General features: G+C 71.4%; 94 protein-coding genes. 55 read left to right on the forward strand and 39 right to left on the reverse strand.

Translation table 11 applies throughout. The annotated features are described in order from the left end of the window. Positions 1-71 precede the first annotated feature (71 nt). On the reverse strand, positions 72-3,305 hold the full coding sequence (locus tag AB0G28_RS28295; protein ID WP_361095339.1) for a S8 family serine peptidase: 3,234 nt from the start codon (positions 3,303-3,305) through the stop codon (positions 72-74). 208 nt (positions 3,306-3,513) lie between these two features. On the opposite strand from AB0G28_RS28295, the gene AB0G28_RS28300 reads away from it, so the two are divergent. The 6 genes from AB0G28_RS28300 to AB0G28_RS28325 all read left to right on the forward strand — a co-directional run bounded on the left by AB0G28_RS28300 (position 3,514) and on the right by AB0G28_RS28325 (position 11,178). Then, complete coding sequence (locus tag AB0G28_RS28300) at positions 3,514-4,134, forward strand: TetR family transcriptional regulator (protein ID WP_361095342.1); 621 nt, start codon at positions 3,514-3,516, stop codon at positions 4,132-4,134. Positions 4,135-4,136: 2 nt separating this feature from the next. Beyond that, positions 4,137-5,045: an ABC transporter ATP-binding protein gene (locus tag AB0G28_RS28305; protein WP_361095345.1), complete on the forward strand. Its 909-nt coding sequence runs from the start codon at positions 4,137-4,139 to the stop codon at positions 5,043-5,045. Beyond that, positions 5,042-6,598, forward strand: a complete 1,557-nt coding sequence (locus tag AB0G28_RS28310) for an ABC transporter permease (protein WP_361095348.1) — start codon at positions 5,042-5,044, stop codon at positions 6,596-6,598. Before AB0G28_RS28305 ends, AB0G28_RS28310 begins: the two co-directional genes overlap by 4 nt. Before the next feature lie 177 nt (positions 6,599-6,775). Continuing rightward, a complete protein-coding gene (locus AB0G28_RS28315; RefSeq protein ID WP_361095351.1) occupies positions 6,776-8,224 on the forward strand; it encodes an amidohydrolase family protein in 1,449 nt (482 codons plus the stop codon). A 45-nt stretch (positions 8,225-8,269) separates the two neighbouring features. Next, positions 8,270-10,618, forward strand: a complete 2,349-nt coding sequence (locus AB0G28_RS28320; RefSeq protein WP_361095354.1) for a GH92 family glycosyl hydrolase — start codon at positions 8,270-8,272, stop codon at positions 10,616-10,618. 80 nt (positions 10,619-10,698) lie between these two features. Beyond that, positions 10,699-11,178 carry a DUF2127 domain-containing protein gene (locus tag AB0G28_RS28325; protein ID WP_361095357.1) on the forward strand — a complete coding sequence of 160 codons (480 nt, stop codon included), beginning with the start codon at positions 10,699-10,701 and terminating at the stop codon, positions 11,176-11,178. Between the two features lie 2 nt (positions 11,179-11,180). Here AB0G28_RS28325 and AB0G28_RS28330 read toward each other — a convergent pair whose 3' ends face one another. After that, positions 11,181-11,894 carry a serine/threonine protein phosphatase gene (locus AB0G28_RS28330; RefSeq protein WP_361095360.1) on the reverse strand — a complete coding sequence of 238 codons (714 nt, stop codon included), beginning with the start codon at positions 11,892-11,894 and terminating at the stop codon, positions 11,181-11,183. A 92-nt stretch (positions 11,895-11,986) separates the two neighbouring features. Here AB0G28_RS28330 and AB0G28_RS28335 point away from each other — a divergent pair, with 92 nt between their 5' ends. Then, positions 11,987-12,721: an AfsR/SARP family transcriptional regulator gene (locus AB0G28_RS28335; protein WP_361095363.1), complete on the forward strand. Its 735-nt coding sequence runs from the start codon at positions 11,987-11,989 to the stop codon at positions 12,719-12,721. Here AB0G28_RS28335 and AB0G28_RS28340 read toward each other — a convergent pair. Then, the gene (locus AB0G28_RS28340; RefSeq protein ID WP_361095366.1) at positions 12,709-13,431 is read right to left on the reverse strand and encodes a hypothetical protein; all 723 of its coding nucleotides are present in this window, start codon (positions 13,429-13,431) and stop codon (positions 12,709-12,711) included. The two genes, AB0G28_RS28335 and AB0G28_RS28340, sit on opposite strands and share 13 nt — an antisense overlap. A 116-nt stretch (positions 13,432-13,547) precedes the next feature. On the opposite strand from AB0G28_RS28340, the gene AB0G28_RS28345 reads away from it, so the two are divergent. Continuing rightward, entirely contained in the window at positions 13,548-13,973 is a 426-nt protein-coding gene (locus tag AB0G28_RS28345; RefSeq protein ID WP_361095369.1) for a nuclear transport factor 2 family protein, read from the forward strand. A 109-nt stretch (positions 13,974-14,082) separates the two neighbouring features. Continuing rightward, the gene (locus AB0G28_RS28350) at positions 14,083-14,868 is read left to right on the forward strand and encodes a hypothetical protein (RefSeq protein ID WP_361095372.1); all 786 of its coding nucleotides are present in this window, start codon (positions 14,083-14,085) and stop codon (positions 14,866-14,868) included. A 33-nt stretch (positions 14,869-14,901) separates the two neighbouring features. Here AB0G28_RS28350 and AB0G28_RS28355 read toward each other — a convergent pair whose 3' ends face one another. The 4 genes from AB0G28_RS28355 to AB0G28_RS28370 all read right to left on the reverse strand — a co-directional run bounded on the left by AB0G28_RS28355 (position 14,902) and on the right by AB0G28_RS28370 (position 18,974). Next, positions 14,902-16,734, reverse strand: coding sequence for a glycosyltransferase family 39 protein (locus AB0G28_RS28355; RefSeq protein WP_361095375.1), 1,833 nt, complete (start codon positions 16,732-16,734; stop codon positions 14,902-14,904). Next, on the reverse strand, positions 16,734-17,990 hold the full coding sequence (locus AB0G28_RS28360; RefSeq protein ID WP_361095378.1) for a bifunctional glycosyltransferase family 2/GtrA family protein: 1,257 nt from the start codon (positions 17,988-17,990) through the stop codon (positions 16,734-16,736). The genes AB0G28_RS28355 and AB0G28_RS28360 overlap by 1 nt, the downstream gene beginning before the upstream one ends. A 91-nt stretch (positions 17,991-18,081) precedes the next feature. Then, a complete protein-coding gene (locus AB0G28_RS28365; RefSeq protein ID WP_361095381.1) occupies positions 18,082-18,654 on the reverse strand; it encodes a hypothetical protein in 573 nt (190 codons plus the stop codon). Then, positions 18,651-18,974 carry a hypothetical protein gene (locus tag AB0G28_RS28370; protein WP_361095384.1) on the reverse strand — a complete coding sequence of 108 codons (324 nt, stop codon included), beginning with the start codon at positions 18,972-18,974 and terminating at the stop codon, positions 18,651-18,653. Before AB0G28_RS28370 ends, AB0G28_RS28365 begins: the two co-directional genes overlap by 4 nt. 345 nt (positions 18,975-19,319) lie before the next feature. On the opposite strand from AB0G28_RS28370, the gene AB0G28_RS28375 reads away from it, so the two are divergent. Genes AB0G28_RS28375 through AB0G28_RS28390 form a run of 4 tightly spaced genes read left to right on the forward strand, consistent with a single transcriptional unit; the run spans position 19,320 to position 22,956 of the window. Continuing rightward, complete coding sequence (locus AB0G28_RS28375; RefSeq protein WP_361095387.1) at positions 19,320-20,537, forward strand: helix-turn-helix transcriptional regulator; 1,218 nt, start codon at positions 19,320-19,322, stop codon at positions 20,535-20,537. Positions 20,538-20,553: 16 nt separating this feature from the next. Beyond that, the gene (locus tag AB0G28_RS28380; protein WP_361095390.1) at positions 20,554-21,306 is read left to right on the forward strand and encodes a hypothetical protein; all 753 of its coding nucleotides are present in this window, start codon (positions 20,554-20,556) and stop codon (positions 21,304-21,306) included. After that, on the forward strand, positions 21,303-21,917 hold the full coding sequence (gene dcd / locus AB0G28_RS28385; protein WP_361095393.1) for a dCTP deaminase: 615 nt from the start codon (positions 21,303-21,305) through the stop codon (positions 21,915-21,917). The genes AB0G28_RS28380 and dcd overlap by 4 nt, the downstream gene beginning before the upstream one ends. Beyond that, a complete protein-coding gene (locus AB0G28_RS28390) occupies positions 21,901-22,956 on the forward strand; it encodes a thiamine-phosphate kinase (RefSeq protein ID WP_361095396.1) in 1,056 nt (351 codons plus the stop codon). The genes dcd and AB0G28_RS28390 overlap by 17 nt, the downstream gene beginning before the upstream one ends. Here the strand turns inward: AB0G28_RS28390 and AB0G28_RS28395 are convergent. From AB0G28_RS28395 to AB0G28_RS28410, 4 genes are all read right to left on the reverse strand, one after another. After that, positions 22,947-23,453 (reverse strand): hypothetical protein, encoded by a 507-nt coding sequence (locus AB0G28_RS28395; protein WP_361095399.1) that lies wholly within the window; start codon positions 23,451-23,453, stop codon positions 22,947-22,949. The two genes, AB0G28_RS28390 and AB0G28_RS28395, sit on opposite strands and share 10 nt — an antisense overlap. A gap of 110 nt (positions 23,454-23,563) precedes the next feature. Next, the gene (locus AB0G28_RS28400) at positions 23,564-23,830 is read right to left on the reverse strand and encodes a hypothetical protein (protein ID WP_361095401.1); all 267 of its coding nucleotides are present in this window, start codon (positions 23,828-23,830) and stop codon (positions 23,564-23,566) included. 80 nt (positions 23,831-23,910) lie between these two features. Continuing rightward, a complete protein-coding gene (locus AB0G28_RS28405; protein WP_361095404.1) occupies positions 23,911-24,573 on the reverse strand; it encodes a Crp/Fnr family transcriptional regulator in 663 nt (220 codons plus the stop codon). A 27-nt stretch (positions 24,574-24,600) separates the two neighbouring features. Continuing rightward, entirely contained in the window at positions 24,601-25,218 is a 618-nt protein-coding gene (locus AB0G28_RS28410) for a hypothetical protein (RefSeq protein ID WP_361095407.1), read from the reverse strand. Between the two features lie 249 nt (positions 25,219-25,467). Here AB0G28_RS28410 and AB0G28_RS28415 point away from each other — a divergent pair, with 249 nt between their 5' ends. Both AB0G28_RS28415 and AB0G28_RS28420 read left to right on the forward strand, forming a co-directional pair. Further along, positions 25,468-26,517 carry a helix-turn-helix transcriptional regulator gene (locus AB0G28_RS28415; protein ID WP_361095410.1) on the forward strand — a complete coding sequence of 350 codons (1,050 nt, stop codon included), beginning with the start codon at positions 25,468-25,470 and terminating at the stop codon, positions 26,515-26,517. Further along, positions 26,514-27,641: a hypothetical protein gene (locus AB0G28_RS28420; protein ID WP_361095413.1), complete on the forward strand. Its 1,128-nt coding sequence runs from the start codon at positions 26,514-26,516 to the stop codon at positions 27,639-27,641. The genes AB0G28_RS28415 and AB0G28_RS28420 overlap by 4 nt, the downstream gene beginning before the upstream one ends. On the opposite strand, the gene AB0G28_RS28425 is transcribed toward AB0G28_RS28420, so the two are convergent. The 3 genes from AB0G28_RS28425 to AB0G28_RS28435 form a co-directional block, all read right to left on the reverse strand. Then, entirely contained in the window at positions 27,628-28,176 is a 549-nt protein-coding gene (locus tag AB0G28_RS28425; protein WP_361095416.1) for a GNAT family N-acetyltransferase, read from the reverse strand. The genes AB0G28_RS28420 and AB0G28_RS28425 overlap by 14 nt on opposite strands. 76 nt (positions 28,177-28,252) lie before the next feature. Further along, a complete protein-coding gene (locus AB0G28_RS28430) occupies positions 28,253-30,121 on the reverse strand; it encodes a glycosyltransferase family 39 protein (RefSeq protein WP_361095419.1) in 1,869 nt (622 codons plus the stop codon). A 4-nt stretch (positions 30,122-30,125) separates the two neighbouring features. Next, entirely contained in the window at positions 30,126-31,661 is a 1,536-nt protein-coding gene (locus tag AB0G28_RS28435) for a HAMP domain-containing sensor histidine kinase (RefSeq protein WP_361095422.1), read from the reverse strand. A 179-nt stretch (positions 31,662-31,840) separates the two neighbouring features. Here AB0G28_RS28435 and AB0G28_RS28440 point away from each other — a divergent pair, with 179 nt between their 5' ends. Further along, positions 31,841-32,389 (forward strand): hypothetical protein, encoded by a 549-nt coding sequence (locus AB0G28_RS28440; protein WP_361095425.1) that lies wholly within the window; start codon positions 31,841-31,843, stop codon positions 32,387-32,389. Between the two features lie 107 nt (positions 32,390-32,496). On the opposite strand, the gene AB0G28_RS28445 is transcribed toward AB0G28_RS28440, so the two are convergent. Then, positions 32,497-34,596 carry a fatty acid desaturase gene (locus AB0G28_RS28445; protein ID WP_361095428.1) on the reverse strand — a complete coding sequence of 700 codons (2,100 nt, stop codon included), beginning with the start codon at positions 34,594-34,596 and terminating at the stop codon, positions 32,497-32,499. Positions 34,597-34,735: 139 nt separating this feature from the next. Here AB0G28_RS28445 and AB0G28_RS28450 point away from each other — a divergent pair, with 139 nt between their 5' ends. The 7 genes from AB0G28_RS28450 (at position 34,736) to AB0G28_RS28480 (ending at position 41,368) form a co-directional block, all read left to right on the forward strand. After that, positions 34,736-35,326, forward strand: a complete 591-nt coding sequence (locus AB0G28_RS28450) for a TetR family transcriptional regulator (protein WP_361095430.1) — start codon at positions 34,736-34,738, stop codon at positions 35,324-35,326. Between the two features lie 130 nt (positions 35,327-35,456). Then, positions 35,457-36,848, forward strand: a complete 1,392-nt coding sequence (tig, locus tag AB0G28_RS28455; protein ID WP_361095433.1) for a trigger factor — start codon at positions 35,457-35,459, stop codon at positions 36,846-36,848. 138 nt (positions 36,849-36,986) lie between these two features. Further along, positions 36,987-37,592, forward strand: a complete 606-nt coding sequence (locus AB0G28_RS28460) for an ATP-dependent Clp protease proteolytic subunit (RefSeq protein ID WP_361095436.1) — start codon at positions 36,987-36,989, stop codon at positions 37,590-37,592. A gap of 25 nt (positions 37,593-37,617) precedes the next feature. Further along, a complete protein-coding gene (locus AB0G28_RS28465; protein WP_361095439.1) occupies positions 37,618-38,271 on the forward strand; it encodes an ATP-dependent Clp protease proteolytic subunit in 654 nt (217 codons plus the stop codon). A gap of 232 nt (positions 38,272-38,503) precedes the next feature. Further along, positions 38,504-39,799, forward strand: coding sequence for an ATP-dependent Clp protease ATP-binding subunit ClpX (clpX, locus tag AB0G28_RS28470; RefSeq protein ID WP_285449452.1), 1,296 nt, complete (start codon positions 38,504-38,506; stop codon positions 39,797-39,799). A gap of 180 nt (positions 39,800-39,979) precedes the next feature. After that, the gene (locus AB0G28_RS28475) at positions 39,980-40,393 is read left to right on the forward strand and encodes a hypothetical protein (protein ID WP_361095442.1); all 414 of its coding nucleotides are present in this window, start codon (positions 39,980-39,982) and stop codon (positions 40,391-40,393) included. A gap of 54 nt (positions 40,394-40,447) precedes the next feature. Further along, the gene (locus tag AB0G28_RS28480; protein ID WP_361095445.1) at positions 40,448-41,368 is read left to right on the forward strand and encodes a sensor histidine kinase; all 921 of its coding nucleotides are present in this window, start codon (positions 40,448-40,450) and stop codon (positions 41,366-41,368) included. A 4-nt stretch (positions 41,369-41,372) separates the two neighbouring features. Here the strand turns inward: AB0G28_RS28480 and AB0G28_RS28485 are convergent, their stop codons facing one another. From AB0G28_RS28485 to AB0G28_RS28495, 3 genes are all read right to left on the reverse strand, one after another. Further along, the gene (locus AB0G28_RS28485) at positions 41,373-41,750 is read right to left on the reverse strand and encodes a MerR family transcriptional regulator (RefSeq protein WP_361095448.1); all 378 of its coding nucleotides are present in this window, start codon (positions 41,748-41,750) and stop codon (positions 41,373-41,375) included. A 9-nt stretch (positions 41,751-41,759) separates the two neighbouring features. After that, on the reverse strand, positions 41,760-42,713 hold the full coding sequence (locus AB0G28_RS28490; protein WP_361095451.1) for an alpha/beta hydrolase-fold protein: 954 nt from the start codon (positions 42,711-42,713) through the stop codon (positions 41,760-41,762). A gap of 77 nt (positions 42,714-42,790) precedes the next feature. Next, positions 42,791-43,498, reverse strand: a complete 708-nt coding sequence (locus AB0G28_RS28495; RefSeq protein WP_361095454.1) for a TetR/AcrR family transcriptional regulator — start codon at positions 43,496-43,498, stop codon at positions 42,791-42,793. A gap of 74 nt (positions 43,499-43,572) precedes the next feature. On the opposite strand from AB0G28_RS28495, the gene AB0G28_RS28500 reads away from it, so the two are divergent. Further along, positions 43,573-45,012, forward strand: coding sequence for a carotenoid oxygenase family protein (locus tag AB0G28_RS28500; RefSeq protein ID WP_361095457.1), 1,440 nt, complete (start codon positions 43,573-43,575; stop codon positions 45,010-45,012). On the opposite strand, the gene fdhD is transcribed toward AB0G28_RS28500, so the two are convergent. Beyond that, complete coding sequence (fdhD, locus tag AB0G28_RS28505) at positions 45,009-45,833, reverse strand: formate dehydrogenase accessory sulfurtransferase FdhD (protein ID WP_361095460.1); 825 nt, start codon at positions 45,831-45,833, stop codon at positions 45,009-45,011. The two genes, AB0G28_RS28500 and fdhD, sit on opposite strands and share 4 nt — an antisense overlap. A gap of 104 nt (positions 45,834-45,937) precedes the next feature. Between fdhD and AB0G28_RS28510 the strand changes: the two genes are divergently transcribed. Next, a complete protein-coding gene (locus tag AB0G28_RS28510; RefSeq protein WP_361095463.1) occupies positions 45,938-47,293 on the forward strand; it encodes an OFA family MFS transporter in 1,356 nt (451 codons plus the stop codon). Beyond that, positions 47,293-47,421, forward strand: coding sequence for a hypothetical protein (locus tag AB0G28_RS28515; protein WP_361095466.1), 129 nt, complete (start codon positions 47,293-47,295; stop codon positions 47,419-47,421). Before AB0G28_RS28510 ends, AB0G28_RS28515 begins: the two co-directional genes overlap by 1 nt. 43 nt (positions 47,422-47,464) lie before the next feature. On the opposite strand, the gene AB0G28_RS28520 is transcribed toward AB0G28_RS28515, so the two are convergent. Continuing rightward, the gene (locus AB0G28_RS28520; RefSeq protein WP_361095469.1) at positions 47,465-47,959 is read right to left on the reverse strand and encodes an RICIN domain-containing protein; all 495 of its coding nucleotides are present in this window, start codon (positions 47,957-47,959) and stop codon (positions 47,465-47,467) included. A gap of 208 nt (positions 47,960-48,167) precedes the next feature. Between AB0G28_RS28520 and AB0G28_RS28525 the strand changes: the two genes are divergently transcribed. After that, entirely contained in the window at positions 48,168-49,589 is a 1,422-nt protein-coding gene (locus tag AB0G28_RS28525) for an LCP family protein (RefSeq protein ID WP_361095600.1), read from the forward strand. Between the two features lie 328 nt (positions 49,590-49,917). Then, positions 49,918-50,442: a hypothetical protein gene (locus tag AB0G28_RS28530; protein WP_361095472.1), complete on the forward strand. Its 525-nt coding sequence runs from the start codon at positions 49,918-49,920 to the stop codon at positions 50,440-50,442. Positions 50,443-50,445: 3 nt separating this feature from the next. Here AB0G28_RS28530 and AB0G28_RS28535 read toward each other — a convergent pair whose 3' ends face one another. From AB0G28_RS28535 to AB0G28_RS28555, 5 genes are all read right to left on the reverse strand, one after another. Continuing rightward, a complete protein-coding gene (locus AB0G28_RS28535) occupies positions 50,446-52,752 on the reverse strand; it encodes an FdhF/YdeP family oxidoreductase (RefSeq protein ID WP_361095475.1) in 2,307 nt (768 codons plus the stop codon). 4 nt (positions 52,753-52,756) lie between these two features. Beyond that, positions 52,757-54,079 (reverse strand): MFS transporter, encoded by a 1,323-nt coding sequence (locus AB0G28_RS28540; RefSeq protein ID WP_361095478.1) that lies wholly within the window; start codon positions 54,077-54,079, stop codon positions 52,757-52,759. A 62-nt stretch (positions 54,080-54,141) separates the two neighbouring features. Further along, entirely contained in the window at positions 54,142-54,579 is a 438-nt protein-coding gene (locus tag AB0G28_RS28545) for a MarR family transcriptional regulator (RefSeq protein ID WP_361095480.1), read from the reverse strand. Between the two features lie 74 nt (positions 54,580-54,653). Then, the gene (locus tag AB0G28_RS28550) at positions 54,654-55,670 is read right to left on the reverse strand and encodes a hypothetical protein (RefSeq protein WP_361095483.1); all 1,017 of its coding nucleotides are present in this window, start codon (positions 55,668-55,670) and stop codon (positions 54,654-54,656) included. Positions 55,671-55,717: 47 nt separating this feature from the next. Continuing rightward, positions 55,718-56,011, reverse strand: coding sequence for a hypothetical protein (locus tag AB0G28_RS28555; RefSeq protein WP_361095485.1), 294 nt, complete (start codon positions 56,009-56,011; stop codon positions 55,718-55,720). Positions 56,012-56,068: 57 nt separating this feature from the next. Here AB0G28_RS28555 and AB0G28_RS28560 point away from each other — a divergent pair, with 57 nt between their 5' ends. Then, positions 56,069-58,690, forward strand: coding sequence for a valine--tRNA ligase (locus AB0G28_RS28560; protein ID WP_361095488.1), 2,622 nt, complete (start codon positions 56,069-56,071; stop codon positions 58,688-58,690). A 150-nt stretch (positions 58,691-58,840) separates the two neighbouring features. Then, a complete protein-coding gene (locus AB0G28_RS28565) occupies positions 58,841-58,996 on the forward strand; it encodes a hypothetical protein (RefSeq protein WP_361095491.1) in 156 nt (51 codons plus the stop codon). A 9-nt stretch (positions 58,997-59,005) separates the two neighbouring features. Here the strand turns inward: AB0G28_RS28565 and AB0G28_RS28570 are convergent, their stop codons facing one another. Together AB0G28_RS28570 and AB0G28_RS28575 are read right to left on the reverse strand one after the other, a co-directional pair. Further along, complete coding sequence (locus AB0G28_RS28570; RefSeq protein WP_361095494.1) at positions 59,006-59,998, reverse strand: hypothetical protein; 993 nt, start codon at positions 59,996-59,998, stop codon at positions 59,006-59,008. A gap of 57 nt (positions 59,999-60,055) precedes the next feature. After that, positions 60,056-60,943: a LysR family transcriptional regulator gene (locus tag AB0G28_RS28575; RefSeq protein ID WP_361095603.1), complete on the reverse strand. Its 888-nt coding sequence runs from the start codon at positions 60,941-60,943 to the stop codon at positions 60,056-60,058. Positions 60,944-61,029: 86 nt separating this feature from the next. On the opposite strand from AB0G28_RS28575, the gene AB0G28_RS28580 reads away from it, so the two are divergent. Both AB0G28_RS28580 and AB0G28_RS28585 read left to right on the forward strand, forming a co-directional pair. Continuing rightward, on the forward strand, positions 61,030-61,791 hold the full coding sequence (locus tag AB0G28_RS28580) for an alpha/beta hydrolase (protein WP_361095497.1): 762 nt from the start codon (positions 61,030-61,032) through the stop codon (positions 61,789-61,791). Between the two features lie 3 nt (positions 61,792-61,794). Continuing rightward, positions 61,795-62,571 (forward strand): alpha/beta hydrolase, encoded by a 777-nt coding sequence (locus AB0G28_RS28585; protein ID WP_361095500.1) that lies wholly within the window; start codon positions 61,795-61,797, stop codon positions 62,569-62,571. Here the strand turns inward: AB0G28_RS28585 and AB0G28_RS28590 are convergent. Together AB0G28_RS28590 and AB0G28_RS28595 are read right to left on the reverse strand one after the other, a co-directional pair. After that, positions 62,555-63,421, reverse strand: coding sequence for an SGNH/GDSL hydrolase family protein (locus AB0G28_RS28590; protein WP_361095503.1), 867 nt, complete (start codon positions 63,419-63,421; stop codon positions 62,555-62,557). The two genes, AB0G28_RS28585 and AB0G28_RS28590, sit on opposite strands and share 17 nt — an antisense overlap. Positions 63,422-63,491: 70 nt before the next feature. Next, complete coding sequence (locus AB0G28_RS28595) at positions 63,492-64,127, reverse strand: class I SAM-dependent methyltransferase (RefSeq protein ID WP_361095506.1); 636 nt, start codon at positions 64,125-64,127, stop codon at positions 63,492-63,494. 71 nt (positions 64,128-64,198) lie between these two features. Between AB0G28_RS28595 and AB0G28_RS28600 the strand changes: the two genes are divergently transcribed. Further along, complete coding sequence (locus tag AB0G28_RS28600) at positions 64,199-65,854, forward strand: folylpolyglutamate synthase/dihydrofolate synthase family protein (RefSeq protein WP_361095509.1); 1,656 nt, start codon at positions 64,199-64,201, stop codon at positions 65,852-65,854. Then, on the forward strand, positions 65,851-66,243 hold the full coding sequence (locus AB0G28_RS28605; protein ID WP_361095512.1) for a DUF4233 domain-containing protein: 393 nt from the start codon (positions 65,851-65,853) through the stop codon (positions 66,241-66,243). Before AB0G28_RS28600 ends, AB0G28_RS28605 begins: the two co-directional genes overlap by 4 nt. A gap of 1 nt (position 66,244) precedes the next feature. Here the strand turns inward: AB0G28_RS28605 and AB0G28_RS28610 are convergent, their stop codons facing one another. The 3 genes from AB0G28_RS28610 to AB0G28_RS28620 are packed head-to-tail and all read right to left on the reverse strand — an operon-like array spanning position 66,245 to position 68,341. Then, positions 66,245-66,556, reverse strand: coding sequence for a metalloregulator ArsR/SmtB family transcription factor (locus AB0G28_RS28610; RefSeq protein WP_361095515.1), 312 nt, complete (start codon positions 66,554-66,556; stop codon positions 66,245-66,247). Next, on the reverse strand, positions 66,553-67,413 hold the full coding sequence (locus tag AB0G28_RS28615) for a hypothetical protein (RefSeq protein WP_361095518.1): 861 nt from the start codon (positions 67,411-67,413) through the stop codon (positions 66,553-66,555). Before AB0G28_RS28615 ends, AB0G28_RS28610 begins: the two co-directional genes overlap by 4 nt. Positions 67,414-67,447: 34 nt before the next feature. Beyond that, positions 67,448-68,341, reverse strand: a complete 894-nt coding sequence (locus AB0G28_RS28620; RefSeq protein ID WP_361095521.1) for an SDR family oxidoreductase — start codon at positions 68,339-68,341, stop codon at positions 67,448-67,450. 87 nt (positions 68,342-68,428) lie between these two features. Here AB0G28_RS28620 and AB0G28_RS28625 point away from each other — a divergent pair, with 87 nt between their 5' ends. Further along, positions 68,429-68,998, forward strand: a complete 570-nt coding sequence (locus tag AB0G28_RS28625) for a TetR family transcriptional regulator (RefSeq protein ID WP_361095524.1) — start codon at positions 68,429-68,431, stop codon at positions 68,996-68,998. 21 nt (positions 68,999-69,019) lie between these two features. Here AB0G28_RS28625 and AB0G28_RS28630 read toward each other — a convergent pair whose 3' ends face one another. After that, a complete protein-coding gene (locus tag AB0G28_RS28630; protein ID WP_361095527.1) occupies positions 69,020-71,377 on the reverse strand; it encodes a penicillin acylase family protein in 2,358 nt (785 codons plus the stop codon). Between the two features lie 124 nt (positions 71,378-71,501). Here AB0G28_RS28630 and AB0G28_RS28635 point away from each other — a divergent pair, with 124 nt between their 5' ends. The 8 genes from AB0G28_RS28635 to AB0G28_RS28670 all read left to right on the forward strand — a co-directional run bounded on the left by AB0G28_RS28635 (position 71,502) and on the right by AB0G28_RS28670 (position 80,589). Then, positions 71,502-73,055, forward strand: coding sequence for an alkaline phosphatase D family protein (locus AB0G28_RS28635; protein WP_361095530.1), 1,554 nt, complete (start codon positions 71,502-71,504; stop codon positions 73,053-73,055). A gap of 150 nt (positions 73,056-73,205) precedes the next feature. After that, positions 73,206-73,616, forward strand: a complete 411-nt coding sequence (ndk, locus tag AB0G28_RS28640) for a nucleoside-diphosphate kinase (RefSeq protein ID WP_361095533.1) — start codon at positions 73,206-73,208, stop codon at positions 73,614-73,616. Positions 73,617-73,670: 54 nt separating this feature from the next. Then, positions 73,671-74,375 (forward strand): maleylpyruvate isomerase family mycothiol-dependent enzyme, encoded by a 705-nt coding sequence (locus tag AB0G28_RS28645; protein WP_361095537.1) that lies wholly within the window; start codon positions 73,671-73,673, stop codon positions 74,373-74,375. Between the two features lie 105 nt (positions 74,376-74,480). Further along, entirely contained in the window at positions 74,481-77,774 is a 3,294-nt protein-coding gene (locus AB0G28_RS28650; RefSeq protein ID WP_361095540.1) for a phosphodiester glycosidase family protein, read from the forward strand. 66 nt (positions 77,775-77,840) lie between these two features. Beyond that, entirely contained in the window at positions 77,841-78,797 is a 957-nt protein-coding gene (locus AB0G28_RS28655; RefSeq protein WP_361095543.1) for an ATP-binding cassette domain-containing protein, read from the forward strand. Beyond that, the gene (locus AB0G28_RS28660) at positions 78,797-78,964 is read left to right on the forward strand and encodes a hypothetical protein (RefSeq protein ID WP_361095546.1); all 168 of its coding nucleotides are present in this window, start codon (positions 78,797-78,799) and stop codon (positions 78,962-78,964) included. The genes AB0G28_RS28655 and AB0G28_RS28660 overlap by 1 nt, the downstream gene beginning before the upstream one ends. Continuing rightward, positions 78,961-79,767 carry an ABC transporter permease gene (locus tag AB0G28_RS28665; RefSeq protein ID WP_361095549.1) on the forward strand — a complete coding sequence of 269 codons (807 nt, stop codon included), beginning with the start codon at positions 78,961-78,963 and terminating at the stop codon, positions 79,765-79,767. Before AB0G28_RS28660 ends, AB0G28_RS28665 begins: the two co-directional genes overlap by 4 nt. Continuing rightward, positions 79,768-80,589 carry an ABC transporter permease gene (locus tag AB0G28_RS28670; protein ID WP_361095552.1) on the forward strand — a complete coding sequence of 274 codons (822 nt, stop codon included), beginning with the start codon at positions 79,768-79,770 and terminating at the stop codon, positions 80,587-80,589. Between the two features lie 9 nt (positions 80,590-80,598). On the opposite strand, the gene AB0G28_RS28675 is transcribed toward AB0G28_RS28670, so the two are convergent. Next, positions 80,599-82,029 (reverse strand): S8 family serine peptidase, encoded by a 1,431-nt coding sequence (locus AB0G28_RS28675; RefSeq protein ID WP_361095606.1) that lies wholly within the window; start codon positions 82,027-82,029, stop codon positions 80,599-80,601. Between the two features lie 670 nt (positions 82,030-82,699). On the opposite strand from AB0G28_RS28675, the gene AB0G28_RS28680 reads away from it, so the two are divergent. The 5 genes from AB0G28_RS28680 (at position 82,700) to proB (ending at position 89,075) form a co-directional block, all read left to right on the forward strand. Then, positions 82,700-85,630 carry a translation initiation factor IF-2 N-terminal domain-containing protein gene (locus AB0G28_RS28680; RefSeq protein WP_361095555.1) on the forward strand — a complete coding sequence of 977 codons (2,931 nt, stop codon included), beginning with the start codon at positions 82,700-82,702 and terminating at the stop codon, positions 85,628-85,630. Positions 85,631-85,794: 164 nt separating this feature from the next. Continuing rightward, positions 85,795-86,109, forward strand: coding sequence for a 50S ribosomal protein L21 (rplU, locus tag AB0G28_RS28685; protein WP_086858022.1), 315 nt, complete (start codon positions 85,795-85,797; stop codon positions 86,107-86,109). A 38-nt stretch (positions 86,110-86,147) separates the two neighbouring features. Further along, positions 86,148-86,405 carry a 50S ribosomal protein L27 gene (gene rpmA / locus AB0G28_RS28690; RefSeq protein ID WP_361095558.1) on the forward strand — a complete coding sequence of 86 codons (258 nt, stop codon included), beginning with the start codon at positions 86,148-86,150 and terminating at the stop codon, positions 86,403-86,405. 103 nt (positions 86,406-86,508) lie between these two features. Then, entirely contained in the window at positions 86,509-87,969 is a 1,461-nt protein-coding gene (obgE, locus tag AB0G28_RS28695; RefSeq protein ID WP_361095561.1) for a GTPase ObgE, read from the forward strand. Next, positions 87,966-89,075, forward strand: a complete 1,110-nt coding sequence (gene proB, locus AB0G28_RS28700) for a glutamate 5-kinase (RefSeq protein ID WP_361095564.1) — start codon at positions 87,966-87,968, stop codon at positions 89,073-89,075. The genes obgE and proB overlap by 4 nt, the downstream gene beginning before the upstream one ends. A 94-nt stretch (positions 89,076-89,169) precedes the next feature. On the opposite strand, the gene AB0G28_RS28705 is transcribed toward proB, so the two are convergent. Then, the gene (locus tag AB0G28_RS28705) at positions 89,170-89,883 is read right to left on the reverse strand and encodes an SDR family oxidoreductase (RefSeq protein ID WP_361095567.1); all 714 of its coding nucleotides are present in this window, start codon (positions 89,881-89,883) and stop codon (positions 89,170-89,172) included. Between the two features lie 61 nt (positions 89,884-89,944). Here AB0G28_RS28705 and AB0G28_RS28710 point away from each other — a divergent pair, with 61 nt between their 5' ends. After that, a complete protein-coding gene (locus AB0G28_RS28710) occupies positions 89,945-90,544 on the forward strand; it encodes a TetR/AcrR family transcriptional regulator (RefSeq protein WP_361095570.1) in 600 nt (199 codons plus the stop codon). Here the strand turns inward: AB0G28_RS28710 and AB0G28_RS28715 are convergent. The 4 genes from AB0G28_RS28715 to AB0G28_RS28730 all read right to left on the reverse strand — a co-directional run bounded on the left by AB0G28_RS28715 (position 90,514) and on the right by AB0G28_RS28730 (position 96,231). Next, positions 90,514-90,798, reverse strand: a complete 285-nt coding sequence (locus AB0G28_RS28715) for an antibiotic biosynthesis monooxygenase family protein (protein ID WP_361095573.1) — start codon at positions 90,796-90,798, stop codon at positions 90,514-90,516. The two genes, AB0G28_RS28710 and AB0G28_RS28715, sit on opposite strands and share 31 nt — an antisense overlap. A 9-nt stretch (positions 90,799-90,807) precedes the next feature. Further along, entirely contained in the window at positions 90,808-92,529 is a 1,722-nt protein-coding gene (gene argS / locus AB0G28_RS28720; RefSeq protein WP_361095576.1) for an arginine--tRNA ligase, read from the reverse strand. Positions 92,530-92,598: 69 nt separating this feature from the next. Beyond that, positions 92,599-93,885, reverse strand: coding sequence for an MFS transporter (locus tag AB0G28_RS28725; protein ID WP_361095579.1), 1,287 nt, complete (start codon positions 93,883-93,885; stop codon positions 92,599-92,601). 234 nt (positions 93,886-94,119) lie between these two features. Further along, complete coding sequence (locus tag AB0G28_RS28730; protein ID WP_361095582.1) at positions 94,120-96,231, reverse strand: RecQ family ATP-dependent DNA helicase; 2,112 nt, start codon at positions 96,229-96,231, stop codon at positions 94,120-94,122. A gap of 165 nt (positions 96,232-96,396) precedes the next feature. Here AB0G28_RS28730 and nadD point away from each other — a divergent pair, with 165 nt between their 5' ends. The 6 genes from nadD (at position 96,397) to AB0G28_RS28760 (ending at position 100,526) form a co-directional block, all read left to right on the forward strand. Next, on the forward strand, positions 96,397-96,990 hold the full coding sequence (nadD, locus tag AB0G28_RS28735; protein ID WP_361095585.1) for a nicotinate-nucleotide adenylyltransferase: 594 nt from the start codon (positions 96,397-96,399) through the stop codon (positions 96,988-96,990). A gap of 59 nt (positions 96,991-97,049) precedes the next feature. Then, positions 97,050-97,445, forward strand: a complete 396-nt coding sequence (gene rsfS, locus AB0G28_RS28740) for a ribosome silencing factor (protein ID WP_003067112.1) — start codon at positions 97,050-97,052, stop codon at positions 97,443-97,445. Then, positions 97,442-98,056 (forward strand): histidine phosphatase family protein, encoded by a 615-nt coding sequence (locus AB0G28_RS28745; protein WP_361095588.1) that lies wholly within the window; start codon positions 97,442-97,444, stop codon positions 98,054-98,056. The genes rsfS and AB0G28_RS28745 overlap by 4 nt, the downstream gene beginning before the upstream one ends. Positions 98,057-98,059: 3 nt before the next feature. Then, positions 98,060-98,788 carry a diglucosylglycerate octanoyltransferase gene (gene octT, locus AB0G28_RS28750; RefSeq protein ID WP_361095591.1) on the forward strand — a complete coding sequence of 243 codons (729 nt, stop codon included), beginning with the start codon at positions 98,060-98,062 and terminating at the stop codon, positions 98,786-98,788. A gap of 4 nt (positions 98,789-98,792) precedes the next feature. After that, positions 98,793-99,650, forward strand: coding sequence for a DegV family protein (locus AB0G28_RS28755; protein ID WP_361095594.1), 858 nt, complete (start codon positions 98,793-98,795; stop codon positions 99,648-99,650). A gap of 165 nt (positions 99,651-99,815) precedes the next feature. After that, complete coding sequence (locus tag AB0G28_RS28760; RefSeq protein ID WP_361095597.1) at positions 99,816-100,526, forward strand: ComEA family DNA-binding protein; 711 nt, start codon at positions 99,816-99,818, stop codon at positions 100,524-100,526. Positions 100,527-100,616: the final 90 nt, after the last annotated feature.

Below are 100,616 nucleotides of genomic sequence, written 5' to 3' on the forward strand. Positions count from 1 at the left end.
CCTGACCAAAAGCCGTGAAGGCCTCCTTCCCGGCTCTTATGGCCGGGAAGGAGGCCTTCACGGACTTCGGCCTAGCTCACCGCGGTGATCTGCACCAGCGAGGTGCCGACCGTGACGCCGGTGTCGGTCTGCACGGCCAGCTGGCCACGCAGGGTCCGGCCCGCCGCCGGGGCCGAGGTGACGGTCACCGTCGCCGGCACCGTCCACGAGCTCCCCGACGCCCGCGGCGCGTTCGCGTCGGTCACCGCGACCGAACCGAACGCCGGGTTGGTGAACACGTCGAGGTAGTCGTAGGCGGTGGTGCCGCCGGGCACCGCGTACCCGTCGACGAGCGCCACCCACACGCCGGGTGCCGGGTTGGGGATGGTCACCGACTCCTCGGAGTCACCGTCCGCGCTGACCCCCGCCTGCACGCAGGAGCCGATCGTGCAGTTGTACAGCACCAGGTCGAGGTCCGTGCCCACGACGGCGGGGCTGCCGATCGTGGCGGTCAGCGACGTCGAGCCCGGCGTCACCGCGATCTGGTACTGCTGCTGCGTGCCCTCGGCGATCGACGGCCGCTGCACCTTGGCGCTGCCCAGTGTGGCGCCGTTCAGCTTGCCGGTGAACGCGCCGAGCGAGTTCTGCACGGTGTAGGACCGCGCGATCGGCGTGTTCAGCGCGGCCGAGGCGATCGTGTCCGGGTTCGGCGAGATCGCCGTGCCCAGCACCGTCGCCGACAGCTTGTACGCCGCTTCGTCCACATCGGACGTCCGCCGCGCCTCGACGACGATCTCCCACACGCCCGGCAGCGGGTTGGCGACGGTCCGGCTGGTCGGCGTGCCGCCGGCACAGCCCGCGCCCGCGTCGGGCAGGTAGCACGCGGTCGTGGCGGTGCTGGCCTCGGCCGGGACACCGGTCGGGTCGTACCGCAGGAACCGCACCTGGCCCTTGCCCGGGGCGCCGCCGCCGGCGTCCAGGTCGACCTTCAGCGCGCTGGCGCCCTGCGGCACCCGCACGAAGTAGCTGGTCGCCTGGTTGCGGGCGATCTTGCCCGAGACGTCGACCTGGAAGCCCTTGCCGGCGACGAACTCCTGCGGCGCGAAGACCGTGTTGAGGGTCTGCACGTCGATGCCGATCGTCAGCGGGTTGTCCAGGTACAGCAGGGCCGAGTGGACACCGGCGTTCTTCGGGTTGACCTTGACGTCGAACTTCACCGGGGTGTTCAGCGGCAGGACCACTGTGGACCCCGAGGAGAACGTGCCGTCGTTGCCGACCCACCGCACGAAGTACGGCACCGGGTGCGCCGAGCCCGTGGTGCGGGTGATCGTGTAGGTCCGGGTGTACGCCTTGCCGGTGGTCACGCCTTCGCGGTCGTGGATGCCCACGCCCGTGTTCGGCTTGGCCAGCAGGCCCGACAGCGCGGTGTGCACCTCGACCGACGTCGAGACGGCGTCCGGCTTCGGGTTGAGCGAAAGCGCGACGAACGCGGCCGGGACGTTGAACAGGCCCGCGCCCTGGGCGTACGCGCCGATGCCCGGCACGAACCGCGCGGTCGACTTGATCGCCGCCCGCAGCTGCGCGACCGGCGGCCGCTGGCCGTTGTGCGTCGCCTTGTACGCGCTCACCAGCAGTGCCGCCGCGCCGGTCGCCTGCGGCGCGGCCATCGACGTGCCCTGCAGCATCGCGTAACCGGCCGGCAAGGTGTACGTGCCGGGAACCGGGCTCGGCGCTTCCCACCGCGGGGTGGTCGAGATCGCCGCGCCGGGCGCGATGATGTCCGGCTTGAAGCCGCCGTCCTCACGCGGGCCGCGCGAGGAGAACGGGTGCATCGACTCGGGGTTCTTCGTGACCGAGCCGTAGTTCGACAGCCAGGTCTCCTTGGTGATGTACGAGCCGACCGAAATCGCGTCCGTGGCCACCGACGGGTCGCCGACGGTGTTCGCCCCGGCGCCGCTGTTGCCCGCCGAGATGAAGATCTGGACGTTGTACTCGGCGATCGTGCGGTTGTAGAGCTCCGCGCGGGCGTTGTTGCCGTCGTTGAGGGCCGGCAGGCCGCCGATCGAGATGTTGATGACGTCGGCGCCGTGGCTGGCGGCGTAGACGACGCCGTCGATCAGGCCCGAGGAGGTGCAGGCGCTGCCGGTGAGGCAGACCTTGACCGCGAGGACCTTCGCGCCCGGGGCCGCGCCGTCCATCTTGCCGCCGAACAGGTCGTTGCCGGTGGCGATGCCGGCGACGTGCGAGCCGTGCTCGGCGCCGGCGATGCCGATGCCGACATAGCCCGGCTTGTCGGTCTGGACCACGAAGGCCATCCGCTCGGCGATGTCGGTCGCCGGGTTGTCCGTGCCGAAGAAACCGACGTCGTACTTCTTGTTGTAGTCGGTCATCGGCTTCTCGTCGGTGAAGTCGCCGTTGCCGTTGAGGTCGACCCGGACCTCCTTGGTCGCGCTGTCGAGCAGCACACCCCAGGAGTCGGCGCGGTCGCCGTCGCGGTTGACGTCGCCGCCGGTTTCGCTGTCCGCGGCGCCCAGGTCGCCCGCGGTCTCGCCGAAGAGGCCGAACGTGTACGGGCCGCCGGTCGCCGGGGCCGTCCAGGTCTTGCCGTTGGCGGTGAAGGTGCCGGTGTAGGTCTGGGTGGACTGCTTGACCCAGGTGCCGTCACCGGAGTTGGTGGCGTTGGCGTTGTACCAGTCGACGATCTTGCGTTCGCCGTGGCTGGTGGTGGCCAGCGCGGGGGAGTCGAGGTCGACGCCGGAGTCGAGCACCGCGACCGTGGTGTCCTTGCCGTCCCAGTTGGGCAGGACCTGGCCGAACTGCGCCGCGTACGTGTCCCCAGTAGGCAGGTACGGGTTGACGCGAGGGGTGTTCTTGCCCGGGGCCGGCTGCGGCAGCGGGGTGGTCGCGCCGTCGGGCTTCGGGTCGTCGCGCTGGATGAGGCCGTCGACGTCGACGGCGTTCACCGACTTGAGCTTCGCGGCCTTCTCGGCCTTGTCCGGCGGGATGCTGACCTTGACGTAGTCGAGCTTCGCGTCGGTGGACTGGACGACCCCGCCGAGCGCCTTGAGCTCGTTCACGGCGGCGCCGGTCTGGCCCTTCTCGGCGGCGATCAGCAGCGTGACGTCCGGCTTCCCGGCCTTCTCGGCTTCGGCGACGAGCGCGCGGTCGTGCTCGTCGAGGGTCTTGCCGTCGGCCGCGCCGTTGGAAGGCGGGGCCTGCTGGGCGGAGGCCACCGGAACGGCGACGCCGAGGACGGAGGCGCCGAGTGCGGTGGCGAGGACGGTGATCCCGGCCCGCCGTCTCCAGCGCGATCTGTGCTGTGTCATCCGAGCAGTACACAGGGTGGGATCTTCGTCAGCAATCAGACAGTTAGCCCATAGACCGCAATTGGTTGCGAGCCGAATGGCGTAACCGGCTCGGCGGTTAGGCGGCCACCCGGAGCGGAGCTTTCACGTGAAAGCTCCGCCTTGCTACATGTGCGTATAGCGGGCTATATTCACGTGTAGTCGACTACATGCACGTATAGGACCACTGATGAGTACCGAAGACCTCACCGCACGGGCCCGGATCCGTGACGCCGCCATCAAGCTCTTCACCGAGCGGGGCATGGAGAAGACGTCGATCCTCGACATCGCCGGGGAAGCCGGGGTGTCGGGCGGCCTGATCCGCCACCACTTCGGTTCCAAGGACGGCCTGCGCGAGGCGTGCGACACCTACGTCTTCGACGAGCTGGTGCGCTTCAAGGAAGAGGCGCTGGAAAAAGGGCACGCGGACCCGGGTTTCATCCCGACGTTCGACGCCCGCCAGCTGCTGTTCCGCCGCTACATGGGGCGCGCGATGATCGACGGCTCCGAAGCGGCGGCGGCGCAGTTCGTCGACATCGTCGACGGCACCGAGCGCTACTTCACCGAGGCGGGGCTCGACATGCCGGACCCCCGCGCGGTCGGCGCCGCACTGGCCGCGATGACCGGCGGGCTGATGATCCTGCAGGACCACGTGGCGCGGGCGCTCGGCGAAGAGCCGGGCACGCACGAAGCGATGCTCCGCATGATGACCGCGGCCGGGTACATCTTCACCCACCCGCTCGCCGGTTCCGAACTGCTCGACAAGGCCCGCGAAGTGCTGGCCAGGGGAAGCGCGAAACGAAAGGAATGACGATGGCCGAAGCGATCACCGCCGACGGCCTCACCAAGGCGTTCGGCCGGACGAAAGCCCTCGACGGGCTCGACCTGACCGTCCACACCGGCGAGGTGCACGGCTTCCTCGGGCCCAACGGCGCCGGCAAGACCACCACGATCCGCGTCCTGCTGGGGCTGATGCGGGCCGACGGCGGCCGCGCCACCCTGCTCGGCGGCGACCCCTGGACCGACGCCACCGAGCTGCACCGGCGGCTCGCGTACGTGCCGGGCGACGTCACGCTCTGGCCCAACCTCACCGGCGGCGAGGTCATCGACCTGCTCGGCCGGCTGCGCGGCGGCCTCGACACCGCCCGCCGCGCGGAGCTGATCGAGCGCTTCGACCTCGACCCGCGCAAGAAGGGCCGGACGTACTCGAAGGGCAACCGGCAGAAGGTCGCGCTCGTCGCCGCACTGGCGTCCGATGTGGAACTGCTGGTCCTCGACGAGCCGACGTCCGGGCTCGACCCGCTGATGGAGGAGGTGTTCCGGCAGGTCGTCGCGGAGGAACGGGAACGCGGCGACCGGACGGTGCTGCTGTCCTCGCACATCCTCTCCGAGGTCGAGGCGCTGTGCGACCGCGTCACGATCATCCGGAGCGGCCGGACCGTCGAGTCGGGGACCCTGGACGAGCTGCGGCACCTGGGCCGGATCACCATCGACGCGTCGCTCGCGCGGGTACCGGCGGATCTGGCGTCACTGCCCGGGGTCCACGACCTGAGCACGTACGGCTCGCACGTCCACCTGTCCGTCGACCAGACATCGCTGGACGACGTGATGCGGCACCTCGCCGGGGCCGGGCTGCGGAGCCTGGTGAGCCGTCCGCCGACCCTGGAAGAGCTGTTCCTGCGGCACTACCGCCACGACGAGCCGGTCGGAGCGGGACGATGACCGGGACCTGGGCGCTGCTGCGGCTGGTGCTGCGGCGGGACCGCCTGCTCATGCCGGTGTGGATCCTCGGTCTCACGCTGGCGCCGATCGGGTACCTATCGTCGATCAAGGCGGCTTACCCGGATGCCGTGTCGCGGCAGCACTTCTACGACCTCAACGCTTCGAGCGCCACCTTCGTGGTCCGCAACGGCCCGCTGTACGGCTCTTCCGTGGGGAACCTTCTGGCGTGGCAGTGCGGGTTCGTGCCGGTCGTCGTCGGCCTGATCGCGCTGCTCACCGTGGTCCGGCACACCCGGACCGAGGAGGAGGCGGGCCGCCGCGAGCTCACCGGCGCGACGGTCGTCGGACGGCACGCGGGACTCGCGGCGGCCGTGATCGCCGCCTGTGGCGCGTGCCTGGTCCACGGGCTGCTGGTGGGATTCGGTCTGGCGGCCCAGGGCGTCCCGGCGGCGGGGGCGTTCGCGCTGGGTCTCGGGTTTTCCTTGGCGGGCTGGGTGTTCGCCGGCGTCGGCGCGGTCGCCGCCCAGCTCACCTGGGGTGCGGGCGGAGCGCGGGGGCTCGGGATCGGCGCGCTGGTCCTGGCCTTCCTGCTGCGCGCGGCGGGCGACAGCAGCGCGTCGGCCGGCTGGCTCGCGTGGCTGTCGCCGATCGGCTGGGCGCACCGGCTCCGCCCGTTCGCGGGGGAGCAGTGGTGGGTGCTCGCCCTGGCTGTCGTCGCGACCGGCCTGCTGGTCGTCTCGGCGGTCGCGTTGTCCGCGCGCCGGGACCTCGGCGCGGCGCTGCTCCCGGCCCGGCTCGGGCGTTCCGGCGCGAAGCCGTCACTGCGGTCGCCGCTGGCGCTGGCCTGGCGGCTGCAGCGGGGGACGCTGCTGGTCTGGACCGGGTGCCTCGGGCTCGTCGGCCTGCTGATGGGCGGGGGCGCGAAGAACGTCGCGGAGATGATGCGGGACAACAAGGCGGTCGGGGAGGTGTTCTCCCGGCTGGGTGGCGGAGGCGCGGTGACGGACGCGTACCTGGCCGGGACGATGACGTTGTTCGGGCTCGCGGCCGCGGGTTACGCGGTGCAGGCGACGCTGAAGCTGCGGGCGGAAGAGGCGGCGGGCCGGGCGGAACCGGTCCTGGCGACGGCGGTCGGCCGCCTCGGCTGGGCTCTCGCGCACCTGACGTTCGCCTTGGCGGGCTCGGCGTTCGTGCTGGCGGTGACGGGCTTCGCGACCGGCTTGACGTCCGGCGTCCCGCTGGTCCCGGCGGCATTGGCCCAGCTGCCGGCGGTGTGGGTGCCGGCGGGACTGGCGGCGGCGCTGATCGGCTTCTTCCCGCGCTTCGCCGCGGCGGCGTGGGGGCTGCTGGCGGCGTTCCTGCTGCTGTCGCTGGTCGGTTCGGCACTGCGGTGGAACGACGTGGTGCTGGGACTCTCGCCGTTTTCGCACATGGCGAGGCTGCCGGGAGGGACGTTCAGTCTCGCGCCGGTTCTGTGGTTGCTGGCGATCGCTTTGGTTTCGGGCGCGGGCGGCCTGGCGGCGTTGCGCCGCCGTGACATGCCGGTGGGATGACTTGGCGGCAACCGAGGGAGTCGAACCCTGCGCGGCTTGTGAAGGCGGCGCCCATGGACCGGCCCTGACCCTTCGGCGGGCGACGGCTGCCAGTGGTGACAACGCTTGGAGGTACCCGGATATTTCACGACTTATGCGTGTTTCACCCGGATGGGTCGGGCTGGCACAGTGGTCCGCATGGATGATCTCCTGCTGCGCCGCGTCCGCGTGGGTCTCGGGGGCGACCTCGCGGACGTCCGGGTGAACGACGGCCGGGTCACGTCGATCACCGGGCCGGGGTCCGAGGGGTTCGCGGCGCGCGTGGTCGACGGGCACGGCGGGACGCTGCTGCCGGGGCTGGTCGACGCGCACGTCCACCTCCTGCAGTGGGCGACGTTCCGGCGCCGGATCCCCTTGCACGCGGCCCGTTCGGCGGGGGAGGCGATCGAGCTGCTGCTCGCGCACCTGCTGGCGACGCCGGCGCCGCAGACGGAGCTCGTCGTCGGCGCGGGGTTCCGCGACGGGCTGTGGCCGGACAAGCCGCACAAGGACCTGCTGCAGCGGGCGCTGCCCGGCCGCGCGGTCGCGTTGTTCAGCGCGGACCTGCACACGCTGTGGCTGAGCCCGGCGGCGCTGAAGCTGATCGGCCGCGACCACCCGACCGGCGTGCTGCTGGAGGGCGACTGCATGACCGCGACGGCCCAGCTCCCGACGGCGGCGATCGACGTCCAGGACCGGTGGGTGGCGGAAGCGGTTTCCGCGGCGGCCGCGCGCGGCGTGACGCGGATCGTCGACTACGAGTACGCGGACACGGTGGCGGACTGGACCCGCCGCGGGGCTCCGGCGGCCCGCATCTCGTGCGTCATCGCGAAGCACCTCCTGGACCGGACCATCGAGCGCGGCCACCGCACCGGCGACGTCCTGCCGGGTTCGGACGGGCTGCTGACGGTCGGGCCGTTCAAGCTCTTCGTGGACGGGTCCCTCAACACGCGCACGGCCTATTGCCACGACCCCTATCCCGGTGGCGATTCGCCGGGCTCGCTGGAACTGCCGCCTGACGAACTGGTTCCGTTGATGCGGCGGGCGTTCGACCACGGCCTGCTCCCGGCGGTGCACGCGATCGGCGACCGCGCGAACACGATCGCGCTGGACGCGTTCGAGGAGGTCGGCTGCCCCGGCCGCATCGAGCACGCGCAGCTGCTCGCGGCGTCGGACGTCCCCCGGTTCGCTTCGCTGGGGGTGATCGCGGCGGTCCAGCCGGCCCACCAGCCCGACGACCGTGACGTCGCCGACCGCCACTGGCACGGCCGCACCGAGCGGGCGTTCCCGTACCGTTCGCTGCTGGAATCGGGCGCGCGCCTGGAGTTCGGCTCGGACGCCCCGGTCGCCCCGCTGGACCCGTGGGACGGCATCACCTCGGCGATCTCCCGCACGGACGACGACCGCCCACCGTGGCACCCGGAGCAGGCGCTCTCCCTCCCCGACGCCTTGGCGGCGTCCTCCGGCGGCCGTCGCGGGGTGGCGGTGGGCGACGTCGCGGACCTGGTGCTGACGGCGGCGGACCCGTCGGTGCTGTCGCCGGCGGACCTGCGCGGTCTCCCGGTGACGGCGACGATCGTCGACGGGCACGTCACGCACCAGGTTTGAGTCAGGGTCTTGCGTTGTCCACCGGACAACGGAAAAGATCCCACCGTGCATGTGACAACGTTGTCGCCGAGGACCCGGACGCGCGTCCTGGCCACCCTGCTCGCCGGAGCCACGACGATGGCTCTCGCCGTTCCCGCCGAAGCCGGTCCCCGGTTCGCCGACGACCCCACCACCCTCGTCGACACCTCGATCGGCAACAACGGCGACGGCACCACCTTCCCCGGTGCCACCACGCCGTTCGGGATGGTCCAGCTCAGCCCGGACACCCAGCTCAAGAAGTACGCGTCCTACGACTACGCGCAGGACACCACCCTCGGCTTCAGCCACACCCACCTCTCCGGCGTCGGCTGCCAGACCATGGGCAACTTCCGGTTCATGCCCACCACGGGCGCCGTCACCAGCAGCGACCCCGCGCGGTACGGCGCCAAGTTCAGCCACGCCGACGAAACCCGGCAGCCGGGGTACTACGGCGTCAAGCTCGGCAACGGCGTCGACGCCGAACTGACCGCCACCCAGCGCACCGGCCAGCACCGCTTCACGTTTCCGGGCGGAACGAGCGAGAACGTGCTCATCGAGGTCGGCGAAAGCAACGGCTACACCTACGCCGGCGAGGTCCACGTCGTCGGCGACGACACGGTCGAGGGCTGGCTGCAGGGCGGCAACTTCTGCTGGGAGACGCAGAAAGAGCGCTACAAGGTCTTCTTCAGCGCCAAGTTCGACCGCGAGTTCACGAGTTTCGGCACCTGGACCGACACCAAGCTGACACCGAACCAGCGTGACGCGAAGCTCGGCAGTCAGCGCACCGGCGCCTGGCTCACCTTCGGCACCGACAAGAACCAGGTCGGCGCCTCCGTCGGGCTCTCCTACACCTCCATCGACGGCGCCCGCCTGAACCGCGCGGCCGAGCAGCCGAAGTCGTTCGACAAGGCGCGCAAGGCCGCCCACGACACCTGGCAGGACGAGCTGAACCGCCTGCGCGTCGCCGGCGGGACGACGGCCGACCAGCGGACCTACTACAGCGCGCTCTACCGGTCGTTGCTGCACCCGTCCGTCGGGTCCGATGTGGACGGTTCGTACCGCGGCTTCGACGACGTCGTCCACCGCGGCCGCGACACCTACTACCAGATGTTTTCGCTGTGGGACACCTACCGCTCGCAGAACCAGCTGGTCGCGCTCCTGCACCCGGACAAGGCCGCGGACATGACCAAGTCCGTCCTCAAGATCTACCGGGACGGCGGCTGGGTCCCGCGCTGGGCGCTGGCGAGCGGCGAGACGAACGTGATGAGCGGCGACCCCGTCACGCCGTGGGTGGTCGACAACTACCGCCGCGGCCTCCTCGACGACCGGACCGCGCGTCAGCTGTTCGACGCGTTGTGGCGCAACGCCAACGAAGTGCCGAAGGACCAGTCGATCTTCCGCGGCCGCGACGGCAACCCGACGTACGTGAAGAACGGCTGGATCGGCTACCAGGACCTGCCCGGCTACACCTACGGCGACACGCGTCAGGCCGGGTCGGCGACCCTCGAGTACGCCCTCGCCGACTGCGCGCTGTCCACAATGGCTTCCGGCCTGGGCTACCGCGACAAGGCGGCGACGCTGCGGGCGCGCTGCGGAAACTTCGCGAAACTGTGGGACACGAGCGTCGAATCCCACGGCTTCACCGGGTTCCCGCGCACGAAGGCGGCGGACGGTACCGGCGTCGGCGACCCCGACCCGGCGAAGTCCACCGGGTTCCACGAGGGCACGCCGTGGCAGTACCAGTGGCTGGCCCAGCAGGACACGGCGAAGCTGTTCGGCCTGATGGGCGGCCCGGCGCAGGCGGAGAAGCGGCTCGACACCTTCTTCGACATGCCGCTGCTGCTCACCGACCCGGCGAAGGCGGCCAAGGACTCGTGGGTCCACGGCGCGTACGACTACCACAACAACTTCGCCTTCAACCCGAACAACGAGCCCGACCTGCACGCGCCGTGGATGTACAGCTGGACGGGCGCGCCGTGGAAGACGTCGGCGGTGCTGCGCGCGGCGCGGACGTTGTTCACCGACACGCCGTACGGCATGCCGGGCAACGACGACCTCGGCACCATCTCGTCGTGGCTCGTCTTCGGCATGGCCGGGATCTTCGAAGCCCAGCCGGGCTCCGGGACGTACCTGCTCAGCACGCCGATGTTCGAGAAGGTCGAAATCCGCCCGGACGGTGGCCGGAAGATCGAGATCGAGGCGCCCGGCGCGAGCGCGGCCAAGCTCCAGTACACAAAGGACGTCCGGATCGGACAGCGCGGTTACGACCGCGGCTGGATCTCGCACGCGGACCTGCTCCGCGCGGGCAAGATCCACTTCTCCTTGGGTGACATCCCCACAGCGTGGGGGACGCACTGGGCGCCACCCGCGATGTAGCGGACCCGGACAGCCCGGTACGAACGGTGCGAAAAGTGCCTCCACGTGCGGTGCGCCCCTATTTCTGCTGAGCTGGAGGCATGTCCGACACGAAGACGACGGCGACCGAGAAGTTCTTCCGGGTCGCGATCGCGATCAAAGGCCTCGACGGCGCCCTGCAGGTCGTCGGGGCGCTGATCCTCGCGTTCGTCCCGGCGGCGGCCGTCAGCGGGTTCACCCACGCCGTGATCACCCGCGACCTGCTCGGCGACCCGTCCGGCACGCTGGCGCGCCACCTCGAGTCGGCCACGGAGAACTTCCTCCACGGCGACACGAAGACCTTCGCCGTCGCGTACCTGCTGGCTCACGGGCTGATCAAGCTCGGCCTGGTGTGGGCGCTGGCCCGGAAGATCGTCCGCGCCTACCCCGTCGCGGCGCTGATCCTCGCCGCGTTCGTGGTCTACGAGATCTTCCGGGCCGTGCACACCCACTCGATCGCGTTGCCGTTCTTCGCCGCGCTCGACGTCGTGATCATCGTTCTCGTGCTGCGCGAGTACCGTCAGCTGAAGCGGGCCGGGTAGGTCTACGCGGCGACGGGAAATCGGACCGTCGTGCTGTCGGCCGCCTCCAGGGGTTCGACGTAGATGGCGGTCGCGTTGTCCGAGCCGCCGCGGGCGAGCGCGGCGTCGACGAGCTCGGCGGCGCCGGTGCCGGGCTGCGCCAGCACGGCGCGGATCCCGCCGCCGGCGAGCGGTTTGTGGACGCCGTCGCTGGTCAGCAGCAGCCCCGCGCTCGGGGTCGCGACCGTGCCGATCTCGTGCGGTTCGGTGGTGCGCACGCTGGTCGTGACGACGTGCTCCATCCGCGGCGTCACCGGCTGGTGGCGGGCGCGGAAGTACTCGGCGAGCGTGTGGTCGGTGGTCAGGAGGGTCAGCGCGGTGCCGTCCCAGGCGTATGCGCGGGCGTCGCCGACCCAGGCGATGCGGTACCCGCCGTGCTCGGCGGGCATGGCGACGACGAGCACGGCGTCCCCGCCGCCCAGCTCGCGAACGGCCCGCTGCGCGGCGAGAACGGCCTCGACGGGTCCTTTGTGGACGGCCGTGCGCGCGGCGGCCGCGGCGGCGGTCCGGGCGGCCCGCGCGGCGGCGGGATCATCCCCGACCCCGTCGGCGAGAGCGAACACGACACCTGGCCCGCCGGCGGCGGCGTACGCGCCGACGGCGTCGGCGTTGAGTGAGCGCGGCCCCTGCGCGCTCGCGGTGTGCCACCGCGGGTAACCCGGACGTGTGGTGATCATCGCGGCCTCCTCGTCCCCTCTGACCTCCATGATCCGCGCCGAATCTGAGGACCGGCTGAGACTTTGCCGTGTACCGTGGGAAGGGGGTGGGGATGGAGTTCCGGATTCTCGGGCCGCTGGCGGTGTCGCGCGCCGACGGCCGCCCGGCCGCGCTCGGCGGGCGGAAGCCGCGGACGCTGCTGGCGGCGTTGCTGCTGGCCCGCGGGCGCGTGGTGCCCGACGAACGCCTGATTTCACTGCTGTGGGACGGCGAACGGCCCTCGACGGTCGACGCGCAGGTGTGCACGTACGTCTCCCGGCTGCGCAAGGCCCTGGGCCGCCCGGCGCGGCTCGTCCGGAGCAGTGGCGGCTACCTGCTGACGCCGGGTGGGACCGTCGACGCCGAGGAGTTCGAGCGGCTGGCCTCCTCCGGCCACGACGAGCTGCACGCGGGCCGCCCGGCCCGTGCGGCGGAGCGGTTCCGCGCCGCACTGGAGCTGTGGCGCGGTCCGGTGCTGGCGGGCGTCGCCGAACCGCTCCGCGCGGGCGAGGCGGCGCGGTTCGACGAGCTGCGGCTGACGGCACTGGAGGGCCGGCTCGAAGCGGAGATCGCGTCGGGCGACCACCTGCGGGCAGTGCCGGACGCGACCTCGCTCGTCCTGGATCACCCGCTGCGGGAGCGCGCGCGGGCCCTGCTCATGGCCGGGCTCTGCGCGAGCGGCCGGCCGGCGGACGCGGTGGCGGTGTACCACCGGGGCCGCCGGCTCCTCGACGAGCGGCTCGGGATCGCCCCGGGCCCGACGCTGCGGGCGGCGTACCAGCGGGTGCTGGACGCTCAGGCGGGGTAGGGCGCCGACTGGAAGTCGCGGTCGAGCTCGGCGGGCGAGCGCGGCAGCCAGTACCGGGCCAGTGTGTGGACCTGTTCCCGCGGCAGGCCGGGGTTGACGTGGCGGTGATCGGGTTTCGCGATGGACTGCAGTGCCCAGCCGAAGCCGATCATCGGGTCGATCCGCGCCCACCGGTGCCGGTCGATGCCGAGGACCATCTGCGCGCGCAGGACGGAGTGCCAGAAGTGGTAGCCGTTCGGCGGGTTCCCGTTCATGGTGTGCACTTCCGACTCCTCCGGAGCCCGCCGCGGGTCGAAGAGGACGCCCTGCCCGAAAGCGGCGAAGGCCTTGACCAAGCCGGCTTCGTCACCTCGGTAGAAGCGGTCGAAGTTGTCGAGCTGCAGCGTCGAAAGGGTCTTCAGCGGCCCTTCCACCGGCTTGACGAACTCGGCGTAGTTCTTCGGATAAGCCGGTTCCCGGCTCAGTTCGCGCCACTTCTCGTACAGGCCTTCCGGAGCGTTCTGCTGGATGAAGGGGAAGAACACGGCGTAGGCGTCCTGGACTTCCTGCGACGGGTGGTACAGCGCGATTTCGTCGAGCTGGTACCAGAGTTCGTTGGCCCGGCGGTCCCCGAGCATCCCGGGCACGGGCGGCAACCCGCCGTCGTCGGCGGCGGCGACTCCGGTGCCGGCTCCCATGAGCGCCACCCCGGCCACGGCGGCGGCCCCCACTTTGAGCAGGCTACGGCGATCGAGTGACATGAGTACCCCCTGACGCGGCGGCCCCCTGCCGCCGTCCGCCGCCAAGGTACGGAAGATTTCCATACTTTTTCTGTAAGATCGTTTCCGTGGAAGACAGCCGCGCACTGGAGAACTTGATCGCTTCGTACGCGGCACTGGTCGACGCGGGAGACTTCGCCGGAGTGGGCGCGCTTTTCACGGCGGGGGCGTTCGTGGGCAGCGGCGGCGTGGTGCGAGGCGCCGAAGAGGTCGAGCGAATGCTGCGCGAGTCGGTGATCGTGTACGAAGACGGGACCCCGCGCACGAAACACGTGACGACGAATGTGGCACTCGAGGTGACCGGCTCGACGGCGTGGGGGCGCGCTTACTTCACGGTGCTGCAGGCGCTTCCAGGCTTCCCGCTGCAGACGATCGCGGCGGGCCGGTACGAAGACCGGTTCACCTGTGTCGACGGCCGTTGGCGGTTCACCGAACGCCGGGCGACGGTGGACCTCGTCGGCGACGTCAGCCACCACCTGCGGCGCCGAAACTGATCTCGACCGGCGAGAGAACGATCCTCCCGGAGGGTAAGGTTGTCTCGCTGGGACGCCGTGGGCCGGCGATGGCTCATGGCGTCGGCCGAGCGGGCGGGAGGTGGCCGTGGTGACTCTGGCCGAGGCAGATGTCGGCGGCTGGTTTTCCGACGTACTCCCCGAATGGTCGAAGCTGCTGGCCGCCGCGATTGCCGGGGGGTTCGTCGTCTGGCTCGTGATCAGGACGGAGCGGCATCTGCGGTTGCACCGAGCCCGCCGGTTCTGGAAGACGATCGGGAGCCGGCATCCGTTCCTCGTGCTCGGTGCACCGGATCTCGAACCACTGAGCAGCTGGGAAAAGACCGGGATGGTCGGCAAAGGCGACATTCTCGCGCTGATGGAGGTCGAAGCCCAGCTGCGCCGGCTGGGCTTCTCCGGGCGGATCGTCGAGTCGAAGGAGCTGACGGCCCGGGACCTGGAATCCGACCTGGTGCTCATCGGCGGGCCGGACGGGAACTCCGTGACCGCGACCATGCTGGGAAAACTCGACCAGGCGGTTTCCTACGGGTTCGCGAAGGACCTCGGGCCTGAGCCCGGCGCGGTGTACGACAAGCGATCCAGCCGGGAAATCACCCCGGAGTATGACGATTCCGGGGATCCGACCAACGACTACGGCCTGATCATCCGTTCGGCGAACCCGCTCGCCCCGGAAAAAGCGGAGATCGTCATTCTCGCCGGGTGCTCGGGGTACGGGACCGTCGCCGCGGCCGAAAAACTGAGCGACCAGAAGTTCCTGCAGAAACTGAAGCGATTCCGGCACTTCGAGGTCCTCGTCGAGACGACGGTCGTGCGGGGCGCGCATTACAACACGAAGGTCCGTGATACCCGCGAAATCCGGCGGTCGCCGGCAGAGTGATGCCCGGGTCCCGCGGGACCCGGGCATCGTGCGTCAGCTCAGCAGGTCATAGACCGTGTAGCCGTCGACCGTCGTGGCGGTGAAGTTCGCCGTCACCCACTCGGTGATCTCCGACGAGCCGCCACCCGGCCCACCTCCCCGGCCGCCGTCGATGAAGTACTTGACCTCGCCCGCCGCGACGTACGCCTTGAACTCGTCCAGCGTCGGTGCCGGGTCGGAGCCGCTCCAGCCGCCGATGCCGATCACCGCCTTGCCGCTCGCCAGTTCCAGCGAGGCCGCGCTCTGCGAACCCGTCGTCGCCGCCGCCCACTTCGTCGTCGTCTTGGCCAGCAACGCACCGACTGCGCTCGAAGAGTCATCGAAGCCACCGAAGCCGCCCATGGCGCTCGACGTCGGTCCCGAAGACGGGATAGACCCGCTGTGCGCCACCGAAGCCGTCTCGACGCCGTACGCCGCCGTCGAGACACCCAGAGTCAGAACCAGCGCCGCCGCCACGACCGCCGCGGCGCGGCGCGGCGAAGGGACGCCCATCACCAGCACCGTGCCGACCAGCACGCCGAGCACCGCGACGATCCAGCGCAGCGCCGGGAACCACTCCGGTGTCCGGTCGAGCAGGATGAACGACCACACCGCCGTCACCACGACCATCCCGGCCAGCGCGGCCCGCGGCGCGACGTGCGCCCGGCCCTGCCAGAGCGCGCGGCCCGAAATCGCCACCAGCGCCGCGATCGCCGGAGCCAGCGCGACCGAGTAGTACGGGTGCACGGTGCCGCTCATGAAGCTGAACACCAGCGCCGTCACGACCAGCCAGCCGCCCCACAGCACCAGCGCCGCCCGCGTCCGGTCGGTGCGTGGCGCGCGGCGGGTGAACCAGAGCCCGGCGACCAAGCCGATCAACGCGGCGGGCAGCAGCCACGAGATCTCCGTGCCGAAGCTGGCGCCGAACATCCGGAACAACCCCGTGGAGCCGCCGAACCCGGTGTTGCCGCCCATACCGCCGCCACCCATGCCGCCGTTGCCCTCGCCGCCGAAGATGCGGCCCAAGCCGTTGTAGCCCAAGGCGAGTTCGAGCAGACTGTCCCCTTCGGACCCGCCGATGTACGGCCGCGACGACGTCGGCCACAGGTCGACCAGCGCGATGTACCAACCGGCCGAGACGACCAGCGCGACGACCGCGCCGCCGAGGTGCAGCAGCCGCTTGGCCGGCGACGTCGGCGCGGCGATCAGGTACACCAGACCGAACGCGGGCAGCACCAGGAACGCCTGCATCATCTTCGTCAGGAAGCCGAACCCGATCGCGACGCCGGCCAGCGCCAGCCAGCGCGGGCTCGCCTTTTCCGTGGCGCGCACGACGAAGTAGGCACCCGCGACCATGAGCAGCACGAGCAGCGCGTCCGGGTTGTTGAACCGGAACATCAGCGCGGCGACCGGCGTCACGGCGAGCATCGCGCCCGCCAGCAGACCGGCGACCGGGCCGGCCGTCCGCTTGACCGTGAGATACAGGATCCCGACGGATGCCACGCCCATCAGCGCCTGCGGCGCCAGCACGGTGAAGCTGGAGAAGCCGAAGATCCGCGCGAAGGCCGTGCCCACCCACAGCGCCGCGGGCGGCTTGTCGACGGTCAGCACGTTCCCCGAGTCGAGCGACCCGAACAGCCAGGCCTTCCAGCTCTGCGTGCCGGACTGCACGGCGGCGGCGTAGAACGAGTTGCCGTAGCCGGACGCGGTGAGGTCCCAGAAGTACAGCACGGCGGTCGCGGCCAGCAGCCCGAACGCGGCCGGGCGGACCCAGCGCGGTGGCGCGTGCGCGCCGGACTCCTTGCGGTGCCGGGGTTCGGAAACCGGGGCGGGCAGGACGGCGGTCATCAGTACTCCTTCTGGGTGGTGGCCTGGCGGCGCGGGTTGAACACCCAGCCGCGCAGGAGCAGGAACCGGAGCACCGTGGCGGCGAGGTTCGCCAGCACCAGCACGGTGATCTCCAGAACAAGGCCGGGGGTGGTGGATCCGTTGAGCAGGGCCAGCGACCCGCTGGTGAGCGCGAGCCCGAGGCCGAAGACGAGCAGCCCTTCGAACTGGTGCCGCCCGGCGCCGGCGCGGCCGCGGATGCCGAACGTCAGCCGCCGGTTCAGCGCGGTGTTCCCGACCGCCGTCACCAGCAGCGAGGCGAAGTTCGCCGCCTGCGCGCCGACGACGGTCCGCAGCAGCAGGAACAGCACGAGGTAGGCGAGCGTGCTGCTGACGCCGATGGCGGCGAACCGCACGAGCTGCGTGACGAGCCGCGGCGGCACGCCCGGCGCGTCGACGCCGATCGGCTGCCGGCCGAGCTGTTCGCGCAGCCTGCTGACCGGGATCTCCCCGGTGAAGGTGGCTTTCGTGACGCGGGCGATGCCCCTGAGGTCCGCGGTGGCCGTCTTGACGATGTTGACCGACGAGTTCGGGTCGTCGACCCAGTCGACGGGCACTTCGTGGATCCGCAGCCCGGCGCGTTGGGCCAGGACGAGCAGCTCGGTGTCGAAGAACCACCCGGTGTCCTCGACGTGCGGAAGCAGCTCACGAGCGACGTCGGCGCGGATGGCCTTGAAGCCACACTGCGCGTCACTGAATTTCGCGGCGAGGGTGGAGCGGAGGATCAGGTTGTAGCAGCGGGAAATGAACTCGCGCTTCGGGCCCCGCACCACTCGCGCCCCCCGGGCGAGCCTGCTGCCGATGGCGAGATCGGAGTGCCCGGACAGCAGCGGCGCGACGAGCGGCCCGAGCGCGGCGAGATCGGTGGAGAGGTCGACGTCCATGTAGGCGAGGACGGCGGCGTCGGAGGCCTGCCACACGGCGTTGAGCGCGCGGCCGCGGCCCTTCTCGTCGAGGTGGTGGACGGCCACCTCCGGGAACTCCCGGGCGAGTCTTTCGGCCACTCGCAGCGTCGCGTCGGTGCTCGCGTTGTCGGCGATGGTGATCCGGTACGGGTAGGAGACGTGCTCGGTCAGGTGGTCGTGCAGCCGTCGGATGCACGGTTCGAGGTCGGCCTCTTCGTTGTAGACGGGGATGACGACGTCGAGAACCGGCTGCGGACCGGTCAGATCGACCGGGACGGTCCCGGGCCGCGATGCGGGTGCGGTGGCTGTCATGCGCTCCACGGTCGCGGGTGCCGCTTTGGTGACCGTGTGATCTCTCTGTGCGGTTGCTGTGCGGTGCCCGGCTGACCGGGCACCGCACAGCTCAGCTGTGGGCGCGCAGGGGCACGACCTCACCGGGCGACACGGCCCGGCCGGACTCCTGCCGGAGCGTGGTGGTGCAGATCGTCAGCGTGACCAGTGCGCCGTACTTCGGGTGCCGGTCGACGTAGATCTCCTGGGCGAAGCAGGCGTCCGCCAGGACGTCGCGCCGGGAGTGGATCTGGTCGAACCCGATGCCCGCCGGGCAGAACAGCGAGACCACGACGTCGCCGTCGACCGGGCGGGTCCAGAGGATCGCCGGGCGGCGGCCGTCCACCGTGCAGATCCGGGCACCCGCGAAGGCGGAGCGGAGCCGGTGCTGCACGACGATCGCGCGAAGCCGGCCCCGCAGGTGGCGGCGGGCGGCGCGCCAGTAGAAGACCCAGTTGAACGCCACCACGAGAGCGACCGCCGACCAGACCGGCCCGAGCCAGAGCACGAGGTTGACCAGTGCGTAGGGCAGGAGCGTGACGGCGAGGATCTCGTAGCGCCAGTGGTAGAGCCACAGCAGCGGGTTGGGCCGTTTCACGGGGGCCAGCTGCCGGGCCAGTTCGGGGACGTGGTTGCCGTGGGTCATGACCGTGCTCCTTCGCAGCCGTCGGCGACCGGGGCGGCGGTCGCGGGCGCCCGGCGGACGACTCCGGTACCGGCGCAGGCCGGGCAAGCCGCGCCGTCGGTGAGGCTGAGCCCGTGGCCGCCGCAGGAACTGCAGGCGTGCACGGTGTCCCAGCGGGGATCGCGGTAGACGCGGGTTCCCCCGGGCCCGCGGTGAACCTCCCAGCCGCGCTTTTCGGCGCGGGCGTCTTCCTCGGTGGCGAACAGCCAGGCGCCGAGGCGGTCCAGCAGGCGGTCGAACCAACCACGTTGGCGGGACGTAGGTAGGTCGTGGTCTTGCATCGTGACACCCCCGGAGAGAACGCACGGATTCGGAACGCCGACCCGGTAGGGTCGCCCACGGGCGGCTCGGGGAGGCCGCCGGGCACTGTCGGTAGTGCCCCAGCTGCGCGCGGTCGCGACCGATGCGGCGAAACGGGTGGCCCGCGAGCTGGGGATGCAACCCATTCGGGCGAGTCACGTCGAGTCGGCACCAACGAAGAGTCAGGGATGGGATAAAGTGCGCTCTGTGTCCACATATTGTCACCTCCCTACGTTCGCCTACCTGAGTAGGTAAGGCTGGTGCATAGTGCCTACCTACATTCTAGGTCGACCGCGTCGCGGCCGATAGGTACTGATGTGGTAACGGTGACTGCCGAGGACGTCGGCGCCGAGTTGCGGCGGCTGCGCAAAGCGGCCGGCCAGACCCAGGCGGACGTGGCCCGCATCGTCGGGGTCAGCCGCGCCAACCTGACCCAGTGGGAGACCGGCCGTTACCTGCCATCGGTGGAGAACGCCCGGCTGCTCGACGACCACTTCCGGGCGGCGAACGCGCTGGTGGAGCTGGCCGAAGCGGCCCGATCGCCCGGCCAGGCCGCCGGCGGTGCCCTCGCGACGGGCGGCTCCCTGCTCGAAGTCTTCCGGCGGGCCGGTGCCGGCCTCGCCCACGAGCTCATCCGTGACGAGGACGGCCGGGCGGTCGGCTGGCGGCACAACCTCCAGAAGCGGGGCGAGCACACGACGCTCGCCACGGCCTACGGGATCAGCGCCATGGTCGTGTTGGGCGAACCCTACATCGACCTACATGCGGTCGTCCGCGACCTCTACGAGAAGCGCTCCGAGTTCGGCTGGCAGGGCCGGTCGGCGGGGCGCCGTCCCGAGGTCACGGCGGCGGTCGTGGACGCGCTGTCCCAGACCAGCACCATCCTCACGGCCGAGGAAGGGCTGGAACACCTCGAGCACTCGCTCGACGACTACAGCCGGACTCGGCCCTTTCTGCTCTCCGTCGCGTTGCGCACTTCGGTCCGGCTCGCGCCGGACGCCCCGCTGACCCGGCGCCTGACGGACGACCTCCTCGCGGCCCGGCTCGACTTCGACGGCATCCCGCTCTGGGGCGAGAAGAAGGAGCCCCGGCTGGTGGCGCCCGAACCGTCCCCGGCGCACACCGCCCGGGCCGTCGTGGCTCTACGAGCGCTCCTGCGAGCTGGCGCCGACCGCGCCGACGTCCGGGACGCCGTCGAGATCGGTACGAAATGGCTCGTCGACCGCATCCACCCGGACGACGGGATCATGGAAGACCTCGCCCTCCCGCAACCCGGCGGCCGGGAAGCCGTCCGGGTGAACATCAAGCACTTCACCTCCGCATGGGTCGTCCAGGCCCTGGCCGAGGCACCTCAGGTGCCCGCGGTCCGGCTGAGCCGCGCGCTCGGCTCCTTGTGGGAACGCTACGAAGCCGGTGTCGGCCTGTGGGCCTGGGGCAGTGGCGACCTCCCCATCTGGATGACCCTCGACGCCGTCACGGCCCTGCGCTCGGCTGCGCTGGCCTTCGCGGCACCTCCGTTCCTTCCGCCTGCGGCCGCTGAATAGAGAAGCCCCTCCCACGATGAGCACGACACCGAGGGTCGTCTCCGCCGACGACCACGCCTTCCTGCGACAGCTCGCGGAAACCCTGCGCGGCACCGGATCCCCACCTGGGCTGGCCGAGCTCGCGGCGGCGGCCGAGCACGTCGGCGCCACCCGCGGCGCGTTCACGGCCTGGCTGCGGGACCTGACCGCCGACGACGCGGCGGTCGCCGAAATCGCGAAACGCTCGTACTGGCATCCCAACGGCTTCGCGAAGATCGTCCTGCACACCGGCATCGAACCGGAGTTCCGCGTCCGCCTGCACGTCTGGCCGCGAAGCGAAACGCCGTCTCGCGGCGAATCCAACCCGCACAGCCACCGCTGGGAGTTCGCCTCCCACGTGCTGGCCGGAACCGGGATGCACATGGTGGAGTTCGCGGAGACCACCGAAGGCGGCAAACCGTTCCGCCGGTACCGCTACGGCACCGACCCCGCGAACCCGGCGGCACTGGCCGCCGACGGCGAGGCACGGCTCAAGCGCCGGGCGGTGCCGCACGTCCAGGGCGGCGACGTCTATACGTGCGATACCGCGGTCGTCCACACGGTGCGGCCGATCGACGCCGGGCTCACCGCGACGGTCGTCGTCCAGGGCCCGCGGCGAACCCCCACCACGGTCGTCTACTGCGAGCCGGGAGAAAGCGACGACCAGCCCAACTTCGAGCTCACCGAAGCGGACTTCCACGAACTCGTGACCGCCGTACTGGCGAGTCTCCAGAACGAGGCCGCACGATGACGTTCGTGGAACCACGGGACCAGGTGAGGAAGCGCAGCAGGCCGGGTGTGCTCACCGACCGGGCCATCCGGCGCGCCCTCGCCGCCGGCGAGCTGCGGGTGGACCCGTTCGATCCCGCGCTCGTGCGCCCGGCCGCGCTGAGCCTGCGGCTCGGCCATGAGGCATTCACCCTGGTCACGACGGGGCCGGTGGACGTCGCGGACCGCTCGACCCACCCCGAGCTCGTGGCGAAGGAGCCGGACGCCAACGGGCGGCTGACCGTCGAACCCGGCGAGGTCGTGCTCGCCCCTACGTACGAGAAGATCGGCCTTTCGGCGAATCTGGCCGGACTCGTCGACGGCACCAGCGATTACGCGCGGCTCGGGATCGGCGTCGTGCTGTGCGGGCAGGTCAGCCCCGGCTTCGGCCACGAGACGGGCGCCGTGCTCACCCTGGAAATCGTCAACCACCTCCGGCACCCGGTGCTGTTGTATCCGGGCGCCCGGATCTGCAACTTGATGCTGTTCGCTTCCTCAGGGAGCGAACAGTCCTACGGCACCATGCCGCACAACTATTCGAGTGACCACGCGGTCGTCGCATCCCGATTGGCGGATCATGTCCGGTACCACTGAGCTGTGCCTGGGTGACCTGGGTGAGCGCGGCATCCAGGAACGAGTTCTGCGGCCGCGCTACGGCGGCACCGAAGGGTTCGGCGACGACAGCGCCCTGCTCGGCGCGGTGAGTGCGGGCAGCGAACTCGTCGCGACGACCGACAGCTGCCCGACGCCGCTGGTCAACCTGCTGCGCGAACCGGACCTCTACCACGCGGGCTGGCTGCTGGCCACGATCAACCTGTCCGACCTGGCGGCCGCCGGAGCCGTCCCGCTGGGGCTCGTCGTCAACTACACGTTGCCGAAGGTCACGACGGTACGGGAGTTCGAGCGGCTCCTGGACGGCGTCGACGACTGCTGCGCGGCCCACGGCACCAAGGTCGCCGGCGGTGACATCCGGGATGGCGCGGCGACGCAGCTGACGGCCACCGCGATCGGCCGGTGCGCTCCGGGCAGCAGGCTGCGGCGGACCGGCGCCCGCGCCGGCGACAGCCTGCTGCTGGTCGGATCCCCCGGCTACCTCTGGGCCGCGGCGCTGCTGGAGACCGGAGAGGCGACACTTCCGGAGCCGGTCCGCGAGGAAGTCTGGCAGCGTGCCTGCCGGCCGACGGCCCAGCTGAAGGCGGGCCAAGTACTGGCCGCTCACGGGCTCGCGCGTGCGGCGATGGACGTCTCCGACGGCCTGTTCGCGACGGTCCGCACGCTGTGCGAGGCGAACGGCCTCGGCGCAGCGGTGACGGGCGAGTTCGCCCTCGACGGACCACCGGCGTCGGTGGCCGCGCAGTCCGGGCTGAAACCGTTCGCCCTCGCCCAGACCTGGGGCGACTGGGGACTGGTTGTCGCAGTCCAGGCCGAGGACGTCAAGCTGGTCACGAAGACGCTGCGCGCGGAAGGCGTGGCGGCACAGCAGATCGGCACGTTCACCCCGGACGGCGAGCTCACGGCGGGGACCGGTCCGTGGCGCGGAATCGCCCAGGAAAGGTTTTCGGCGACGAGCTGGCACGGCGGCGAACTGACCACATTGATCACCGACGTCCTCGGCGGCCCGGCTCAGCTGTGAACGCGCAGCGGAACCACGTTGCTCGGCAAGGCTGTCCGGGGTTCACGCGGTGCGTCGGTCGGGCTGATGGTCAGCGTGACGAGGCTCGCGTACCGCGGGTGCCGGTCCACGTACACCTCGGGCACCGAGCAGGCCACCGCGAGCACCATCCGGCGGCGGTGCAGATGCTCGAACGCGTCACGACCGAACAGCGACACCACGATGTCCCCACCGCGCGGCCGTGACCAAAGGATCACCGGGCAGCGGCCGCCCGGCAGGCGCAGCAGCGGGAACACCGCCCGCAACCGGTGCTGCAACCGGACTGCCCGGATCCGGGCACGTACCTGACGACGCCGCAACGCCGCCAGCCCGAGCGCGACGGCAAGTCCCGCCGAAGTCCACAGTGGACCGGCCCAGCTCGCGAACACCACCAAGGACCAAGGGGCCAACGTCACCGCCAGGATTTCCCAGCGCCAGTGGTAGAGCCGGACGGCGAACGACGCCTGCCGACGAGTCATTTCGGTGCTCCTTCCGGTGAACCGGCGGCGGAGAACGCCGCCTGTGTGACGCAGGAGTCGTGCGGTGCCGGCACCGACGACGAGGGCTGCGACGACCGCCAGGCCGGGGGTCATGTCGGAACCCGCGTTTTGGAGGTGGGCTGGTGATCCCGGTCCCGGCCTAGCTGCCAGGTCCAGCGCCAGCCTGCCCAGATCGCGACGCAGGAACCCAGCAGCAGCAGGACGAACGCCTGACCCACCAGGCCGCCGAGCGGTGCCAGGCGCAGCAGCACCAGCAATGCCCACAGCTGGGAAGCGGTGAACGGAATGACGAGCCCGGCCGCGTAGACGCCCCGGCGCCAGCGGCTCTCGTGTGGCGAAGTCGTGTCGGAGATCATGAGTGCCCCTCCTTCTCAGCGGTTCCAGCAAACCTCCGGTCGGCGTCCGGCTTTGTGTCAGGCGGCACATACCCCCGGATTCAGTGCGCCAGTTGCCGAAGTTCAGCCGGGCGGTGGATCGTCACCCGTCCCCGGCCGGTGCTGATGACCCCCCGCTGCCGGAGTTCTCGTGTCGCGCGGGCCCAGGACCCGCGGGACAGTGCCGCAGTCATCGCGAGTTCCGCCTGGGTAGCGGGAATCGTGATTTCGACCGTCCCGTCGTGGTACACACCCAGCTGCACCGCGAGCAGCATCAGCTGCGCCGCGACCCGCCGGATCGCGGCGCCGCCGGTCATTTCCAGCCAAAGGCGGCCGACGCCCCGCAGACGTGCGCTCAACACCACCACGAGCGCCCAGGAGACGCGCGCATCCCGCTGGCACAGTGCCACGAACCGGCTGCCGGGCACTTCGAGTGCTTCGACATCCCCCAGCGCCTCGACCGTCGCCGACCGCGACCGGTCATCGATCGCGGCGAGCTCGCCGACGATGTCGCCCGCCCCGCGGACGCCCACCATGACCTCTCGTCCGTCAGGGGTCACGCTCATGATCCGAACGTGCCCGGACAGCAACACCAGCACATTCCTCGACGAGTCGCCTTCACGGCAGAGCCGGTCGGCGCGGCGGAAACTCCGCGGCGTGGCCAGCGCGTCCAGCGCCCGGCGGCCGTCATCGCCGAGGATGGCCCGGAATCCATCGCTTCGCATTGCGGCGTCACCTCCCCTGAGGCCCGGCTACGCGGTCATGCCTGCCAGTGGTGCTGCCGCCTCGGGCGTGTAGAGCCAGCCGCGAAGCCGTTCTTTGCCGAGCTTGAAGTGGACGGCCAGCGTGAAGGAGCTGCGGTCGATCCCGGGATAGCCGTGCCGCACAACGGATCGGTGGATCTCTTGGGACACCACCAAGGCGAGCGGCCGGGCGGTCTCGCGCAGTCGGCGTTTGAGCTCGGGGGAGTCGACCAGGCGGCAGGCGATGTCGACGTCCTCGCCGTAGGAGGCCCGCGAGTCGCGGTGCACCTCACCGGCATGAACGGCGACGCGCAGCTGGAAGGCCAGCTCGGGCCGGCTTTCGGCGTGCTCGGCGAGCAGTCCGGCCAGCGCCGGAACGACGTTGGTGAGCAAGAGCGTCTTGGGGAGCTGATCATGCGGCCGGATGAGGCAGAGAGCCCCATCCCCCCGGTCGACGAACGGATCCCGGTGCTTCCGGCCGATCCCGCCGGCGGCGAGCGCTTCGTCGAGCAGCTCGTAGAGGACGATCCGGAGCTGGGAACGCACCGAGTTCGTCCGGTCGGTCGAATGTGCGATGTCGACCGCCATGATGGCCCGGTGCCGGGGTAAATCAGCCGAGATGTCCATGATCCGCTCCTGCCTTCAGGTTAGAACTGAAGTTCAGTCAACTTGACTGTAGGACTCTGTAATGCCCACGGACAACGGCGGCTATGCGGGTTGTTATCGGTTCGGTGCCTAGGGTATCCCCCCTTCGGGTACGGTTCAGCGTCGGCTTCGGCGTGGGCACTCGCGGAGGCCCAGGTAGGCAAGCGTAAAGTTCTTGCCCTTACCTACCTCTACTGAACTACACTGAACTTCCCTGAAGGGTGGCTGGTCATGTCCTCAGCGAAGCCGCGGCCTGCGCTTGCGCGCCGCCTGCGCGCGCTGAGAGAGGATGCAGGGATCACCCAGGCTCAGCTCGCCCAGGCTCTCGGCGAGGGGAAGCCGCTCAGCATCTCGCTCATCTCGTCTTGGGAGAACACCGAGAAGCCGGTCACCCCGCCGGTACATCGGTTGAACGCCTACGCAACACTGTTCGCGAGCCCGCTGAAGATGAACGGTGACGTTGTTCTGCCTGTCGGACAGCTGACGGACGTGGAACAAGTACGCCGTAAGGACCTGCTGGACGAGTTGCTCTGGTTGCGCGACGAACGAGAGTTCACCGCGCCGCTTCCCGCTCAGACCGACTTCTGGCAGTTCGGGGAAGACGAGGACATCACCATCGTCTGCGCCCAACTCCCGGAGGAGTACCGGCGGAATCTCACCTACGCGGACCCCGAGAACGCCGACTACGTCTTGCTGTACACCTACGCCGACCCGGACGCGTTGATCGAGCTGTTCGGTCACATCCGGTCACGCAATCCCGACAACCACGTCAAGTTCCTGACCGTCGGGGAGCTGAAGGCCGACGACTACACGGCACACCTGGTCCTGCTCGGCGGAGTGGACTGGAACACCGTGACCAGGAATGTGATCGATCGGGCCAAGCTACCGGTGCAGCAGGTCGCTCGCGAGGACGAAGCCGAGCACGGTGGTTTCCGGGTGGAACAGGGTGGTCACAGCCGCCTGTTCGCACCGCGGCTTGACGCTGACGGGCATCTACTGGAAGACGTAGCGCACTTCTACAGAAGCGTCAGTCCGTTCAATCGAGAGCGCACCGTTACGGTGTGCAACGGCATGTACGGCCGCGGCACGCTTGGCGCAGTCCGGGCGCTCACCGACGCACGCTTTCGTGATCGGAATTGGGAATACCTGCAGGGTCGCTTCGGTGACGCCAAAACCTTCAGCGTGATCAGCCGTGTGCCCGTCGTCGGCGGGCAGGGGCTCACCCCGGACTGGACTGTCGAGGAGAACAGGTTGCACGAGTGGCCCGAGGCCGGCGCATGAGCGAGGACGAGCGGCAGCATCCCTCGCATCAGGGGCTGCTGACTCACCCGGACGGCAATAGCGCTTTGCGAGCAAAGCTGGACGCGATCATCGTGCCCAATGGCCGCACATCGCCGTACCTGAGGCAAGCCATCGACGCGGCAAGACAACTTGATGCGCACCTGTTGCTGCTGTGCAGTCTGCGGGCCGATGCTACACGGGCTGCGGCTTATGCTAGCCGTGCCGGCGTCCGGGTCACAGCGATCGATGTCCGAGGGTTGGCTGAATGGGGCATATTCAAGTTCGATACGGATCGGCTGCTTCAGTCCACTCGGTTCCGCCGGAACGTCGACACCAGCCTCAAACGGAACCTTGGCCTGTCCGTCGCGGCACTCACGGGCTGGAGACGGATCCTCTTCCTGGACGACGATATCGTGTTACCCGACCTGGATGATCTCGAAGCAGCGGCCGGAATGCTCGGCCAACATTCGGTCGTCGGGCTGAGAAACGGCGGTATGCCAGACAACTCCGTGGTGTGCCACGCACTAAGGGACGTTGGTGTCGCCCAAGCCACGTTCATCGGTGGTGGCGCGCTCGTCGTGGGCGAGGCCGCGTTCGATTCGTTCTTTCCCAACATCTACAACGAAGACTGGTTCTTTCTGCTCGATGGGGTGGGGCTGCGGCGTTCGGCGGCCATGGGCCTGGCGATCCAGCAACCCTACGATCCTTACCGTGACGCCCGGCGTGCCCGTGGCGAAGAGCTGGGGGACACCCTTGCCGAAGGAGTGTTCGGCCTGCTGGACAGCGGTTTCGCTCTCTCGGACGCTGACGAGAAGTACTGGAGCGCTTTCCTGCCCAGCCGACGGCGCATCATTCGCCGCACCATCGAACGCGTGGAGTCGTCGGCGATCGAACCAGCCCAGAAAGAGCGGATGATCGTCGCGCTCAAGGCGGCGATCGGGCGAAGCCACCTCATCACCCCGGAGCTATGCGTTGGCTATCTGCGCGCCTGGCAGGATGACAGCGATCGCTGGCGTGATGACATGTTGGGATCGCGTCGAGACGGTTCGAGCGTCGACGCTGCGCTCGAGAGCCTCGGTATCGACCACACCCGCGTCCATCGCGGTGCCGCTATCGGCGTGTAGTGCCGTTCGAACGAATCTTTTGCGCGGGTATGACCGGCAGGAGATCCTTGACCAAGACGTGACACAGCTCGGCCTCCTCTTGGATCCGGCCGTCCGGCGAGGTCGTCCGCGCGTAGCAGACGACCTCGCCGTGACCCCAGTCCACATAACCCAGCCGTCGATACAGCTCCCTTGCTCGGGTGTTGTCGGTGCGGACCGCCAACGCGACCCGCTCGTACCCTTCTTCCATCAGGTACCGCTCGACCGTACCGACCAGTGCGCTCCCAATGCCGCGGTTACGCAGCTCGCTGTGTACCTCCAGATGGGTCAACAGCGGTACTCCGGGCAGATGCCACTGGATCGGCTTCTCCTCCGCCCGTTCCAGCCACAGGTAGACGTCGCCGGCCGGGCGGTCGCCCAGCCAAGCGACGAACAGGGCGCCCCGGCCGTTTCGCTGGCGGCGTAGCCGGTCGATGAAGAATCCGTGGTCACCCAAGGCTCTTGCGAACGGAAACACGTCATCTGCGCGGGCCGGCCTGAAGTCGGGCTCGGTCACGGCAGGTACTCCTGTTCGCCGGGGCCCCATCATTTTGCCGGACGCGACAGCTCTTTGACCAGGGAGCTTTCGTCGGTCAGCCGGTCGTAGTGAGGTTGTAGACCGTTACCCCGTCCACAGTAGACGACTGGAAGTGCGCGGCCACCCACTCCGCGATCTGCTGGGCCGCGTCCGAGCCGCTGTTGCCCTGCATCGCCATGCCCTCGCCCAGGAAGTAGTGGATCTGCCCGGCCGCCACGTACTGCTGGAACTGCTCCAACGTCGGATACGGATCCGTCCCGTTGAACCCGCCCACGGCCATCACCGGGGCGCCGCTCGCCAGCTGGTAGCCCGCCGCCGCGTTCGACAGGACCGTTGCCGCTGTCCAGGTGTAGTGGGAAGCGTCCTGCTGGAGCAACGCAGTGAGCGAAGCGCCCGGCAACGTCGTCGAAAGCAGAGAACCAGGGCCGCCGCGGAAGCCGCCCGGGCCGCCAGGACCACCGAAACGGCCGCCGAAGCCCGAAGACGGCCCGGCCGAGGGGATTGCGCCGCTGTGGGTGGTCGCCGCCGTTGCCAGTGTGTACGCGCCCGTGCCGGCCAGCAGGACCACCAGTGAAAACGCCGCCACGAAACCGGCCGCCCAGCGGGTCAGGTGTGCTGCGAAGAACAGCGCCACTGCCGCCAGCAGGCCGCCCACCAGCACCGTCGGGGCCAGCCACGGCTGCCACGACGATCCCGACAGCACCAGGTACGCCGTCAACGCCGTCAGCGCCACTCCGCCGCTGAGCAAGCCCGATGCCGAGGCGTGCGAGCGGAGGCGCCACAGCTGGGCCGCCGCCGTTCCCACCAACGCTCCCACCGCCGGGGCCAGCGCCACCGTGTAATACGGGTGGATGATTCCGCCCATATAGCTGAACACCAACGCCGTCACCAGGAGCCAGCCGCCCCACAGCAGGAGGGTTGCCCGCGAACGGTCCGTGCGCGGGGCCGAGCGGGTGAACCACAGGCCTGCTGCCAGTGCCAGCACGGCCGCGGGCAGCAGCCAGGCGATTCCGCCCGCCATCTCGCTCCCGAACAGCCTGGTCAGGCCCGTCGAGCCCCAGCCTCGGCCGGCGCCGCCGCCCACGCTGCCTACCTCGTCGCCCGTGATGCGGCCGAAGCCGTTGTAGCCGAAGATCAACTCCCACAGGGAGTTCGTCTGGGAGCCGCCGATGTACGGGCGCGAAGCCGCCGGCCACAGCGCGACGACCAGCAGGTACCAGCCCGCCGCCAGCAACGTCGCAACAAGCGCACCCAGCAGGTGCAGCAGCCGCTTGCCCAGCGAGACCGGCGCGGCGACCACGTAAGCGAGAGCGAACGCCGGCAGCACCAGGAACGCCTGCAGCATCTTGGCCAGGAAAGCGAAGCCGACCGCGACGCCGGCCAGTGCGAGCCAGCGCGGGCTCGCCTTTTCCAGAGAACGGACCACGCAGTACGCGCCCGCCACCAGGAGCAGCACCAGCAGCGCGTCCGGGTTGTTGAACCGGAACATCAGCGCGGCGGCGGGCGTCAGGGCCAGCACCAAGCCGGCGACCAGTCCCGCGGCTGGCCCGGACGTGCGGCGGACCGTCGCGTACAGCAGCCAGACCGAACCCACGCCCATCAGCGCCTGCGGGACCAGGATGCTCCACGCGTTGACCCCGAACAGCCGGGCCGACAACCCCATCACCCACAGCGCCGCCGGGGTCTTGTCGACCGTGATCGCGTTCGCCGCGTCGCTCGAGCCGAAGAACAGTGCCTTCCAGCTCTGCGAGCCCGCCTGGGCCGCCGCCGAGTAGAACCCGTTGGCCCAGCCCGACGCTCCGAGGCCCCACAGGTAGAGCACGGCCGTGCCCAGCAGCAGGACGGCCAGGGCGGGGCGGTGCCACGAAGCGCCGGCAAGCGGAGATGGGGTCACAACGGTTTCGCGCGAGGCGAGAGCGGTCATGAGATCAGCTTCCGGTGCCGAGCTGGGGCCGGGTTGTGCCGACGCTGTGCACCCGCTGTGCGGGGACGGCCACGGGGAGGCGCACCGCGAACTCCGTCCGGCCCGGACGGCTGTGCACCTCGATCGTGCCGTGGTGGGCGACGACGACCGCGGACGCGATCGCCAGGCCCAGCCCGGTGCTGCCGGCGGTACGGGACCGCGAGGAGTCGCCGCGGGCGAACCGCTCGAACACGTCCGGCAGCAGGTCCGGCGGGATGCCGGGGCCGTTGTCGGTCACCGTGAGCACGCTGTTGCCGTCGGCCGAGCGCGTCAGCGCCGTCACCACCGTCGTGCCGGGCGGGGTGTGCGTGCGGGCGTTGGCAAGGAGGTTCGCCAGCACCTGGTGCAGGCGCTGGACGTCGCCGAGCACGAGCACCGGCTCCGGGGGCAGCTCCAGCAGCCACCGGTGCTCGCGCCCGGCGACCCGGGCGTCGCCGACCGCGTCCGCGACGAGCCGGGTGAGGTCGACCTCGCGCACGTCGAGCGGGCGGCCCGCGTCGAGCCGCGCCAGTAACAGCAGGTCCTCGACGAGCGCCGTCATCCGGACGGCCTCGGACTGGATCCGGCCCATCGAGTGCGCGACGTCCGGCGGCACCAGCGCGCTGCCCCGGGCGGCCAGCTCGGCGTACCCGCGGATCGCGGCCAGCGGCGTGCGCAGCTCGTGGCTGGCGTCCGCGACGAACTGGCGGACGCGGATTTCGCTGTCGTGGCGTGCTTCGAGGGCTTGGGCGACGTGCCCGAGCATCAGGTTCAGCGCCGAGCCGACCTGGCCGACCTCCGTCCGCGGGTCGGTGTCGGCCTCGGGGACGCGGATGGACAGCGCGACCTGGCCGCGGTCGAGCGGCAGCTCGGTGACGCGCCCGGCGGTGGCCGCGACGCGGTCGAGCGGGCGCAGCGTGCGGCGGACCGCGAACGCGCCCAGGAAGGCCGCGCCGAGCACGCCCGCGGCGGCCACCCCGAACAGGATCAGCCCGACCGTGAGCAGCGTGTCGGTGACCGGCTTCATCGGCAGGCCGGTCACCACGACCTCGGACGTCCCGGCGACCGGCAGCGCCATCAGCCGGTACTCGCCGAGGTTGTCGAAGGACATCGTGTGCGGCTTGCCGTCGGCGGGCACCGACAGCATGACGGCCTGCTGGGCCGCGGTCAGGTTCAGCGGGCCGCCGTGCTCGGAGATGCTGTCGTCGCGGACGAGCAGCTGTCCCGAGAAGGTGGCGCTCACCGTGCCGACGTTCTGCCCGAGCGGGTGCTGGCCCTTCCGGTCCGGCGGCGGGCCGCCGTCCGGTGGCCGGGCGTTGCTCGCGAAGACCAGTGAGCGGTTCGCCGCGGCCGACAGCTGCTGGTCGATCTGGCGGGTCAGGAACAGATCGAGCGCGAACTCGCTGACCACCCCGACGATCAGGCACACCAGGGTGAGCAGCACGACCACCGAGCCGGTCAGTTTCGCGCGCAGCGAAAGCCGCCCCCGGCGGGGGCGTGGCGGGATGGTTCGCGCGGCCATGGAGCCAGCGTCGGTCCGTGCCGTGTGTGCGGCTTGTGCGCTGCCTGTGAGGCCGCTGTGTGGTGCCGGCCGGTGCCCGATATTTCCGGTCACAGGAACGGCTGACGGCAGGCACAGTGCGCGCACAGCCGGTGACCCCACCGTGGATCGCACCGAACGATCTCGTTGAGGAGCACCAGATGACCACACCGCAGGCACCGTCCACTCCGGAACAGACGTGGGGCGCGGCGCCCGCGCCGGGCACGCCCCCGCGGCCGGGCTGGTCGCCGGGCCGGAAGATCGCCGCGGGCGCCGTCGCGGCGGTGATCGTGGCCGGCGGGGGAGCGGCGGTCTGGGCCGCTTCGTCGTCGTCGGCCGCGACGGATACCCAGGCGGGGCCGGGCGGCATGACCGGCGGCCCGCGCGGCGGCGGCCTGGGCGCGGCCCTGCACGGGGAGTACGTGGCGTCCGACGGCAACGGCGGCTACGTCACGAAGATCATGCAGACGGGCGAGGTGACGGCGCTGAGCGCGACGTCGCTGACCGCGAAGAGCGACGACGGGTTCTCGAAGACGTACACGATCACGTCGGATCAGGCGACGGGCCTGGCGACCGGCGACACCGTCACGGTGGTGGCCACGGAATCCGGTAGCACGGCGACGGCGACCTCGGTGACCGACGGCGAGGCGGGAGGGCCGGGCGGCGGCCAGGGCACGCCGCCCTCGGGCGCACCCACCCGCACCGGCTGAGCCCGGCCCCAAGCACCCCAATGTGGCGTTGGGTGCGTTGGACGCACCGAACGCCACATTGGGTGCGTTGGACGCAACCAACGCCACATTGGGGTGTTCTGGCGGGGTCAGCGGCGGTCGTAGTCGACCGTGACCTCCGGGGTCGTCGCGCGGGAGCGGCACGTCAGGATCCGGCCCGCCGCGACGTCGTCCTCGGTCAGCGCGTAGCGGACGTCCATGTCCACCTGGCCGTGCCGCAGCGTCGCCAGGCAGGTGCCGCACGCGCCGCCCGTGCACGAGTACGGCACCTCGAAGCCCGCCCGCAGGGCCGCGTCCAGGACCGTTTCCCCGGCGAAAGCCGGGACGCACGTCGTCGTCCCGCCCAGCGTCACCGCCACCCGGGCCGCCGTGCCCGCCGGGTCGCTCGGGGGCGCCGCGCCGCGGAACAGTTCGAAGTGGACGTTCTCCTCCGGGACGTCCGCGTCGGCCAGGGTGCGCCGGGCCAGGTCCACCAGGCCGCGCGGGGCGCACAGGAACCACTCGTCGACCTTCGCCGGGTGCAGCCGGTTCTGCAGCAGCGCGCGCAGCCGCGTCCCGTCGAGCCGGCCGCGCTGGTACCGCTCGTGCGAGATGGCGAGCGCCTCGCCGATCGTGTCGAAGTGCCGGGGCCGGTGGGTGTGCAGGTCGGGGTCGCGCTCGTCGGTGCGGTAGTGGACGACGTGGAGCCGCCCGCCGAACCTCTCCGCGAGCGCGCTCAGCTCCGAAGCGAACAGCGTCGTGGCGCCCGAGGTGTTGACGTACAGCAGCGTCGCCCGGCTGTGCGGCTCCTCGGTCAGCGCGCTGACCAGGATGGACAGGACCGGCGTGATGCCGCTGCCCGCGGCCAGGGCGACGTAGTGCGCGGTCCGCGCGGGGTCCGGGGTGAACGTGAACGCGCCGGACGGCGGCAGCACGTCGAGGTGGTCGCCCGCGGCCAGCGTCGTGGTCGCGAAGCCGGAGAACGCGCCGCCGGGACGCCGCTTCACCGCGATCCGCAGCTCGCCCGAACCCGCCTGCGCGCAGATCGAGTACGTCCGCCGCACGGGGCTGCCGTCGAGCACCGCGCGGACCGCCACGTGCTGGCCGGGCCGGAACCGGAACTCCGGCGCCAGCCGCTCCGGCACCTCGAAGGTGATCTCGACGGCGTCCGCGGTCAGCGGCCGCACCCGCCGCACGCGCAGCCGGTGGAACCGGCTGGGTCCCGTCGGCGGCGGCTCGGGAGCGGTTTCGGGGCAGCCGAGGTCGTCGGTCAGCCGCCGCCACGCGCGGTACTCCGACGGCGTCAGCTCGCGGCCCCACGCCGTGATGATCGGGACGTCGCGGGCCAGGTAGGCCTCGCGGTTGTCCTTCCACGCCCGCAGGTAGCGGTAGAACGGCACGGCGGGGTGGAGGTGGTGCACCAGGTGGTAGTTCTGGAACAGCATCATCGGCGTCATCAGCCACTCCAGCCCCACCCGCACCCGCGTGGTGCCGAACTTGTCGCGCGGCTTCGCGGCGGGCAGGCCGTGGTGCGGCAGCCAGTCGAACCACCAGGCCAGCACGGCCAGCCCGATCCGCTGCGGGAGCACGTATGCCAGCAGCAGCTCCCGGCCGTGGCCGCAGGCGATCAGCACCGCGGCCGCCGCGAATGCCAGAGACAGCACCAAGATCGTCTCCGCCCGTTCCGGTGCCGGGCGGCCGCGCACGCGTGCGGTGTAGAAGCGGGCGTACCAGAAGTCGATCGTCAGCCAGCGGAACGGCAATGACCACCAGGATCCCTGCGACGTCCACGCGTCCGGGTCGGTGTGCGAGTCCGCGTTCGTGTTGCGGTGGTGTTCACTGTGGATGAACCGGAGCAGCGGGAACGACGCGTAGACGGCGACGAACGGCATCGCGAGCCTGCCGAGCGTCTCGTTGACCCACGTCAGCTTTCCTGCGGCGTGGTGCACCGATTCGTGCACCACGGTGAACATCGTGAAGGTGACGATCGCGTGCAGGGGAACGGTGAACACGCCGGGCGCCACCCCGGTGAGCAGCAGCCAGGTCGCGGTGACCCACAGGGCGACACCGCCGGCGAACAGCAGGAGCGTCGGCACCGATACGCGGGGCAGCGGGATGCGCGGCGAAGGCACCGCGGGGGAGGCCGGCACACCGGCCGCGGGCACCGGGGACGTCCCGGAGTCACGCGGCGGGGTATCGACGACGGGCATCGAGCGGTCTCCTCGGTCGAGAAGCTCCTGGCGAGGCGGGAGTCACCGTAGACAACCCCGAGTTGTTTGTAAACGTTCGGGCAGGCTTCGAAAAAAGGTGTCCGCCAGCCCGAATGCAAGCGCCGGGTAAGCTTCCCTTGTGAACGTCGTCACCCCTCCCGCCCCCGTGCGCACCCGGGAACGGCTGCTGGCCGCGGCGTCCGACCTCATCGCCGCGGAAGGCTGGGCCGCCGTGACGATGGGCAAGCTGGCCGCGCACGTCGGCGTCAGCAGGCAGACCGTCTACAACGAACTCGGCTCCAAGGCCGAGCTCGCCGAGGCGCTGGTGCTGCGGGAGACCGGCCGCTTCACCGAGCGCGTGACCGAGGTCGTCGCCGCCTACCCCGGCCGCCCCGTCGACGGCATCACCGCGGCGTTCCGCCAGACCCTCGAAGCCGCCCGGGGAAACCCGCTCCTGGTGGTCGCGCTCGGCTGCCCGAAGGGCGGCCGCGACGACTTCCTCCCGCTGCTCACCACCCGGTCCGAGGGGGTGCTCGAACGGTCCGTCGACACCTTGGCGGCGCTCTTCGCGCGGTGCTACCCGGAGGTGCGGCTGAGCCCGTCGGAATGGACGGTCGCCGTCGAAGCCATCGTCCGGCTGCTGCTGTCCCACCTGGTGCAGCCCAGCGGGTCGGTCGAGCACGCGACCGGGCAGATGCGCTGGGTGATCGGCCGGATGCTCGGCGCCTGACGCTGCAGGTAGCCCCCGCCCCGGCGGCCGAGGCCACTGGCCTAGACTCGGACGTCCCGGCCTGCAGGTTGACCAGGGGCCGTTTCCGCAGGATTGTCCAACACAATCGTTACCGCTCGAGGAGAAGACCTTGAAGAGCACCGTCGAGCAGCTCAGCCCGACGCGAGTGAAGATCAATGTCGAGGTGCCGTTCGACGAGCTTCAGCCGAACTTCGACCGCGCCTACCGCAAGATCGCCCAGCAGGTGCGCATCCCGGGCTTCCGGCCCGGCAAGGCGCCCGCTCGCGTCCTGGAAAGCCGGATCGGGCGCGGCCCGGTGCTCGACGAGGTCGTCAACGAGGCCATCCCGGCGAAGTACATCGAGGCCGTCCGGGCGAACGAGGTGCGCACGCTCGGCAACCCCGAGTTCGACGTCACCAAGCTCGAGGACCGCGACGTCCTGGAGTTCACCGCCGAGGTCGACGTGCGCCCGGAGATCGAGCTGCCCGACCTGGAGGGCTTCGCGATCACCGTCGACGACGTCGAGCTGACCGACGCCGAGGTCGACGAGCAGCTCGACGAGCTGCGCGCCCGCTTCGGCACGCTGACCGGCGTCGACCGCCCGGCCGAGAACGGCGACTTCGTCTCCATCGACCTGGCCGCGACCGTCGACGGCGAGGCCGTCGAGGAGGCCGCCACCTCGGGGCTGTCCTACGAGATCGGCTCCGGCCAGCTCGTCGACGGCATCGACGAGGCGATCATCGGCGCGAACGCCGGCGACACGAAGACCTTCACCACGCAGCTCGTCGCCGGGGAGCACGCCGGCAAGGACGCCGAGGTGACCGTCACCGTCCAGTCGGTCAAGCAGCGCGAGCTGCCGGAGGCGGACGACGAGTTCGCCCAGATGGCGAGCGAGTTCGACACGATCGAAGAGCTCAAGAACGACCTGCGCGAGCGCCTCGGCCGCGTCAAGAAGATGCAGCAGGGCGTCCAGGCCCGTGACAAGGTCCTCGACCAGCTCCTCGAGCGCACCGAGGTCCCGATCCCGGAGAAGGTCCTCGACGCCGAGATCGAGAACCGCAAGCACGACGCGATCCACCCGTTCGACCACGACGAGGCCCAGTTCGCGAAGGCCCTCGAGGCCGAAGGCCGCACGCTCGAAGAGTTCGACGCGGAGACCCGCACCGAGTCGGAGAAGGCCGTCCGCACGCAGCTGCTGCTGGACACCATCGCCGACAAGGAAGAGGTGTCGGTCAACGACGGCGAGCTCACCGAGCGGATCATCTACCAGGCCCAGCGCTTCGGGATCAGCCCCGACGAGTACGTCCAGCGGGCCCAGCAGTCGGGCCAGCTGACCGCGATCTACGCCGACGTCCGGCGCGGCAAGGCCCTCGCGTCCGTGGTCCGCAAGACCACCGTGACCGACGGCTCCGGCGCCGAGGTCGACCTCTCGGAGCTGTTCGGCGCCGACGAGCCGGCCGCCGACGCGGCAGCCGAGGAGACGCAGGTCACCGACGAAACGGCCAAGACTCCGGCGGAGTGAAGCTGTGAGCGAACTTGGGCGGTGTCGGGCATTCCGCGCCGCCCAAGTTCGTTAGGGTCGGTTACAAGATCTCAAGCATCTGAAACGACAGCGGTGGCCGTCAGCACCGGGCCGCCGCCGGCGAAAAGGCAGGCAGACGTGACGCAGCACACGCCCGAGGCGCGGACCGGCACCGCAGGGCTCAACCTCACCGACTCGGTGTTCGAGCGGTTGCTCCAGGAGCGCATCGTCGTCCTCGGCTCCGAGGTCAACGACGAGGTCGCGAACCGGATCACCGCGCAGCTGTTGCTGCTCGACGCGGACGACGCCGAGTCCGACATCCGCTTCTACATCAACTCGCCGGGTGGCTCGGTCACCGCCGGGTTCGCCATCTACGACACCATGCAGCTGATCCGCCCGGACGTCGCGACCTACGCGATGGGCATGGCGGCCTCGATGGGGCAGTTCCTGCTCTCCTCGGGCACGCGGGGCAAGCGCTACGCGCTGCCGCACGCGCGCATCCTGATGCACCAGCCGTCGGCCGGTGTGGGCGGCACGGCGTCGGACATCGCGATCCAGGCGGACCTGTTCAACAAGTGGAAGCAGGAGCTGGCGCGGATCACCGCGGACCAGACCGGGCAGACCGTCGAGCAGATCATCAAGGACGGCGACCGCGACCGCTGGTTCACCGCGCAGGAGGCGAAGGACTACGGGTTCGTGGACCACGTCCTGACCGCCGACATCGCCCGCCCGGGCTCCCGCTGAGCCCGAAGCACCAAGGAGACTTTCGATGAGCAACTTCAGGCTCCCGGGTGACTTCCGGGCCCCGAACATCCCCCAGTCGAGGTACATCCTCCCGTCGTACGTCGAGCGCACCAGCTACGGCGTCAAGGAGTCGAACCCGTACAACAAGCTGTACGAAGAGCGGGTCATCTTCCTCGGCGTGCAGGTGGACGACGCGTCGGCCAACGACGTGATGGCCCAGCTGCTGCACCTCGAGCACGAGGACCCGGACCGCGACATCCTGGTCTACATCAACTCGCCGGGTGGCTCGTTCACCTCGCTGATGGCGATCTACGACACCATGCAGTTCGTCCGCCCGGACATCCAGACGTACTGCCTCGGCCAGGCCGCTTCGGCCGCCGCGGTGCTGCTGTCGGCCGGCACGCCGGGCAAGCGCTACGCGCTGCCGAACTCGCGCGTGCTGATCCACCAGCCGGCCACCGAGGGCACCTACGGCCAGGTCTCCGACCTGGAGATCCAGGCGAACGAGATCCAGCGGGTGCGGCGCCAGATGGAGGTCATCCTGGCCAAGCACACGAACAAGGACCCGGACCAGATCCGGACCGACATCGAGCGCGACAAGATCCTCACGGCCGAGGAGGCCAAGGCGTACGGCATCATCGACGAGGTGCTGCCCTACCGGAAGGCGTCGGCGCTGTAGCGATCCGCCGGGCCGGTGTGTGTCGAGAAGACGACACACACCGGCATCCTGGTTTAGGGTCGTCCTCTGACGTGCTCCCGGAAGCCCGTGGGTGTTCCCGCTCACGGCATCGGACGGGTACCGTCAGTGGCAATGCGTGAGGCTCCGCTCGCATCCACCGTGCGGCAGGGCCGCACCGTCGCAACACAGTCAGGCGTGGAAACCCGCGCCGGAGGGGACGAGGTCAACGGCCATGGCACGGATCGGTGACGGCGGAGACCTGCTGAAGTGTTCTTTCTGCGGGAAGAGCCAGAAGCAGGTGAAGAAGCTCATTGCCGGCCCCGGGGTCTACATCTGCGATGAGTGCATCGACCTCTGCAATGAGATCATCGAGGAGGAGCTGGCCGAGGCCGGCGACGTCAAGCTCGACGAGCTGCCCAAGCCCGCCGACATCCACGAGTTCCTCGAGCAGTACATCATCGGCCAGGAAGACGCCAAGCGGACCCTCGCGGTAGCGGTCTACAACCACTACAAGCGGATCCAGGCGGACGACAAGGCCGGGCCGAAGGACTCCAAGGAGGAGTCGGTCGAGCTCGCCAAGTCGAACATCCTGATGCTCGGCCCCACCGGGTGCGGGAAGACCTACCTCGCGCAGACGCTGGCGAAGCTGCTGAACGTGCCGTTCGCGATCGCGGACGCCACGGCGCTCACGGAGGCCGGTTACGTCGGCGAAGACGTCGAGAACATCCTGCTCAAGCTCATCCAGGCGGCGGACTACGACGTCAAGCGGGCCGAGACCGGGATCATCTACATCGACGAGGTCGACAAGATCGCCCGCAAGAGCGAGAACCCCTCGATCACCCGGGACGTCTCCGGCGAGGGCGTCCAGCAGGCGCTGCTGAAGATCCTCGAGGGCACCACCGCCTCGGTGCCGCCGCAGGGCGGCCGCAAGCACCCGCACCAGGAGTTCATCCAGATCGACACGACGAACGTGCTGTTCATCGTGGCCGGCGCGTTCGCCGGGCTGGAGAAGATCATCAACGAGCGGGTCGGCAAGCGCGGCCTCGGCTTCGGCGCGGAGATCCGCACGAAGTCCGAGATCGAGGAGAGCGACGTCTTCTCCGACACGATGCCCGAGGACCTGATCAAGTTCGGGCTGATCCCGGAGTTCATCGGCCGGCTCCCGGTCGTGGCGACGGTCAGCCACCTGGACAAGGAATCGCTGGTCAGCATCCTCACCCAGCCGCGCAACGCCCTGGTGAAGCAGTACAAGAAGCTCTTCGAGATGGACAACGTCGAGCTCGAGTTCACCAAGACCGCGCTCGAGGCCATCGCCGACCAGGCGGTCCTGCGCGGCACCGGTGCCCGTGGCCTGCGTGCCATCATGGAAGAGGTGCTCCAGCCGGTGATGTACGACATCCCGAGCCGCGACGACGTGGCGAAGGTCGTCATCACCGAGCAGACCGTCCGGGAGAACGTGAACCCGACGATCGTCGCCCGGCAGCCGACGCGGCGCGCGCGCAGCGAGCGCGGCGAGAAGTCGGCCTGACACGGGACGTCGCAGTGTCTGTCGGCGAACCCGCGTCCGCGATCGCGTCGCTTCCGGCGCCGCGATCGCGGGGCCGGTCGGCCGGGCCGGGTTCGGGTGTGGTCGGCTTCGCCGGATCGTCGCCATGCACCAGCGCACTCTCCGGGCCGCACGGGCCCGGAGACCCGACAGGAAAGCTGAATGACTGCTGACTCTTTCCCGGGTCCCGGGGGCACCGCCTCCGGCGGCGGCGTGCAGGCGCCGCCGCCACCGGCCCCGGTGCCCGCCGGGGACGCCCCGGCCGGGACGGTGCTCGGGTTCCGCGAGCTGAGCGAGCGCGTGATCGCGTCGGTCTTCGACCGGTACCCCTGGCTGAACCGCGTGCTGATGGGCATGCTGGCCGTGTTCACCGGCACGTGTGTCGTGGCCGTCGTGGCGCGGCTGTCGCCGTTGCCGCTGATCCCGGTCCCGTTGTTCGTCGTCGGGGGCTACGGCCTGTGGCGGGCCCGTGGGGTGACCACCCGGCGTCAGCTGTTCAGCTGGGTGCTGCTGTTCGCCCTGGCGACCTTGGTCGGCTTCTGGCTGATCTCCGTCGTGGGCCGTTGGGTGGAGTGAAATTCCGTCCGCCGGCCGGGTTTCGATCAGCGGGCGGTGGGGTAAGCCGACTTCGTGGTAGCTGCCCTCAGGCCGTTTCGGCATCCGGCGCTGTTCTATCGCGGTGACACCGAGTACCTCGACGGTGTCGTTCCGTTCCTCCTCGAAGGTCTCGACCGCGGAGAGCCGGTGGCCGCCGCCGTTCCCGGGCGCAACCTGCTGCTCATCGAGAAGGCCCTGGAAGACCGGGCTGACCAGGTCAAGCTGATCGACATGCGGCAGGCGGGCCGCAACCCCGGTGCCATCCTGCCGTCGGTGCTCCACGCGTTCGCCGGCCGGCACCCGGGCCCGGTGCGGATCGTGGGGGAGCCGATCTGGGCAGGCCGCACCGACGTCGAATACCCCGCGTGCGTGGAGCACGAAGCCCTCATCAACAACGCCTTCGCGGGCCGCGACCTGGCCGTGCTGTGCCCCTACGACGTCGGGGCGCTGCCGCCGCCGGTCCTGGCCGACGCCGAGCGCACCCACCCCGAGGTGTGGGGCGTGGCCGGGCCGTTCGTCAGCGCGCGCTTCGACCCCGACGGCGTGCGCGCGGACTTCACCCGGCCGCTCGATCCGCCCGCGGGTGTCGTCGAACGCCGGTTCGACCTGGGGCAGCTGGCGTCGTTGCGGGGTTTCGCCGAGATCTGGGCCGCACGGCACGGCCTGCGCCGGCCGCGGCGGGACGACTTCGCCCTCGCCATCGCCGAGCTGACGACGAACAGCGTGCTCTACGGCGGTGGCACCGGCGTACTGCGGCTGTGGTCGGAGCCGTCGCAGGTGGTCGGCGAGGTGAGCGACGCCGGGACGATCGCCGAGCCGCTGGCCGGCCGCGTCCCGCCCTCGGCGACCACCCTCGGCGGCCGCGGCCTGCTGCTGGTGAACCGGCTCGCCGACCTGGTCCGCACGTACTGGGTCCCGGGCCGCACGACGACCCGCGTCCACTTCTCCCGCTGAACACTCACGGCGAGTCGGGAACGGCCAGGCCGGCCAGGACCGCGGCGCCCGAAAGATAGCGTTCGAGCATCTCGCGTCGCTCGGCGAGCTGCCGCTCCTGATGGGCCAGCTGGTCGCGAACCCGCCGGACGCGATCGACGAGCGCCGCGCAGTCGCCCTCGGGCGGCTTCGGCCCGGTGCACGGAATGATGTCGCGGATGATCTCGGACGGAAGGCCCGCCCGGTAGAGGTCCTGGATGAAGGCGACCTGGCGCACCGCCTGCTCATCGTATTCGCGGTATCCGTTGGCGAGCCGCGCGGCCGGCAACAGCCCCTGCTGCTCGTAGTACCGCAGCGAACGCGTGCTGACCCCGGTGGCCTTGGCGAGCTCGCCGATGCGCATGCCGCTGGCTCAGTCGGTGCGGGGGACGTGCTTGCCGAGGAAGCTGATCACGCTCGGCACCACCGTCCGGTTGAACGGGTCGCCGTGCTTGCCGTGGGCCGTGTGGGCCACCGCCGGGTGCGCCGCGTCGATGTAGCGGCGGACGCCGGTGATGAACGAGTCCTCCGTGCCGCACCAGATGCCGTTGGGCACGGTCTTCGTCTCGTCGATGTGCCGCAGCGGGTCGAGCGAGGTCCAGTCCTGGATGCCGGTGAAGATGTGCCGCTTGGCCATCTCGTCCCACGACGTGATCAGCGCCGGGGCCAGCGTCGCGACGGCGGACGGCGGCTGGCGCCGCTCGACCCGGCGGCGGGTGTACACCAGCGCGCCGAACCCGCCCATCGACATGCCCATGCAGGCGAACGGCTGGCCGGTCGGGCCGGCGAAGCCGCGGGCGCGCAGCCACTGCGGGACCTCTTCCAGCAGCATCGCCATCGGGTCGTCGCCGGGGTGGACCTGGTGCCAGTAGTTGTCGCCGCCGTCGACGGCCACGAAGCCGAACGCCGGGACGGCCTTGCGGGCGACGTCGCTGGCGAGCTGCTTGAGCGTGCCGGTGGGTACGGCGCTGCGGGCGTTGCCGTGCAGGCCGTGCAGCGCCAGCGACATCGGCAGCCCCTTCGGCGGGGTCTTCGACGGCAGGATGAACACCAGGTCGACCATGCGGCCGCGGGCCGCGGAGTAGACGCGTTCGACGCGGGTGCTGCCCAGCTGCGTCGTCGGGTTCGACGACGTCACGCCCAGCGTCCGCTGCAGGGCCTGGCTGAACGGCAGCGTGCCGGTCGCCGTCCCGACGGCGAGGCCGGTCACGGCCAGCCCGGACGCGCCCGCGATCAGCACCGAACGGCGGCTGAGCCACCGCCGGGCGCCCTGGACCGCCTCGGCGACCGCTCCGGCCGGCTCCGCGTCCCCGTTTTGCTCGTTCACCCTGTCTCCGTCCCCCTGGCCCCTCACTAAGGACGCCGCGCACCCGCTCCGCGTTCCCTCGCGCCCCGTTCACCGGGTTATTCGTTATCAACATGCCCGGTGTTTCCGGTTCTCGCCCGCCAAGCCGCCTTCGCGGCCTCGGCCGAGCGCCCGGCCCTGTCCACAGTGTCCCCGAGACCCACCGCCATGGTGATCCCGAGGGGGAGCAAAATGTGGTCTATGCCCTGTTCGCCGGGGCCGAAGTGGCCGGAAGCCTCGAGCGTGACGAAGCCGTGCAGGGCGCTCCACAACTGAGCGGCCGCCTGGTACTCGTCCGCGGGCCGGAACCGGCCGGCCTGGATGGCCCGCTCGGTCGCCCGGACGATGTGGCCGAACGCCTCCAAGCCCTCCTGGGCGGCTTCGCGGCCTTCTTCGGTGGTGAGGTCGGACAGCGTCGCCCGCTTGCCGCCGGGCGCGGTCTGGCCGAACGTCACGGCGAACAGCTGCGGCTGCTCCGCGACCGCCTGCCGGTAGGCGCGGGCCATGGTGAAGATGTCCGCCACCGGGTCGTCGGTCTCCCCGGCCTCGGCCAGGCACTCGGACAGCCGGAGGAAACCGGCCCGCGCGACCTCGTCGACCAGCGCGGCCATGCCGCCGAAGTGCGTGTACACCGCCATCGTCGAGACGCCGACCTCCGCCGCCAGCTTGCGGGCCTGCAGGGCTTCGGGTCCGCCGTCGTCGAGCAGCCGGATGGCGGCCTCGACCAGGCGGGCCTTGACGTCGGTCGCGCGCGGTTTCGGGCTCATGCTTGCCAGTATCCCATAACCCTGTTATACCTGGAGACATAACCGAGTTATGGAAGCGGCCGAGGGGTCAAATCATGGGCAACAAGTTCCTCGAAGGAAACTTCGCCCCGGTCAGCCGGGAGCACACGATCACCGAGCTCGCCGTCACCGGGCGGATCCCCGAGTTCCTCGACGGCCGGTACCTGCGCAACGGCCCCAACCCGCTGTCCGAAGTGGACCCGGCGGCCTACCACTGGTTCATGGGCGACGGCATGGTCCACGGTGTGCGCCTGCGCGACGGGAAAGCCGAGTGGTACCGGAACCGGTGGGTGCGCAACCCCGCCGTCGCGGCGGCGTTGAACGGCGAGGACGCGAGCCGGTTCTGCGGGCTGGACGCGCTCGGCGCCAACACCAACGTCATCGGCCACGCGGGCAAGACCCTCGCCCTGGTCGAGGCGGGCGCGCCGATCTACGAGCTGACCGACGAGCTCGACACCGTCGGCCGCTGCGACTTCGACGGCACGCTGCCGGGCGGCTACACCGCCCATCCCAAGCGCGACCCGCGCACCGGCGAGCTGCACGCCGTCTCGTACTTCTTCGGCGGGGGCAACAAGGTCCAGTACTCGGTGATCGACACGCACGGCCGCGTCCGCCGGACGGTCGACGTCGAGGTCACCGGGTCGCCGATGATGCACGACTTCTCCCTGACCGAAAACCACGTCGTGTTCTACGACCTGCCGGTGACGTTCAACGCCGACATGGCGGTCTCCGCCGGCGTGCCGGGCGCGCTGCGGACGCCGGCCAAGCTGGTGATGTCCGCGATGATCGGCAAGGTCCGCGTGCCGGACCCGGTAACCGCGATGATGGCCCGCAAGATCGGCGCGAACGGCGGCCTGCCCTACCGCTGGAACCCGAAGTACCCGGCGCGGATCGGCGTGATGCCCCGCGAAGGCGGGAACGGCGACGTCCGCTGGTTCGACGTCGAGCCGTGCTACGTCTTCCACCCGCTCAACGCCTACGACGACGGTGACAGCGTCGTGCTCGACGTCGTGCGCCACCCGAAGATGTTCGACACGCAGCTGCACGGCCCGGACGAGGGTGGGCCGACGCTGGATCGCTGGACCGTCGACCTCGCCGCGGGCAAGGTCCTGGAGGAGCGGCTGGACGACCGCGGCCAGGAGTTCCCGCGCGTCGACGAGCGCCTGGTGGGCCGCCGCCACCGCTACGGCTACGCGATGTCGGCCGACGGCGGCGCGGACCCGGGCGGCTCGCTGTTCAAGCACGACTTCCACACCGGCTCACGCGCCGAGCGCGCGTTCGGCGGGGGAAGGCAGCCGGGCGAGTTCGTGTTCGTGCCCCGCCACGAGGAGGCGGCCGAGGACGACGGCGTGTTGCTGGGCTTCGTCTTCGACCCGGCGACGCAGCGCAGCGACCTCACGGTGCTGGACGCGGAGACGCTGGAGACCGTGGCCGCGATCCACCTGCCGGACCGTGTGCCCAACGGCTTCCACGGCAACTGGGTTGCGTCGGCCTAGGTCAGGATGCGGTGGTCGCCGGTGTAGAGGTTCATCGAGTCGCCGCGCAGGAAGCCGACCAGGGTCATGCCGTTCTCCTCCGCCAGCTCGACCGCCAGTGACGACGGTGCCGACACCGCGGCCAGCAGCCCGATGCCGGCCATCGCCGCCTTCTGCACCAGCTCGAACGACGCTCGCCCGGACACCAGCAGGCCGTGGCCGGACGCGGGGATCCGGCCTTCCAGGACCGCCCAGCCGAGCACCTTGTCGACCGCGTTGTGCCGCCCGACGTCCTCCCGGACGACATCGAGCGAACCGTCCGGGGTGAACAGCGCGGCCGCGTGGAGGCCGCCGGTGCTGGCGAACACCTTCTGCCGGGCGCGCAACGCGTCCGGGAGGCCGGACAGGGTTTCGCTCTTCACCGAGAACCCGGCCGCGGCCGGGGAGAAGCGGGTGCGGAGCTTGACCGCGTCGAGCGCCGCCTTGCCGCAGACGCCACACGAAGAGGTGGTGTAGAAGTTGCGCTCGACGCCGGTGTCCGGCGGCGGCACGCCGTCGGCGAGCGCGATGTCGAGCACGTTGTAGGTGTTGCGGCCCTGGTCGTCGACGCCGTCGCAGTAGCGGGCGACCGCGATGTCCTCACGGCCGCCGATCACGCCCTCGGACAGCAGGAAGCCGTGGGCCAGCTCGACGTCGTGCCCGGGCGTGCGCATGGTGACCGCCAGCGCCTTGCCGCCGACGCGCAGTTCCAGGGGCTCTTCGGCGGCGAGCGCGTCGGGGCGGCGCCGGTCCCCGGTCGCGGAGATCCGCCGCACCGGCCTGCGCACGGTCACCCTGCCCATCGGCCCACCCTTCACTGCCCGAAAGTTTGACACTCGTATGGTGCAACATCGGGTTTTTGGTAATACATTCCCTGCATCACTCATCAGAGTACGGAGGGGACTCGATGGCTCTCGGCTTCCTCGACCGATCCCGGACCGTGGCACCCCCAGGCTGGACGCGCTGGCTCGTGCCGCCGGCGGCCCTCTCGGTGCACCTGTCGATCGGCCAGGCCTACGCGTGGAGCGTCTTCAAGCCGCCGCTGGAGAAAACGCTTCACCTGACCGGCACGCAGAGCGCGCTGCCGTTCCAGCTGGGCATCGTGATGCTCGGGCTGTCGGCGGCCTTCGGCGGCACGCTCGTCGAGCGCAACGGTCCCCGCTGGGCGATGTTCGTGTCGATGTGCTGCTTCAGCACCGGCTTCCTGATCTCGGCGCTCGGCGTGGCCACCGGCCAGTACTGGCTCGTCGTGCTCGGCTACGGCGGGGTCGGCGGCATCGGCCTGGGCATCGGCTACATCTCGCCGGTGTCGACGCTGATCAAGTGGTTCCCGGACCGGCCGGGCATGGCCACCGGCATCGCGATCATGGGCTTCGGCGGCGGCGCGCTGATCGCGTCGCCGTGGTCGTCGTCGATGCTCGGCACCTCGCCGGACACGGGCACCATCGCGACGGCGTTCCTGATCCACGGCGTCGTCTACGCGGTGTTCATGTCGCTCGGCTGGCTGCTCGTGCGGGTCCCGGCCGACGGCTGGAAGCCGGCGGGCTGGGAGCTGAAGACCGACCACGGCGCCGCGATGATCACCACGGCGAACGTCTCGGCCGCCAACGCGATCAAGACCCCGCAGTTCTGGTGCCTCTGGGTCGTCCTGTGCTTCAACGTGACCGCGGGCATCGGCATCCTGGAGAAGGCGTCGCCGATGATCCAGGACTTCTTCAAGGGCACCTCCACGCCGGTGGGCGTCGCCGCGGCGGCGGGGTTCGTCGCACTGCTGTCGCTGTGCAACATGCTCGGCCGGTTCGTCTGGTCGTCCACTTCGGACCTGGTGGGGCGCAAGAACATCTACCGCACCTACCTCGGCGCCGGCGCGCTGCTGTACCTGGTGATCGCGCTGACGCAGAACTCGTCGAAGCTCGTGTTCATCCTGTGCGCGATGGTGATCCTTTCGTTCTACGGCGGCGGGTTCGCGACGGTCCCGGCCTACCTCAAGGACCTCTTCGGCACCTACCAGGTGGGCGCGATCCACGGCAGGCTGCTCACCGCGTGGTCGGTGGCCGGCGTGCTCGGCCCGCTGATCGTCAACCGGATCGCCGACGGCGAAAAGGCGGCGGGCAAGGCGGGCCCCGATCTCTACACGATGTCGTTCTACATCATGATCGGCCTGCTCGTCGTCGGCTTCGTGGCCAACGAACTGGTCCGGCCGGTCAAGGAGAAGTTCCACGAGCCCGTCACGGCGGGCGCGGCCGCGAGGAGTGAGGCGTGATGGCGGAGGAGGAAACCACCGGGCCGAACCGCGTGCCGCTGATGGTGCTGGCGTGGGCGTGGGTCGTGCTGCCGTTCGGTTACGGCGTCTACCAGCTGTTCCTGAAGCTGGTGCAGCTCTTCGGCTAGGGCGGGGGCGCCCGGTGCTCCGAGCACCGGGCGCCGCCGGCTCTCAGGCGTCGATGATCGCGTCGCGGAAGGTCCAGTACTGCTCCGGCCCGCCGTTGTCGGACCACTGGATCACGTTCGCGCCGGCGCGGGTGCTGCCGCCGTCCTCGATCGACGCGACCTTGCCGCTCTTGCCGTTGACCAGGCGGTAACTGCTCGGGTACCAGTCCTGTTCCGCGCCGCCGTTGCAGGTCCACTGGACGAGTTCGGCGCCGTTGGCGGTGCTGCCGCCGCCGGAGACCGAGAGGCACTTGCCGCTCTTGTAGTTGACCAGCCGGTGGCCGGACCACGCCCACGCCTGCTCGCCGCCGCCGTTGCAGGTCCACTGGATGGCCTTGGCGCCGTTGGCCGTGCTGCCGCCGCCCGCGACCGACAGGCACAGCCCGCTGTTGTAGTTGAGGATGTTCGAGTAGGTCGCCGCTTCGGCGGGGCCGGTGACGGCGAGGGAAGCCGCCGCGGCGATTCCGGCGACGGCGGCGAGCCTGGCTGACCGAATCATGAAGAACCCCCAGTGCTGGTAACGGAATCCGGTGGCGGCGAGTCTAGGGACGTTGCGGCGCCGCGGAACCGGGGTCAAGATCGATTTCACCGGGCGTTCACCGGATGATCACGGCTGCTGCTCCGTTCCGGTCAGCGCGTTGCGCCGGAGGTCGCTGTGACCTGCCTCACGCGTGCAGCAGACTCCGGTGCCCGGGCGTCTTCAGGGCGTGCATCCACTGGGGAAGATCGTCGTCGCCGGGCTCGCCCTGGTCGTTTTCGGCGGCACGGCGTACGGCTACGCGAACCTCCGCTCCCTCGACGACGTGCCGCGCGACAACGTCATCGACGGGCCGGGTGAGACGAAGCCGGGCGAGCAGCCCGCCGACGGCTCGCTCGACGTCCTGCTCGTCGGGCGGGATTCCCGGAGCGACATGCAGGGCAAGCCGCTGGCGCCGGACATGCTGCGTGAACTGCGGGTCGGCGCCAACGGCGACGACCTCACCGACACCCTGATGGTGCTGCGGATCCCGAACGGCACCAAAGAGGTGAAAGCGTTTTCCATCCCCCGGGACAGCTACGTCTCGATGCCCGGCGGCAAGGGAAAGATCAACTCCGCGTTCGGGCGCGCGAAGGCCGCCGAGGCAAGGCGGCTGCGCACCGCGGGGGAAACGGACAAGGCGAAGATCGAGCAGGGCGCGCTCACGGCCGGGCGGCGGGCGACGCGCCAGGCGGTCGAAGACCTCACCGGCGTCAAGATCGACCACTACGCCGAGGTCAACCTGCTCAGCTTCTACGAGATCAGCAAGGCCGTCGGCGGCGTCGACGTCTGCCTGAAGGAAGCCACGAAGGACCAGAACTCGGGCGCGGACTTCCCGGCCGGGCAGCAGCGCATCTCGGGGGCGGACGCGCTCGCCTTCGTCCGGCAGCGCGACGGCCTCCCCGGCACCGACCTCGCCCGGGTCCGGCGCCAGCAGGTGTTCCTCGCCGGGCTGGCGCGGCAGGTGCTCTCGGCGGGCACGCTGGCCGACCCGGGGAAGCTCTCGGACCTCATCGACGCGGTCAAGCGCTCGGTGGTGCTGGACAACTCCTGGAACCTGCTCGACTTCGTCGCCCAGATGCGCGGAGTCAGCGGCGGCGGGATCCAGTTCGCGACGATCCCCGTGGTCAACGTGGACTACCGGTACGACCCGAAGAACAACCCGCGGGCGACGGCGGTGCAGGTCGACCCGGCCGCGGTGAAGGCCTTCGCCGCGAGCCTGATCGGCTCCGCCGCGCCCAAGACGCAGACCCCGGCCGCCGCCCCGGTCACCGTCGACGTCTCCAACGCGAGCCCCAGGGAGGGGCTGGCGGCCCGCGTGGGCGGGTTCCTGGAGCAGCACGGGTTCGCCCAGGGCACGCCCAAGACGTCCGCCACGCGGCGGACGTCGCTGGTGCGCTTCGGCCCGGACCTCGCCGAGCGCGGCGCCGAGGTCGCCAAGCTGCTCGGCGGGCTGGCGACGCAGCAGTCCGCGTCGGTCCCGGCCGGCCACATCGAGGTGATCCTCGGCACGGTGTACTCCGGTCCCGGCGTGGCGGACGGCGGCGGGGGCGCGCCCGCGGGTGCCGGCGACGAGCCGATCACTTCGGACGGAGTCGCCTGCGTGTATTGATCATCACCATTTCCGTTTGATTCCTGGAAATTCTCCCCGGAATTCCGTGAGGGCCGGACCGCTTTCCGCCCGCTGGACCACGGTGGACCACGCGGGTCACTGGTCTTGACGCTGTGGCCCTGGTGAGGCAGGGTGCGGGGACCGTCGGCGGCCCTACCGGCCGACGGCGCGGGAAGTTCACCCGACCGGTGAGCGCTCCGGAAAGACAATTTCAAGGAATACGGAAAGTCCGGAATTTATGCGCAGCAGCGTCGCCCGCGGTGGGTGGATCTTGCCGATCCTCGCTACAGCCGTTCTCTCTGCCGGATGCCAGTCGGCGTCCGCTTCGGTGCACTACCCCGGCGCGATAGACGCCTGCCGGCTGCCCGGCCCCAACGCCGCGGCGCAGCTCGCGCCCGGGACCGTCGAGATCCCGCCCGACTCGATCAAGACCGCCGACGCCAAGGTCGTGCCGGAGGACCAGCCCGGCGAAGGCACCGACGTCACCCACTGCAAGCGCCTGTTCGCCCGGGACCTCGGCGGCGGGAAGCCCGACCTGGAGGACTACCGGCTGGTCACGATCGCCGTCGTGCGGTTCACCGACGCCGACGCCGACCAGGCCGCCACCAAGGCCAGCCAGCTGATGACCGACGCGCTCGGCGACCACTCGGGCGTCCGGCTCGCCACCGGGGTCGGCGACGAGGCCGGGTTCGCCGAGCAGTGGGCCGCCGTGCGCACCGGCAACGTCGTGCTGGGCCTGGTCATCGCCGACGGCGGCACCGAGGCCGCGCTGATCCCGCCCGCGACCCTGGACAACGTGCAGGCCGTGGTCACGGACATGGCGAACACGCTGCAGCGCGACTTCCAGGGCTGATTTTCAGGGGCGCGGTTCGAGCCGGACCACGATCGCCTTCGACACCGGCGTGTTCGACTTGTCCGCGACCGAGTCCAGCGGCACCAGCGCGTTCGCCTCCGGGAAGTACGCCGCCGCGCAGCCGCGCGCCGTCGGGTACGCGACGACCCGGAAGGCCGGGGCCCGGCGGTCGCCGTCGCGCCACTCGGACACCAGGTCGACCACGGCGCCGTCGGCCAGGCCCAGCGCGGCCAGGTCGTCCGGGTTGACCAGCACCACGCGGCGGGCGTTCTCGATGCCGCGGTAGCGGTCGGACAGCCCGTAGATCGTGGTGTTGTACTGGTCGTGGCTGCGCATGGTCTGCAGCAGCAGCCTGCCTTCGGGTGCCTGCGGGTACTCGAGCGGCGACACCGTGAAGTTGCCCTTGCCGTTGGCCGTGCCGGTGAACTCGCGGGAGTCGCGCGGCGCGTGCGGCAGGACGAACCCGTCGGGCTCGCGGACGCGCCGGTTGTAGTCGGCGCAGCCCGGCACGACCCGCGAGATCCGGTCGCGGATCAGGTCGTAGTCGGTCTCGAACGTCCGCCACGGCACGGCGTGCCCGGCGCCGAACAGCGTTTCGGCCAGCCGGCAGATGATGGCGACCTCGGACAGCAGGTGCTCGCTCGCCGGCTTCAGGCGCCCGCGCGAGGTGTGCACCTGCGACATCGAGTCCTCGACCGTGACGAACTGCTCGCCGCTCGCCTGGACGTCGCGCTCGGTGCGGCCGAGCGTGGGCAGGATCAGCGCGGCGCGGCCCGGGACGACGTGTGAACGGTTCAGTTTCGTCGAGACGTGCACGGTCAGCGCGCACGAGCTCAGCGCCTTCTCGGTCAGCTCCGAGTCCGGCGTCGCCGACGCGAAGTTGCCGCCGACGGCGAAGAACACCTTGCCGCGGCCGTCGCGCATCGCGCGGATCGCGTCGACGGTGTCCCAGCCGTGCTCGCGGGGGACGTCGATGCCGAACTCGGCGGCGAGGGCGTCGAGGAACGACTGCGGCATCTTCTCCCAGATGCCCATCGTCCGGTCGCCCTGGACGTTCGAGTGCCCGCGCACCGGGCACAGGCCCGCGCCGGGCTTGCCGATCATCCCGCGCATCAGCGCGAGGTTCGCGATCTCGGAGATCGTCGGCACCGCGTGCTTGTGCTGGGTGAGGCCCATCGCCCAGCAGTAGATGGTGCGCTCGGAGGAGGCGATCATCCGCGCGACGCGTTCGACCTGCTCGCGCGGGAGGCCGGTCGCGCGCTCGACGTCGGTCCAGTCGATCTCGCGCAGGTGCTTCGCGTAGTCGTCGAAGCCCTCGGTGGCCTGCTCGACGAACGCGCGGTCGACGATCGCGCCGGGCGCTTCGGCGTCCCAGGCCAGCAGCAGGTGGCCGACGGCCTGGAACAGCGCCAGGTCGCCGCCGAGGCGGATCTGGGCGAACTCGTCGGCCAGCGGCGTGCCCTTGCCGACGACGCCGCGGACGTTCTGCGGGTTCTTGAACCGCATCAGCCCGGCCTCGGGCAGCGGGTTGACCGCGATGATCTTCGCGCCGTTGCCCTTGGCTTCTTCGAGCGCCGAGAGCATCCGCGGGTGGTTGGTGCCCGGGTTCTGCCCGACGACGACGATCAGGTCGGCCTGGTGGATGTCCGCGAGGCTCACCGAGCCCTTGCCGACACCGGTGGTGGCCGACAGCGCCGCGCCCGAGGACTCGTGGCACATGTTGGAGCAGTCCGGCAGGTTGTTGGTGCCGAAGGAGCGCACCAGCAGCTGGTAGAGGAACGCGGCTTCGTTGCTGGTGCGGCCCGAGGTGTAGAAGATCGCTTCGTTCGGGTCGGTCAGCGCCTTGAGCTCGCCCGCGACCAGCTCGAACGCGGCGTCCCAGGAGATCGGCTCGTAGTGCGTCGCGCCGGCGCGCAGCACGAACGGCTCCGTGATCCGGCCCTGCTGGCCCAGCCAGTAGTCGGTCTTCCCCCGCAGCTCGGAAACCGGGTGGGCGGCGAAGAACTCCCGGCCGACGCGCCGTTTCGTGGCTTCCTCGGCGACGGCCTTGGCGCCGTTCTCGCAGAACTCGGCCAGCTTGCGGTGCTCGCCGTCGACCTCCCGCGGCTCCGGCCACGCGCAGCCGGGGCAGTCGAAGCCCTCGCGCTGGTTCAGCAGCCGCAGCGCCTTGATCGTCCGGCCGGTGCCCATCTGTTCGACGCTGCGCGCGAGCGACACGGCGACGCCGGGAATCCCGGCCGCCCAGCCCTTCGGCTTGCCCACCTCGAGGCGGGTCTCGTCCACGTCCTGTGCCGGCGCTTCACGGGTCATGCGTTCATCGTCCGCTTCGATGATCGCGCGCGGCAACAGGGGTCAGTCCCCGGTCGGCGACGGTGACCACGAACAGGAGGCCGGTGATGGCGATCAGGGCCAGGGCGAGCCGGTGCAGGCCCGCGGAGTCGGCGTGCGGCCCGTAGCAGAGCGCGATGAGCGTGGAGGCCACGATCGCGCCGAGGTACTGGGCGGTGCGGAACAGGCCGCTCGCGGTGCCCATCTGCTCGGCGGGGGCTTCGCGGTAGAGCGTCGTCTGGTTGGCGACGCTGGTCAGGCCCTGGGCGAGGCCGAACAACGCGGCCAGCGCCAGCAGCGCGCCGACGCCGGTGCCGTCGTGGACGAACAGCAGCAGTGCCGAGCCGCCGGCCAGCGCGACGGCGACGATGACCAGCCGCGCCTTGATCCCGGACGCGCGCCCGGAGAAGGCCGCGGCGCAGACGGCGGTGCCCGACATCGGCAGGAGCATCAGCCCGGCGGTTTCTTCGCTCAGCCCGCGCGCGGTCTCCAGCCACTGCACGTAGCCGAACATGATCGCGTAGATGGCCATGAAGCTCAGCGACTGCCGCAGGTAGGTGCGCAGGATCGCGCCATTGGCCGCGAGCATCCGCAGGTCGAGGAACGGCGCACCGCGGCGCAGCTCCACCAGCGTGAAGGCGGTCCCGGAGGCGGCCACGACGGCGAGCAGCCAGAGGTCCGCGCCGGGGTTCATCAGGAAGAACAGCAGCGCGAGCAGGGTCGCGGAGAACAGCGCGATGCCGAGGACGTCGATCCGGGTGGCGGTGCGCTCGCCGCGGTCGTCCTTCGGCACCCACAGCAGCGCCAGCACCAGCGACAGCCCGGCGAGCGGGATGTTCACGGCGAAGATCGCGGGCCAGCCGAAGAGGCCGATGAGCACCCCGCCCAGCGTCGGGCCGATCACCATGATGGTCTGCGCGGACATCGCCAGCACCGACAGCACGCGCGCGGGCACGCCCTGCCCGGTCGCTTCGGCGTGGTGCCTCAGCACGGCCATCGCGGCCGGGAACCCCGCGCACGTGCCCAGGCCGAGCACGACCCGGACGCCCGTCAGCCAGCCCACCGAGATCGGGATCATGCCCGCGATCCCGGCGACGATCACCAGCGTCGCGCCGCCGAGCAGGACGCGGCGGGCGCCGTAGCGGTCGACCAGCAGACCGACCACCGGCTGCCCGACCGCGGTGGCCAGGTACAGCGCCGAAATGAGCCAGGCGGTCTGGCCGGGACCGGCGCCGAAGCTGTGCCCGATCGGCACGAGCGCGACGGCGATGAGCGTGGAGTTGATCGGGTTGAGCACCGCGCCGGCCACCAGCGGGGTGACCAGGCGGGCGCCGAACTTGGCGGGAGCGGTGACGGTGGTCGTGAGGACTCCTAGTGCTGGGCAACGCGCTGCAGCAGCGGTAGCGCGCGGGTGACGGCGTCGAGCTCGGCGGGGGACAGCTCGTCCGCCAGCGCCTGGGCGAGCCACTCGTCGCGGTGCCGCTGGATGCCGCGCACGGTGTCGGTGCCGTCGGCGGAGAGGCTGATCACCACGCGGCGCCGGTCGGCCGGGTCGGGGGTGCGGGCGAGGTAGCCCAGCTCGTCGAGGACCCCGAGGGTGGCGGCCATCGACTGCTGCCGGACGTGCTCGGCGGCGGCCAGCTCGCCCTGCGTGGCCGGTCCTTCGCGATAGAGCCGGTTGAGCACGGCGGACTGCGAAGGCGTGAGGATGCCGGCGTTGTCGACCTGGCGCAGCCGCCGGTGCAGCTGCCCGACGACCGCGCGGATCCAGCCGGCGCTCTCGGCGACGTGCGGAGATACTTCGCCCATGCACACAGTCTAACTGTTCAGTCCAGACTGTGCATCTGGGCGGGACGTGGCTCGCCGGGGGTGGCTTTGTGAACTCAGCTTTCCGGGCAGCCGTGGACGTCGGGCAGCGGGAGGTTCGGGTCGTACGCGCCCGGGACCTCCTTCTCCTCGCCGGGGAGCCCGGCGTCGTCGGGGTTGGCGTACCCCGGCGCGAGATACCCCTGCTTGAGCGCTTCGCAGCCGATGGACTCGTAGAAGGTGCCGCCGCCGTTGTCGGGCCACAGACCGCGGCTGCCCGCCGCGAAGCCCTTGCCCTGGCGGACCACGTAGCGCTCGTCCGACCGCACGAAGCTGACGATCTCCCACGGCCCGGTCAGGCTGTCCGGGTGTGGGGAGTCGAACGCGTAGGCGACCACGTACTTCACGTCGACGACCAGCTCACCGGGCTTCTGACCGGGGCTCGCGGTCATCGAGCCGAGCGTGCGCGGGCCCTGGTCGAGCAGGTGGTAGCCGTCGGCCAGCTCGGTCACGTAGCCGGAGAAGTCCGGCTTCGCCGCCAGGGTCTTGCCGATGTCGGCCTGGACGTCCTTGGCGAAGAGGGCCAGGAAGGCCGCGGTGTCGTGCCGGTCGAGCACCGCCGGGTCGAGCCTGCCGGCCGCGATCACCTGCTTGACCTTGGCGTAGGCGTCGCCGACCTGTGCGGCGGTGAACGACCCGGCCGCGGCGGGGGCCGGGGAGGCGACCCCGTCGATGCCCTTCTTCCAGACGTCGGCCGGCGTCCGCGCGTACGCGTGCTTGAGGTCGACGTGCGCGACCCGGGCGACCGATGTCGGGTTCACCGACGTGGGCGCGGTCGTGACCGGGCCGACGGCGGTTTCCGGGGCCGGGCGCCGCCCGGCCAGCACGATCGCCGCCGTGGTCACGGCGAGGATCGCGACGAACAGCGCGAACACCCACCACCGCCCGCGCGGGCCGCGTGCGGCGCGCCGCTGCTGCTTGCGGAACTGCTTGCGGTCCTTCTTCGAACCCAGCCACGCGTCGGTCTGCGCGTGCTTGCGCCACTCCGGGTCCATCAGGTCCGGGTGCGAGTCGAGCAGGTTTTCCTCGTCCATGTGTCCCCCCAAGCCGACGTCTGATCATCGGCCGCGGGGGACGAGCGTTACCCGAAATACGCGAATTCGTTGACGCCGACGCCCTGGAGCTGGTGCACGATGATCGCCGCGGCGACCAGCCCGACCACGATGAGCAGGGCCAGCACGCCCGGCCAGCGGCTCCGCCCCGGCTGCTGGTACCCGCCGGTGCGGCGCTCGCGCTTGCGGCGCTTCTTGAGGTCCTTCTTCGCGCCCAGCCAGGCGTCTCGTTCGGCGTATTTCCGCCAGTCCGGGTTCATCAGGTCCGGGTGCGTCTCCAGGCGCCGGTCGTCCGGATCCTGCGGCTGCTGAGGCTGTGCCATCCGAGAGTGCCTTCCCCCTGGGTGACCCGCCGTGACGGGTTCGTAGACTTGTCCATTGTGACCGAGAACGCTCCGCAGCAGACCACCGACCTCCCGGGCTCCTGGAACCCGGCCGAAGAGGAAGCACCCCTCTACGACCGCTGGGTAGCCGCCGGCTACTTCACCGCGGACGCCGGGTCGGGCAAGCCGCCGTTCTCGATCGTACTGCCGCCGCCGAACGTCACCGGTTCGCTGCACATGGGCCACGCCCTCAACCACACCCTGATGGACGCGATGAGCCGCCGCCGTCGCATGCAGGGCTACGAGGTGCTGTGGCTGCCGGGCATGGACCACGCGGGCATCGCGACGCAGAACGTCGTCGAGCGCCAGCTGGCCGGCGAGGGCCTTTCCCGCCACGACCTGGGCCGCGAGAATTTCGTCGAGCGCGTCTGGGAGTGGAAGGCCGAGTACGGCGGCAAGATCCTCGGCCAGATGAAGCGCCTCGGCGACGGCGTCGACTGGTCGCGCGAGCGGTTCACCATGGACGAGAACCTGTCGAAGGCCGTCCAGACGGTGTTCAAGAACTTCTACGACGAGGGCCTGATCTACCGGGCCGAGCGGATCATCAACTGGTGCCCGCGCTGCCAGACGGCGCTCTCGGACATCGAGGTCGACCACAACGACGACGACGGCGAACTCGTCTCGATCCGCTACGGCGACGGCGACAACGCGATCGTCGTGGCGACCACCCGCGCCGAGACGATGCTGGGCGACACCGCGGTCGCCGTCCACCCGGACGACGAGCGGTACGCGCACCTGGTCGGGACCGAGGTCGAGCTGCCGCTGACCGGCCGCCGCATCCCGATCGTGGCCGACAAGCACGTCGACCCGGAGTTCGGCACCGGTGCGGTGAAGGTCACCCCGGCGCACGACCCGAACGACTTCGAGATCGGCCGCCGGCACGACCTGCCGATGCTGACGATCATGAACGAGCGCGCCGAGATCACCGCGGCCGGGCCGTTCGAGGGCCTCGACCGGTTCGAGGCGCGCCCGGCGATCGTCGCCGCGCTGCGCGAGCTGGGCCGGATCGTCGCCGAGAAGCGGCCGTACGTGCACGCGGTCGGGCACTGCTCGAGGTGCGACACGGTCGTCGAGCCGCGGCTGTCGCTGCAGTGGTGGGTCAAGGTCGAGGAGCTGGCCAAGCTGGCCGGCGACGCCGTTCGCGACGGCCGGACGAAGATCCACCCGCCGGAGCTGGGCAAGCGGTACTTCGACTGGGTCGACAACATGCACGACTGGACGATCTCGCGCCAGCTGTGGTGGGGTCACCGCATCCCGGTCTGGTACGGCCCCGACGGCGAGGTCGTCTGCGTCGGCCCGGACGAGCAGCCGCCGTCCGGCGAGGGCTGGACGCAGGACCCGGACGTCCTGGACACCTGGTTCTCCTCGGGCCTGTGGCCGATGTCGACGCTGGGCTGGCCGTCGCCTTCGGAGGACCTGGCCAAGTTCTACCCGACGAGCGTGCTGTCGACCGGCTACGACATCCTGTTCTTCTGGGTCGTCCGGATGATGATGTTCGGCGTGCACCAGATGAAGGGCGCGCAGCCGTTCGACCACGTGTACCTGCACGGCCTGATCCGCGACGCGCAGGGCAAGAAGATGTCCAAGTCGCGCGGCAACGTGATCGACCCGCTGGAGTGGATGGACGCCTACGGCGCGGACGCGACCCGCTTCACCCTGGCCCGCGGGGCGAACCCGGGCGCGGACATGGCACTGGCCGACGAGTGGGCGGCGGGCTCCCGCAACTTCTGCACGAAGCTGTGGAACGCGACGAAGTTCGCGATGATGAACGGCGCTTCGGTCGCTTCGCCGCTGCCTGATGCTTCCGCTTTGACGGAAGCGGACCGCTGGATCCTGGGCCGGCTCGGCGCGCTGGTGTCCGAAGTGGACGATCTGTTCGAGGACTTCCAGTTCGCGAAGGTGGCGGGCGCGCTCTACCAGTTCACCTGGAACGAGCTGTGCGACTGGTACCTGGAGCTGGCGAAGGTCCAGCTGTACCAAGGAGACGACGCGCGCGTCTCGGCGACCCGGTCGGTCCTGGGGCACGTGCTGGACACGGTGCTGCGGCTGCTGCACCCGTTCATCCCGTTCATCACGGAGAAGCTCTGGACGGCGCTGACGGGTGGCGAGTCCCTGGTGATCGCCGCGTGGCCTTCTGCTGTGCCCGGGTACGCCGATGCCGTGGCGGACACCCGGATCGCGGACGTCCAGAAGCTGGTGACGGAGATCCGCCGGTTCCGCGCGGACCAGGGCCTGAAGCCGGGCCAGAAGGTGGCGGCGCGGCTCGCGGGCTACACGGGCGGCCACGAGGAAGCGGTCCGCTCCCTGGTGCGCCTGACGCCCGCTTCGGACGACTTCGCGGCGAGCGCGTCGCTGGAGGTGGCCCTGGCGGACGGCGTGGTGACGGTGGAGCTGGACCTCTCCGGCACGGTCGACGTCGAGGCGGAGCGCAAGCGCCTGCAGAAGGACCTGGCGGCGGCCCAAAAGGAGCTGACGCAGACGGAGGCCAAGCTCGGCAACGAGGCGTTCATCGCGAAGGCCCCGGAGCAGGTGGTGGCGAAGATCAAGACCCGCAAGGAGACCGCGGTGGCGGACATCGACCGGATCACGGCCCGGTTGGCGGCGCTCCCGGCTTCCTGAGGTTGTGGATCGAAGCCCGGCACCGTCGCCTGAGGTGCCGGGCTTCGTCATGCCGAGGTGGGAAGTCGGCCGGAAGTGGCAGGGGTGCCGTCAATCTTTGACGGCAGCCGGCGCGTTGACACCCGTGGGGCGCGGGGGGAAAGTCGGACCGTGGTCGACGACCGGCTTCCGGGGGACTCCGAGCTGCGCGAGAAGCAGTACCTGTGCCCGATGCCCGGCTGCAAGGAGCGGCGCAGTTCGTTCAGCCGGCCGGACTGTCGCGCACACGGCGTGCCGATGGTGCCGGTGCGGGGCGGCAAGCGCTGAGCCGGCCGCCTAGCCGGGGTCGGCCGAGAAGATCACCTTCAGGGTCGTGCAGTAGCCCCGGGCGCTCGTGATCGCGGCCGAGTAGCTCGCGAGGGCGAGCAGCAGGAACATCCCGGTGGTCGCGGCGGTGCCGAGCACCGGGTTCCGGGCGGGGAGCAGCAGCGCCGACGTGAGCCCGGCCAGCCCGAGGTTGACGAAGATCAGGGTGCAGTACATGTCGAGCCGGGTGCGGAACTGGTCGTGGTGGAGCCTGAGCCGGGCGGGGATGTCGTCGCCCCGCCGCAGCACGAGGTTTTGGGTGTCCGGGGCGCCGCGGCTGATCGAATCTTCCGTCGCGCGGAGGATGTTGCCGAGTTTCGTGGGCAGCGTCCGGTGCGGGAGTGGGTAGTCCTCCTTGGCTTGCTTGATCCTCGACAACCTGCCGACCGCATCGGGCGGAAGAACCGTCTGCCAGTCGAACGCGGCGGCCTGCCGCTGCTCACGCGTGGTCGGTCCGTTCTCCGAGTAGCGGGCTTCCCCGACCGCGCGGAGGAACGACCGCGGGAAGTCGCGGAGAAGCATCCTCAGGACGGCCCTCTCGAACGCGTACTGCTCTTCGTGCTCCAGCCTGTCCGCGAGCTTCTTTCGTTTCTTCACCTTGCGCCGCACCATCAGCCAGTACACGCCCAGCCAGACCAACGGGCCCTTCCAGTATCCCTCGAAGAACCGGATGGCCGAGAACGAGAAGGCCTGGCTGACCAGCGCCGCCAGGACGAGGGCGAACACCAGCACGACGAGGATGCCCAGCGGCTTCGCGGTCAGCCCGACCACCGCGGCACCGAGGTCGAAGTCGCCCTGGCTGCGCAGTTGGAGGAGGACAGCGCCGCAGCCGACCAGCATGGCGGCCGGCAGCCAGGCGCTCAGGCTCAGCTGGTCGAGCACCTTGCCGATGAACTGGGACAAGCCCTCGGGTGGCTTCTGCTCCTTCTCGGCAGGTTTGCTGCCCGGCTCGGCGTCGGCCACCCGGACATGATGGCCCATCGGGGAGCCCGGATCCGGGCAACGCGCCGCGACGGCTGCTCAGCCGGCTTCGGTGGCCCGTGCGGCTTCGATCAACGCCACCACTTCGGGCGTCACCCGCCGGTCGGCCGGGGTGGCCAAGTACGTCGGCATGCGCGGGGAAGGATCCCGGAGCGGCCGGAACGCCACGCCCGGCACCGGCAGCAGGTTCGCGTGGGCCCGGTAGAACACTGTCCAGTGTGGACGGCCGAAACCCAGTGTGCCCAACGTGTCCTGCGCCGTCGTGAACTCCTTCCCGAGCACCGGCTCGAACCCGGCTTCCCGGCAGGAGGAAATCACCAAGTGGTACAGCGGCTGGTTTCGTGACGGCGGGCTCAAGCGCGCCGGCAGCGAAGCCAGCGAAGCGAACGAAACCACGTCGGAAGCGGCCAGCGGATGCGAGGCGGGCAGGGCCACCAGCACCTCGTCCATCCACAATGGAGTGAAGTCGAGGCCGGCGGCGGGCCACGAGCCGCGCACGATGGTCGCGTCCAGCGAGCCGTCGCGGACTCGTTGCAGCCGTTGGCCGGTCGGCGCGTGGACCAGTTCCAAGGAAGCCGAGGGCGCAAGCCGGGCGAAGGAGCGAAGCAACGCGTCCAGCCGGTCACCCAGGCCCTCACTCGTCCCCAGCCGGACCAGAGCCCCGGACGGCCGGAACTCAGAAACCGAGTCGACGGCCCGGTCCACGGCCGCCAGCACCGCCCGCGCCCGCGGCAGGAACCGCTGTCCGGCCTCCGTCAGGGACACGCTGCGCGTCGTGCGCGAGAACAGGGCCACCTCCAGCTCCCGCTCCAGCCGCCGGACCTGCTGGCTCACCGCGGGCTGGACGATGTGCAGCCGCTCCGCCGCGCGGCCGAAGTGCAGCTCCTCCGCCACCGTCACGAAATATCTGAGCTGACGCAGCTCCACCACGCCCCCGTTCATCAGGTTCCGTGATCAGTGTAGGTGCGGACTGCTCATCGAAAACCGCGAACGCGGAAGGTTCCATGAACCTCATGCCTCACCTCGAAATCAACGGAACCCGGCTCCACTACGAAGACGCCGGCAGCGGTCCGGCGCTGCTGCTCCTGCACGGCTGGGGGACCAGCGGCCGCGTCTGGTACTCCTGCCTGCCCGATCTCGTGCGGGACCACCGCGTCGTCACGCTCGACTGGCGCGGGTGCGGCCGCTCGGACCACCCCGCCGACGGCAACACCATCGCCCAGATCATCGCCGACCTCGCGGCCGTCATCGAAAAGCTCGGGATCAAGCCCACCGTCGCCGGGTCGAGCATCGGCGGCGTCTTCGCCACCGAGCTGGCTCTCGCCCGGCCGGATCTCCTCGAGCGGGTCGTCGTGGTCGACGGCCCGGGGTACTGGCCGAGCACCGGCATGCGCGACCAGGTCCAGGATCTGCGGCGCCGGCTCGTCGACGACCGGGCGGGCACGGTGGCGGGCTGGGTGCCGGGCTGGTTCGCCGCGGGCGCCGCGCGCGAGCTCGTCGACTGGACGGTCCGCCAGCTGCTCGACTCCGGCGTCTACATCGACGAGCTGTTCACCGAGTGCACCACCTACGACCCGCGGCCCCGGCTGAAGGACCTGAAGACCCCGATCACCTACCTGCACGGCGAGCTGGACGCGCAGATCCCGCTCGAAGTGCCGCGCAGCTGCGCCGCCGAGACGCCGGGCGCCCGCGTGCACGTGCTCGCCGGTTGCGGGCACGTCCCGCACCAGGAAAACCCGCGCGCGTTCACCGCCGCCCTCCGAGAAATTGCCTGAACAATGCCGAAAGTGACTCTGGAAGACGCCGTCGTCCACTACGACCGGACCGGCGACGGCCCCGCGCTGCTCCTGCTGCACGGCACCGCCGCGTCCCGCGAACAATGGGGGCCGCTGACCGCGCGGGCGAACGGGTTCACCGTCCTCGCTCCCGACTTCCCCGGCTCCGGCCTGACCGTCGACGACGGCGGCCCGATCACCGTCGAAACCCTCGCCGCCCAGGCCGAAGCCGTCCTGGACCACGCCGGTTTCGAAACCGCCCACGTCGCCGGGCACTCGCTCGGCGGGGTGGTGGCGGCCCACCTGGCCGGTACCCGCCCGGGCCGCGTCCGGAAAGCGGTCCTGCACGCCGCCTGGCCCGCGACGGACGTCCGGCAGGACGCCGAGTTCCGCTACTGGCTCGACCTGCTGGGAACCGGGACCTTCGCCCGGATGCTCCCGCTGATGGCCTTCGGGCCGCGCTACTGGGAGCAGGCCACCGCGGAGAGCAACGAACAGCTCGTCAAGACCCTGGAAACGGTGATCCAGCCCGGCGCGGCCCGGCAGATCGAGGCCGACCGCGCCGTCGACCTGCGGCCCGTGCTCGGGCGGATCACCGCGCCGGTGCTGGTGCTCGGCAGCGCGCACGACCGGATCGTCACGGCGGACCAGCAGCGGGAGCTGGTCGCCGCGATCCCGGACGCGCGCGCCGCCGAGATCGACGCGGGGCACGGCGCCCCGGCCGAGCTGCCGGACGAGTTCGCCCGGCTCGCGCTGGACTTCCTCAGCGCAGGGCTTTGAGCACGATCGCCGCCACGCCGGCCATCCCCGCCTTCAGCGGGTGGTAGGCGGCCGCGGCGAACACGTCCTGGTCCTTGCCGTTGATCCACGCCGAGCCGCCGCGGGCGCAGGCGTCGTGGCCGCGCGAAGGGCCGTACGTGTCCACGAACTCCGCGTCGCCGTTCGCCGCCGCGTCTTCGAGGGCCTGGTTCAGGTCGCGCTCCACCTGGTTCAGCCACGCGTAGTCGCCGTCGGCGAACGGCAGGACGTCCGGGCAGTAGCCGCTCTCCGGGGCGATTCGCGGGTAGCCCACGACGAGCACCCGCGCGCCGGGCGAACGCTGGTGGATCGTCGCCAGCACGCCTTCGATCCGCGGCCGGATGGCGGTGATGGCGGCCCCCACCGTGTCGACGCCGTTGGTCGTGAAGTGCTTCTCGCACGGGTTGCCGGTGGGGTCGCTCGCCCGCAGCCCCGGGCAGGTCGCGGTCAAGCTGCCGAAGACGCCGTAGTCGTTGCCGCCGATGCCGAGCGTGACCAGGTCGGTGTCGATCCGCAGGGCGTCCAGCTGCGGGCCGTTGGTGCCGTTCAACGGCACTTTCTGCGGGCGGGTCATCGCGCCGGTGTCGGCGCCGGCGCAGCTGACGTCGGTGAACGCGCCGACGTTCAGCGCCGCCGCCACGACCGACGGGTAGTTCGCGGTCGACCGCCCGCAGCCGAGCGGGTCGAGCCGCTGGGCCGGGATCAACGGCCCGGAGGTGTACGAGTCGCCGAGAGCGACGTAGTGGTGGAACCCCGCCGCCGACGCGGTGGCCGCGGTGGTCAGGAGGATGGCTGCGGAGGAGACGGCGACGAGCAGCCGGGTGATGCGCATGAAAACCCCGTTCTGTTCCGGTTACGCTCCCTCCACATCTAGCGAGCACCGGCCGGCGACGGGACGGACTTCACCCGCCAGTCGGGTCACCGTCGCCTTGCTCACGGTAAGTGATCAACGTGCGCCAGAACAGCAGCGGCCGGACCGTGCTCCCGGGCAGCAGCCGGGCCGCCTCGCGGCGCACCTCGGCCAGCGTCGGGAAGTCGTCGACGACCGGGGCCTTCGGGCCCGCTTCGGGACCGCCGTTCAGCCGCTCGCCCGCGTAGACGACCAGCCGCGCGAGCGCGTTGACCGGGACCGCCGCGACGGCCCGCGCCCAGTCCGCGGGCGTGCTGGGCCTCGCCAGGCCGAGCACCACGAGCACGCCGCCCGGCACCAGCGCGCGGCGCAGCTTGGTGACTGTCTCGAACGGCATGTGGTGCAGGGACGCCAGGCACGAGATGTAGTCGTAGTGCCGTTCGGGCAGGGCGTCGGTGGTGACGTCGGCCTGCCGGTAGACGATCTCGCCGGGTCCCGGCGACCCCAGCCCGGCCGCCGCCTCGACCATCGCCGCCGAGACGTCGACCGCCTCCACCGCCATGCCGGTCGCGGCCAGGCGCCGGGCGAAGCGGCCGGTGCCGCACCCGACGTCCAGCGCGATCCCCGGCCCCGGAGGCAGCAGCTCCAGCAGCAGCGGGTGGTAGTGGTCGTTGTGGTTGAACGGCATGCGTCGAGAGTGCCACCGGCGGCGCACGTAGACTCGTCTGGTCAGGTGAATCCCGGTCCGGAGGAGAGTCAGTGCCGCAGGATGAGACAGGTCGCAGGCCGGACCTGTCGGATCTGGACAGCTTCGCGGGCGTCGACGAACTGGGGGCGCCGGGCTACGAAGAGTCCGACGACCACGACCCGGAACTGGACGTCCGCGACACCGCGTTCGAGGCGGGCGGCGGCGCGCGCGGCGGGATCGGTGGCGTCGGCCAGCTGGGCGACAACCTCGCCACCGGCCCGGTGCCCGACCTCACCGTGCCCGAGGACGCCGAGCTGCACGAGCTCGACGACCAGGGCGAGCAGGCGGTGTACGGCGACCCGGACGGCCCCGAGGCGCGGCGTGACCTGCTGGCCGTCGAAGCCGAGCTGAACCAGCGCTGGCCGGAGACGAAGATCGAGCCGTCGCTGACCCGCATCTCCGCGCTGACGCAGCTGCTGGGCGAGCCGAACCGCGGCTACCCGGTGCTGCACGTCGCCGGCACGAACGGCAAAGGCTCGACGGCCCGGATGATCGACGCGCTGCTGACCCGGATGGGCCTGCGCGTCGGCCGCTACACGAGCCCGCACCTGCAGCTGGTCACCGAGCGGATCGCGCTGGACGGGCGGCCGATCTCCGCCGCGCGCTACGCCGAGCTGTGGAACGACATCGCGCCGTACGTGTCCATGGTGGACGGTGCGGCCGCGGACGGCGTCGCGATGAGCAAGTTCGAAATCCTCACCGGGATGGCGTTCGCCGCGTTCGCCGACGCGCCGGTGGAGGCCGCCGTGCTCGAAGCGGGCCTGGGCGGCGCCTGGGACGCGACGAACGTCGCGGACGCCGACGTCGCCGTCATCACCCCGATCGGCCTCGACCACGTCGAGTACCTCGGCCCGGACATCCTCGGCGCGGCCCGCGAAAAGGCGGGCATCATCAAGCCCGGCTCGGTCGCGGTCATCGGCGAGCAGGACCCCGAGGTGCTGAAGGTGCTGCTGGAACGCGCCGTCGAGGTCGACGCCGCCGTCGCGCGCGCGGGCAGCGAGTTCGGCGTGCTCGAGAAGGAGATCGCCGTCGGCGGCCAGCTGCTGAAGCTGCAGGGCCTCGGCGGGGTGTACGACGAGATCTTCCTGCCGCTGCACGGCGCCCACCAGGCCGCGAACGCCGCCCTCGCGCTGGCCGCGGTCGAGGCGTTCTTCGGCGCGGGCAAGGACAAGCAGCTGGTCGTCGAGGCCGTGCGCGAGGCGTTCGCGGAGGTCGAGACGCCGGGACGGCTCGAGCGCGTCCGCTCGGCGCCCACCGTGCTGCTCGACGCGGCGCACAATCCGCACGGCGCCCGCGCGCTCGCGACGACCGTGGCCGAGGAGTTCGCCTTCCGCCGCCTGGTCGCGGTGGTCGGCGTGATGGCCGAGAAGGACGCCCACGGCATCCTCGACGCGCTGGAGCCGGTGGTCTCCGACATCGTCGTGACGCGGAATTCCTCGCTCCGCTCGATGCCGCTGGACGAGCTGAACCAGCTGGCGATCTCGGTGTTCGGCGAGGACCGCGTGGTCGCCGAGACGGACCTGGAGACGGCGATCGAGACCGCGATCGCGCTGGTGGAGACCAGCGACGACCCCGAGGAGCCCTTGGCGGGCGGCGGCGTGCTGGTCACCGGCTCGGTGGTCACCGCGGGCGAGGCGCGCACGCTGTTCGGGAAGGAGCCGGCGTGACGTCGCAGGAGCAGCCCAAGCCGAAGGACCCGATGAAGGGCTTCCGCGGCGTGATGTCGGGAACGCTGATCATGGAGGCGATCACGGTCGCCCTCGCCATCCCGGTGGTGAACAGGCTCGGCGGCGGGATCTCCACGGGCACCGGCTGGACGGTCGTCGCCGTCGCCGTCGTGCTGCTCCTGACCTGCGGGTTCGTCAAGCGGACGTGGGCGGTGCCGCTCATCCTCGCGCTCCAGGTGGTGCTGATCGCGCTGGTCTTCTGGCTGCCGGCGATCGCCGTGCTGGGCGTGATCTTCCTGGCGGTCTGGCTGTGGCTGCTGTGGCTGCGCCGCGACGTCGCGCGCCGCATGGCGGCAGGGACACTGGCGAGCCAGCAGCCCCGGCCGTGACTCACGGGTGCGGCGCCGCCTGGCAGGCCCGCACCTCGGTGACGAGGGCGTCGAGCGCGTCGAGGGCGCCGGCCGGGACGTCGAGGCGGTAGATCCGGTGGGGGCCCGACCGGCTCACCGCCAGCAGGCGGGCGTCGAGCAGGATCCGCAGGTGCCGCGACACGGTGGACTGCGGGAGCCCGAGCGCCGACTGCACCTCGCCGACCGTGGCGGCTCCGCCGCGGTCGAGGAACACCCCGACGATCCGCACCCGGGTCTCTTCGCCGAGGGCCCGCAGCACGGGCAGGACCGTGGTCAGCGCGTCCTGGATCATGCAGGCACCTGCTGCAGCAGCTCTTCGAGCTCACCGGTCGGAAGGCCGTGCCGCCGGCCGAGGCCGACCCAGTCCCGCAGCATCCGGACCGTCTGCGGCCCGTGCCCGCCGAAGTGGCGGCGGAGGTAGTCCGGCACGTCGAAGGGTGCCAGCGGGGGCAGCACCGCGAGCGCCGCGAGCACGGCTCGCGGGCGGACCGGACGCGGGCTCGGGCCGCCGAACCCGGCCGCGACCACGGCACGCGCCTGCGTCGCGGCCACCGCCAGTTGCCGCGCGGACCGGCGGGCGGCCTTCAGGTCGAAGTCCGCGGCGTGCAGCCCGGCCACCACGGGCATCGTCGTCGCCGCGGACACCAGGGGAGCCGCGAGCGGGGCGGCCCGCGACCACCCCGGCCGCGCGAACAGCGACCGCAGCCGGGCCGACGCGGGTCCGGCGACCGTGAACCGGACCCGCGCCGGCGACCACCACCACGCCGGATCGGCGCCGCCGGCGCAGAACCCGGGAACCGCCAGGCCCCACGGCCGGTCGCCCGCCAGTTCGCGAAGCAGCTCCACCTCCGACGGCACCTGCGTGACCGCCGCGACGACCGCCGCCTGACCGAGCAGCTCGGCAACACCCGGCGAGGCCGGCGAAGCCGTGCTGATCACCAGGTCCCAGCCCGGTTCCCCGGCCGTCGTCAGGGCGACTCTCCGCTGCTCGGCCCGCCGGGCGGGTCTCGCGATGCGGAGCCGGCTGGTGCTGACGAGCAGGGAGTCCTCGGTCCGCTCGCGCACCGCGAACCCGACCCGGTGGCTGTCGGCCAGCGATGTCGCCAGCACCCGGGCCACCGGGCCGTGTCCCACCACGAGAACGCGCATGCCCGCACTGTATCCGCATATCCGGATACAGTGCTCAGAGGTAGTCGCCGTGTTCGATGTCGTCGAGCAAAGTCGGCCGCGTGGGCGACCAGCCGAGCAGTTCCCGGGTGAAGGTGCTCGAGACGGGCGCGTCGAAGCCGTAGACCGTGGCCATGAACGGGCTCGCGAAGTGCCCGGCGGCCTCGTCCGGCGTCAGGGCGACCACGGGCAGGTCCAGGCCGCGCCCGATCGTCTCGGCGATGCGGGAGAACGGGACGTTTTCCGCGGTCCCGTGCAGCACGCTGCCGGCCGGTGCCTGTTCCAGGGCCAGGCGGAACAGGACCGCCGCGTCGAGCCGGTGCACCGCGGGCCACCGGTTGCCGCCGTCGCCGACGTAGGCGGACTTCCCGGTCTTGCGGGCGGTGTCGACGAGCATGCCGATGAAGCCGTAGTCCCCGGGGCCGTGGACGGTCGGCGCGAGCCGGACCACGCTCGCCCGCACGCCGCGACCGGCGAAGTCCAGGCAGGCTCGCTCGCCCGGGATCCGGAAGGCGGTGAGCCCGGCCGGGTCGGGCTCGTCCCGCTCGGTGCTCTCCCGGCCGGCGGGCATGACCAGCGTGCCCGACGTGCTCACGAACGGCTTGCCCGTGTGCTCCAGGACGCCGCCGAGAGCCTCGATCGCGGTCCGGTCGCGCCGCATCATGTCGTCGGGATCGCTGAAATCGCCGCCGAACGCCATGTGCAGCACACCGTCGGCCGCTTCGGCGCCCGCGCGCAGGCTGCCGAGGTCGTCCAGTGAGCCGCGGTGCGGGGTGGCGCCCAGCGACTCCAGGCGGGCGGCCGCCGCGTCCGACCGGGCCAGGCCGGTGACGGTGTGACCGGCGCGGATCAGCTCGGCGACGACGGCGGGTCCGGTCAGTCCGGAACCGCCGGTGACGAAGACGTGCATGGGTTCCCTTTCGGGTAGTGACAGTCACTGACGCTACGAACCCTACCGGATAGTGTCAGTCACTGTCGCTACCGTTAAGCTGACTCCATGCCGCGAAGTGGAGAAGACGCGCGCCGCCGCCTCCGGCAGGCGGCCTTGGAGCTGTACGGAGAGCGGGGATTCGACCGGACCACCACGGCCGAGATCGCCGCCAGGGCCGGCGTCACCGAGCGCACGTTCTTCCGGCACTTCCCGGACAAGCGCGAAGTGCTGTTCGACGGCGAAGCCGCCCTGCGCGCCGACCTGATCCGGTCGGTGGCCGAGGCGCCCGAGGGCCTGCCGCCGCTCGAAGTCCTGATCCGCGCCTTCCGGAAGGCCGGGGCGGTCGTGGAGGGGAACCGGCCGTTCGCCGAACCGCGGCTGGCGGTCATCGCCGCGACTCCGGCGCTGCGGGAGCGTGATGCGGCCAAGGCCGCGGCGATGGCCGATGCCCTGGCGGCCGCACTGCGTGAGCGGGGGATCGGCGACCGGCTCGCGGCGCTGGCCGCCCACGTCGGCTGGGCCACCTTCCACCACGCGGCCGGAGCCTGGATCCGGGACTCCGCGCGCAGCCTGGGCGAGCACCTCGACGAGGCCTTCGCCGATCTGCGTGCGCTGTCGGCGGAGACGAGCGGCTGAGCGCCCGCCTCCGCCGGGGCGTCAACGCAGCACGACCACCCGCAGCGCGGGCGAACGCAGGATGTCGGCTTCGCAGAACCGCTCCTGCACCCACTCACCGCGGCTGTAGAGCTTCGTCTGGTCGCTGAAGTACGGCGACTCCGGGTTGGCCGACTGCGAGTACGTCAGCAGCGTCGAGGCGTCCGGGCACGCGCGCCCGCCGAACCCGACCACCTGGATGTAGCTGGAGCCGTGCGCGACCTCGGTGTTCCCGTGGGCCGGGTCCCACTGCGGCGTCATCACGTTGAGCACGCCGAGGAACCCCTGCGCGCCGTGGATCGGGATGCGTTCGCCGTTGCGGGTGACGGACTGGCCGTCGCGCAGCCGGGCGTCCGGCGCGAGCCCCGCCGCGCGAAGCTCCGCGACGGCGTCACCGAACGCCTGCCGGATGCCCGGGTTCCCGGTGTTCAGCGTGTTCGGTGTGGTCAGTGGCGCACTCGGGTCGAACGGCACCGTGAACCGGGGCAGTTCGGCCAGCCGCGTGGCGAACCGCTGGAACAGCAGCGAACCCCGGCTGTCGAGGGAGTACGTGTGGTCCCAGTTCGCCAGCGCGTCACACGCCGGGCCGACCGGCACCGGGCCGGACGACGACGGCGCCTGCCCGCCCGGGAACGACGCGCACAGCTTCGCCAGGTCCGCCGCCGCCAGGTCGGCGAACAGGCTGTGGTCGGCGAAGAGCATCTTCTTCATCGAGTCCGTGGTGAACCCGCCCTTCTCCGCGGTGAGCAACGCTTCCCGCGTGCGCGGCGAACGTTCGGTGCCGATGTCCCCGACGATGTGCGGGTACCCCGTGATCGGCGCCTTCGCGTTCGGCAGCCAGGCGCTGTCGTTCGCGTTCAGCTCGTAGTCACGGCGCTGCTGCTGCGGCAGCCGTGACGGCGCGAAGATCCCCGGCTCGACCGCGCCGGGGTCGGAACCCCACTGGCAGGACGACTTCGCACCGTCCAAAATGGCCAGTTGGTCGCCCGGGAACGTCTGCTGCCCCAAGGGAGTGCTGCACCGGGCCGCCAGCTCGTCGGTGACGTGCGGGACGACCTGGATGTCGGCGTAGAGCGCGTTGCCCGCCCGGTCGGTCGCGATGGTGTTGACCCACGGCACGCCCTGGGTCCGGCTGAGCGCGCCGGCGACGTCGGCCGTGCTGCGCGCCTGGTCGAGCTCGAACCACGTGTTCAACCCGCGCAGGTTGGTCGCGTTGGCGTCGCGCAGCGCGTACGCCGACTTCGCGGTCCACGGCACCGGGAAGCCGCCGACGTCGTCCAGCACCGGGCCGTACCGGGTCGCCCAGAAGGTCTGGCGGACCGGCTTCAGCGAGCCGTCGGCTTGGCGCACCTGGACCGTGACGGCACGGGAAGTCATCTTCTCGGGCTTGCCGTCGACGAGGTACGTCGTCGGGTCGCCGGGTGCCAGCGGCACCTCGAACAGGCCGAACGTGACCGGGGTGGACACTGTGTGCGTCCAGGCCGCGTCCGCGGTGTGCCCGATCATGATGAACGGCATGCCGAGCAGGCTCGCCCCGGCCACGTCGACCCGGCCCGGGATGGTCAGCTGGCTCTGCCAGAACCGCCGTCCGTCGTGCCACGGGTAGTGCGGGTTGCCCAGCAGCACACTGCCCTTGCCCGCCGCGGTCCCGTCGGCGCCGACGGCGATGCCGTTGCTGCCCAGGCCGCCCTTGCCGAGCCCGTCGCGCAGGCTCGCGGACAGCTGCGCGGGCGTGCCCGGGCTCGCGGCCGCCGTACTGGACGGCGGCGTCGCGAACAGGCCTTCGGTGGCGAAGCCCAGGCCGCCGGTGACGGCGATGGAGTAGAAGTGCCGGTAGAAGTCCTGTTCGGTGATCGGCCGGACCCAGTCCGCGCCGCGGCAGGCCGGATCGGTGATCCCGGACCGGCCGGTGCGGGCCAGGAAGGCGTTGAACCCCTTGACGTAGCCCGAAACGAGCTGCCGGACCTCGGGCCGCGGCCCCTGCGGCGCCGGTTGCGCGGCCAGCCGGTCGACCACGCCGGAGTCGTTGATCCGCTGGAAGAACAGGTCGCTGTGCAGGTTGTCCTTCGCCTCGGACAGCGACGGGTAACCCTCGCCGTCCGGGCCGAAGTACCGCGACCGCTGCGCGCTCACCGTGACGTAGATCTTCGCGAGCTCGCAGACGTTGTCGGTCGCCGCCGCGTAGCCGTACCCGTAGCCGAGCCCGGCGAAGTCCTTGGCGACGATGTGCGGGACGCCGTGTTCGGTGTAGCGGACAACGGCTTTCGCGCCGTCTTCCCCGGCCACCGCCACACCGGCGCCCAGTGTGGTCATGGAGAGCGCGGCCGAGAAAACGGCCAGCGCCTTCCGCATGTGCTTCATGCGTACCCCCTTGTCGTGATCGCCACGCTACCGACGGCGATCGCGTGCGGGTATGGGGGAAAACCCCAGTATTCGTTCACCCGGGCGCAAACCCGCGTTGGCCGCGGCGGGATAGAAACCGCGCATGACCGAACCGACCCCTTCCCGCCGTTCGCTGCTCAAGGCGGGCCTCACCGGCGCTTCCGCCGTCGCCGCCGGCCTCGTCCTGCCGTCCGCGGCCTTCGCCGCGGTCCCGCTGGTCCGCGCCGGCCGGCCCGTGCTCACCCACGGCGTCCAGTCCGGGGACGTCACGCCCGGCTCGGCGATCGTCTGGTCCCGGGCGGACCGGCCGTCGCGGCTGGTCGTCGAGATCGCGCGGGACCCGTCGTTCCGGCACGCGCGCCGGGTGTGCGGCCCCGTGGTGGGCCCGGACAGCGGCGGCACGGGCAGCGTGCGCGTCGCCGCCTTGCAGCCCGGCACCGAATACCACTACCGCGTCACCGCCGAAGCCCTCGACGGGCGCACCACGAGCGAACCGCTGACCGGCCGCTTCGCCACGGCGCCGGTGGGCCGCCGCGACACCCGGATCGTGTGGTCGGGCGACGTCGCCGGCCAGAACTGGGGCATCAATCCCGCGCTGGGCGGGATGACGATCTTCTCGGCGATGGCCGCCCGCTGCCCGGACCTGTTCCTGCACAGCGGCGACACGGTGTACTCCGACGGCCCGCTGACCGAAACCGTCACGCTCCCCGGCGGCCGGACCTGGCGCAACGTCGTCACACCGGAGAAGTCGAAGGTCGCCGAGACCCTCGACGAGTTCCGCGGCCAGCACGCCTACAACCGGCTCGACGACAACTTCAAGCGCTTCGCGGCGCAGGTCCCGGTCTACGCCCAATGGGATGACCACGAGGTCCTCAACAACTGGTACCCGGGCAAGATCCTCGACAACCCGGCCTACACCGAGAAGCGCGTCGACGTCCTCGCGCCGCGGGCGTACCAGGCGTTCCACGAGTGGCACCCGATCGACGCCCGCCAGGCCGTCGACGGCCGCGTCTACCGCAGCTTCCGCTACGGCGCGCGCGCCGAGATCTTCGTGCTGGACATGCGGACCTACCGCAACGCGAACACGGCGGACCAGACCAAGCCCGGCTACATCCTCGGCGACGCGCAGGCCCGCTGGCTGGCCGACGCGCTCGGCCGCAGCACCGCGACGTGGAAGATCGTCCAGGCCGACATGCCGCTGGGCCTGGTCGTTCCGGACGGCACCGCGATCGAAGCCGTGGCGAACAACCTGCCCGGCGCGCCGGGCGGCCGCGAGACGGAGCTGGCCTGGGTGCTGCGGGAGATCCAGCGGCGCCGCGTGCGCAACGTCGTCTGGCTGACCGCCGACGTCCACTACACGGCGGCGCACCACTACTCACCCGACCGGGCGGCTTTCCAGGACTTCGACCCGTTCTGGGAGTTCGTGTCCGGGCCGCTGAACGCGGGTGCGTTCGGGCCCAACGTCCTGGACCCGACGTTCGGCCCGGAAGCGGTGTTCGTGCACGCCCCGCCGGCGGCGAACACCTCCCCGATCGACGGCTTCCAGCACTTCGGCGAGCTGAACATCGACGGCGCGAGCGGCGACCTCACGGTGGACCTGCGCGACGCCACCGGCGCGTCGCTGTGGTCGAAAAAGCTGCACCCGCAGGGCCGCTGAGCACTGTTCGGGCGGCCCGGACGTCGCGAATGACTCATTCGGGACCTCGCACGTCCCGAATGAGTCATTCGCGACCTCGGCCCAGGCCGCTGACCGGGTCGGCTACCCTCACGCACACCGTCACAAACCGCACCAAGGAGAAACACCGTCGTGACTGAACGCACGCTGGTCCTGGTCAAGCCCGATGGCGTCGCGCGCGGCCTCGTCGGCGAGGTCGTCTCGCGGATCGAGCGCAAGGGCCTGAAGCTCGCCGCGCTCGAACTGCGGACCGTTCCGCAGGCGCTGGCCGAGGAGCACTACGCCGAGCACAAGGAGCGTTCGTTCTTCGGCGACCTGCTGGAGTTCATCACCTCGGGTCCGCTCGTCGCCATCGCCGTCGAGGGGCCGCGCGCCATCGCCGCGTTCCGCCAGCTCGCCGGCGGCACCGACCCGGTCGAGAAGGCCACCCCGGGCACCATCCGCGGCGACTTCGCGCTGGAGACCCAGTACAACCTGGTGCACGGCTCGGACTCGCCGGAGTCGGCCGAGCGCGAGCTGAAGCTCTGGTTCCCCGACCTGTGACCGGCACCGGGGCCACGTTCGCGCGTGGCCCCGGTTCCCCCTTCCGGAGCACCCATGACGACCATGCCGTTCCCGGCGCGTGACTACCTTCCCGTGCTGCGCGAGCTGACGGGCGCGTTCGCCGCACGGCTGCGCACCGGCGACCCGGCCGCGAAGGTGCCCGACTGCGGGGACTGGACACTGGCCGGCCTGGGCACGCACCTCGGGAACGTCCACCGCTGGGCCGCCACCGTCGTCACCACCGGGCAGGTCCAGCCCCAGAACTTCGAAGACGGCCCGGGCGGCGCCGACTGGTACGCCGAGAGCGCCCGGCTGCTGCTCGACGCGCTCGACGCCGCCGACCCGGAAGACCCGTGCTGGCACTTCGGCGGCACCGAAAAGACCAAGGCGTTCTGGTACCGCCGCCAGGTGCACGAAACCGCCGTCCACCTCGCCGACTCGGGGAGCGACCACCTCCCCGACCCGGCGGTGGCCGCGGACGGCGTCGATGAGGTTCTCGGCACCCTCCTGCCCCGCGTGACGCGCTGGCACGCCGTGCCCCAGCTGCCCGGGCCCGTCACCCTGCGCGCCACCGACACCGGCGACGTCTGGACCGTGCACCCCGGCGAGCCGCCCGCGCTGGGGCCGGCCGTTTCTGGCGCGACTGTCGAAGCTCCAGCGCGCGATCTCCTGCTGCGCCTGTGGAAGCGCACCGGGCCGGACCCGCGCGTCACCGGCGAGGCCGCCGAGGCGCTCCTCGCCGCACCGCTCACCCCGTGATGGTGTTCTAGACCATTCAGGCGGCGTTCACCGGGAAGTCTTCCCCCGGCTGTGCCGGTGCGCTGTGCTGGTCGGGCTCGCTCTCACTCGATACTGGGGTACCTGGTGAAGAAGTCACGCGTCGCGCTGCCGTTCGTCGCGCTCTTTGCGACGGTGTTCGTCGTCCCCGCCCACGCCGACCCCCTGTCCGCGCCGCTCGGTACGCCGCCGGTCGAGGCCGCGCCCGCCGCGTCGTCGGACCGCGAAGGGCCCTTCGTGGCGGCTGCCGCCCCCGACGACGGGCTCGTCACCGGCAGCGCGACCACCGAGGTCGCCCCCGGGCTGAACCTCACCCAGTTCGACCGGTTCGACCCGGCCGGCTGGATCCGCGGGGACACCCTCGCCGTCGACCTGGGCAGCAAGGTGCTCAAGCCGACCTACCTGAGCCCTGGCACGGTTTCCGCGCGCACGCCGTTGTCGCAGCAGGTCGCGCGGGCGGGCGCGGTGGCCGGCGTCAACGGCGACTTCTTCGACATCAGCGCCACCGGCGCGCCGATCGGCGTCGGCATCGATCGCGGGCAGCTCCAGACCGCTCCCGCGGCCGGGCACAACCTCACCGCGTCGATCACCGACGCGGGCAAGGCGCGGCTCGCGTCGGTCTTCCTCGAAGCGAGCGTGACACTGCCCGGCGGCACGGTGAAAGCGACCAACTTCAACAGTCCCGTCCTCGGCACGGACGCGATCGGCGTCTACACGCCGTTGTGGGGTGCCTCGGCCCGGAAGTCTTCGGTCGCCGGCGCTTCGCGCGTGCTCGAGGTGGAGCTGCGCGACGGCGTCGTCACCGGCGTGCGCGAGCAGCCCGCGGACGGCCCGATCGCGGCGGGCACGACGCTGCTGCTCGCCCGCGAAGCCGGGGCGGACGCCCTGGCCGCGCTCAAGCCGGGTGACCCGGTCGGCGTCACCTACGCGCCGCGCTCGGACGCCGGGAAGATCGCGGTCGCGGTGGGCGGCAACGAAGTGCTGCTCCGCGACGGCGTCGTGCAGCCGGTCGACGACGTGGCCATGCACCCGCGCACGGCGGTCGGCTTCTCCGCCGACGGGACGAAACTGTGGCTGGCCACTGTGGACGGACGCCAGGCCGACAGCCGCGGGATGACCGAGCTGGAACTGGCGCGCCACCTGAAGAGCCTCGGCGCCGACGACGCGATCAACCTCGACGGCGGCGGGTCGTCGACGCTGCTGGCACGCAACGAGGGCGAAGCCGCGCCGAGCGTCCGGAACTCGCCGTCCGACGGCGGGGAACGCCTGGTGCCCAACGGAATCGGCTTCGCGACCGTGCCGGGCAGCGGCAAGCTCACCGGCTTCGCACCGGCGCCCGCGGTGGCGGCGGAGGGCGCCGACCGCGTGCTGTCCGGCCTCTCCCGGCACCTGGTCGCCGACGGCCACGACGAGACGGGCGCCGCGGTCGCCGCCGACCCGCGCTGGAGCGCGTCGGATCCCAGGCGGGCGACGGTGACCCGGGGAGTCGTCACGGGTCACCACGCGGGCCGGGTCGACGTCGTCGCGCGCTCGGGCCGGGCGTCCGGGAAGACGGCGCTTTCGGTGCTGGGCGAGCCGGTCCGGCTCGGCACGAGCACCGAACAGGTCGCGCTGTCGGCGGCGGGCGCGAAGAGCACGTTCGAGGTCTACGGCTACGACGCCGACGGCTACGGCACCTGGCTCGAACCCGACGACGTCAAGCTGGACTACGACCACTCGGTCGTGCGGATCGAGCCGTCGGGCGACGGGTTCGCCGTGACCGCGCTGACCGCCTCCGGCGCGACCGCGATCACCGCGACGGCCGCGGGCCTGACGACACACCTCGCCGCGTCCGCCGGCACGGTGGCGCAGGTGGCGTCCCCGCTGGACGGCCCGGCGGGCTGGGCGGCGACGGTGTACCCGGCGGTCGTCGGCGCGGCGCTGTCGGCGGCACCCGGGCGGGACGGCCAGGGGCTGGCGCTGGACTACCGGCTCACCGGCACGACCGCCACGCGCGCGGCGTACGTGACGCCGTCTTCGCCGCTCCCGGTTCCTCCGGGGACGCAGAAGATCGGGCTGTGGGTGAACGGCGACGGCAAGGGCGCCTGGCTGCGAGCCGAACTGCGCGACGCCGCGAACGTGGCGTCCATTGTGGACCTTTCGCTGAGCGTCGACTGGACGGGCTGGCGGTACGTCACCGCGGCGATCCCGGCCGGGCTGCCCGCCGGGCAGCGGCTGGCCCGCTTCTACGCCGTCGAAAACGTGCCGGACCAGCAGTACGAGGGCCGACTGGTGTTCGACGACCTGACGTTCGAGGTGGCACCGGCGACGACCGTGCCCGCCGACCCGGCCCCGCACGACCCGGCGCTCGTCACCGACGGCGTTCTGGCCGGCGGCCTGCGCGTCGCGGTGGTCAGCGACGCGCAGTTCACCGCGGACGACCCGGCCGGGCCGCTGGTCGCCCAGGCCCGCCGCGCCCTGCGCGAAGCCGTCGCGGCGAAACCGGACCTGGTGCTGATCAACGGCGACTTCGTCGACCGCGGCACGGCACCGGACTTCGCGCTGGCCCGGCAGGTGATCGCGGAAGAGCTCGACGGCAAGGTGCCCTGGTACTACCTGCCGGGCAACCACGAGGCGGAGGCCGGCAACGGGCTCGCGAACTTCCAGGCCGTCTTCGGGGTCACGCACCAGGTCGTCGACGTCCACGGCATCCGGCTGGTGCTGCTGGACTCCTCACGCGGTTCGCTGCGGGCCGGCGGGTTCGACCAGGTCCGGATGCTGCGCTCGGCGCTCGACTCGGCGGCCGCCGAGGAGTCCGTGCGCGGGGTGGTCGTCGCCATGCACCACCCGGTGAAGGATCCCAGCCCGGCCGGGAACTCCCAGCTCGGCGACCGGAAGGAAGCGGCGTTGCTGACCCGGTGGCTGACCGGGTTCGAGCAGGCGTCCGGCAAGCCGGCCGCCGCCGTCGCCTCGCACGCGGGCGTGTTCTCGCTGTCCCGCGTCGACGGGGTGCCGTACCTGGTCGACGGCAACTCGGGCAAGGCACCCGCGGCCGCCCCGGGCGACGGCGGCTTCGTCGGCTGGACGCTGCTGCGCTTCGACCCCGCCGACCGCGCCCAGCCGGTGCGGTTCGAGACGCGGCCGAACGTCGACTCGCTGTCGCTGACCGGGCCGTCGTCGATGGCGCCCGGCGACCGCGCGGAGGTGCGCGCTTCCGTGCGGCAGGGGGCGCGGGACGTGCCGGTGTCCTATCCGGTGAGCGCGGACTGGCAGGTCGGCCGGGGCGTCGTCGCGTTCGACCCCGCGACGGGCGTGCTGACGGCGGTGCGGCCGGGCGTCGCACGGCTGTCGGTCACGGTCAACGGGGTGACCCGGACGCTGGTCGTGACCGTGCGCGGCTGACGGGCACACCATCTCCCGGTGTGCCGTGGCGGCTAATCCGTTCGGTTTTTGTCGGTGGTGCGTCCTATGGTGCGAAGCGTGGACGAATCGGAGGAGCGGGAACCGGCACTCGTGCAGGCCAAGGCACTCGTGAAGCGCTTCGGCGAGTTCGAGGCCGTGCGCGGGATCGACGTCGAGGTGCGGCGCGGGGAGGCGTTCGGCTTCCTGGGCCCGAACGGCGCCGGGAAGTCGTCGACCATGCGGATGATCGCGTGCGTGTCGCCGAGGACCGACGGTGACCTCCGCGTGCTCGGCCTCGACCCGGAGACCGCCGGGCCGCGGATCCGCGCCCGGCTCGGCGTGGTGCCGCAGCAGGACAACCTGGACGTCGAGCTGACCGTCCGGGAGAACCTCCTGATCTACGGCCGCTACTTCGGGCTGTCACGGGCGGCGGCCCGGCGCAAGGCCGAGGAGCTGCTGGAGTTCGCCCAGCTCGGTGACCGGGCCGAGGACAAGGTCGACCCGCTCTCGGGCGGCATGAAACGGCGGCTGACCATCGCGCGCTCGCTGGTCAACGACCCGGAGCTGCTGCTGCTCGACGAGCCGACGACGGGGCTCGACCCGCAGGCCCGGCACCTGCTGTGGGACCGGCTGTTCCGGCTCAAGGCCCAGGGCACGACGCTGATCGTCACCACGCACTACATGGACGAGGCCGAGCAGCTGTGCGACAGGCTGGTGGTGATGGACAACGGCCGGATCGCCGCGGAGGGCTCGCCGGCCGAGCTGATCAGGCGGTACTCCACGCGCGAGGTCGTCGAGCTGCGGTTCGCGTCGGGGGAGCAGGGTGCGGCGGCCCGGCAGGTGGAGGGGCTCGCGGAGCGGGTGGAGGTGCTGCCGGACCGGGTGCTGCTCTACAGCGACGACGGCGAGGACACCCTGGAGCGCGCGCATTCCCGCGGCGTGCGGCCGTTGTCCAGCCTGGTGCGCAGGAGCTCGCTGGAGGACGTGTTCCTCCGGCTCACGGGCCGGACGCTGGTGGACTGATGGGAACCGCTCTCACCCGCGTGATGGACTCCGGCCGCGCGGTGGCCCTGCCCGCGCGCCCTGCCCTCGCGCCTCCTGCCCCGGCGGCGTCCGGTTCCTCGGCCGTCGGCGCCCCGCACACCGGCCGCGCCCGCTCGCTCCCCGCGTTCTCCGGGAGGCGGGCATGACGGCCGTCGAATCCACCGGCCGCGTGGTCGGCAAGTGGCAGGGCGCCTGGCTGCGCGTCGAAGGGCACTGGACCTGGTACCGCAGGCACTGGCTGTCCACTTTGTACTCCACCGGGCTGCAGCCGGTGCTCTTCCTCGCCGCGATGGGGCTCGGCTTCGGCTCGCAGGTGCGGCCGGGCGCGGTCACCGGCGGCCTGTCCTACCTGCAGTACATCGCGCCCGCGCTGCTCGCCGCCGGTGCGGCACAGCAGGCGGTCGGCGAGTCCAGCTACCCGGTGCTGTCCGGGTTCAAGTGGCAGAAGGACTACCTGGCGGTCACGGCCACCCCGGTGTCGCCGGGGCAGGTCTTCGGCGGCCACCTGATCTGGTCGGCGCTGCGGCTGACGCTGGCGGGCGCGATCTACGCGTTCGTCGCGCTCTTCTTCGGCGCCTGGACCGGGCCGGGGGTCCTGCTCGTGATCCTCGCGGGCACGGTCACCGGGCTCGCCTGCACCACGCCGATGGCCGCGCTGGCGGCGCGGACCTTCGACGAGGGGCAGCGGTTCGGGCTGATCTTCCGCTTCGTCGTGATGCCGATGACCTTGTTCTCCGGCACGTTCTTCCCGATCTCGCAGCTGCCGGCCGCGATCCGCTGGCTGGCCTGGCTTTCCCCGCTGTGGCACGGCACGCAGCTGGCCCGCGGCGTCAGCGTCGGCGGGGTCGGCGGCTGGGCGATGCTCGGCCACTTCGCGGTGCTGGCGGCGTTGTTCGCGGCCGGGTGGGTGCTCGCGCACCGGGCCTTCTACCGGAGGCTGGTGGTCTGAGTGACGACTGTCGAGACCCGTGCCGGCCTGCTGCTGCGCATCCTCCCGCCCGGGCTGTACGCGGGCCGGGCGCGCATGCTCGTCGAGCGTTCGGTCATGGTGTACCGCGGCGGCTGGCTGATCTTCCTGTCCGGCGCGGTCGAGCCGTTCCTGTACCTGCTGGCGTTCCAGCTCGGGTTCGGCAGGCTGGTCACGGAGGTGGCCGGGCCGGGCGGGCAGCCGATGAGCTACGTCGCGTTCGTGGCGCCGGCGCTGCTGGCGACGTCGGCGATGAACGGCGCCGTGTTCGAATCGACGTACAACCTGTTCTTCAAGCTGCGCTACGCGAAGCTGTACGACGCGATGCTGGCGACGCCGATCGGCCCGCTGGACGTGGCGCTGGGCGAGCTCGGCTGGGCGATGACCCGCGGCGGTGTCTACGCGGTCGCGTTCCTGGCCATCGCCGCGGCGATGGGGCTGGTCACCTCGTGGTGGGCGCTGCTGATGATCCCGGCCGCGCTGCTGGTCGGGCTGGCCTTCTCGGCGATCGGCATGGCGCTGGTGACGTTCCTGAAGTCGACCTCCCAGTTCGACTACATCCAGCTGGGCCTGACCCCGATGTTCCTGTTCGCGACGACGTTCTTCCCGCTGTCGGTGTACCCGGAGCCGCTGCAGTGGGTGGTCCGCTGCCTCCCGCTGTACCACGGGATCGAGCTGATGCGCGGCCTGGCGACGGGCATCCTCTCCGGCGGCATGCTGGTCAACCTGGCCTACCTGCTCGTCCTGGGCGCGGTGGGCCTGTGGGCCTCGACGCGCCGGATCGCGAAGCTGCTCCTGACGTGACGGCGGCGGTCACCGGGCCGGGTCGGGCCGCCCGCCCCGCGGCGCGGCGGCGGCGAGCGCGTCCACCATGCCGTGCCCGTAGAAGCCGTTGAACCCCTCGTACCCCGCGCAGTAGGCGTCCTGGGTCCCGTCGCCGGTGAGGTCGTAGTCGGCCGGGCACGGCATCGGCATCGCCTGCGCTTCGAGCGTCCGGCGCAGCTGCCGCGGCCGGGCGTCCGGGGCGGCGGAGGCCAGCAGCGCGAGCACCCCGGTGACGTGCGGCGCGGCCATCGACGTGCCGCACAGCGGCGCATACCCGCCCGGCACCGTCGAGAGCACGCACTCGCCGGTTTCCCCGCCCGGCGCCGTGACGTCGATCACGCCGAGCCCGTAGGAGCTGTAGCCCGCCTTCACCCCGTCGGCGCCGACGGCGGACACCGCGACGACGTCCCGCAGCCCGGCCGGCAGGGCTTCGCAGCCGGAGCCCGCTCCGGGCGTGCCGGAGCGCGCCGACGGCTGCAGGTCGACGGCCTCGTTGGTCGCTGCCGCGACGTTCAGCGTGCCCGCCGAAGTGCTGTACTCGACCGCGCGCGCCAGCGCCTCGTGCACGACCCCGCGGTCGTCGCCGCGGATGCACGACAGCGTCCACGGGTTGACGAAGTAGCTGCTGTTCGTCAGCCGCATGTGCCGTGCGGCCGCCCACATCAGCCCGCAGACCGCGGCTTCGGGATCGGCGTAGCCGCGGTCGTCGATGACCTTCACCGACGCCACCCGCACCCCGGGAGCCACCCCTGTCACGCCGCGCCCGTCGTCGGCCGCCGCGATGATCCCCGCGACGTGCGTGCCGTGCACCGACGTCGTCGGCGCCCAGGCGGACGGCGAGCGGTCGGGGGCGCCGGTCAGGCAGCCGGCGGAGTCGCCCGCGTCGAGGGCTTCGGCGAGGTCCGGGTGGTCCGGGTCGATCCCGGAGTCGAGGACGCCGACGACGACGTCGCGGCTGCCGTCCGCGGCCCCGCGCGCCCGGCCGGCGTTGATCATCCGCATGTCCCACTGCCGCGCGCTCAGGTCCGCGGACGGCACCTTCGCGGGATCGGTCCGGGGAACCGCGGCCCGGGCCGGCTGGGGCTTGGCCGAGTCCGTCGCGCGCTGCGCGGCCAGCCGCTCGGCCTGGGCGCTGAACGCCCGGTCGAGCCCGATCCGCGCGCCGAAGCCCGCGTCGCCGGAGGTGGCGACGGCGACGGCGATCTGCGGGTAGTAGACGGTGGTGGTCCCGCACGCCCCGGCGATCCGCGCGCGGGCTTCGTCCTCGTCGGTGCCGCGGTCGAAGGTGACGACGTAGCGCAGGGACCGGCCGTGGCCGCAGCCGGGTTCGGCGGCCACCGCCGGACCGGCGGTGACGCAGCCCGAAAACGCCAGGACGGTGCACACGGCCGCCCGCAGGGGCCGCGCCAGCAGGGACACCGGACCTCCCACCGGATGCAGGGACCGCGGGTGCCCGGCGCGCGAGATCCCGGTCACCCCGAGCCGCACGGTAGCCACCCCGTGCCCGGTGGACAAGCGCTGTGGCCAAGTTCCCCCGGCAGGGTTCCGGCGAAGCCGGGCGCCCGGACCCCGGAAACGCGGGTCCGCTCGCCGGGCGAGCTGCCCGGCTCGGCCCCTGGTCGCCGGTCACCGGGGGCCGCGTGGTTTCGCGGGCCGCGAATGGCCAGGCGGGGACTCCCACGGCGCGCCCGGCGGCGTGGGCGGAGGTACCGAGTACACCCGAGCAGTCACCCGGTGTGGGATACTCGGGGAGGCCACCGGGCCGCGGGGCGCACGTGAGAGGTGCTGCCTGCGGCGTTGTGGCCCGGTGATGTGCATGATCTTCCGCGACGCGCGTCGCCGCCCGCGAACCGGGCGGCTGGACGACGTGGCGGGCGGTCCGGGGGCCGCGAGTGCCTTATGCACGCCGCCGAGCAGACCTTTGACCGGGTTGCGCCCCGCCGGAACCGGTGGTGCGCGGCGCCCGGTCGTCGGGCAAGGATTCCCGCCGCTGGTGACCACCACGGCGGAACGAACAGAAAGGGGCCCCTGCGCGGCCGCGTCCCTGCCGGTGAACACCGGCAGACGCGCCCGGGGGCGGAGGAGACATATGTCGAACGCGGAAACACCCGCCGAGCACGCCGGCGGGAATCCCGCCACACCCACGACCGGCCCGCTGGCCGACCTGCCCGCCCGGATCCGGGTGCACGCGCTGGCCAAGCTGCTCGAATCGCACAGCCGGGACGTCCTCGCGAAGCTGGCCGAGCTGGGCGAAAGCGTCCGGAGCGCGCAGTCGAGCGTGACCAGGGAAGTGGCGCTCAAGGTGGCCGAGGCGCTCGCGCCGGCCGAGACCGGCGGCCAGGCCGGCGAGGCCGCCCAGGCTCCGGAGCAGGCGGCGCCGGCCGGGCTGCCGCCGGTGCCCGAGATCCCGGTCGCCGAGGCCGAGAAGCCGCGCCCGCGGCAGAAGACCCGTGCGCACCTGCCGGTGTTCGCCGCGCCGTCGCCGGTCTTCCTGCCCCCGGAGCCGCCGGAGCCCGCGGCCAAGCCGGCCCGCAAGCCGGCCGACCCGTTCGCGGAGCCGGAACCGCGCCCGGAGCCCGAGGCCGCCGAGGAAGAAACCGAGGACACCACGGCGGCCGACACCGGCGCCGACGAAGAGGGCGAGGACGGTGGCAGCCGCCGCCGTCGCCGCCGGGGCCGTCGCGGCCGTGGCCGGGGCAAGGGCGCCGAGGGTGGCGACGAGACCACCGAGAACGAGGACGACCAGGCCGAGGAGCCGCGGCGCAAGGGCCGCAACGGGGACGAAAAGCCCGAAGCGGACACCGAAGAGGCCGAGGAAGCCGCGTCCGAGACCGACGCGGACGCCGACGAAGGTGAAGGGGAGGGCGGCAGCCGTCGCCGTCGCCGTCGCCGTCGCCGCAAGGGCTCGGACGGCGAAGACGCCGAGGCCACGGGCACCGACGACCCGCCGAACACGGTCACGCACGTCCGCCAGGCCAAGACCGAGGCCGCCGAGCGCCCGGCGCGCGACGAGGTGCGCAGCGTCCGCGGCTCGACCCGCCTGGAAGCCAAGCGCCAGCGCCGCCGTGACGGCCGCGAGGCGGGCCGCCGCCGCGCCCCGATCCTGTCCGAGGCCGAGTTCCTGGCCCGGCGCGAGTCGGTCGAGCGCACGATGGTCGTCGCCGAGCACGGCGACTCCACCCAGATCGCGGTGCTCGAGGACGGCGTCCTCGTCGAGCACTTCGTCACGCAGTCGGGCTCCGGCTCGATCGTCGGCAACGTCTACCTCGGCCGCGTCCAGAACGTGCTGCCGAGCATGGAAGCCGCCTTCATCGACATCGGCCGCGGCCGCAACGCCGTGCTGTACGCCGGCGAGGTCGACTGGGACGCCGCCGGCCTGGAGGGCAAGGCCCGCAAGATCGAGCAGGCGCTGTCCACCGGCGACTCGGTGCTGGTCCAGGTGACCAAGGACCCGGTCGGCCACAAGGGCGCCCGGCTGACCACGCAGATCTCGCTGCCCGGCCGCTTCCTCGTCTACGTGCCCGCGGGCGGTGCCACCGGCATCTCCCGCAAGCTGCCGGAGAACGAGCGCCGCCGGCTCAAGGACATCCTCAAGCGGATCGTCCCGGAGGACGCGGGTGTGATCATCCGCACCGCCTCCGAGGGCATCAGCGAGGAGGAGCTGGGCCGGGACGTCGACCGGCTGAAGGCCCAGTGGGACGTCATCAAGGAGAAGGCCGAGGCCGGGTCGAACCGCAAGGGCGGCGCCCCGACCATGCTCTACGAAGAGCCGGACCTGCTGGTCAAGGTCGTGCGCGACCTGTTCACCGAGGACTTCGCGAAGCTCGAGGTGCAGGGCGAGAAGGCGTGGGAGACCATCCACGCCTACGTCCGGCACGTCGCGCCGGACCTCACCGAGCGGCTCAAGCGCTACACCGGCACCGGCAACGCGTTCGCCGACCACCGGATCGACGAGCAGATCACCAAGGCCCTCGACCGCAAGGTCTGGCTGCCGAGCGGCGGGTACCTGGTCATCGACCGCACCGAGGCGATGACGGTGATCGACGTCAACACCGGCAAGTTCACCGGATCGGGTGGCAACCTCGAGGAGACGGTGACCCGCAACAACCTGGAGTCGGCGGAGGAGATCGTCCGCCAGCTCCGGCTGCGGGACATCGGCGGCATCATCGTCATCGACTTCATCGACATGGTGCTCGAGTCCAACCGCGAGCTGGTGCTGCGCCGCCTCACCGAGTGCCTCGGCCGCGACCGCACGCGCCACCAGGTGGCCGAGGTCACCTCGCTCGGCCTGGTCCAGATGACCCGCAAGAAGATCGGCACGGGCCTGCTGGAGGCGTTCTCGACGCCGTGCGAGCACTGCAAGGGCCGGGGCGTGCTCGTCTCGACCGAGGTGCAGCGCACGAACGGCGGCGGCTCGCCGTCCAACGGCAACGGCGGCAACGGCGGCGGTGGCGGTGGCGGGGAGAAGAGCTCCCGCCGGTCGCGCGGCCGCGGCAAGGGCGACGAAGGCGCCAAGGCGGAATCCGAGGGCGCCGCGAAGGCCGAGGTCCACGCGGTCCCGCCGCCCGAGAAGCGCGAGTCGATCGCGTCCGCGGTGGCGGCGATGGCGAACGCCTCGAAGGCCGCCAAGGAGCACGACCACGGCGCCCTGAACGGCAACGGGCACGTCCCGGAGCCGGCCAGGGAGGTCGGGGACGTCCCGGCGACCACGGAGGCGGACGAGGCGCCGGTGGCGGCCGAGCCGCCCGCCGAGCCCGCCCAGGAGGTCGCCGGCACCCCGGTGACCACCGAAGCGGACGAGGCGCCGGTGCCACAGGAAGAGGAGCCCGAGGTCGAGGCGTCGCCGGCTCCGGAGCCGGCGGAAGAGCCGGTCAACGAGTCTTCGGAGCCGGCCCAGCCGGTCGCCGAACCCGAGGTCAGCGTGCCCGAACCGGCCGTGCGCTCCACCCGGCGCCGGCCGCGCCGGGCGGCGTCGCGGCCGGCGGGCCCGCCGGTGCACGCCTCGGACCAGAGTCAGTGAACGACTAGGGGGACCCCGGTGGTAACGCACCGGGGCACCCCACGTAACCTGTAGTACGGCCTGCCACCAGAGCAGGTCGCCTGCGCGAGTCCAGGACCGCCTTTTCCTCAGGTGGGCCGGTTGCGCAAGCCCCCACCCATTGTCGAGTAATGCAGGAGACTTCCGTGTCGGCGTACGCGATCGTCAAGACCGGCGGCAAGCAGTACAAGGTGGCCGTCGGCGACGTCGTCGAGGTCGAGAAGCTCGAGGGCGAGCCGGGCACCGAGCACATCCTCCCCGCCGTGCTGTTCGTGGACGGTGGCGAGGTCACCACGGACGCCGACGCGTTGGCGAAGGTCTCGGTCACCGGCAAGGTCGTCGAGCAGACCAAGGGTCCGAAGATCCGGATCCACAAGTTCAAGAACAAGACGGGCTACCACAAGCGCCAGGGTCACCGGCAGAAGCTGACCCGCGTCGAGGTCACCGCCATCTCCAAGTAGTTCTTCTCCGGATCTTCAGCAAGAAAGAGGACTGAGCTATGGCTCACAAGAAGGGTGCGTCCAGCTCCCGCAACGGTCGTGACTCGAACGCGCAGCGCCTCGGCGTCAAGCGCTACGGCGGCCAGGAAGTCAACGCGGGCGAGATCCTGATCCGCCAGCGCGGCACCAAGTTCCACCCCGGCGTGAACGTCGGCCGTGGCGGCGACGACACGCTGTTCGCCCTGGCCGCCGGCGCGGTCCAGTTCGGCGAGAAGCGTGGCCGCAAGACGGTCAACATCGTGCCAGTGGAAGCCTGATTCGGCTTCTGTCTAGACCTCTGACGAGGGGTGGGGCCGGAATATCCGGTGCCACCCCTCGTTTGTTTTGTGTATCCCCTTCTCCGAGTGAAAGAGGCAAGTCATGGCGTCCCGGTTCGTGGACCGCGCGGTCATCCACCTGACCGCCGGTGACGGGGGCAACGGCTGCGCCTCGGTGCACCGCGAGAAGTTCAAGCCCCTCGGCGGCCCGGACGGCGGCAACGGCGGCAACGGTGGCGACGTCCTGCTGGTCGTCGACCCGAACGTGCACACCCTGCTCGACTTCCACTTCCGCCCGCACGCCAAGGCCGGCAACGGCAAGATGGGCCAGGGCGGCAACCGCGCGGGCGCGGCGGGGGAGACGCTGACGATGAAGGTGCCGTCGGGCACCGTCGTGTTCACCGAGGACGGCGAGCTGGTCGCCGACCTGATCGGCCCGGGCACCACGTTCGTCGCCGCCCAGGGCGGCCGCGGCGGGCTCGGCAACGCGGCGCTCGCGTCGAAGGCCCGCAAGGCGCCCGGGTTCGCGCTGCTCGGCGAGCCGGGCGAGACCCGGAACCTGACGCTGGAGCTGCGCTCGGTCGCCGACGTCGGCCTGCTCGGGTTCCCGTCCGCCGGCAAGTCGTCGCTGATCTCGGTGCTGTCCGCGGCCAAGCCGAAGATCGCCGACTACCCGTTCACGACGCTGGTGCCGAACCTCGGCGTCATCACCGGCGGCGACACGGTGTTCACGATGGCCGACGTGCCCGGCCTCATCCCCGGCGCGTCCGAGGGCAAGGGCCTCGGCCTCGACTTCCTCCGCCACATCGAGCGCTGCGCGGTGCTGGTGCACGTCGTCGACTGCGCGACGCTCGACCCCGGCCGCGACCCGTTGTCCGATGTGGACGCGCTGGAGGCCGAGCTCGCGAAGTACACGCCGAGCCTCGGCGGGAAGCTCGAGGAGCGGCCGCGGGTCGTCGTCCTCAACAAGATCGACGTCCCGGAGGCGGCCGAGCTCGCCGAGTTCGTCCGGCCCGACTTCGAGGCTCGCGGCCTGCAGGTGTTCGAGGTTTCGACGGCCTCGCGCAAGGGTTTGCGGGAGCTGACGTTCGCGTTGGCCGCGATCGTGGAGAAGTACCGCGAAGCGCAGCCGGTGCTGGAGCCGGAGAAGATCGTGCTGCGGCCCCTCGCGGTCGACGACTCCGGGTTCACCGTCGAGGTCGACCCCGAGGAAGAGGGCGCGTTCATCGTGCGCGGCGCACGCCCGGAGCGCTGGATCCGCCAAACCGACTTCGGCAACGACGAAGCCGTCGGCTACCTCGCCGACCGGCTCAACCGCCTCGGCGTCGAGGACGAGCTGGCGAAGCTCGGGGCGCGGCCCGGCAGCCCGGTCACGATCGGCGACGTCCAGTTCGAGTGGGAGCCGTCGACGCCTTCGGTCGCGGTCCACCTGTCCGGGCGCGGCACGGACGTCCGGCTGGAGCGCACCGACCGCGTCGGCGCGTCCGAGCGCAAGGAAGCCCGCCGGATCCGGCGCGAAGGCACGGGCGAGTTCGAGGACGACGACCTGGACGTCGACGAGTGAGCGGCACACGCGAAGCCATCGCCGCCGCGCGGCGGCTGGTGGTCAAGGTCGGCTCGTCGGCACTGACCACCGCGGGCAGCGGGCTCGACGTCGCCCGGCTGGACGCGCTGGTGGACGCGATCGCCGAGCGCGTCGTCCGCGACACCCAGATCGTGCTGGTGTCCTCGGGCGCGATCGGCGCGGGCCTGGCCCCGCTTTCGCTGGGCAAGCGTCCGCGTGACCTCGCGACGCAGCAGGCGGCGGCGAGCGTCGGCCAGCTGGCGCTGGCGCACGCGTACGCCGAGTCGTTCGGGCGGTACTCGCTGACGGTCGGCCAGGTGCTGCTGACCTCCGACGACGTCGTCCGCCGGTCGCACTACCGCAACGCGCAGCGGACGTTCTCGCGGCTGCTGGCGCTGGGCGCGGTCCCGGTGGTGAACGAGAACGACACGGTGGCCACCGAGGAAATCCGCTTCGGCGACAACGACCGCCTGGCGGCGCTGGTGGCCCACCTGATCGGCGCCGACGCGCTGGTCCTGCTGTCCGATGTGGACGGTCTCTACGACGGCGACCCGCGCAACGGCGCCACCCGCAAACTGACCGAGGTCCTGTCCGAGTCCGATGTGGACGGTATCTCGGTCGGCATGTCCAGCTCGGGCCTGGGCACGGGCGGCATGGTCTCGAAGCTGGCGGCGGCGCGCACGGCGGCGGGCGCGGGCATCCCGGTGCTGCTGGCGGCGGCCTCGGAAGCCTCGGCGGCGTTGACGTCGGCTTCCCCGGGAACGGCGTTCGCCCCGGCGGACACGCGCCTGTCGGCCCGCCGCTTCTGGCTGGGCTACGCGGCGGACACGACGGGCAGGCTCCACCTGGACGACGGCGCGGTGACGGCGGTGGTCCGCCGCCGCCGCTCCCTGCTGGCGGCCGGCATCACGGGCGTTTCGGGCGACTTCCAGGCGGGCGACGTGGTGGACCTGGTCGACGCGAAGGACCGCCCGGTGGCCCGCGGAGTGGTCGCCTTCGACGCGACAGAGCTTCCGGAGCTGATCGGCCACTCGACCCCGGAACTCCCGGAGGAGCAACGCCGCGAGGTGGTCCACGCCGACGACCTGGTCCCCCTCCGCCGCTGACCGTGTCGACCCTCCCATCACGAGTGATGCCCCCTCAATCACGTGTGATGCCCCTCCGATCACACGTGATTCCCGTTCCGTCACACGCGCGGGCCTAACCCAGCGAGACCAGGCGGGCTCCGCCGTCGGCTTCCAGGACCGTGCCGGTCAGGTTCCGGTTGGTCGCCGCCAGCGTCACCACCTCGGCGATGTCGTCCGCCGTCGCGACCCGGCGGGCGGGGATCGAAGCCGCCGTCTGCGCGAAGAACCCTGCCCGCATCTCCTCCGGGAACCCGCTCCACCAGGCCGTGTCCACCACGCCCGGCGAGACGGCGTTGACCCGCCGCGGCGCCAGCTCGACGGCCAGCGGCTTGACCAGCGCTTCGACCGCCGCGTTGACGGCACCGATCCCCGCCGTGCCCGCCATCGCCGCCCGGGCGGTGATCGCGCTGAGCAGCGTGATCGAGCCGTCCGCGGCCAAGTGCGGCAGCACGGCCTGGATCGTCGTCAGGTGCGCCCAGAACTTCGCGTCGAACGCCCGCCGCAGCATCGCGAGGTCCAGCGAGCCGATCGGCCCCATGCCTTCGGCGCCCGACAGGCTCACCACCAGGATGTCGACCGTCCCGAGTGATCCGGCCAGCGCGGCCATCGCCTCGGCGTCGCCGCCGTCGGCCTGGTGCCCGGTCAGCCGCGGGTCGCTCGCCGCGACGTCGTCGAGGCGTTCCTTGCCGCGCCCGGTGATGTGGACGTCGTAGCCCTGCCGCTGCAGCCGCCGCGCGGTCGCCAGGCCGATGCCCGAGGTGCCGCCGGCGACGAGAGCGATGCTCATGCTTGTTCCTCATTTCGAACCGGTACGTCTCGTTTCGAAATTCACGCTACCATCGGATCCCATGACCGACCAGTCCCGCCCCGGCCGCAAGCGCAGCGAACAGAGCCGGCTGGCGATCCTCGCCGCCACCCTCGAACTGGTCGCGGAAGCCGGCTACGGCGCGCTGACCATCGAAGGCATCGCGGCGCGCTCGGGCGTCGGCAAGCAGACGATCTACCGCTGGTGGCCGTCGAAGGCCGACGTCTTGCTCGACGCCCTGGCGACGAAGGCGGACCTGCAGATCCCGATTCCCGACGAGGGATCGTTCCGCGCCGACCTCGCCCAGTTCCTGGGCCACACCTTCGAACTCGGCGAGAAGTCCCCGGTCGCGGACACGCTGCGGGCGCTCATGGCGCAGGCGCAGATCGACCCGGAGTTCGGCAAGCGGTTCCGCGAAGACTTCCTGTTCCGCCGCCGGGACGCGCTCGGCCGGATCGTCGAGCGCGCCCGCGAGCGCGGCGAACTCCCGGCGGGCGTCGGCTCCGGCACGGTGATCGATGTCGTGTTCGGCACGCTCTGGTACCGGCTCCTCGCGACGCGCGAACCGGTCGGCCGCGGCCTGGCCGGCGAACTGGTGACGTTGCTAGCCGGTCACGGCGCCTCGACGGCCGAGATCCGGTAGCGCCTCACCGAGGCGCCGAGGATCTGCGCCGCCTGCTCGTCCGACGGCCCGGAGCCGCGGAAGCGGTCCAGGTCCTCGTCGGACTCCCAGCGCTCGTACACCGTGATCCGCCCGGGGTCGAGCAGGTCCGCGCCGAGCGCGTAGTCGAGGCAGCCACGCGCTTCCCGCGCCAGCCGCACGGCTTCCGCGCAGCCCGCGAGGTAGGCGTCCCGCGTTTCGGGCGCCACTTCGAGCCAGCCGGCCACGATGATCATGCGAACTCCCTAAAGCCGTTCCGGCGCTTCGATGCCGAGCAGCGAGAGCCCCAGGACGAGCGTTCGCGCCGTCAGCGTGGTCAGCCTCAGCCGCGACGCGCGCAGTTCCGGTGCGGACGCGTTGAGGACCGGGCATTGCTCGAAGAACCGTGAGAATGCGACCGCGGTCTCGTAAAGGTACGTACACAGCTTGTGCGGCGCGTACCCGTTCGTCGCGGCCTTCACCGCTTCGCCGAACCTCAGCAGCTTCAACGCGAGTGCCCGCTCCACCGGCGTTTCGAGGATCACTTGCGTGCCTTCGGGCGTCCCGCCTGCCTTGCGCAGGATCGACTGAGTCCGCGCGTGCGCGTACTGGAGGTACACCGAGGTGTTGCCCTCCTTGGCCAGCATCCGGTCCCACGCGAAGACGTAGTCGCGTTCCCGGTCGCCGGACAGGTCCGCGTACTTGACCGCGCCGATGCCCACCGCGCGGGCGACTTCCGCCTGTCCCGCCGCGTCCAGCTCACTGCGTTCGGCGACGACTGCCGCGGCCTGCGTCACGGCTTCGGTGAGCAGGTCGGCCAGCTTGACCGTCTCGCCGGCGCGGGTCCGCATGGTCTTGCCGTCCGCGCCGAGCACCGTCCCGAACCCGATGTGCTCGGCGTGCCCGGTCAGCCAGCCGGCCTCCCGGCAGATCGCGAACAGCATCGCGAAATGCTGCGCCTGCGGCGTTCCCACGACGTAGAGCAGGTCGGTGGCGCCGCGCTCGGCTGTCCAGTACCGGACCGTCGCCAGATCCGTGGCGGCGTACCCGTAGCCGCCGTCGCGCTTCCGGACGATCAGGGGCAGCCGATCGCCTTCGCGGTTGCGGAACCCTTCGGGGAACACGCAGACCGCGCCGTCGCTGACCTCGGTGAGACCGGTCTTTTCCAGGTCCTCGACGACCGCGGCGAGGTACGGGTCGTAGAAGCTTTCGCCGTAGATGTCCTTGTCCGTCAAGGAAATCCCGAGCAGCGCGTACACCTCGTCGAAGTGCCGCGTCGACTCGTCGACGAGCTCCCGCCACACGGCGAGCGTGTCTTCGTCGCCGCTCTGCAGCTTGACGACGCGGGTGCGTGCCCGCGTCGCGAACGCTTCGTCGCTGTCGAACTTCCGGCGCGCTTCGCGGTAGAAGGCGTCGAGGTCGGCGATCGCGCGTTGCTCCGCGGGGACGTCGAGCAGGTGCTCGATGAGCATCCCGAACGGCGTGCCCCAGTCGCCGAGGTGGTTGTGCGGCAGCACTTCGTGCCCGGCGAACCGCAGCAGGCGGGCGAGCGCGTCGCCGATCACCGACGAGCGCAGGTGCCCGACGTGCATCTCTTTCGCCACGTTCGGGCTGCTGTAGTCGAGCGCGACCCGCCGCGGCGCCGCGGTTTCCGGCACGCCGAGACGCGGATCGCCGAGCAGCGCGCCGGTACGCGCTTCGAGCCATTCCGTGCGCAGCACGAAGTTGAGAAAGCCCGGCCCGGCGATTTCGGGCGGATCGGCGATCCCGTCGAGCTTCAGCGCCCCGGCGATCAGCCTGGCCACCTCGCGCGGCGGGCGGCCGAGCCGTTTGCCCAGGCTCATCGCGAGGTTGCCCTGGTAGTCGACGCCTTCGCGCGGCGACGCCTGGATCAGCGCCTGGTCCGGCGTCAGTTCGACGTCCAGCGCCCGGCCGGCGGCGGCCACCACGCGGCGCGCCAGCTCCTCGGTAACGTCGGCGGTCTGCACGGTGTCCCTCCTTCGGCTCGGTCACGGAATGCGCAGCGTAGCGAGCGTGACCGGCCGATGACGAAGGGTTTACCGCAGCTCGCTGCCCTTGGTCTCCGGGAGCGTGAGGATCACCGCGAACGCGATCGCGGCGCCGGCGGCGACGTACCAGAAGTAGAGCGTCTGGGACACGGTCCCGAACAGCGTGATGAGCAGCGGGGCGGTGCCGCCGAAGATCGCGACGGTCAGGTTGTACCAGGCCCCGATGCCCAGCCCGCGCAGTTCGGTGGGGAACAGCTCGCTCATGATGGCCGGCGCGATCGACGTCATCGCGGTGTACAGCCCGAGCCCGACGCAGAACACCACGAGCAGGCCGCCGACTGCGGGTCCGATCAAAGTGGACAGCGGCACGATGACGACCGCGGTCGCCCCGGACCACACCAGCAGCTGCGGCTTCCGCCCGAACCGGTCGGACAACGCCCCGAGCGGGTACTGCAGCGCGATGAACAACAGGGTGCCGACCGAAAGCGCGAGGAAGACGGCGTCGGCGCCGGCATGCCGGTTCTTCACCGCGAAGGACGTGAGGGCACTGAAGAACGTGTAGTAGCAAAGGGTCGACAGCATCGTGAAGCCGACGAGCCTGCCGACGGCCTTCGGGTGGTGGGTCAGCGTCGTCAGCAACGGCCGTTCGATCTTCCGCGCCTTGGTCTTCGTCTGCTCGAACAGTTCGGTTTCGGCGATGCTGCGGCGCAGCCACAGCCCGATCAGGCCGAAGACGCCGCCCAGCAGGAACGGCAGGCGCCAGCCCCACGACGAAAGCTGTGCCTTGTCCAGCGTCCGGGCCAGGACGAAGCCGAGCACGGTCGCGACGAGCACCGCCGAGCCGGTCGAGATGTAGAAGAACGCCGAGTACCGCCCGCGACGCTCCGGCGGCGCGATCTCGCCCAGGTACGCCGACGCGTTCGACACCTCGCCGCCCAGCGAGAGCCCCTGCGCGACGCGGGCGAGCAGCAGGAGGATCGGCGCGAGCCAGCCGACCTGCGCGAACGTCGGCAGCAGGCCGATCGCCACCGACCCGCCGGCCATGAGCAGGATGGTGAGGATCATGGCCGGCTTCCGGCCGCGGGTGTCGGCGAAGCGCCCGAGCAGGACACCGCCGAGCGGCCGGAAGAAGAACGCCAGCGCGTACGTGGCGAAGGTGTTGATCAGCGCGAGCGTGTCGTTCCCGGCGGGGAAGAACGCACTGGCGAAGTAGATGCTGAACGTCGCGTAGATCGTCCAGTCGAACCACTCCAGCGCGTTGCCCGCGCTCGCCGCGAACAGCTTGCGCACCGGCAGCCGGTGGCGCTGCGACGCCCGGACGGTGGACTCGGTCATGGCGGCCTCCACGTCACCCGAAGGTGCAACGGGACTTTGCCACATTCCTTCGCAGTGCGAAAGATCCCCACCGCTCACCAATGCCGTTCCCGGCGAACCGACCCTCCAGGTACGCGAGCCGACCCTCCAGGCACGCGAGACCCGGGTCCAATCACGCGAGATCCGCCTCCGATCACGCGAGATCGGTCCGCAAGCACGCGACAGGGCCGAGATCCGGCGCTCGGCCGGCCGAAGTCAGGCCGTACTGGCCAACGCGAACGGCAGCACCGCGGGTGCCCCGGCCCGCCGCAGCAGACGCGCGGCCAGCGTCATGGTCCAGCCGGTGTCGATGACGTCGTCGACCAGCAGGACCGGCCCGGACGGCAGCGTCGCCGCGAGGTCGGCCGGCATGCTCAGCCGCCGCCACAGGTCGGCCAGCCGTTGGGCGCTGTTCGCCTGGCGCGGCGGCGGCCCGTCCGCGTCGAGTGCGCCGAGGAAGTCCAGCCTGCCGATCTCGGCCAGCCGCGTCGCCAGGCTGTACACCAGCTGTGGCCGCGTCGACGACGGCACCGCCACCACCGCCACCGGCCGCTGGGCCCACTGCCACCCGGCGAGCACCTGCACGCACGCCTTGAACACCGAGTCGGGCACCTCGGCGTCGGCTGCTTGAGGACCGACGAGCTCCCGCAGCCGGTTGCCCCAGCCGACGTCGGTGAGCCGCCCCAGTACCTGGCCCGGCTCGGCCTGGTCGTCGGCGGAGATCCGGCCGGACACCGGAACGTCCAAAGAGGACATCCCGGTCGGCCACTGCTTCCGCGGCGCGACCTCCACGCCCGGCCGCTGCAGGCGTTCCCGCGTCGCGTCGACGACCTCGTCGGCCACCGACGTGTCCCAGTGCCGGCCCGTGCAGTTGTCGCAGCGCCCGCACGGCGCCGCCTCGGGGTCGTCGAGCTGACGCCGCAGGTACTCCATCCGGCAGCCCTCGGTCGCGAGGTACCCGAGCATCGCGTCCTGCTCGCGGTCACGCGCCTCCGCGACCCGCCGGTAGCGCCCGCGGTCGTACTGCCAGTCCCCGCCCGTGCTCTCCCAGCCGCCCTTCACGCGCCGGACCGCGCCGTCGACGTCCAGCACCTTGAGCACCATTTCCAGGCGGGACCGCGAAAGCTCGACCGACGGCTCGAGCGCGGCCGTCGAGAGTGGACGGTCGGCGTACGCGAGCGTGTTCAGCACCTGGGTGACCCGCAGCTCGTCGGGGAAGGCCAGCGACCCGAAGTACGCCCAGATCGCCTTGTCCTCCTCGCCGGGCAGCAGGACGACCTCGGCACGTTCCACGCCACGCCCCGCGCGGCCGACCTGCTGGTAGTAGGCGATCGGCGACGACGGTGCGCCGAGGTGGACGACGAACCCGAGGTCCGGCTTGTCGAACCCCATGCCCAGCGCGGACGTCGCCACCAGGGCCTTGACGCGGTTCTCGAGCAGGTCGTCCTCGGCCGCCTGCCGGTCGGCCGGGTCGGTCTTGCCGGTGTAGGCCGCCACCGGGTAGCCGCGGTCCTTCAGCAGGGACGCGACGTCGTGCGCCGCCGCGACGGTGAGGGTGTAGATGATCCCGGAACCGGGCAGCTCGGCCAGGTGTTCGGCGAGCCAGGCCAGCCGCGCCTGCGACGTCGGCAGCCGGCACACCGACAGCCGCAGGCTTTCCCGGTCGAGGCTGCCGCGCAGGACCAGCGTGTCCGCGCCGGAGCCGAGGCCCAGCTGCTCGGCGACGTCGGTGACCACGCGGTCGTTCGCGGTCGCGGTGGTGGCCAGGACCGGCACGCCTTCCGGAAGATCACCCAGCAGGGTGCGCAGCCGCCGGTAGTCGGGCCGGAAGTCGTGGCCCCAGTCCGAGATGCAGTGCGCCTCGTCGACCACCAGCAGCCCGGTGCTCGCGGTCAGCTTCGGCAGCACGTTGTCGCGGAAGTCCGGGTTGTTCAGCCGTTCGGGGCTGACGAGCAGCACGTCGACCTCGCCGGCCGCGACGGCCGCCTGGACCTGGTCCCACTCCTGCGGGTTCGCCGAGTTCATCGTCGCCGCGTGGATCCCGGCCCGGGCCGCCGCCGAGATCTGGTTGCGCATCAGGGCCAGCAGCGGCGAGACGATGACCGTCGGCCCGCTGCCCTGCTCGCGCAGCAACGCCGTGGCCAGGAAGTACACCGCCGACTTGCCCCAGCCGGTGCGTTGCACGACCAGCGCGCGACGCCGCTGCGCGACCAGGGCTTCGATGGCCGTCCACTGGTCTTCGCGCAGCTTCGCCGAGTCGCCGGCCAATGCCCGGAGGAGGGTCTCGGCGCGGTCGCGGAGGGCTGAGGTGGTGCTGGTCGTGTCCACGTCCCCACGTCTACCCCATGGCACCGACAGACCGGGAATCGGCGGCGTCACGAACGGACCGTTCGCGACGAATACGGGTGGTTATGTGACCTGAATCACAGCTACGGGTGGGGGTGTCCAACAGCACCCGGCGTCCCACGGCCCCGCTGTATAGGCTCTCCGGTCATGTCACCACGGCGGATCGGGGTCATGGGCGGCACGTTCGACCCCGTGCACCACGGCCACCTCGTCGCGGCCAGCGAGGTCCAGTCCCGGTTCGGGCTCGACGAAGTGATCTTCGTCCCGACCGGCCAGCCGTGGCAGAAGACCGGCCGCCAGGTGACCAAGGCCGAGCACCGCTACCTGATGACGGTGATCGCGACCGCGTCCAACCCGGTGTTCTCGGTCAGCCGCGTCGACATCGACCGCGGCGGCCAGACCTACACCGTCGACACCCTGCGCGACCTGCACGCCGAGCACCCCGAGGACGAGCTCTTCTTCATCACCGGCGCCGACGCGCTGGAGCAGATCCTGACCTGGCACAAGGCCGACGAGTTGTTCGACCTCGCGCACTTCATCGGCGTCACGCGGCCCGGCTACCGGCTCAACTCGCACCACCTGCCCAGCGGCAAGGTGAGCCTGGTCGAGGTCACGGCGATGTCGATTTCGTCGACCGGCTGCCGCGAGCGGGTCGAACGCGGGGAGCCGGTCTGGTACCTCGTGCCCGACGGCGTCGTCCGCTACATCGCCAAGAACGACCTGTACGGGAAGAGCGACTGAAGCGCCACTGGTCCCGGCGGGTACCCTTCTCGGGCGAACCCGATCTGTGAAGGAGCACCGTGGCAGCCACGTCCGAGGCACGAGAGCTGGCCGTAGCGGCCGCCCACGCGGCGGCGGACAAGAAGGCCAGCGACGTCGTCGTGCTGGACGTGTCCGAGCAGCTCGTCATCACCGACGCCTTCGTCATCGCCTCCGCCTCCAACGAGCGCCTGGTCGGCGCCATCGTCGACAACGTCGAGGAGAAGCTGCGGGAGAGCGGCCACAAGCCGGTCCGCCGCGAAGGCGCCCGCGAAGGACGCTGGGTGCTGCTCGACTACGTCGACGTCGTCGTGCACGTCCAGCACGTCGAGGAGCGCACGTTCTACGGCCTGGAGCGGCTGTGGAAGGACTGCCCGCGCATCGAGGTCGCCGGCCTCGAGGAGCCACCCGCCGACGAGGACCCGGACGTCCCGTGAGCCCGCGGCGGCTGGTGCTCTGGCGTCACGGCGAGACGGACTACAACGCCGCGGGGCGGATGCAGGGGCACCTCGACTCGGCGCTGACGCCGCGCGGCTGGAACCAGGCCCGGTTCGCGGTGCCCGCGCTGGCCCGCTTCTCCCCGGACCTCGTCATCGCCTCCGACCTGCGCCGCGCCACCGACACCGCCACCGTGCTCACCGACGCCATCGGCGTCCCGCTGCGGATCGACAAGCGGCTGCGCGAGACGCACCTGGGCGACTGGCAGGGGCGCACCGGCGAGGAGGTCGACCAGGCCTACCCGGGCGAACGCGACCGCTGGCGCACCGACGCGACCTGGGCGCCGCCGGGCGGGGAAAGCCGCGTCGACGTCGCCGACCGGGCGAGTGAAGTGGTCACCGACCTGCAGCAGGCCAACTCCGAAGCGGGCGAGACCGTGCTGCTCGCCGCGCACGGCGGGCTGATCGTCGCCCTCACCGCGCGGCTGCTGAACCTGCCGGTGGCGGTCTGGCCGTCGCTGGGCGGGATCGCGAACTGCCACTGGGTCGAGCTGGGCCGCCGCGACGGCAAGTGGCGGCTGCAGGCCTACAACGCGGGGATGCACGGCTAGCCGATGGGGCCACGCCTGCTGGTGTTCGGCGATTCGCTGAGCTTTCACGGTCCCGAGGGACCCTGCGCCGCGGACGAGCCGCGGCTGTGGCCCAACATCGCGGCCGCCGCGCTCGGCGGTACCGCCGACCTGGTCGCCGGGATCGGCTGGACCGCCCGCGACGCCTGGTGGTCGCTGACCGGCGATCCGCGCGTCTGGGCCGATCTGCACCACGTCGACGCGGTGGTGCTGGCGGTCGGCAGCATGGACACGCTGCCTTCGCCGTTGCCGACCTACCTGCGCACCGGCCTGCGCTACCTGCGGCCCGACCCGGTGCGGCGGGTGGTGCGCAAGGCCTACCTCGCCGCCCAGCCGCGGCTGTCGGTCGCCTTCCGCGGCCGTCCCGCCGTGCTGCCGGCCAAGCTCACCGTGCAGTACCTCGACACGGCCGTGGGCGCGCTGCGCGTCCTGCGGCCCGAGCTGCCGATCTTCGGCATGCTGCCGTCCGTGCACCGCGCCGCGGCCTACGGCGGCGTGCACACCGCGCGTCCGGCCGCGGCGGCCGCGATGGCGGCCTGGGGCACGCGGGCCGGAGTTCCCTTGCTGGACCTCGAAGCCGTCGTCGGCGAGCACGTGCTCAGCGGCGCGGGCAACCCGGACGGCATGCACTGGGGCTGGCCGGGGCACGCCGCGGTGGGCGAGGCGATGTCCGTGTTGATGGCGCCGGTGCTGGCCCCCGGCCACGTAGGCTGACGGCGTGTCGGTCGCCGTAGTCACGGATTCCACCGCCCACCTGCCGGAGGGCTTCGCCGAACGGCACTCGGTCCGGGTGGTGCCGCTGCACGTCCTGGTCGACGGCGTGGTGTCCCTCGACGGCGTCGAGACCGGTCCGGCGGCGGTCGCCGAGGCGATGAAGCAGCGCAAGATCGTCACGACGTCGCGGCCGACGCCCACCGAGTTCGTCAAGGAGTTCCAAGCGGCGTTCGCCGACGGCGCGGACGCGATCGTGTCGGTGCACCTTTCCCGCGAACTGTCGGGCACCTGGGAAGCGGCGGTGCTCGCGGCGCAGGAAGTGGGACCGGACCGGGTCCGCGTGGTCGACTCGCGCACCACCGCGATGGGGCTCGGGTTCGCCGCCTTGCACGCCGCTTCGGCCGCCTCCGCCGGAGCTTCGGCGGCCGCCGTCGAGGCCGCCGCGGTGACGGCGGCCGGCTGCTCGTCGACGCTGTTCGTCGTGGAGACCCTCGACCACCTGCGCCGGGGCGGCCGGATCGGCCCGGCGGCGGCGCTGCTCGGCACGGCGCTGGCCGTGAAACCGGTGCTGCACATGTTCGACGGCCGGATCGTGCCGCTGGAGAAGGTCCGCACCATGAACCGGGCGATGGCACGGCTGGTCGAACTGGCCGCGGTGGCCGCTCAGGACGACGACGTCGAGCTCGCCGTCCACCACCTCGCCTCGCCGGAGCGGGCGGTCGAGCTCGCGAACCGGCTCGAAGAAGCCGTGCCGCGCTCGGCCGGCTGCGTGGTCTCCGAGCTGGGCGCGGTGATCGGGGCGCACACCGGCCCCGGGGTGCTCGGCGTGGTCGTCCAGCGCGCGGTCCCGCCCCGGCGCTAGCCGGCGCCGGGTGGCGCGCCGAACCCTCCAGCATGCCACCCGGGTACGACGGAAACGGCCGGTCCCGGGCCGTCCCGGGCGAATCCGTCCACAACACCCCGGTTGTCCACAAGACGCGGCGGCACCCCTGTCGGACGCCTCACCGCGGGCCCTAACGTCGATCGTGTGTTCGAGCAGTCCGCCCGGGATCCGGGCCCTCCCGTCAACGACCGGCTCGCCTGGCTGGCCGACCAGCTCTCGCCCGATGCGAGCACGGTCGGCCCCGGCGGCCGGCTGGTCCGGCGCTGGCTGCCGGGCGGACCGGCCGGTGCCGGCCGCCGCCGGTGGGCGTTCGCCGGCGTCCTCGCGGCGGTCGTGGTGATCGTCCTCGGGGCGGTCGTGCTCGCCGGCGGCCGTCCCGTGGCCGAGCCGCCGCCCGCGTTGCCCAGCGCGAAACCGGCGGGGGAGGCGCGGGCGGCGCCCCAGACCGGCCTCGTCGTCAGCGTGGTCGGCCGCGTCCGGTCACCGGGCCTGGTCACCGTGCCCCAGGGCGCCCGGGTCGCGGACGTGCTGCGCGCGGCAGGCGGCCCCGAGCCCGGCGCGGACCTCGGCGCGCTGAACCTCGCCCGGAAGGTGACCGACGGCGAGCAGCTCGCCGTCGGGATCCCCGTTCCCGCCGCGGTTTCCGATGCGCCGCCGGGCGGCAAGGTCGACCTCAACTCGGCGTCCGCGGACCAGCTGGACACGCTGCCCGGCGTCGGCGAGGTGATGGCCAAGCGGATCGTCCAGTGGCGCACCGACCACGGCGGCTTCACGAAGGTCGAGCAGCTGCGGGACGTCGACGGGATCGGCGAAAACAAGTTCGAGCGACTGAGAGAGCAGGTGACCGTCGGATGAGACATCCTCTGTCAACCTCAGGCTGCAGTTCGAGGGCTGAGGGCTCGTTGACGGTTGCGAATGTGAACGGTCTCGTCGTAGCGGTTGCCC

Origin of the sequence: Amycolatopsis sp. NPDC021455 (assembly GCF_040640995.1) — a bacterium.
Taxonomy (GTDB): Bacteria; Actinomycetota; Actinomycetes; order Mycobacteriales; family Pseudonocardiaceae; genus Amycolatopsis.

Coding starts and splice junctions, on each gene's coding strand:
- obgE (WP_361095561.1), top strand. CDS start 86,509: ATGGCGTCCCGGTTCGTGGACCGCGCGGTCATCCACCTGACCGCCGGT.
- AB0G28_RS28655 (WP_361095543.1), top strand. CDS start 77,841: ATGGTGCGAAGCGTGGACGAATCGGAGGAGCGGGAACCGGCACTCGTG.
- AB0G28_RS28580 (WP_361095497.1), top strand. CDS start 61,030: ATGCCTCACCTCGAAATCAACGGAACCCGGCTCCACTACGAAGACGCC.
- AB0G28_RS28620 (WP_361095521.1), bottom strand. CDS start 68,341: ATGCACGTCTTCGTCACCGGCGGTTCCGGACTGACCGGACCCGCCGTC.
- AB0G28_RS28495 (WP_361095454.1), bottom strand. CDS start 43,498: ATGAGCCCGAAACCGCGCGCGACCGACGTCAAGGCCCGCCTGGTCGAG.
- fdhD (WP_361095460.1), bottom strand. CDS start 45,833: ATGGGCAGGGTGACCGTGCGCAGGCCGGTGCGGCGGATCTCCGCGACC.
- AB0G28_RS28330 (WP_361095360.1), bottom strand. CDS start 11,894: ATGATCACCACACGTCCGGGTTACCCGCGGTGGCACACCGCGAGCGCG.
- AB0G28_RS28555 (WP_361095485.1), bottom strand. CDS start 56,011: ATGGCACAGCCTCAGCAGCCGCAGGATCCGGACGACCGGCGCCTGGAG.
- AB0G28_RS28595 (WP_361095506.1), bottom strand. CDS start 64,127: ATGCCGTTCAACCACAACGACCACTACCACCCGCTGCTGCTGGAGCTG.
- AB0G28_RS28520 (WP_361095469.1), bottom strand. CDS start 47,959: ATGATTCGGTCAGCCAGGCTCGCCGCCGTCGCCGGAATCGCCGCGGCG.
- AB0G28_RS28305 (WP_361095345.1), top strand. CDS start 4,137: ATGGCCGAAGCGATCACCGCCGACGGCCTCACCAAGGCGTTCGGCCGG.
- AB0G28_RS28515 (WP_361095466.1), top strand. CDS start 47,293: ATGGCGGAGGAGGAAACCACCGGGCCGAACCGCGTGCCGCTGATGGTG.
- AB0G28_RS28585 (WP_361095500.1), top strand. CDS start 61,795: ATGCCGAAAGTGACTCTGGAAGACGCCGTCGTCCACTACGACCGGACC.
- AB0G28_RS28630 (WP_361095527.1), bottom strand. CDS start 71,377: ATGAAGCACATGCGGAAGGCGCTGGCCGTTTTCTCGGCCGCGCTCTCC.
- AB0G28_RS28635 (WP_361095530.1), top strand. CDS start 71,502: ATGACCGAACCGACCCCTTCCCGCCGTTCGCTGCTCAAGGCGGGCCTC.
- rpmA (WP_361095558.1), top strand. CDS start 86,148: ATGGCTCACAAGAAGGGTGCGTCCAGCTCCCGCAACGGTCGTGACTCG.
- AB0G28_RS28405 (WP_361095404.1), bottom strand. CDS start 24,573: ATGCGAAGCGATGGATTCCGGGCCATCCTCGGCGATGACGGCCGCCGG.
- AB0G28_RS28510 (WP_361095463.1), top strand. CDS start 45,938: ATGGCTCTCGGCTTCCTCGACCGATCCCGGACCGTGGCACCCCCAGGC.
- AB0G28_RS28615 (WP_361095518.1), bottom strand. CDS start 67,413: ATGCGCGTTCTCGTGGTGGGACACGGCCCGGTGGCCCGGGTGCTGGCG.
- AB0G28_RS28485 (WP_361095448.1), bottom strand. CDS start 41,750: ATGCGCATCGGCGAGCTCGCCAAGGCCACCGGGGTCAGCACGCGTTCG.
- AB0G28_RS28710 (WP_361095570.1), top strand. CDS start 89,945: ATGACCGACCAGTCCCGCCCCGGCCGCAAGCGCAGCGAACAGAGCCGG.
- AB0G28_RS28370 (WP_361095384.1), bottom strand. CDS start 18,974: ATGCAAGACCACGACCTACCTACGTCCCGCCAACGTGGTTGGTTCGAC.
- AB0G28_RS28295 (WP_361095339.1), bottom strand. CDS start 3,305: ATGACACAGCACAGATCGCGCTGGAGACGGCGGGCCGGGATCACCGTC.
- AB0G28_RS28400 (WP_361095401.1), bottom strand. CDS start 23,830: ATGATCTCCGACACGACTTCGCCACACGAGAGCCGCTGGCGCCGGGGC.
- nadD (WP_361095585.1), top strand. CDS start 96,397: ATGTCACCACGGCGGATCGGGGTCATGGGCGGCACGTTCGACCCCGTG.
- AB0G28_RS28660 (WP_361095546.1), top strand. CDS start 78,797: ATGGGAACCGCTCTCACCCGCGTGATGGACTCCGGCCGCGCGGTGGCC.
- AB0G28_RS28435 (WP_361095422.1), bottom strand. CDS start 31,661: ATGGCCGCGCGAACCATCCCGCCACGCCCCCGCCGGGGGCGGCTTTCG.
- AB0G28_RS28465 (WP_361095439.1), top strand. CDS start 37,618: ATGAGCAACTTCAGGCTCCCGGGTGACTTCCGGGCCCCGAACATCCCC.
- AB0G28_RS28535 (WP_361095475.1), bottom strand. CDS start 52,752: ATGACCCGTGAAGCGCCGGCACAGGACGTGGACGAGACCCGCCTCGAG.
- AB0G28_RS28300 (WP_361095342.1), top strand. CDS start 3,514: ATGAGTACCGAAGACCTCACCGCACGGGCCCGGATCCGTGACGCCGCC.
- AB0G28_RS28410 (WP_361095407.1), bottom strand. CDS start 25,218: ATGGACATCTCGGCTGATTTACCCCGGCACCGGGCCATCATGGCGGTC.
- AB0G28_RS28610 (WP_361095515.1), bottom strand. CDS start 66,556: ATGATCCAGGACGCGCTGACCACGGTCCTGCCCGTGCTGCGGGCCCTC.
- AB0G28_RS28475 (WP_361095442.1), top strand. CDS start 39,980: ATGACTGCTGACTCTTTCCCGGGTCCCGGGGGCACCGCCTCCGGCGGC.
- AB0G28_RS28705 (WP_361095567.1), bottom strand. CDS start 89,883: ATGAGCATCGCTCTCGTCGCCGGCGGCACCTCGGGCATCGGCCTGGCG.
- AB0G28_RS28725 (WP_361095579.1), bottom strand. CDS start 93,885: ATGACCGAGTCCACCGTCCGGGCGTCGCAGCGCCACCGGCTGCCGGTG.
- AB0G28_RS28420 (WP_361095413.1), top strand. CDS start 26,514: ATGAGCGAGGACGAGCGGCAGCATCCCTCGCATCAGGGGCTGCTGACT.
- AB0G28_RS28325 (WP_361095357.1), top strand. CDS start 10,699: ATGTCCGACACGAAGACGACGGCGACCGAGAAGTTCTTCCGGGTCGCG.
- AB0G28_RS28380 (WP_361095390.1), top strand. CDS start 20,554: ATGAGCACGACACCGAGGGTCGTCTCCGCCGACGACCACGCCTTCCTG.
- AB0G28_RS28545 (WP_361095480.1), bottom strand. CDS start 54,579: ATGGGCGAAGTATCTCCGCACGTCGCCGAGAGCGCCGGCTGGATCCGC.
- AB0G28_RS28715 (WP_361095573.1), bottom strand. CDS start 90,798: ATGATCATCGTGGCCGGCTGGCTCGAAGTGGCGCCCGAAACGCGGGAC.
- AB0G28_RS28665 (WP_361095549.1), top strand. CDS start 78,961: ATGACGGCCGTCGAATCCACCGGCCGCGTGGTCGGCAAGTGGCAGGGC.
- AB0G28_RS28365 (WP_361095381.1), bottom strand. CDS start 18,654: ATGACCCACGGCAACCACGTCCCCGAACTGGCCCGGCAGCTGGCCCCC.
- AB0G28_RS28315 (WP_361095351.1), top strand. CDS start 6,776: ATGGATGATCTCCTGCTGCGCCGCGTCCGCGTGGGTCTCGGGGGCGAC.
- dcd (WP_361095393.1), top strand. CDS start 21,303: ATGACGTTCGTGGAACCACGGGACCAGGTGAGGAAGCGCAGCAGGCCG.
- AB0G28_RS28440 (WP_361095425.1), top strand. CDS start 31,841: ATGACCACACCGCAGGCACCGTCCACTCCGGAACAGACGTGGGGCGCG.
- AB0G28_RS28550 (WP_361095483.1), bottom strand. CDS start 55,670: ATGGACGAGGAAAACCTGCTCGACTCGCACCCGGACCTGATGGACCCG.
- AB0G28_RS28355 (WP_361095375.1), bottom strand. CDS start 16,734: ATGACCGCCGTCCTGCCCGCCCCGGTTTCCGAACCCCGGCACCGCAAG.
- AB0G28_RS28430 (WP_361095419.1), bottom strand. CDS start 30,121: ATGACCGCTCTCGCCTCGCGCGAAACCGTTGTGACCCCATCTCCGCTT.
- AB0G28_RS28445 (WP_361095428.1), bottom strand. CDS start 34,596: ATGCCCGTCGTCGATACCCCGCCGCGTGACTCCGGGACGTCCCCGGTG.
- AB0G28_RS28310 (WP_361095348.1), top strand. CDS start 5,042: ATGACCGGGACCTGGGCGCTGCTGCGGCTGGTGCTGCGGCGGGACCGC.
- AB0G28_RS28500 (WP_361095457.1), top strand. CDS start 43,573: ATGGGCAACAAGTTCCTCGAAGGAAACTTCGCCCCGGTCAGCCGGGAG.
- AB0G28_RS28390 (WP_361095396.1), top strand. CDS start 21,901: ATGTCCGGTACCACTGAGCTGTGCCTGGGTGACCTGGGTGAGCGCGGC.
- AB0G28_RS28335 (WP_361095363.1), top strand. CDS start 11,987: ATGGAGTTCCGGATTCTCGGGCCGCTGGCGGTGTCGCGCGCCGACGGC.
- AB0G28_RS28590 (WP_361095503.1), bottom strand. CDS start 63,421: ATGCGCATCACCCGGCTGCTCGTCGCCGTCTCCTCCGCAGCCATCCTC.
- AB0G28_RS28360 (WP_361095378.1), bottom strand. CDS start 17,990: ATGACAGCCACCGCACCCGCATCGCGGCCCGGGACCGTCCCGGTCGAT.
- AB0G28_RS28415 (WP_361095410.1), top strand. CDS start 25,468: ATGTCCTCAGCGAAGCCGCGGCCTGCGCTTGCGCGCCGCCTGCGCGCG.
- clpX (WP_285449452.1), top strand. CDS start 38,504: ATGGCACGGATCGGTGACGGCGGAGACCTGCTGAAGTGTTCTTTCTGC.
- octT (WP_361095591.1), top strand. CDS start 98,060: ATGGGGCCACGCCTGCTGGTGTTCGGCGATTCGCTGAGCTTTCACGGT.
- AB0G28_RS28645 (WP_361095537.1), top strand. CDS start 73,671: ATGACGACCATGCCGTTCCCGGCGCGTGACTACCTTCCCGTGCTGCGC.
- AB0G28_RS28395 (WP_361095399.1), bottom strand. CDS start 23,453: ATGACTCGTCGGCAGGCGTCGTTCGCCGTCCGGCTCTACCACTGGCGC.
- AB0G28_RS28625 (WP_361095524.1), top strand. CDS start 68,429: ATGCCGCGAAGTGGAGAAGACGCGCGCCGCCGCCTCCGGCAGGCGGCC.
- AB0G28_RS28680 (WP_361095555.1), top strand. CDS start 82,700: ATGTCGAACGCGGAAACACCCGCCGAGCACGCCGGCGGGAATCCCGCC.